The sequence below is a fragment of the Dechloromonas sp. ZS-1 genome (assembly GCF_039649255.1).
In the GTDB taxonomy this organism is placed as follows: Bacteria; Pseudomonadota; Gammaproteobacteria; order Burkholderiales; family Rhodocyclaceae; genus Azonexus.
The window spans coordinates 338,314-448,832 of sequence record NZ_JBDIYD010000001.1 but is presented as its reverse complement, the minus strand read 5'-3'; the positions used below and the strand labels follow the sequence as shown (position 1 = coordinate 448,832).

Here is a 110,519-nt window from a genome sequence, read left to right as displayed (position 1 = left end):
AGATGCCCCTTCCAGCTACGCAAGGTCGCCACAATGCCGATGTAGAAACGGGCCGGATCCAGCCCCAAGGCACGGCGCGCCGCTTCGCGGTCGCCCGGCGCAAAGCGGGCCGGGTCGATCCCGGTTGGCACCGAGGTGATCATCCCGGCAGGGAAGCCATTGGTCTCGATCAACTCACGGCGCAGTGCCTCGCCGGTCGTCGCAATATGCCGACAGCCCTGGGTGTATAGCCAGCGGGTCGATGCATTGTTGGAGACCGGTGCCGAGATGTGCCGCGTCCGTACGACGGCAGGCGCATTGGCCAAGGTCTTGCAGGCCAGCGCTGCCAGCCAGCTGTCGGTGGAACTGTGGGTATTGATCACGTCGACCGGGTTGGCCTTCAGCCAGGAACGCAGGGCCATCGCACCCTTGAGGCGCTTCTTGCCGATTGGCAAGGCCTGGACCGGCACGCCGCGGCGCGGGGCTTCCTCGAAGATGCGCGCCTCCGGAGGACACAGCACCAGTACTTCGTGGCCACGCGCAATCATGCCGCGCGACTCTTCGAGAATCCGGATTTCCTGCCCCCCCCAACCCAGGGAGGCTTCGGTATGGATGATCTTCATGCAGTTTCCGCAAATTGGAGACGGTAAAGCTGGGCATAGGTGCCGTTTTTGGCCAGCAGATCGGCATGGCGTCCGGACTCAACCAGGCGCCCGCCCGCCAGCACGGCAATACAATCGGCCCCTTCAATGGTCGACAGGCGGTGTGCGATGACCAGGGTCGTCCGCCCTTGCATCAGGCGCTCCAGCGCCTCCTGGACCAGACGCTCCGACTCGTTGTCGAGGGCCGAAGTGGCTTCGTCAAGAATCAGGATCGGCGCATTTTTGAGAATGGCACGGGCAATGGCCAGGCGCTGACGTTGGCCACCCGAGAGACGGTTGCCGTTTTCACCGATGACGGTATCGAAACCTTCCGGCAGGGCGCGAATGAATTCGAGCGCATTGGCTGCCTTGGCGGCGGCTTCAATCTCTTCCATGCTGCGTTCACGTGCATCGCCATAGGCGATATTGGCCGCCACCGTGTCATTGAAGAGCAGGACATCCTGGCTGACATAGGCGATATGACTGCGCAGCGAATCCAAGGTCAGATCCTGGAGGTCATGTCCGTCGATCAGGATGCGGCCACCCACCGGGTTATAGAAACGCGGCACCAGTGCCGCCAGGGTCGACTTACCGCCACCGGATTGACCCACCAGCGCAAGCGTCTGCCCCGCCGGCAGGACCAGGTTGAGATCGTCCAGCGCAGCACGCTCAGCCCTCGGGTAACGGAAGGAGACCGACTCAAAACGCAACTCGCCCTGAACATGCGTCAGCGTGGTCTTGCCCGTATCCTGCTCGTCCGGCTCATCCAGCAACTGAAAGACACTTTCGGCAGCAGCCAGCCCGCGCTGCAAGGGGGCATTCACGTCGGCCAGGTGGCGCAAGGGGGAAAGCAGCATGAGCAGTGCCGTGATGAAGGAGACAAAACTGCCCACCGTAGTCTGCCCTTCGCTAGACTGGATCACGGCCACGTACACCACCACCGCCACGGCCACCGATGCCAGCAGATGCACGATCGGGCTGGTCGCCGCTGCAGCAACGGCTTGTCGCATATTTTGCGCGCGGACTTCGTTGTTCGTTTTCAGAAAACGGGCCGTTTCCTGGGCCTCACCACCGAACACCTTGACCACCCGATTGCAATGGGCGGTTTCCTGCAGCACCTGCACCATGTTTGACGTACTGAGCTGCGCATTGCGGCTGGCCACGCGCAGACGACCGGAGAAGGTCCGCATGACCACGGCAATCGCCGGAATCAGCGCAAAACAGATCAGTGTCAGCTTCCAGTTCAGCCAGAGCAACCAAATCAACAGACCAAGTACGGAGAGACCATCCTTGAGCACCGTCACGATCACGCTGGTGGCGGCAGAAGCCACACCATTCACGTCATACGCGATCTTGGTCAACGGAATATTGGAAGAATTGGCCTGAAAGTAACCGATCGGCAGGCGCACCATCTTGGCGTACATTTCCTGGCGAATATCGGTGATCACCCGGTTTGAAACCCAGGAAAAACCGTAGCTCGAAAAGAAATTGAAGATCCCGCGTACAAAAAATACGCCGACGATGCCCAGCGGAATCAGGATCGGATGCTCGAAGCCGCCCTCCGTCTTGAATCCGTTGTCCAGCATCGGCTTCAACAAAGCGGGGAAGAGCGGATCGGTCGCGGCCAGCACCATGGTTGCCAGCAGGGACAAGGTAATGGCAACCCAATACGGGCGGACGTAGCCAAGGAGGCGGGTGTACAACTGACGACTGGAGGCGGTTGTGTTCATGAATCAAACCCGGAGGTAACCGTTCATTATACAACGGTCCTTTCCACCCCTCCGATCAAGCGTCAGAGGCTTCGATAGAGCGCAATCAGGCGCTCCGCCATCTCTGACAGACCAAGGTGCGCCACGGCATTCTGCGCGGCAAGGTGGGCATCAGGGCTTTCCGCCAGCACACACAGCCTCTCCAAAGCGGCCGTCATCGCCTCCGCATCGAGTGGATCGACGACATAGCCGTTCCTACCTTCACTGATCCAGTCCTGAGCACCGCAGCTTGTCGTCGTCAAGGTTGGCAAGCCACAGGCCATGGCTTCCAGCGCAGCATTCGGCCCGGGATCGTACAGGGTGGGCAACACGAAGGCATCTGCCGCCCCATACCAGGGGCGCACATCCTTGAGCGGGCCGGTGAAATGAACCCGCTGCGATATACCGAGGCGCTCGGCCAGCGCCTGCATGGCACGCATCTTCCGATCCTGCCCGACGACGGCCAGATGAAAGGGGGTCGTCGCCCCTGCCATCGCTGCCAGGAGGCGTGGCACGCCCTTGCGCTCGAAACCGCTGCCGACATACAGCAACAGCGGCACATCGGACGGCACGCCCGCAGCCTGTCGCGTCGCATCCCGATGTTGCGCAGCCAGCCCGGGATGAAAATGAGCATGATCCACACCGTTGTAGATCAGAACCAGTTTCCGACGGTCGACGCCGTAAAAACGGTGAATTTCATCGGCCACCATCTGCGAGTTGCAAATGACTGCCCGCAAAGCCGGATGGGCGAACATGCGGGCCTCTGCCGCCAGCACGTAGCGGTGGTAGGCGGACCACTGCTGCCCCAGTCGACCGAGCGGCCCCAGTGTTCTCGCGCGATGGGCAAGCCAGGCAGCATGGACCCCATCACCCGCACGGAAAATCATGCATCCGGGAATGCGCTCGTGCGACTGCGTGATGTCATAGCCCCCCTGTGCCATCAGATCCGCGGCCGCAAGGGCAAAACTTCTGTCCCGGGCAGCACGTCCGCCCAAGAGACGACTGTAAGCCGGATCGCACGCAATCTGGCGGAACCCCTCTGCCGGCGCCCCAGCCCAACTGCGCGTGATCAACGACACTTCAGCGCCTTCGGACGACAACGCCGACAACGCGCGCTCGACAAAACGCTCGGCACCACCATAGGGGTTGTAGCGTTGGCGAACAATCGCAATTTTCATGTCTGCAACACGTCTTGCAAGGCCGCCATGACCTGGGTCACCGGTAGATTTTCAAGGCAGTCGCTGACTTTGCCGCCGCCGCAGCCATCGTTGCCGCAAGGGCGACACAGATGATGCTCACTGGCCACGACCCGCGCTCGTGCCGACCAGGGCCCCCACTGTTTCTCGCCAGAGGGCCCAAACAAGGCAACGACAGGCACCGCCATGGCCGCAGCAATATGCATGGGCGCAGAATCGACACCCACAAACGCTTGCGCCATGCCGGTCAGGGCCGCCAGTTCTTTCAACGAGAGCTGGCCCGCCAGGCTGGGCACCGGTCTGGCCAAGCCCGCTTGAATAGCACCGACCATCGCCAGCTCATCCCGGCTCGGCGCTGCTGTCAGGACCACCTGATGCCCTTGTGCCTGCAACATACTGATCAAGGCTGCCATGCGCTCAGCCGGCCAGCATTTAAAAAACCAACGCGACGCCGGATGTATGTGAATAAAGGGGCCGCTGACCTCGGCATCCGTCAGGCGTTGCCGAACCCTGGCCTCAGCCTCCGCACCGGGGACCAACTGCAGGGCACGATCCGCCAACGCCGGGCGCACGCCAATGCGACGCAGGGCGTCCAGATTCCGTTCCACGGTATGGCGCGGCAAGCCCCCCGACACCTTATACAGATGGCTGAAACTTCGATGCCAGGCCCGACCGGCATCAACACGGGTACACCCGACCGACCAGCGCGGCTTCAGGAGCCGGCACAGCCAAGCCCCCCGCCAGTGTTCAGTCAGGTGGAGCACCAAGTCATAGCGCGCAGCGCGCAAGGTATCCAGCAAAGCCCACTCCTGCTTCAGCTGATGCCCGACACCCTGCTTTTTCCATTTCCGATCAATCACATGCACACGCCGGATCGCCGGGTGCAGGGTCAGCATTTCCGCGGTATCGGCATAAACCAGCGCATCGATCTCGACATGCGGAGCGGCGGCCTTGAGTGCGGAAAAAACGGGGGAGGAAAGCAGTACGTCGCCGTGATGGCGCAGCTTGATGACGAGCACGCGCTGCACTTCTTGGAGCGGCACGGCATCGCGCAGGGGATTGAAATCGTTCATGGCGGCGATTTTATCGCCTTAGGCGCATGCCGTCTTTGCTAGCGCGATGCGTCACGCACCTTGGTCGATTCGGCGATCAGGGCAATACGCACATTCATCACGGCCGCCATCAGCACCTGCCGGGCATCGTCGAGATCGTTGGCATGCTCGATGCGGAACAACTCGCTGCCGCCATCGCCATAGCGCACTGCTGCGATGAAAAGCGGCTTGCTTGCGGGCGGTACGCCCCGCCTTCTGCTCTCTCCTGTCTTTGCCATGGCTCCCCCGTTTATGACTTATGGATATTAGCCAAGGCAAGCCGGATCAGGTCATACCGTTTTCATAATTTAACAAAATGATTTCACCGTATTCAACCGGAAAATCAAGCACATCCCGCAATGGCACCCTCTGGACAATGGCCACGATCTGACGGATCACGCCCGCGTGCGTCACCAAGGCTATGTGAGGATGCCGGAGGCTGGAGAGGCACGCCCGAATCCGTCCGGCCATCTGTTCGGCCGACTCTCCGCCCGGCGGGCAATAGCCCATCAGATCGGCAGCCCAGGCGTCGATCTCCGCGCGAGGAATCTCATCCCAGGCCCGCCCTTCCCAGTCACCGAACGCAATTTCCATCAACCGGGGATCTGTCCGGCACCCCGGGTCCATCGCCCGAGCCAATTTCAAACAACGCTGCAGCGGGCTGCTGATCACGGGCACCCCCACCGGCAACTGAGACCGAAGCGTCGCGGCCAGCGTGGCGGGGTCGTCGATATCGACATCGAGCTGGCCGTAGCACACGCCGGGCGCAATCAGCGGGCGCGGATGCCGGATCAGGTAGAGCATCATGCCGGCCAGCGGGCCAGTACGCCGAGATAGAAGGCCACTTCGGCCACCTGCTGTACCGCCCCCAGGCAGTCCCCGGTATAGCCGCCCAGCCAGCGCTTGAACTTGGCGGCCAGCCACACGGTTGCCAGCAAGGCGCACAGGACACCGGCCACGGCTTGCTGCCAGGGCAACAAGACCAATCCGAGGAGCGCAAAGATCAGGGCAACGCACAACGCCCCTCCGCCCAGACGCGTTGCCAGCGGCTTGGCTTTGGACAGCAGGTCCTCGCGCACGTAGTCCATCCCGGCCAGCAGCAGCGTGGCGCACCCGCGGGAAAAGGCGTGCCCCGCGATCAGCGCCAAGGGCACCACGGCGGGGTCGAGGCTGGCGAGCAGACAAAGCTTGCTGCTCAACACCAGCCACAAGGCGACCACACCGTAACTGCCAACCCGGGAGTCCTTCATGATTTCCAGGATGCGCAGCTTCTCCCAGCCGCCGCCGAGCCCATCGGTCATGTCGGACAGCCCATCCTCATGGAACGCGCCGGTCACGTACAGGCTCGCCGCCATGGCAAGCAGGACGGCCACCACGGGGGGCCAGAGGGCGACGGTCAACGCATACACCAGGGCCGAAATGCCCCCCACCAGCAAACCGACCGCCGGGAAGTAGCGGGCCGAGGCATTCAGCGCCTCAGCCGAATGCCCCACCCAGGCCGGGACCGGGAGGCGCGTGAAAAAACGCACCGCCCCGAAGAAATACGCGAGTTCGTCGCGCATCATGCCTTGTCGGCCACGCCGGCCGATTCGAGGCTGGCCATCTCGTTCAGGAACGCCACCGCCGCCTGTACCAGCGGGTAAGCCAGCGCGGCGCCTGTCCCCTCGCCCAGACGCAGGCCCAGATCGAGCAGCGGCGCGGCGTTCAGGGCCGTGAGTTGCGCAACATGGCCCGGCTCGGCCGAGCGCGTCGAAAACACGGCGTACTCGGTCAGCGCCGGGTAGAGGCGTGCCGCCACCAGCGCGGCCGAACTGACGATGAAACCGTCGATGAGCAGGACCATCTTCGCTTCTGCCGCCGCCAGCATCGCACCGACCATGGCGGCAATCTCGAAGCCCCCGAATTCGGCCAGCGCACGCATCGGCGTCAACGCTTCGCCAGACGCCGCAACGCGCGCCCAAGCCTGGGCCAACAAGGCATGCTTGCGGTTCAGACCGGCATCATCCAGGCCGGTACCACGCCCGATGCAGGCATCGAGGGAAACGCCGGTCAGGGCATGGGTGAGCAGGGAGGCCGCGGCCGTGTTGCCGATGCCCATTTCACCAAAGCCGACCACCGTGCAACCGTCAGCGGCCAGCTGGCGCACGATGCCGGCGCCGTGCTCGATGGCCTGCGCACATTGCTGGGCGGTCATGGCCGGCATTTCGATGTAGTTTGCGGTCCCCGGCGCCACCTTGGCGTGAATCAGGCCGGGGCGGGCGCCGAAATCATGCGCCACACCGGCATCGACCACACTCAGCGCCAGGCCGTTTTGCCGGGTGAACACGTTGATCGCCGCGCCGCCGGCGAGAAAGTTCTCGACCATCTGCCAGGTGACCTCTTGCGGATACGCCGACACACCCGCCTTGGCCGCACCGTGATCGCCGGCAAAAACCAGCAGGTGCGGCTTGGCGAGCACCGGATCGAGACGCTGCTGCATCAGGCCGATGCGGATGGCGAGCGCTTCCAGCTGACCGAGCGCACCGAGCGGCTTGGTCTTGCGGTCGACCTTGTGTTTGAGGGTATTTTCCAGGGCGCGATCCGGCGCCGTGATCGCGAATTTCGGGATAGAGGAATGCATCCGATTCTCCAAAAGCAAAAGGGCCTCGCGGCGACCGCTGTCCAGGCAGGCGCCGCGAAGCCCTGTCCATAGGCTTCTTGCGAAGTATTGGTATGTCCGACAGGTCTTCTGGCTTTCGGATCGTCCGGTCTGCTGCGCCTTCCCGGCAGGTTTGTTTCCCCGCGTAGTGGCATCGTGCAGCGACCGTCCCCGATTACAGCGGCGGGCCCGCCCCGGAATTGCCGCAGGCGGCGCACCGGGTTCCTTGATGTCGAACCCGTCGATTATACCTTGCCGCCGCCGGATCAATTCCCCACAATGCGGCCATGAAGACACTGATTCTGGGCGGTGCCCGCTCCGGCAAGAGCGCACACGCCGAAACCCTGGCCCAAGCGGCAAGCCGCGATGAGCAGCGGCACGTCATCTACATCGCCACGGCCGAGGCCCGCGATGGCGAAATGCAGACGCGCATCGCCCATCACCGCGCCCGCCGCCCGGCCGAATGGGGCTGCGTCGAGGAGCCGATCGAGCTCGCCGCCCGCCTGCGCGAGCTGGCACGCCCGGACACCTGCCTGCTCGTCGACTGCCTGACCCTCTGGCTCTCCAACCTGCTTTTTGCCGGCCAGGCCGGCGCCCAGGCCGATGCGGGGCAGCCCATCGATTGCCCGCTGTTCGAGGGGCAGACCCGCGCCCTGATCGACACCCTGCCGACCCTGCCGGGCCGGGTCATTCTGGTCTCCAACGAAGTCGGCTGGGGCATCGTGCCGATGCACCCGGTTTCCCGCCTGTTTGCCGATGAGCAGGGCCGCCTCAACCAGCGCGTTGCCGCCGTTTGCGATCACGTCGCCCTGGTCGCGGCGGGTTTGCCCCTCACCTTGAAATAGGCCTCTCTCAGACGGTCGACCGTGGCGCATATGGAAAAACTCCTCGACATCCTCGCTTCCGGCATTCACGAGACGAAGAACCAGTTGTTCTACGCTGAAACCGCGATTGCCGCCGCCGAAGCGACCCACCGGATCGATCTGGGGGAAGCACGCTATGCCATCGAACGCGGCGCCCATCGGCTCAACCGCACCCTGGCCGCTTACCGCTTGCTGCGCCATGAACGCCAGCTCGCCCTGATCCCCACGGTGGTCAGCGATCTGTGCGCCGAAATGGCGCTGGAAGCCCGCCTGCATCTGCAGCACCACGGACTCACGCTGCGCCTCGACTGCACCCTCGAGGACGCCTGGCCGATGGACCGCGAATTGGTCGAGGACATGCTCAGCAACGCCCTGCAGAATGCGAGCCGCTTTGCCCGGGCGCAGATTCTGTTGCAAGCCCGCCTCATTGAAGGTGGATTACAGCTGTGCGTGGCCGACGATGGCCCTGGCTTCGCCCATCTCCCCCCCGCCAGCGGCACGGGATTACGCATTGCCCGCCGCCTGGCCGAACTGCACACGCGCGGCCCAGAGCACGGCACGCTCATGCTGAGCAACGGCGGCCCGCTGAACGGCGCCTGCTTCACGCTATGGCTACCGTAAACATCGACTTCTCCCAGCGCCGCTTTCTCGTCATCGACGATCAGCCGATGGCCCGCGAAGCCCTGCGCACCATTGCCCAGACCGTCGGCGCCTTTGCCGTCGAATTCGCCGCAAACTATCAGGACGCGATCTACCGCATCCGCAACAACACGCCGGACATCATCCTCTGCGACTACATTCTGGGCGACGGACGCTCCGGGCAGCAGTTGCTGGAAGAACTGCGCCGCTTCAACCTGCTCAAGGACGAAGCCATCTTCATGATGGTCACCGGCGAGCAGTCCTACGAGCAGGTCGTCTCCGCCGTCGAACTGGTGCCGGACGATTACATCATCAAGCCTTTCTCGCCGGACAAGTTGCTCCTGCGCCTGGCCCGCATCATGGCGAAGAAGGACTTCTTTGCCGATTACTACCGGGAAAAACGCCAGCAGGAATACGCCCGCGCCCTCGCGCTGCTTGCTGCCAAGCGGGACAGCGAGGCCGGTCGCCCCTACCGCTTCGAAATCCTGCGCCAGCAGGCGGAAACCCTGCTCGCCAGCGGCGATGCCGTGGGCGCAGAGGACGCCTATCGCGACATTCTGAACAATTACGAATTCCCGTGGGCCCGCGCCGGCGTGGCCCGCTCGCTACATCAGCAAAGCCGTCACGGTGAAGCGCGCGAGGAGATCGACCGCGTCGTCGCCAGCACCCCGCATTACTTCGATGCGGTGGATCTCAAGGCCAACATCTGCATCGCCCAGGGCGAAACCGAGGAAGCCCAGCGCGTCCTCGACGAGGCTGCCAAAAAGACGCCACGCAATTACCTGCGCAAACGCCTGCTGGCCGAGGCCGCCACCCTGAATGGCGACACCGAGACGGCACGCATTGCGATGGGCGATGTGATTGCCAACGATTCAATGCCCGGCGCCGTGTCTGCCGCCGACAAACTCAGCCATGCCCGCACACATGTGGCGAGTAACGACAAGATTTCCGCCGAGAAAGTACTGGTCGGCATGCGCGAATCCGAAGTTCAGAATCTCACGCTGGACGAACAAGCCAGTTTTGCCGCCCTGCTCGCCATCGCCAGCCCGGAAAAGGGCAAGAGCAAATTTGCCGGCCTGCGCCCCGCCCTCATTTCCGCCGCGCTGGAAACCACCGCCCGCCTCGACATCCTGCGTGCCGCGATGGTCCTCAACGACCGCGAACTGGCCGACCAGCAGGCCGCCCAGACCATGGCCGGACCGGATGCCAAGAAGAGCTTCAACAGCGTGCGCACGCTGTACGCCCTGCATGGGCGCGAAATGGATTTCCGGGAAATCCAGAAACAGGTCGCCCTGCGCCGTATTCACCACGACGAGCCGAACGGCGCCTGAGACTCAGGCCCCGGTGCGGGCCTGCCTGCGCGTCAAACCGGCAGCCAGGGCGCCAGTTTCTGCCAATCGAGCGCCGCCTCGACGGCATCGGCCAGACGATCCAGATCGGCCTCGCGCCGCGCCGCGAAATCCACATCCTCGACCGCTTCGGCACCGGCCCAGTGCAGCAGGGCACTGAGCGCTTCCGGTGTGTCGAATACCCCATGACAATAGGTGCCAAGCACCTGGCCATCATCCGAGATCACCCCATCCGGACGGTCGCCCGCCAGCCAGACGGATGGCTGGGCCAAACCATTGCCCCGCGTCACGCCCAGGTGAATCTCATAGCCGGCCATCGGCGGCGAACCGGGCAGATTCAGGTGACCGCTCACATTGCGCAGCTGCTTTTCGGGCTCCAGCGTCGTCTCGACATCGAGCACGGCCAGACCACGCGTCGAGCCGCCGCCGCCTTCCAGGCCCAGCGGATCGTGAATGGCCTGACCGAGCATCTGATAACCGCCGCAGATGCCGATCACCTTGCCGCCGTAGCGCAGATGGCGGGTGATCGCCTTGTCCCAGCCCTGGGCGCGCAGCCAGTCCAGATCGGCGCGCACGGCCTTGGAACCGGGCAGGACGATGAGATCGGCGGCAGGCGGCGCCTCGCCGGGGCCGATCCAGCGGAAATCGACTTCCGGATGCAGGCGCAGCGGATCGAGATCGTTGTGGTTCGAGGTGCGCGGATAGGCCGGCGCCACGACTTTCAATTTGGCCGCTTTTTTGCCGTCGACCGTCGCCGTCGCAATCGCATCCTCGGCATCGAGCATCAGGCCGTGCAGGTAGGGCAACACCCCGAGCACCGGCTTGCCGGTCCGTGCTTCCAGCCAATCCAGCCCGGATTGCAGGAGGCTGATGTCGCCGCGAAAACGGTTGATGACGAAACCGACCACCCGCGCCTGTTCCGATGCGGACAGGAGATCGAGCGTGCCGACCAGATGGGCGAAGACGCCGCCCCGGTCGATGTCGGCGACGAGAATGACCGGACAATCGACCGCCTCGGCAAACCCCATGTTGGCGATGTCGCGTGCCCGCAGATTGATCTCGGCCGGGGAACCGGCGCCTTCGACGAGCACGCAGTCGTAGGCGCCGGTCAACCGGTCCCAGGAGGCCAAAACGGCCTGCATGGCGCGTGGCTTGTAGTCCTGATAGTCGCGGGCATTGAGGTCGGCCGCCACCTTGCCGTGAATGATCACCTGCGCCTTTTTGTCGGTGGTCGGCTTGAGCAGCACCGGATTGAAATCGGTATGCGGGGCCAGGCCGCAGGCCAGCGCCTGCAAGGCCTGGGCGCGACCGATTTCCCCGCCATCGACGGTGACCGCCGAATTGAGCGCCATGTTCTGCGGCTTGAACGGCGCCACGCGCACGCCCCGACGCTTCAAAACACGGCACATCGCCGCAACCAGCGTGGACTTGCCGGCATCGGAAGTGGTGCCTTGCACCATCAGGGAAGCGCGTTTCATGATTGGCCCGGATGTCAAAAGCCCATAATTATGGCACCATCGCCCCCGCCCGATCTCATTCGGGCAGGTGTCTCCGGGTGCCCGCCCCCAAACGGGGCAGGAGAATCGGGAAGGCGGTGCGATTCCGCCACGTGCCCAACGCTGTGAGGAGGACGTTTGCCGCATCAGGCCACTGGTCAGCGACCGGGAAGGCGCGGCAACGGGCGAATCCGAGTCAGAAGACCGGCCAGGAGACGGATTGACCGGCTTTGTGGACGAAAGCCGCCGCGTTTCCAGAAGGGGAATCCATGGAAAACCCGAATGCGCCCAGCGCGCACGCCTTTACCGATGCCGAACGGGCAGCGGTCTACCACGCCATTTTCAGCCGTCGCGATGTGCGCGCGCAATTTCAGCCCACCGCCGTGCCCGACGAGGTTTTCAGCCGCATTCTGATGGCGGCGCATCACGCGCCCTCGGTCGGCTTCATGCAGCCCTGGAATTTTCTGGTGGTCCGCTCACCGCAGGTGAAGCAACGGGTACATGACGCATTTCGCACGGCCAACGACGAAGCGGCCAGGATGTTCCCGGATGACAAGCGGACACTTTACAGCCAGCTGAAACTGCAAGGCATCCTGGATGCGCCGATCAACCTCTGCATCACCTGCGACCGCACGCGCACCGGCCCCCTCGTCCTGGGGCGCACGCACATGCCGACCATGGACCTGTATTCCAGCGTCTGTGCCGTGCAAAACCTCTGGCTCGCCGCCCGCGCCGAAGGGCTGGGCGTCGGCTGGGTGAGCATCTTCCACGAATCGGCGCTGCAGGCGGCGCTGGGCATCCCCGAGCACATCGTGCCGATCGCCTATCTGTGCATCGGCTATGTCAGCCATTTCAAGGACAAGCCCGAGCTGGAAACCGCCGGCTGGCTGCCCCGCCTGCCGATCACCGATCTCCTCTATTACGACCAGTGGGGCGCCGGCGATGCAGGCCAGGCCGATCCGCTGACCACCCGTCTGGCCGAAATGCAGGCCGGCATTCAGGATCGCGGCGAATTTCCGGCATGACCGACCTGTTGACCGGCGCCTGGGCGCTCCCGCTGGCGGCACTGACCGCCGTGCTCATCGACCGCCTGTTGGGTGAGCCGCAGCGCTGGCATCCGCTGGTCGGCTTTGGCAATCTGGCCGGGGCGCTCGAGCGCCGCCTCAACCAGCGCCGGATCAGCCTGGGCATCCTCGCCTGGAGCCTTGGCGTGCTGCCCTGGGTCGGCGCTGCCTACTGGCTGCATGACACCCTGTCGCCACCCGGACGGCTGCTGCTGGACATCGGCCTGCTTTACTTCGCCCTCGGCGCGCAAAGCCTGGGCGAACATGCCGAGGCCGTCGCCCGCCCCCTGGCCAGCGGCGACCTCGAACAGGCCCGCCAGCGCGTCGGCTGGATGGTCTCGCGCGACACCGCCCAACTCGATGCCTCCGGCGTCGCCAAGGCCGGCATGGAATCGGTGCTGGAAAACGGCAACGATGCCATCTTCGGCACCCTGTTCTGGTTCGCCTTGCTGGGCGGGCCGGGCGCCCTGCTCTTCCGCCTCGCCAACACCCTGGATGCGATGTGGGGCTACCGTACCGAACGCTACAACCTGTTCGGCCGCTTTGCCGCCCGCTTCGACGATCTGCTCAACTGGCTCCCCGCCCGCCTCACGGCCTTGACCTATGCCCTGCTCGGCCAGACCCGCCTCGCCTTGCGCTGCTGGCGCACCCAGGCCGGTGTCTGGGAAAGCCCCAATGCCGGCCCGGTCATGGCGGCCGGCGCGGGCAGCCTGGGCGTGCAACTGGGGGGGGCCGCCATCTATCACGGCCAGGAAGAAATCCGCCCGCCGCTCGGCGCCGGCCCAGCCCCCGTCGCCGGTGACCTGGCCCGTGCCATCCGCCTGATCCGCCACAGCCTCTGGCTCTGGCTCGCCACCTTTGCCCTGATCGCCCTGCTCTCCGAGGTGCTGCATGCTTGAACACGGAGGGCGCCTGCGCGCCGCCGCTGCCCGTTACCACCGTCCGCTGGCCGACTGGATCGACCTGTCGACCGGGATCAATCCGCATGGCTGGCCCGTCCCGCCGCTGCCCCCCGAAGTCTGGCAACGCCTGCCGGAAGACGATGATGGCCTGGAAGCCGCCGCCGCGGCCTATTACGGCAATCCCAACAGTCTGGTCGTGGCCGGCTCGCAGGCCGCCATCCAGTGGCTGCCCGCGCTCCTGCCCCGCGCCGCCGTGGCCTGCATCGCACCGCTCTACGCCGAACACCCGCACGCCTGGCAGCGCGCCGGCCACAAGGTGCGCTTTCTGCAGAATGCCCTCTTGCCGCGCGCCCTCACCGCCGCCACCCCCTATGTGCTGTGCTGCAACCCGAACAATCCCAGCGCCGACCGGCATCCGCAGGCGGTCGTCCTCGATGCCGCCGCACAACTCCACAAGCGGGGCGGCTGGCTGATCGTCGACGAGGCCTTCATCGATGCCACGCCGGAAGACAGCATCACCGCGCTGGCCGGCACCGACGCGGCCCCGAATCTGATCGTGCTGCGTTCGCTCGGCAAATTCTTCGGCCTGGCCGGCCTGCGCGTCGGCTTTTTCTTCGGCCCAGCCGCCCTGCGCGAACGCATGCAGGCGGCGATGGGCCCGTGGACGGTCTCCGGCCCGGCCCGTGCCGCCGCCCGCCTGGCCCTGCTCGACACCGACTGGCAAGCCGCCATGCGCCCGCGCCTGTGTGCTGAAGGCGCCCGACTGCAGACCCTGCTCGCCCCCTTGGGCGAGGTCAAGGCGACGCCCCTGTTTGCCACGCTGACCCTGAACGACCCCGCGGCCTTGCACGAACATCTGGCCCAACACGGCATCCTGACCCGCCGTTTCGACCAATCACCGCTCTTGCGCTTTGGCCTGCCTGCCAACGAAGCCGGCTGGCAACGCCTGACCGAGGCCCTCTCCGCCTGGAGCCCGACATGAAATTGCCCCTGCTGGCGACGTTGACCGTCGCCCTCCTATCCAGTATCTCCGCCCGTGCCGAGGTTGTGATCAAGGACGATACCGGCGCCACCGTGCGCCTCAAGGAACCGGCCCGGCGCATCGTTGCCCTCGCGCCGCACATCGCGGAAAGCCTCTATGCGGCCGGCGGCGGGGAGCGCCTGGTCGGCACCGTCGATTACAGCGACTATCCGCCGGAAGCGAAGAAGGTGCCGCGTGTCGGCGGCTATTCCCGCGTTGATCTGGAGGCCGTCGCCGCGCTCAAGCCCGATCTCGTCCTGGCCTGGCAAAGCGGCAACAACATGCCGCAGATCGAAAAGCTGAAAGCCCTGGGGCTGACGGTCCACGTCTCCCAACCGAACCGCATGGAAGAAGTGGCGAGCCAGCTCGAAAAACTGGGGCAGCTCGCCGGCAGCGAGCGTATCGCCCAGCAGGCCGCCGACACGTTCCGCAAGCGCCTGGAGAGCCTGCGCGCCGCCAACGCCCACAAACCCAAGGTGCGGGTCTTCTACCAGATCTGGAAAACCCCGCTGATGACGGTGGGCGGCCCGCAGATCATCAGCGATGCCATCCGTCTGTGCGGCGGCGACAATGTCTTCGGGCAACTCAAGCAGATGGCGCCGACAGTCAGCGTCGAAGCCGTGCTGGAAACCGATCCGGAAGCCATCATCGCCACCGGCATGGGCGATGCCCGACCGGAATGGCTATCCGACTGGGACAAATGGACGCGCATGACCGCCGTCAAACGGGGCAACCTGTTCCACATCAACCCGGACATCATGCAGCGCCACACGCCACGCATTCTCGATGGCGCCGAGAAACTCTGCGCCCATCTCGATGTCGCACGCAGCCGTCGTCCACAAAAATAAGCCGCCATGTCCCGTCTGCCCCAACGCATCGTCTGCCTGACCACCGAAACCGTCGAAGTCCTCTACGCCCTGGGCGAACAGGACCGCATTGTCGGCATCTCCGGCTATACCGTCCGTCCGCCCGAAGCGCGCAAGGAAAAACCCAAGGTCTTCGCCTTCACGACCGGCGATATCGACAAGATTCTCGCGGTCGAGCCCGATCTGGTCCTCACCTTCTCGGACCTGCAAAGCGAGATTTCGCGCGACCTGATCAAAGCTGGCGTGCCGGTCTACGCACTCAACATGCGCAGCGTCGAGGACATCCTGGCCATGATCGAGACCGTGGGCCGCCTGGTCGGCGCCGAAGCCAAGGCCTGCGCCCTGGTGGCTGAACTGGAAGCACAGATCGAGGCCACCCGCGCCCAGGCCGCTGCCCGCATTGCCCGCACCGGCCGCCGCCCCCGTGTCTATTTCGAGGAATGGGACGAGCCGCTGATTTCCGGCATCCGCTGGGCCTCCGAGCTGATCGAGATTGCCGGCGGCGAAGATGTCTTTGCCGAGCAAGCCCGCTCGCCGCTCGCCAAGGATCGCCGCCCCACCCCGGAAGACGTCATCGCGGCCGCACCGGATGTCATCATCGGCTCGTGGTGCGGCAAGCACTTCCGGCCGGAACGCGTGGCCGCCCGGCCGGGCTGGGAAGGGATCCCGGCGGTCAACAGCGGGCGCATGCACGAAATCAAGTCGGCCGTCATCCTAACCCCCGGGCCGGTGGCGATCAGCGAAGGTCTGCCGAAATTGCTCGAAATTTTTGATTTTTGAAAAAGCCGCCAGGCCGCTCGAGGTCGTACCCTAGTTCTCCCACACAGGAGCGTCTCATGACCCGCACCGGCCTTGCCCTTTTTTCCCTTCCCCTCGCCGCCCTCTGCATCGGCCTGAGCAGCGCCCCGGCCCACGCCGACACGGCGGAGGCCCTGAGCGAACTCGGCAGCATCAATGGCATTGCGCTGGCCTGCCAGCAACCCGCCCTGGCCAGCCGCGCCCGCAACGCCGTACAAACCGGCGTGGCCAAGACCCGCGAGAACGGCGAGCGCTTCGAAGCCGCGACCAACGCCGCCTTCCTGGCCCAAGGTCAGGGCAAGGCCTGCCCGGATGCCGCCACCCTGGCAAAGCGTCTGGAACACGCCGAACACCAACTCGCCCAGCCGTCCCGCTAAGCCGTGTTGCGACACCTGCTCTGCCTCCTGGCCGGTCTCTTCATGGCCGCGCTGGCCCATGCCCAGGCAGAGCACAGTCTCGAATTGCTGCGCGAACAGGGGCGCGATGAGATCATTCCACGCTATCTGCTGCAGGATCCCTACGGTCGACCGGTCAGCAACGAGGATTTTCGCGGGCGTTTCCAGCTCATCGCCTTCGGCTACACCTTCTGCCCCGATGTCTGCCCGACCACCCTGGTCGAAATGGCCAGCCTCCTGAAGTCACTGGGTCCCCGTGCCGGCAAACTGCAGGCCATTTTCATCACGGTCGATCCTGAACGCGATACCGGCAAAGTGCTGAAGACCTATACCGAATTCTTCGACGCACGCATTCTCGGCCTGACCGGGTCGCCCCAACTGATTCGACGCGTCGCGGACAATTTCCGCATCCGCTACGCCCGCGTGGTCAACCCCGGCAACGGTCCCTATGCCGTCGACCACTCCGCCGGGATGACGCTGCTGGGCCCTGACGGGCGCGTGCTGCGCAAATATGCCTTCGGCACACCCACCGACGATATCCTGACAAGCCTGAAGGACCTCCTGCCCGAGCGCTGAAGGCCACCGTCATTCAGTTTGCATCCCCATGATCTGGACGCTATAGTCCGCGGATGTGGGCCGCCCTTCGCCTTTTTTTCCTGCTCGCCCTGTTCGCCTTACCGGCGCGCAGCGAACAGGCATGGCTGCTCCTCAGCGACAACAGCGCGCCCTACGCTGAATTCGAAAGCACCCTGCGCGACACCCTGGCCGACAGCCGCTGGCGCCTGACCGTCAGCCATGTCGCCGGCAGCGCCGATGCCCCGCGTCCACAAGCCGACCTGATCATCGCGGCCGGCGCCCAGGCGCTCCGTACCGTGCTGGCCCAGAACCCCAGCCAGCCCGTTCTGGCCACCTTGCTCCCCCGCCAGTCCTTTGAACGCCTGAGCGCTGAGTTTGCCGGCAAGCTCCCGCGGCGCCTCTCGGCCATCTGGCTCGATCAGCCACTGGTCCGGCAAGCCAGCTTCCTGCGCCATCTGCTCCCGGATCACCGCCGCATCGGCGTCCTGCTCAGTCCCGAGACACGGAACCAGCAAACCGCACTGCAGCGTGCGCTGAGTACGGCCAACCTCAGTCTCGACATTGAAGAAACCGATGGCGAACGCAGTTTGATGCCCGCACTGGGCACACTGCTCCCCAAGGTCCAGGTCCTCCTGGCCCTGCCGGATACGGCCATCTACCGACGCGACAACATCAAACCCATCCTGATGACGACTTACCGTCACCAGCGCCCGCTCGTCGCCTTCTCTGCCGCCTTTGTCAGTGCCGGTGCGCTGGCTGCGCTCTACTCCACACCCGCCCAGATCGCCCGCCAGACTGCGGACATCCTGCAGCAACCGGGCAGCGCACTCCCGCCCCCGGGGTCACCCACACTCTTTTCCATCTCGCTGAACAGCACCGTCGCCCAGTCGCTCGACCTCAAGCTTTCCGATGAGGCCTCCCTCCGGCGCGCCCTGCTCTCCGAACGGGAGCCCAAATGACCCGACTCAATCTGCGCCAGCGACTGTTGTTGCTCTCGCTCCTGCCCAGCGCGCTGATTGCGATCACGCTGGTCTCGTATTTCACCTTCCAGGGCATTCGAACCCTGGAAGGTGAACTGCGCAACAAAGCCTTGTCCTCGGTCCGTTATCTCGCCCAGATCAGCGAGTACGGCATCATCGCCGGGCAAACCGACACCCTTTACAGCCTCGCCCAAGCCATCGTCCAGGAGTCCGGCGTCAAGGCCGCCGTCATCGTCAATCAGAAGGGACGGGTCATTGCCGTCAGCGGTCGTGTCTCGCTGTCCAGCGACACCCTGCGCCAGCCCCTCCAGCACCCCGGGCTGGTCGACGAACGCGAGCACTGGATCGGTTTTGGGGCGCCGGTCTATCGCTCCCTGAACGACACCGATCCCCTGTTCGACGTCGCGCTGAGCGGGGAAACGCGCAACGAGACCATTGGCCAGGTCTTCATCGAACTGGACAAGGAAGAGCTCATCCGCCGTCAGCAGGCGCTGCTGCTGCGTGGTTTGATGATCGTCATCGTCGGCCTCCTGCTCATCGCCGCCATCACGATTGCGCTGGCCGACAATCTGGCCCGCCCCATCCACCGTCTCGTGGCTGCGGTCGACAAGATGGCGCAGAGCGATCTCTCGGCACGCGTGCCTGAAGTATCCCAGGCCGAAATCGGACGATTGGAACAGGGCTTCAACATCATGGCGGCCCACATTGAAGAGGCCCACCTGTCGCTGCAAACCCGGATCGAGGAAGCCACGGCACAACTGGCTTTCCAGGCCCGTCACGATGCCTTGACCGGCCTGCTCAACCGCCGTGAATTCGAGGCTCGTCTGGAACGCTGCCTGGTCAGCGTACAGGCCGGCAGCGACCCGTGCAGCCTGCTCTTCATCGATCTGGATCGTTTCAAGCCGGTAAACGACACCTGCGGCCACCTTGCCGGTGACGAACTCTTGCGTCAGATCGCCCAACTCTTCAATGGCCGGCTGCGCGACGACGACATCCTGGGGCGATTGGGCGGCGACGAATTCGGGGTCATTCTCAGCAACTGCACCGGTATCCGGGCAAGGCAGGTTGCCGATGATCTGTGCGCCCTGGCCGGTGCCTATCGTTTCATCTGGCAGGACAAGGTCTTTTCGATCGGTGCCAGTATCGGCCTGACCACCATCAGCAGCCAGACACGCAAAATTGCCGATCTCCTGGCGGCAGCGGATGCAGCCTGTTACGACGCCAAGGAAATGGGACGCAACCAGGTTTGCGAGCGGGAAGCCTATCAACCGGCAGAGCGTCGCAAGGCAGGCAGTGACTGGACAACGCGCATCAGCCTCGCGCTGGCCGAACAGCGCCTGCAAATCGAAGCGGCGCCGATGCTTGCGCTCAATCCGGAGACCTCGCACCCCGCGCACTGCGTCGAACTCACCGGCCGCCTGCAAGAGCCCGGCCAACCGCCGATTGCCCTGAGCGCGCTGAAAGAAAGTGCCGAACGCGAAGGGCTGTCGCCACGCATCAACCGCTTCCTGCTGGATACCGCCCTGCAGGCCCTGCTGCGCTGCCGCCACGCCGAACGCCCGCTACACTGTCTGGTGCCCGTGTCGGCCAGCCTGCTCAAGGAACCCGACGTGCTCACACAACTGGGCGAATTTTTCCGTGAGCACGACCTGACAGGCGATGGGCTCTGCCTGATGTTCGACGAAGACGTGCTGGTCAACCAGAGTGCCCAGTTTCTCGATTTTGTCAGGCAGTTGCGGACGCTGGGTTGTCACGTTGGCCTGGAAAACTTTGGCGGCAGCCTGGCTTCGATTACCCAACTACGCGCCTTGGCGCCGACCTGGGTCAAGCTCAGTCACAGCCTGACCCGGGACATTAGCACCAACCCGACCTCGACTGCCCTGCTACGGGCCATTCAGGAAATTGCCACCGATCACAAGATTCTGACCATCGCCGCTCAGATCGACGATCGGCAAGCGCTCCCTGAACTCACCATACTGGGCACCCATTACGCAGAAGGCCGCGCCGTCGGGCCGGAAGAACCGTTTGACGCCTGGGTAGAAGGGGTTGTCATGCGCCACGGTGGCGCACAATCGGGCGCTTAAGCGCGGCTGGCCTGGTCCTGCAGCCAGGCCGCCGTGAAGACCGGCGACTGCGCCCCCAGCGTCACGCCCTGCTGTAACGCCAGACGACACAAGGTAAGCCCTGCTGCATCCACCCGCGATACCCCGGCCAGGTCAATTTCGACCACGGCCATGCGCGTCAGGGCATGCATGAAATCGTTATGCAAAGCGGCATTCAAGCCCCCGAGAATGCGCATCACCTTCTGCCCACCGCGGTCATGCACCGTCAGCAGGGAGGCCAGTCCGTTTTCCATCACGGCCAACAAGGTTTCTTCGATCAGGATCTGGCTCAACGGCCCGGCCATGAACCGTGCACCAAAGACATCTCCCAGGCGGCTCACGACCTGAATCGGCAAATCGACTAAGGGGGCACCCGCAACCGAAAATTCACAGCCCAGAATCTGGCCGATCGTCACCGGCTGCGTACAGCGAATCATCAGGCCGGATAAGGAAAGGTTCTCGATATTGGCCTCACCGAACCAGCCCGCCGAACCCAGCATGATCGGGGGCGGGTGGCCAAAGCGGACGCGCTGATGGCGTCGTTGTTCGAGCGTGAATTCAGCCAAGGGAACCTCAAAATGCATGAAAGAAGCGTTCACACGCACCTTATCACAGCCATCCCCATCGTTTGAACCGCCAACCCAGACAAGATTCATTGACTTTAAAGTACCGGCTCGGGTAACGTTCACCACGTCGGCAGGGTGCCGGCGGCGCCGATTTGAACTCAGATTGCGGGCGCCTTAGAAATGCCGCTAAAACGGGAACCGCCCAGTTCGCGTTTCTAGCCAACTGGGTTTTGTTTTTTTGGGACCAGCATGCCAGGACATTCTGTTGGCGCCGTCACCGCACAATGCGCCCATTTCAGCGAACCGCTGCATTTGCGCAGCGGCGGCGTTCTGCCTGCCTACGACCTCGTCTACGAGACCTACGGCACGCTCAACGCTGCGAAATCCAACGCCATCCTCGTTTGTCACGCCCTCTCCGGCCACCACCACGTGGCCGGCCATTACGCCGATGCCCCGAATAACATCGGCTGGTGGGACAACATCGTCGGCCCCGGTCGACCGCTGGATACCGACCGTTTCTTCATCGTCGGCCTGAACAATCTGGGTGGCTGCCACGGCTCGACCGGCCCGTCCTCGGTCAATCCGGCCACCGGCAAACCCTGGGGCGCGGATTTCCCGATGGTCGCCGTCAGCGACTGGGTGGAAGCCCAGGCCCGACTGGCCGATCGTCTCGGCATCGACCAATGGGCCGCCGTGATGGGGGGGAGCCTGGGCGGCATGCAGGCCCTGCGCTGGACGATCAGCCAGCCGCAACGCGTCCGCAACGCGATCATCATCGCCTCTGCTCCCAAGCTGACCGCACAAAACATCGCTTTCAATGATGTCGCCCGCCAGGCCATCCTGACCGACCCGGAATTCCACGGCGGCAATTACTACGAACACGGTGTTCGCCCGGTACGCGGCCTGCGCCTGGCCCGCATGCTGGGCCACATTACCTATCTCTCGGACGACCAGATGGGCGAAAAATTCGGCCGGGAATTACGCAACAGTTCCTTCTCCTTCGACTACGACGTCGAATTCGAGGTCGAATCCTACCTGCGCTATCAGGGTGACAAATTCGCCGGCTATTTCGATGCCAACACCTACCTGTTGATGACCAAGGCACTGGACTACTTTGATCCGGCCCGTCTCGATGGCGGTGACCTGACCAAGGCACTGGGCCGCACCGACCCGAAAACCGGTTTCCTGATCGCTTCCTTCACCACCGACTGGCGTTTTTCACCGGCCCGCTCGAAGGAGATCGTCAGCGCCCTGCTGGCCAACGGCCGCAATGTCTCTTATGCCGAAATCGACCTCAATTTCGGCCACGACTCCTTCCTGATGGAAGATGCCCACTACCACGGCATCGTCGATGCCTACCTGCGGAACATCACGCTATGACGCACACGCTCGGACGCCCGGACTTCGACGTCATCGCCGGCTGGATCGAACCCGGCCATCGCGTACTCGACCTTGGCTGCGGCGATGGCAGCCTGCTCAAGCACCTTCAGGAAACACGCGGCGTACGTGGTGTCGGCGTTGAAATTGAAGATGCGAACATCGTCGCCGCCATCCGCAATGGCGTGAATGTCCTGCAGGGGAATCTGGAAAAAGGGTTGGACGAATTTGCCGATCAGTCCTTCGACCATGTCGTGCTGTCGCGCACCCTGCAAACGGTTCGCCACACCGAAGGCATCCTGCGCGAGATGTTGCGCGTCGGTCGCGAAGCGGTCGTCTCCTTCCCCAACTTCGCCTACTGGAAAAACCTGCGTGCCGTGCTCGACGGGCGCATGCCGGTCTCCGAAGACCTGCCCTACCAGTGGTATGACTCGCCCAATGTGCGTTTCTTCACCATTCTCGATTTCGACGCCCTGTGCACGCAGATGGGCCTGACCATCAAGGAGCGCCGCGTTCTCGACGAGCAGGGTGCGACGGTCAACGCTCAGGATGACAAGGAAATCAACTTCCTCGGCAGCCTCGCCGTCTATCGCCTGACCCAGGCACGCTGATGCCGGCCTGGCTCGCAGCATTGCTCACCCGGAAGATGCTGATCTGCATCTTCACGGGGTTTTCGTCCGGCCTGCCGCTTTATCTGCTGCTCAATCTGCTACCGGCCTGGCTGCGCAGCGAAGGCGTCGATCTGAAGACGATCGGCTTTTTTGCCCTGATCCAGTTTCCCTACACCTGGAAATTCCTCTGGGCCCCCCTGCTCGATCGTTACGCCCTGCCGGGCTGCGGCAGACGGCGCGGCTGGATGCTCCTGACCCAGTTGGGCCTGCTGCTCACCATCGGTCTGCTGGGCGGTCTCGATCCCAAAGCCAATATCTGGCCGATCCTCTGGCTGGCTGCATTGCTTGCCTTTCTCTCCGCCACGCAGGACATCGCGGTCGACGCCTTCCGGCGTGAAATTCTGAAGGACGAGGAACTCGGCCTCGGCAATGCCGTGCATGTGAATGCTTACCGGATCGCCGGCCTGATTCCCGGCTCGCTCTCGCTGATTCTGGCGGATCGTCTGCCTTGGGATCAGGTTTTCTGGATCACCGGTGCCTTCATGATTCCCGGCATGCTGATGGCCTGGCGCGTTCAGGAACCCAGCGTCAAAGGCATGCCGAAAACCCTGCGGCAGGCCGTCACCGAACCCTTTCAGGAGTTCATCGGCCGTCAGGGCTGGCGGGGCGCAACCACGGTCTTGGCCTTCATTTTCCTGTACAAGCTCGGGGACAGCCTGTGCACGGCACTGGCTACCCCGTTCTACCTCGACATGGGGTTCACCAAGACCGATATCGGCCTGATCGCCAAACATGCCGGCCTCTGGCCCGCCGTTGTCGGCGCCCTGCTGGGCGGCTTGTGGATGGTCAAGCTCGGCATTAACCGGGCGCTCTGGCTGTTCGGTGTCGTCCAGCTGGTATCGATTTTTGGTTTTGCCTGGCTGGCGGCGCAGGGTCACTTCGATCTCATCGACACCGCGGCCCGTCTGGCCCTGGCCTTCGTGATCGGGCTGGAAGCGTTGGGGGTCGGACTCGGCACGGCGGCCTTCGTCGCCTTTATCGCCCGCGCCACGCACCCCGCCTACACGGCAACGCAGATGGCCCTATTCACCAGCCTGGCCGCCGTCCCGCGCACCTTCATCAACGCCTCAGCCGGCTGGCTGGTGGAATCGATGGGTTGGCTCAATTTCTTCTGGCTCTGCGCGATACTGGGCATTCCGGGCATGCTCCTGCTGCTCAAGGTTGCACCCTGGCACGCCGACGATACCAAACAATCCTGAGTGCCCGCGCACGCGGGGCCGCACCGGGCTAGTCAGCCCGGCGGTTACGACGGCGATCCAGCCACCAGGCGTACATCGGCAGAATCAGGACCGAGCCCGGCAAGAGCAATGCAATCAGGTAAGGAGATAGATGCGCCATGCGCCGCAGGTGCGCGAGCAGCAGCGCCTTTTCTTCAGGCGTCCACTGTCCGCCGTTGCGTGCCTTCATGAGCAGGGGCAGCATGCCCCGGGTTGAGAGAATCTCGCTCAGGACACGCTGGACTTCACGGCGTTGCGAGGACAGCAGTTGCTGCCACCAAGCCGGCAGGCTCAAACGGTTCGTTTCAGCCACGACGGTCAACCTGATGGAGAGAGTCGATTTTTCAACGACTGCCAGCCACGCCAGACGACAAAAGCGCGGCGGCCCCAGGTCCAGGCACGTTTGGGTTTGAGCACCACCGCCGCTGCGACGGCAGCGCCAATCGCAGCGGGATGGTGCTTCAACCAGTCTACACCACGCAGGGCGGCATCACCGCGCGCCAAGGCCTGTGCAACAGGCTGCGTCTGGGCGGCCAACGTGCGGCGCTGCTGATCGATACGCGCCTTCAGTTCGCCATGGCGACGCGCCAGTTCCAGCGCTCGAGCGTTGTTCATTCGGCCTTCCCGGCCTGACGCCGAAGTTCGGCAATATCCTGCTCCAACTCAGCCAGGCTGGCATGAAAGAGCTTGCTCGGACGACGCGCCTGCGCTTTCAACGAGGCCACCAGCCAAAGGCCACCGCCAATGAAGAGCAGAGAAGCCAGGCCGAATACCAGAACGCGCTGTTCCCAGAAAGCGAGCGCCAGCCAGAAGACGAGCAGGACCACGCCGATCGCCAGCATGAATGCCGCGCCGATCGCTTTCGACCAGAGCGACATCAGACGCAGCTTCTCCTCCTCGATCTCGGTGATCAGGAGCTCCGCCCGCGTCTTGCCGATCGCGACCAGGGTCGCGATCGTCTGCTTCAGGGAAGCGAACAGCCCGCGTGGCGCTGCATCGCTTCCCGGCATGTCTGCCATCGCTTAACGGCGACCGATCAGCACGCCCAGCGCCAGGCCCAGGGCGGCAGCGACACCCACAGCCTTCCACGGCTGCTCGTGCACGAAATCATCGGTGGCACGGGCGGCCGCCTTGGTCTTGTCGAGCAGCGCGGCTTCGGCATCCTGCAGACGCTCCTTGGCATCGCGCAGACGGATGGTAATGCGTTCGCGCAGCTCACCGACCTTGTCACCGGCGGCACCGGCGGTCGCACGCAGGATTTCCTCGGCGTCAGCAACGACCACCTTCAGATCGGAGACCAGTTTTTCCTTGTTGGCGACGGACAGTTGTTCGGACATATTCAACCTCTTCATGAGTGAGTTGTGGACGGTAATGGTGAAAGGGTATCCCGAGGGCGACCCGAAATCAATTCATACGGGATGCACTGCTTAACGGGCGTAGTCGATGATCAGCGGCGCATGGTCGGAAAAACGCGCATCTTTGTAGACCGAAGCGGCCTGGGCCGTCGCGGCGATCCCGGGCGTGGCAATCTGGTAGTCGATGCGCCACCCCACATTCTTGGCCCAGGCCTGCCCCCGGTTGCTCCACCAGGTATAGGCTTCCTCGCCTGCTGTCGGATACAGCGCGCGATAGACATCGACCCAACCCTGCTCGTCAAAGAGGCGCGACAGCCAGGCCCGCTCCTCAGGCAGGAAACCGGAGTTTTTCTGGTTTCCTTTCCAGTTCTTCAGATCGATGTTCTGGTGTGCGATATTCCAGTCGCCGCAGAGCACGATCTCCCTGCCTTCCGCGCGCAAGGCCGCCATGTGCGGCAGGAAGACATCCAGGAAACGGAACTTTGCTTCCTGGCGCTCCGGTGAGGACGATCCGGAGGGCAGATACAAGCTGATCACGGAGAGATCGCCAAAATCTGCCCGGAGATAACGCCCCTCGGCATCAAACTCGCCGCCATCAAAGCCCTCGATGACGCGATCCGGTTCTGCGCGACTCCAGATCCCCACGCCGCTGTAGCCCTTCTTTTCAGCACAGTGGTAGAAGGCATGCATGCCTTCTGGCTTGAGCATGGCCTCGGAAAGGTCAGGCAGTTGCGCCTTCAATTCCTGAAAACACACCACGTCAGCGGACTGTGCAGCCAGCCAGGGGGCCACATTCTTGTTCCATGCGGAACGAATACCATTGAGATTCAGGGAGATGATGCGTAACATTTGAGCCTGTGTGGTCTTTAATCGACCGCGATACTTGGATTGAACATGGATTTTCGTCAGGACTTCATCGAATTTGCCGTCGGCTGCAACGTGCTCCGCTTCGGCGAATTCAAAACCAAGGCAGGCCGCCTGTCGCCCTATTTCTTCAACGCCGGCTTGTTCAACGACGGCAATTCGCTGGGTCGGCTCGCCGAATTCTACGCGAAAGCTGCCCAGACCAGCGGTCTCGGCTTCGACATGCTGTTTGGCCCGGCCTATAAGGGCATTCCGCTGGTGGCAGCCATCTCCATCGCCCTGGCCCGTGACGGCAAGAACTACCCGTTTGCCTTCAACCGCAAGGAAGCAAAAGACCATGGCGAAGGCGGCAATATCGTTGGCGCCCCGCTGACCGGCCGTGTCCTGATTGTCGATGACGTCATCTCGGCCGGTACGTCCGTGCGCGAATCCGTTGAACTGATCCGTGCCGCGGGCGCCACGCCGGCCGGCGTCCTGATTGCCCTCGACCGCCAGGAACGCGGCCAGGGTGAGTTGTCCGCCGTCCAGGAAGTACAGCGCGATTACGGTATTCCGGTCATTGCTGTGGCCGGTCTCAAGGATCTGATGACCTTCCTGGCCAACAACGAGACCCTGGCTGCGCATCGCGACGCCGTCGGTCGTTATCGCGAGCAGTACGGCGTCGATGCCTGATCGCCGGCTTTCCCCCCTCCTGTTGCTGCTGCTTGCACTGGGTGCTCAGGCGGGCGGGGAGTCCTATTGCTGCCAGGAGGCCACGAGTGGCCGGCGCATCTGCGCCGACACGCTGCCCGATGCCTGCCGGGGGCGTGCTTACCGCGTCCTCGACAGCGCCGGCAATGTGGTCAAGGAAGTGGCTGCGCCGCTGACTGCGGAACAGAAGATCGAGCGGGCCCGCGAGGAAACCCTGCAAAAGCAGGCAGACGAGCACAAGCGGGAACAACGTCGCAAGGACCAGGCCCTGCTCGACACCTACGCCACGCTGGCCGACATCGAGCTCTCCCAGAAAAAGGCAGAGGACGACGTCCGTTTTACCTTGCAGGCTGCCCAGTCACGGATTGCAGCTGCCCGCAAACAACAGCAGAAGCTGATGGCCGAAGCCGAGTTCTACAAGAAAAAGACCTTGCCGGCCGACCTCGACAAGGCCTTGCGGGCGGTCAACCACGAGGTGAAGGTCGAAAGCGAACTGATCGACGTCAAGCAACGCGAGCTTGAGCAGATCAAGATCAAGTACGACACCGACCGCAAGCGTTTTCTGGAACTGGTCAGCAACCCGGCCAATCGCCGCTCGCCGAACGGCAACAGCCCACGTTAAAAAGGCGCCCCGCAGGACGCCTTTTTTGTATTAGCCGGCCAGTTTCTGCTTCAGCAGGTCATTGACCTGCTGTGGGTTGGCTTTCCCCTTGGCGGCCTTCATCACCTGACCGACCAGGGCGTTGAACGCCTTTTCCTTGCCGGCCTTGAATTCCGCCACGTTGCCCGGATTGGCGGCAAGCACCTCATCGACCAGTTTTTCGATGGCACCGGTATCGGTGATCTGCTTCAGCCCCTGCTTCTCGATCACTTCATCTGCCGAGGCACCTTCGCCGTTCCACAATGCCTCGAAGACCTTCTTGGCGATGTTGTTCGAGATGGTGTTATCGGCAATCCGCTGGATCAGGCCGCCCAACTGCTGTGCGGAGACCGGCGATTCGGCCAGTTCCTTGCCATCCTTGTTGAGGCGCGCCGCCAGATCGACCATGACCCAGTTGGCGCAAGGCTTGGCGTTGGCCGCGCCGGCCACGGCGACGGTCGACTCGTAAAAATCGGCCATTTCCTGGCTCGCCGTCAGGGTGTTGGCATCGTAGGCGGAGAGGCCCAGATCGCGCATGAAACGTTCGCGCTTCTGGCCCGGCAGTTCCGGCAACTCGCCCTGCACGCGGGCGATCCAGTCGGCGCCGATGACCAGCGGGAGCAGGTCGGGATCCGGGAAGTAGCGGTAATCGTGCGCATCTTCCTTGGTCCGCATGGTGCGCGTCTCGCCGGTGTCCGGATCGAACAGCACGGTGGCCTGCTGGATAGAACGGCCTTCCTCGATTTCGTTGATCTGCCACTGGACTTCGTAGTCGATGGCTTCCTTCAGGAAACGGAAGGAGTTGAGGTTCTTGATCTCGCGGCGGGTACCGAAGGGTGCCCCCGGACGACGCACGGACACGTTGGCGTCGCAACGGAAGGAGCCTTCCTGCATGTTGCCGTCGCAGATGCCGATCCACTGCACGAGGGCGTGCAGGGCCTTGGCGTAGGCCACGGCCTCATCGGAGGAACGCATGTCCGGCTCGGTCACGATCTCGAGCAGCGGCGTGCCGGCACGGTTGAGATCGATCCCGGATTTACCGTGAAAATCTTCGTGCAGGGATTTGCCGGCGTCCTCTTCGAGGTGGGCGCGGGTCAGGTTGATGGTCTTTTCGTAGGCCTTCTCGCCACTCCCGACCTGTACCGTGATCGTGCCGCCCTGCACCACCGGCAGCTCGAACTGGCTGATCTGGTAGCCCTTGGGCAGATCCGGGTAGAAGTAATTCTTGCGCGCGAAGATCGACTTCGGCGCGACATGGGCCCCGATGGCCAGACCGAAGCGGATGGCGCATTCGACGGCCTTCTTGTTGAGCACCGGCAGGACGCCCGGCAAGGCGAGATCCACCGCGCAGGCCTGGGTATTGGCTTCGGCGCCGAAGGCGGTCGAAGCGCCGGAAAAAATCTTGGAAACGGTCGCAAGCTGGGCGTGCGTTTCAATCCCGATGACAACTTCCCATTGACTCATGGTTTCATCCGTTTAATGACAGCGCCCGCTGCGTGCATCGACGACGACGGGCCAAAGATAATCGAAAGCCTGACCATCGCAGGACTTCTGGCAGTTGTTGAAGGCGACCGTCACGGTACTGCCCTGCTCCCACATGCGCACCGTGCAGTCCTTCTCGGTCTTGTGGCGCAACAGGGCCTGCGGCAGCTTCTCGGCCTGATCGAACTGGTTCAGGTTAAAGCGGCAGGTACCGTGCCCCTTCATCGTCACCTGCGCATCGAAGTTCTTGACCACCGCTTCCTTGACCAGCAGATCAAGGCGCGTCTGCGTCCCGATGGCATCACGACTGGAGCACTTGGATTTGACGTTCAGAGGACGTGTCGGCTGCGGCTTCAGATTGCGGCCCGCCAGATATTTGAGGGTCGAGTTTTTAAACTTGGGGGACTCCTCGACGGTCGACGGCGTTTCGGCAGCGATTTCCGGCGCATCCGACGCCGGCTGCGTGTCGACCTGGGCACAGGCGGCCAGGAAAACGACAGGCAGCAGCGTCAGCGCGCGCCGAAACATCAGGCGATCCCTGCCGGCAACTGGCGATGCCAGCCGGTGACTTGCTGGTAGCGGTGCGCCACATTCAGCAGGCGGGCTTCGCCGAAGTAATTGCCGATCAGCTGCAAACCGACCGGCAAGCCGTCGGCAAAACCGCACGGCACCGACATCCCCGGCAAACCGGCCAGGTTGAGGGAAATGGTGTAGATGTCCGACAAGTACATCTGAACCGGATCGGCCGACTTTTCACTGATGCGGAAGGCCGTGGTCGGCGAGGTCGGGCCGAGGATCACGTCGCACTGCTTGAAGGCCTCGACGAAGTCGTTGGCGATCAGGCGGCGGATACGCTGTGCCTGCAGGTAGTAGGCATCGTAATAACCATGCGACAGGACATAGGCGCCGATCAGGATGCGGCGCTTCACTTCCTCGCCGAAGCCCTGGGCACGGGTCTTCATGTACATGTCGTCGAGGTTGCCGTATTCCGGCGCCCGATAGCCGTAACGCACACCGTCGTAGCGCGACAGGTTGGAACTGGCTTCCGCCGGGGCGATCACGTAGTAGGCGGGGATGGCCAGATGCGTGTTGGGCAGGGAAATCTCGACCGTGGTCGCGCCCAGCTTGCGGTATTCGTCGATGGCCGCCTGCACGGCAGCCATCACCTTGGCATCGCAGCCCTCACCGAAGAACTCCTTGGGCAGGCCGATTTTCAGGCCGGCCAGCGGCAGGTCAAGGTCGCGGGCGTAATCTTCGCGCGGACGATCGAGCGAGGTCGAATCACGCTCGTCGAAACCGGCCATTGCATTGAGCAGCAGCGCGCAATCCTCGGCGGAGACACCCATCGGGCCGCCCTGGTCGAGCGACGAGGCATAAGCGATCATGCCGTAGCGCGACACCACACCGTAGGTCGGCTTCAGGCCGGTCAGGTTGCACAGGCCGGCCGGCTGGCGAATCGAGCCGCCGGTATCCGTTCCCGTGGCGATCGGCGCCATGCGCGCAGCGACGGCGGCGGCCGAGCCGCCCGAAGAGCCGCCCGGCACGCGGGAGGTATCCCACGGATTCTTCACCGCACCGAAGTAGGAATTTTCGTTGGACGAACCCATCGCGAATTCATCCATGTTGGTCTTGCCGAGCGAGACCATGCCGGCCTGACGATGCAGCTTGTCGATCACCGTCGCATCGTAGGGCGCAACGAAATCGGCCAGCATCTTGGAGCCACAGGTCGTACGCCAGCCTTCGGCGCAGAAGATGTCCTTCTGAGCAACCGGAATCCCGGTCAGCGGGCCGGCCGTACCGGCTGCCAGACGGGCATCCGCCTCGGCGGCCATGGCCAGGGTCTTCTGACGGTCGACCGTGACAAAAGCATTGATTTCCGGGTTCAGGCGCTCGATGCGATCCAGATACAGGGTAGCCAGTTCGACCGCTGAAATTTCCTTGCTGGCCAGCGACTGACCAAGCTCCTTCAGGCTTTTTTCAATCATTCGATCACCTTCGGAACGAGGAACAGACCGGCTTCGGTTTCCGGTGCAACCGCCTGATAGGCGGCCCGGCGATCGGTCTCGCTGACCGCGTCTTCACGCAGTCGCTGGGAAAGGTCCTGAGCGTGGGCCATCGGCTCGATGCCGGTCGTGTCGACCGCCTGCATCTGCTCGATCAGCTGGAAAATACCGTTCAGGTGGGACTGGGTCGTGCGGGCCTCGGCTTCGCTGACCTCGATGCGCGCAAGATGGGCAATGCGCTGTACCTGTTCTAACGTGAGCGACATGGTCTCTGAAGGCTTTGTAAAGACTTTTATTGCGGTGCACAAAGTCTTAAAATGGAAAGCGTTATAAGGTATCATAAAAGTTTTCCCTACCGCACCCCCAACGCGGAGACACACACTGATGTTCGGCTTCCTCAGCAAATATTTTTCGAACGATCTCGCCATTGACCTTGGTACGGCCAACACGCTGATCTATGCACGCTCCCAGGGCATCGTCCTCGACGAGCCGTCCGTCGTCGCCATTCGCGTCGAAGGCGGCCCCAACGCCAAAAAAACCATTCAGGCCGTCGGTAAGGAAGCCAAGGAGATGCTTGGCAAGGCACCCGGCACGATTACCGTCATCCGCCCGATGAAGGACGGCGTGATCGCCGACTTCACCGTCACCGAGCAGATGCTCAAGCAGTTCATCAAGAAGGTGCATGACTCGAAGCTGTTCAGCCCGAGCCCGCGCATCATCATCTGCGTTCCGTCCGGCTCGACCCAGGTCGAACGCCGCGCCATCCGCGAATCCGCACTCGGTGCCGGCGCCAGCCAGGTGTACCTGATCGAGGAACCGATGGCTGCTGCGATCGGTGCCGGCCTGCCGGTCGCCGAAGCAACCGGCTCCATGGTCGTCGATATCGGCGGCGGCACGACCGAAGTTGGCGTCATCTCGCTCGGCGGCATGGTCTATGCCGGCTCCGTGCGCGTCGGCGGCGACAAGCTGGACGAAGCCATCATCAATTACATCAGCCGCAACTACGGCATGATGATTGGTGAGAACACGGCGGAAAACATCAAGAAGACCATCGGTTCTGCCTTCCCGGGCGCCGAAGTCAAGGAGATGGAAGTTTCCGGCATCAACAAGGCCGAAGGCATCCCGCGCAAGTTCACGATTTCCTCCAACGAAATCCTGGAAGCCCTGACCGATCCGCTGAACCAGATCGTGTCCGCCGTGAAGTCCGCGCTAGAAAAGACCCCGCCGGAACTCGGTGCCGACATCGCCGAAAAGGGCATGGTCCTGACCGGTGGTGGTGCCCTGTTGCGCGACCTCGACCGCCTGCTCATGGAAGAAACCGGCCTGCCGGTGATCGTTGCCGACGAGCCGCTGACCTGCGTGGCCCGTGGCTGCGGCATGGCACTGGACAAGATGGACAAGCTGGGCAGCATTTTCGCCTCGGATTAAGCGTCGACCGCATCGAAACGGAGTTGAGCGATGCCCGGCATCGATCACGCACCCCCACCGTTCTTCAAGCGAGGGCCAGCACCGCTGGCCCTTCTGACTTTCTACATCGCCCTCTCGCTGGCGATTTTTGTCGTCGACCTGCGCTTCCAGAGTCTGGAATTGTTGCGCCAGAGCGTCGCCCTGTTCGTCGATCCGGTACAGCGCATCGCCCAGACACCGGGCAGCCTGGTCGACTACGCGGACCAGTACCTTGAAGGCATGCGCAGCCTCTCCAAGGAGAACGACGAGCTGCGCCATGCCAAGCTGACCACGGCGCCCGATCTGCAGCGCCTGGCCCAGTTGGAAGCCGAGAACGAGCGTCTGCGCAAACTGCTGTCCGTGAAGGAACGCGAAAAGGCCAAAGGCCAGGTTGCCCAGATTCTCTACACGGCCCGCGATCCCTTCTCGCGCAAGGTCATTGTCGACAAGGGACAGCAGGCCAACATCGTTGCCGGCCAGCCGGCCATCGACGAATCGGGCGTGGTCGGCCAGGTGACCCGCGTCTTCCCGTTTTCTTCGGAAATCACGCTGATCACCGACAAGGACCAGGCCGTTCCGGTCCAGATCGTCCGTAACGGTCAACGCTCCGTGGTGTTCGGCCTGGGCAACGGCCAGCTGGAACTGCGCTACATGCCGGCCAACGCCGATGTCGAGGTCGGCGACCTGCTTGTGACCTCCGGGCTGGATGGCGTGTATCTGCCCGGCTTCCCGGTCGCCAAGGTAATCAACATCGAGCGCGACAGCGCCTACTCCTTCGCCCGGATTTTCTGTGCGCCGGTCGCGGGCGTCGAAAACTTCGGCGAGGTCATGGTGCTCGACGCCCGGCCGCCCTTGCCCGAGCGTCCGCCGGAGTCCGGTAGCCGCGGCGGTGCCGACGGCAACCAACGTATCAAGAAAAAACGCGCCGTCAAAGGAAACTGATGCAACCGACTTTTTCCTCTTCGCGCATCCTGCTGCCAGTCCGGCCCTGGTTCATTTTCTTCAGCCTGCTGGCCGCCGCCCTCGTCAATTTCCTGCCGACCTCACATTGGCCCGGCATGCCGGACTGGGTCGCCCTCGTGCTCTGTTTCTGGAGCGTGCGTGAATTCCGCCGCGTCGGCATGGGTTGGGCCTTCATTCTGGGCATCCTGATGGACGTGGCCGATGGCGCGGTACTGGGTCAGCATGGCTTCGCTTATGTGCTGCTTGCCTACGCCTCCACCTCATTGTCCCGGCGGCTGCTCTGGTTCCCGCTGGCACAGCAGGCCTTGCAGGTCCTGCCGCTGCTGCTGGGCACCCAGGTGATTCAGGCCCTGATGCGTATGGCAGTCGGCTCCGATTTCCCGGGCTGGAGTTATTTCATCGGCCCGTTCATCGCCGCCCTGCTCTGGATTCCCGCCACGTTCATTCTGCTCCTGCCGCAGTACCAGCCGGTCGAGCAGGATCCTGACCGACCGATTTAACGCCAGGGCAACGACGTGAGCAGTTTTCACAATCCCGAAGCCGATACCGACCGTTTCCGATTCCGGCTCGGCTTCGCCGCCGTTTTCGTGCTCCTCTGCTTCGCGGTGCTGCTGGGCCGCTTTATCTGGCTGCAGGTCATCCAGCACGATTTTTACCGGACCCGCGCCGAAGACAACCGCATTGCACTGATCCCCATCGTACCGAACCGGGGGGTCATCACGGATCGCAACGGCGTGGTGCTGGCCCGTAACTACTCCGCCTTCACGCTGGAAATCACGCCCTCCCAGGCCGGCAATCTCGATGAGACGATCAGCGCCCTGAGCGAGGTCATCGAAATCCTGCCGAAGGATCGCAAACGCTTCAAGCGCCTGCTCGACGAGGCCAAGAACTTCGAGTCGATTCCGATCCGCACTCGTCTCAGCGATGAGGAAGTCGCCCGCTTTGCCGCCCAGCGCTACCGCTTTCCGGGCGTTGAGGTGAAAGCGCGTCTGTTCCGCCAGTACCCGCTCGGCCACGTGGCCTCCCACGCCATCGGCTATATCGGCCGCATCACGGACCGCGACCTCAAATGGATCGAGGATGCCGAGAAAACTGCCAACTACAAGGGCACCGATCACATTGGCAAAACCGGCCTCGAACAGCATTACGAATTCGAACTCCACGGCATCACCGGCTACGAACAGGTCGAAATCGATGCGGGTGGTCGGGCGCTGCGCAGCCTCAAGCGCATTCCGCCGGTATCCGGCAACAACCTGCAACTGACACTGGATGCCAAACTCCAGGAAATCACCGAAAAGGCCTTTGGCGACCGCAAGGGCGCCCTGGTGGCAATCGAACCGGAAACCGGCGGTATCCTCGCACTGGTGTCCACGCCCACCTACGATCCCAACCTGTTTGTAGACGGCATCACGCCGGACAACTGGAAAGAGCTGAACGAACATCCGGACAAGCCGATGATCAACCGCACGATCAACGGCGCCTATCCGCCCGGCTCCACCTTCAAACCCTTCATGGCCCTCGGCGCACTTGAACTCGGCAAGCGTACGCCCGGCCAGGCCATCGCCGATCCGGGCTACTTCAACTTCGGCAACCATCAGTTCCGCGATGACAAGAAGGGCGGGCATGGCATGGTGGATATGTACAAATCCATCGTCCATTCCTGCGATACCTACTACTACATGCTGGCCAACGACATGGGGATCGACATGATTTCCAAATTCATGGGCAGCATCGGCTTCGGCAGCAAGACCGGCATCGATCTCGGCAAGGATGATTCGGGGGAATCCCGGGGTGTCCTGCCCTCGCCCGAATGGAAGAAGCAGCGTTTCAAGCGGCCTGAACAGCAAAAATGGTATGCCGGCGAAACCATCTCCATCGGGATCGGACAGGGTTACAACGCCTACACCCCGATTCAGCTTGCCTCGGCCACGGCCACGCTGGCCAATAACGGGGTGATGTTCCGCCCGCACCTCGTACGCAATATCGTGGATACCCGCTCGGGTGAAAAACGTCCGGTCGAACCTCAACCGCTGCGCGATCTGGGCTGGAAACAGAAAAATCTCGAGGTCATCCACCGCGCGATGATCGGCGTGAATAAGGAAGGGACGGGCGCCCGCGCCTTTGCCGGCGCCGAGTACACCGTGGGCGGCAAGACCGGGACAGCTCAGGTCTTCTCGCTCAAGGGCAGCCAATACAAGGAATCCGCGATCAAGAAAAACCTGCGCGATCACGCGCTCTATATCGCCTACGCCCCGATGGACAAGCCCAAGATCGCACTGGCCGTGCTGGTGGAAAATGGCGGTTTCGGGGCTCAGTCCGCCGCCCCGATTGCGCGGATGGTGCTCGACTATTACTTGCTCGGCAAATTGCCGAAGGGCGCTGCCAACGAGGATGATGCCGCCGTGGAGGACGACGGAGAATGATCGATTACGTTGCCACCGTTCGCCGTGGCTGGCAAAACGCCATTGCGCACATCGATTTCCCCCTGCTCCTCATCACCCTGGCCATCATGGGCCTGGGCCTGCTCACGGTGAATTCGGCCACCATCGACAGTACCCACCGCATGCTCTCCCAAGCCAGCAATATGGGGGTCGCCCTGCTCATCATGTGGCTTGTTTCCCGCATTCCGCCACAAAAATTGATGAATTTCGCCATCCCGCTGTATGTCTTGGGCCTGGTGCTGCTGGTGGCGGTCTTTCTCTTCGGGGTGAAGGTCAATGGGGCGCGGCGCTGGCTCTCCATCGGCTTCACCCGCATTCAGCCCTCCGAGATCATGAAAATCGCCATGCCGCTGATGCTGGCCTGGTATTTCCAGAAATACGAGGCCACGTTGCGGGCCAAGCATTACGCGATTGCAGCCCTGCTGCTCCTGGTCCCCTTCGGCCTCGTGGCCAAGCAGCCCGACCTGGGCACTGCACTCCTGATCGGCGGTGCCGGTTTCTTCGTGATCTTCTTTGCCGGCCTGCCCTGGAAAGTCATCATCGGGATGATTGCGGCGGGCGTCTCCGCTGCGCCCTTCCTCTGGACCATGCTGCACGATTACCAGAAGAAGCGCATCCTGACCCTGCTCGATCCCACCACCGACCCGCTGGGCTCCGGCTATCACATCATCCAGGCCACCATCGCGATCGGCTCCGGCGGCGCGGTCGGCAAGGGCTATCTCAACGGTACCCAGACCCACCTTGAGTTCATTCCCGAGAAGCACACCGACTTCATCTTCGCCGTGTATTCGGAGGAATGGGGGCTGCTCGGCAACACCCTGCTCGTCGTGCTGTACACGCTGCTCATCGGGCGTGGCCTGATGATCGCCTCCGCCGCCTCGACCCTGTTCTCGCGCCTCTTGGCGGGCGCCATCACGCTCGGCTTCTTCACCTATGCCTTCATCAACATGGGCATGGTGAGCGGCATTCTGCCGGTGGTCGGCGTCCCCCTGCCCTTCATGAGCTACGGCGGTACCGCGCTGGTCACGCTCTTCCTCGGGATTGGCATGCTGATGTCCATCCATACCCATCGGATGCTGGTCAAGAAATGAAATACAGCTTCCTCTCCGGCCTGCTCGCCCTGCTCCTCGCCGCGTGCGGCACGACGCATGAACCGGTCCGGGAAAGCAGCACCCCGACGGTCGACCCCAAAAAAGGGCCCGTTTCCAAAACACCGACCCGCAAGCCGGGCGTCGTGCTCAAGCGGGGCGGGGGCTTTTACAAGGATGATGGCCCGGGTGAGGAGATTCCCGACGGGCTGGACGACGTGCCGGATGCCGAACCGAAATGGGAGCCGCTGCACAAGCCGGCCACCCGGCCCTATGTGGTGCTCGGCAAGGAGTACGTCCCGAACACCAGCCTCAAGCCCTACAAGGCACGCGGCATCGCCAGTTGGTACGGCAAGAAATTCCACGGCCAGAAGACCTCGATCGGCGAACCCTACGACATGTTCGCCATGACGGCCGCCCATCCGACCCTGGCCCTGCCCTCCTACGTCCGTGTCACGCAGGTGCAGTCCGGCAAGTCGGTCATCGTACGCGTCACCGACCGCGGCCCCTTCCATGCCGACCGGGTCATCGACCTGTCCTACACGGCCGCCTACAAGCTCGGGCTGATCGATGGCGGCAGCGGCATGGTCGAAGTCGAAGCGATTCTGCCCGGCGAACCGGCCGGGACCACCTATGCCCAGGTTACCAAGCCGGTCGAACGGGAAAATGGCGTGGCGCTGGCCCAGCGCCTGGCACGCGAAGAAGCCCCGGTGCAAACCCTGTTGTCCGGCTCGACCAGCGAAACCGTGCTGCCCAAAGGCGTCTATCTGCAATTGGGCGCATTCGGCAACGCCGACAATGCGGAAAATCTGCGCAACCACCTGAGCCGCGAACTGGACTGGCTGAGCGAACCCATGCGCATTCAGTCCGCAGGCGGCATCCACCGTCTGCAACTGGGGCCTTACGCCTCCCGCCCGGACGCAGAAAAGATCGCCGACCGGATTCGCAACGCACTCGGCTACAAACCCACTTTCGTCATTCGTTAAGCGCCCTCCCGGCCTTTGACAAGGATCAATGGCCTGTTTGAGGGGCTGGCTATACTCTCCGGCTTGGTTTTTCCGGATGAGCCATCCATGCGAGCCCTCCCCGATCTGATCTGCCCGGCAGGCAGCCTCCCCGCGCTCAAGGCGGCGGTCGACCACGGCGCCGATGCCGTTTATCTCGGTTTCAAGAACGACACCAACGCGCGTAACTTCGCCGGTCTCAATTTCGACGCCAAGGCCATGGCCGAAGGCATTCGCTACGCCCACGGCAAAGGCCGCGAAGTGCTCATCGCCATCAACACCTTTCCGCAGGCCGGACGCGCCGCCGACTGGCAGCGCTCGGTCGACGCCGCCGTCGATCTCGGCGTCGATGCGATCATCCTGGCCGATATCGGCCTGCTCGATTACGCCCGCCAGAAGCATCCGCAGCAACGCCTGCACCTCTCCGTGCAAGGCTCGGCCACCAGCTACGAGGCAATCAACTTCTGCCAGCGCGAATTCGGCATCCGCCGCGCCGTGCTGCCGCGCGTGCTGACCCTGGCGCAGGTCGAGCATGTCATCAAGCACACCAGCGTCGAGATCGAAGTCTTCGGTTTTGGCAGCCTCTGCGTCATGAACGAGGGGCGCTGCTGGCTGTCCTCCTATGCCTGCGGCGAATCGCCGAATACCGTCGGCGCCTGCTCACCGGCCAAGTATGTGAAGTGGGACAAACAGCCCGGCCGCATGGACACCCGCCTGAACGGCATCCTGATCGACCGCTTTGGCGACGATGAACCTGCCGGTTACCCGACCCTGTGCAAGGGGCGCTTCGATGTACAGGGCGAAACCTATTACGCCCTGGAAGAGCCGACCAGCCTGAACGTCCTTGAGCTCCTGCCGAATATCCTCGACATCGGCGTGCGCGCCATCAAGGTCGAAGGCCGCCAGCGCAGCCCCGCCTACGTTGCCCAGGTTACACGTACCCTGCGTGCTGCCCTCGACGCACTCAAGGACGGCAGCGAACGCTTCCACGTCAAACCGGCCTGGCAGGCAGAACTGGCCAAGGTCTCCGAAGGCAGCCAGGCCACCCTTGGCGCCTACAACCGCCCGTGGAGATGAGATGAAACTCGCGCTCGGTCCCCTGCTTTTCTTCTGGCCCAAGGCCGAAGTCCTCGAGTTCTATGCCGAGATGGCACAGAACCCGGCCATCGACCGCATCTACGTCGGCGAAGTGGTCTGCTCCCGCCGCCAGCAACTGCGCGTCGCCGACTGGGTTGGTCTGGCCCGCGACCTCACCGATGCCGGCAAGGAAGTGGTCGTCTCCGCCCAGGCCCTGCTCGAATCGGAAAGTGATCTGAAAGCCCTGCGCCGTCTGATCGACGATGCTGGCTGCCGGCTCGAAGCCAACGACCTGGGTGCGGTCAACCTCGTTCAAGGCCGCGAATTCGTCGCCGGCCCGCACCTCAACATATACAACGAAGCGACGCTGGCCACCTTTGCCCGCTACGGCATGAAGCGTTGGGTACCGCCGCTCGAAGCCACCCGCACCTTGGTTCAGACCCTGCACGCCAGTCGTCCCGCCGGCGTCGAGACCGAAGTCTTTGCCTACGGCAAGCTCCCGCTGGCCTTCTCCGCACGCTGCTTCACGGCCCGTCACTACGAGTTGAACAAGGACGACTGCCAGTTCAAATGCCTCGATCACGCCGAAGGCCTCACGCTGAAGACCCGCGAAGGTCAGGATTTCCTGTGCATCAACGGCATCCAGACCATGTCGGCGCAGCACTACAACCTGCTGCATGAAGTACCCGACCTGCTGGCCATGGGCATCGATGCCCTGCGCCTGAGTCCGCAGCAGCAGCATATGGCCGACATCATCGCCGCCTTCGATGCCGCGCGCCGCGGCGAAGCCGTGGCCGGCGATCCCGCCTGGGCCAGCTGCGGCCACGTTGATGGCTACTGGTTTGGCGATGCCGGCATCCGGCAGCACCACACTGCCGCCTTGAATCAACTGGGAGTCCATGCATGAACGCCTTCACCATCCCGACCTTCCGCCTGCCGGATTTCGTCAGCGCCATTGGGCGCCGTCTGCCGCAATGGCCGCACAGCCTGGTCCTGGTCGGCGGCCTGAATGCCGCCCTGAAGATGAAACTGCTGCCGGCAGATGATCTGCTGGCCCTGGAAGACAAACTCTTCCACGTGCGCGTCCTCGATACCGGTGGTGAAGCCACCTACACCTATCGTGACGGCCTCTTCCGGCCGGTCTTTTCAGCGACGCGCGAAGCGGATCTCTGCTTCACGGCCAATCTCTCGGCCTACCTGCAGTTGCTGACGCGCCAGGAAGACCCGGACACGCTCTTTTTCAAGCGTGAACTGGAAATCACCGGCGATACCGAACTCGGCCTGCTGGTCAAAAATATGCTGGATGCGGTCGACTGGCCCAAACTGCCCAATTTGCCCTTCGCCCGGCATTAAGACGCGCAACGCCGGACAGACAACTCAGTCGCCAATCGAGATCGCCGCAGCCGGCGCTGCGGCCGTTCGCCTGGCGGCCTCGGTACCGGGCACGGCGCACACCACCTCGCCCGTCGCGACCAGGCTGATCACCGTATCCGCCTCTACGGGCGTCGGCAATCCGCTGCCGAGCGGCAAGCCCCCCAGATAGACACACAAGCCGTCCGCCAGGCGGCCATCGCCGCACAACACCTGGCGGGCAAAGGCGGGATAAGTGTGCCCCACCGCACAGAGGACCTCGCCCACGGTTTCGCCGCTGGCCATCACCGCTTCATGGCCCCCGGTACTCGCCTGCAAGGCGGGCGGGATATGGACGGAGACGACCGGATACTCGCTCATCAGCATGATGCACCTCCTTCTGGTGACATGCTGTTTGACCTCACTACCGGCAAAAGTTCACGAAAAAGGGCGACCCGAAGGTCGCCCCTGTCAGTCAGCCTGTTCAGGCTGGTACCGCTCAGGCTGCCTTTTTCTGGGCATCCAGGCGGAACTTGACGTAGCTGCCCGGTGCCGGCTCGAGCGCCTTCAGCTTGCCCTTGGCCGGATCGCGTGCCGGTACCTTGGCCGAACCACCCGGCAGGCTGGTCACCCACTGATGCCAATGCGTCCACCAGGAACCCGGGTTCTGGGTGGCACCGGCCAGGAAGTCATCCGGGCTTTCCGGCAGGTTGCTGTCGGTCGCATCGTTGGTCCAGTAGCCGTACTTGTTGGCGGCCGGCGGATTGACGATGCCGGCGATGTGGCCGGAGCCGCCCAGGACGAACTTGACCGGACCGGACGGCAGACGTGCGCCCATGTAGGTGCTCTTCCACGGGGCGATGTGATCTTCGATCGTGGAGATGAAGTAGCACGGCGTCTTGACCTTGCGGATGTCGATCTTGACCCCGCCCAGCTCCACGCCACCGACGTCCTTGAGCTTGTTCTCGAGGTACATGTTGCGCAGGTAGAAGCTGTGCATGGCCTTCGGCATGCGGGTCGAATCGGAGTTCCAGTAGAGCAGGTCGAACGGGAACGGATCCTTGCCCATCAGGTAGTTGTTCACCACGAAGGACCAGATCAGGTCGTTGGCACGCAGCATGTTGAAGGTGCCGGCCATTTCCGACCCTTCGAGGAAGCCGCGCTTCTCCATCTTCTTCTCGAGGCCCTCGATGGTGCCTTCGTCCAGGAAAACGGACAGTTCGCCCGGATCGGAGAAGTCCAGCATGGTGGTGAAGAAGGTGGCGGAATTGGCACGCTTGTCCTTCTTGGCAGCCATGTAGGCCAGCGTGGACATGGTCAGCGTACCGCCGATGCAGTAAGCCGCCAGATTCACGGAATCCTCGCCGGTCTGCTCGCAGACCTGGGTGATGGCTTCGAGGGTGCCCTTCAGCATGTAGTCCTCAAAGCCGATATCGGCCATGTTTTCGTCCGGATTGATCCAGGAGATGATGAAGGTGGTATGCCCCTGGTCGGTCGCCCACTTGACCATGGAGTTCTTGTCGCGCAGATCGAGGATGTAGTACTTGTTGATCCACGGCGGCACGATCAGGAAGGGCTTCTTGTACTGTTCCGGGGTGGCCGGATCGTACTGGATCAGCTGGAACAGTTCGTTCTGGTACACCACCTTGCCCGGCGTGGTGGCCACGTTCTTGCCCATTTCGAAGGCAGACGTGTCGGTCATGCGGATGCGCAGCTGGCCGTCATCGCTGACATCGTTGAGCAGGTTGTTCAGGCCCTTGATCAGGTTCTGACCGTGGCTCTTCACGGTTTCACGGAAAACTTCCGGGTTGGTCAGCGCGAAGTTGGACGGCGACAGCGCGTCGATGTACTGACGGGTGAAGAAATTGACCTTGTTCTGGGTCGATTCGTCGAGGCCTTCGGTCCCGGCCACGGTGTCATGAATGTGACGGGCGGCGATCAGGTAGGACTGCTTCACGAAGTCGAACAGGAAGTGCTGTTCCCAGTCTTCATCCTTGAAACGCTTGTCGCCCTTCTGCGGCACGGCGACCGGCTGGGCATGCGGCATGCCCATCATCTTCATCATGGAACCCTGCCACAGGGAGAAGTAGTCCCACATCATGTTCATCTGGGTCTGGGCCAGCTTGTACGGATTGGCCATCAGACGCGCCGACAGGTCCATGAAGGCCTTGGCCACGCCCATCTCGTCAGACGGTGCATCCACGCCATCCTTGGCCTTCTTTTCCATGTACTGGGTGATCAGGCGCGAGGCGCGCTGAGCCACTTCAGCATAGGTCTTGGCCATTTCAGCCGGATTCGGCAGGCCGGCGTTTTGTGCTTCATTTTGCTGCGACATACATGAAACTCCCTCTGTCAGTGCGGAACAGCCTCAGGACTGCACCCGCGAATAGCGAATAACACCGCCGGCATCCTCAATCCGAGCCAGCCGGCCAGCTTGCTCAAGGTAGTTCAGATGGGCAATTGCCTCCCCCATCGCGAACATGGTTTGGTGTGTATCCAGCGTCCTGTTGAACAGGACCTCTAATAGTTCTGCGGCGCTCTTTGGCACCTCGTGACAGCTCTCCTCCAAAGCCTGCAATCGCTCTGCGTGATGCGCATGCAAGGCGGCCACGCGAGGTTGAACCCCGGTGAATGGCAAACCGTGCGACGGCAAGACCAATGTTTTTTCCGGAATCCGATCCGACATCTCGGTCAGCGAAGTCAGATACCAGCGCAGGGCATCGGCATCGGGCGTCGCAGCAAATACGCTGATGTTCGTCGAAATTCTCGGTAAAAGCATGTCTCCGGAAATTAACACGTCAAGTTCCGGACAGTAAAGCGCCATATGCTCAGGCGCATGACCATAACCGATGAGAATATCCCAGCGCCGGCCGTCGACCGTCAGGCAGTCACCGGCTTTCAGACGATGGTAGTGCTCCGGCAGGGCTGGCACGGCCTTGCGATAGCCTGACCCGCGCTTCTCGAATTTGGCCAGATGCTCGGCATCCAGGCCATGCTGCCGGAACTGCTCGACCATGAAACGCGCGCCATGCCCACCCACCTCATGCCAGACCGCATGTGCGGTCAGGAACTCGCCGGTGGTCATCCACAGCGCGGCGCCGGTCTCTGCCTGCAGCCAGCTCGCCAGCCCCAGGTGATCGGGATGGAAATGGGTCACGACCAGACGGGTCACCGGGCCGTTCAAGCCCGCCAGAATGGTCTGCCAGGTCGCTTGCACCTCATCGTCGGGGAAGCCGGTATCGACGATCATCCAGCCCTCACCGTCACGCAGCAGCCAGAGATTGATGTGATCCAACTGAAACGGCAGCGGCATGCGCAGCCAGAACACGCCGTCGGCAACCTGCTGGAGAGCACCGGCTGCGGGCGGGTGGGAAAACGGATAATGCAGGGACATGGCTTCAGTTTTTTATGCGGAACGGCAACTTACCATACGCCTGCGGATTGAAAAAAGACTTTCCTTCTGCTTAACTTGGCCGCTCTTCGAGGAGACCACATTGAGCCAGACGGCCAGCACCTTCGCCATTTCCGACCTTGCCCGGGAATTCGGCATCACCCCCCGCACCATCCGCTTCTGGGAAGATCAGGGCATCCTGGCCCCCGAGCGGGAAGGCAACAAGCGCGTGTTCACCCGACGCGACCGGGCCCGCCTGAAGATGGCCCTGCGCGGCAAACGCCTCGGCCTCTCGCTGGCCGAGATCAAGGACCTGATCGGGATGTACAACTCGACCGAGGACGAAACGCCGCAATTGCTCGAATGCCTGCGCATCATGGAAAAGCGCCGTGCCGCGCTGGTCCAGCAACGCGAGGACATCGAGGCGATGCTGGCGGAAATCGGCCAGTTCGAATCCCAGTGTCAGCAGGAATTGGTTCGTCGGCAGGAAGCCTGAGTTTTTTTCTCACCGCGAGTTGACGTTAACGTTAACGTCAATACAATCACCCTACCCCGTCGGATTCATCCGCCCGGCATTCAAAAAAACGAAGGAGACAAACCCATGAACATTCCTAGCCTCGACTTTGGCCTCGGTGAAGACATTGCCGCCCTGCGCGATGCCGTAAAGGCATTCGCCGACGCCGAAATCGCCCCGCGCGCCGCCGAGATCGACCGCGTCAACGAGTTCCCCGCCGACCTCTGGAAGAAGTTCGGCGAGATGGGCCTGCTCGGCATGACGGCGCCGGAAGAATACGGCAGCACCAACATGGGCTACCTGGCCCACATCGTCGCACTGGAAGAAATTTCGCGCGCCTCGGCCTCAGTGGGCCTGTCCTACGGTGCACACTCGAATCTGTGCGTAAACCAGATCCGTCGCAACGGCAATGAAGCTCAGAAGCAGAAGTACCTGCCCAAGCTGATCTCCGGCGAACACGTTGGGGCGCTCGCCATGTCCGAGCCGAACGCCGGCTCCGACGTCGTCTCGATGAAACTCAAGGCCGAGAAGAAGGGCGACCGCTACGTGCTGAACGGCGCCAAGATGTGGATCACCAACGGCGGCGACGCCGACACCCTGGTGGTCTACGCCAAGACCGACATGGAAGCCGGCGCCAAGGGCATGACCGCCTTCATCGTCGAAAAGGGCATGAAGGGCTTTTCCCACGGCACCCACCTCGACAAGCTGGGCATGCGCGGCTCCAACACCTTCCCGCTCTTCTTCGACGACTGCGAAGTGCCGGAAGAAAACGTGCTCGGCGGGGTCGGCAACGGTACCAAGGTGCTGATGTCCGGTCTCGACTACGAACGCGCCGTGCTCTGCGGCGGCCCGCTCGGCATCATGGCGGCCTGTATGGATGTGGTCGTGCCCTACCTGCACGAGCGCAAGCAGTTCGGTCAGCCGATCGGTGACTTCCAGCTGATGCAGGGCAAGGTGGCCGACATGTACTCGACCTGGCAGGCCACCCGCGCCTACGTCTATGCCGTCGGCCGCGCCTGCGACACCGCCGACCATGCCCGCACCCTGCGCAAGGACGCCGCCGGCGCTATCCTTTACTCCGCCGAAAAGGCAACCTGGATGGCCGGCGAGGCGATCCAGACCCTGGGCGGTGTTGGCTATACCAACGAGTACCCGACCGGCCGCCTCTGGCGCGATGCCAAGCTCTACGAAATCGGCGCCGGCACGTCGGAAATTCGCCGCATGCTGATCGGCCGCGAACTCATGGCGGAAACACGTTGAATTCATAATTATCGGGACAGGTAAAATGCGGGGTTCGCCTCAAAAATCGCGAATCCCGCCAACCCGCCATCGCCTACCCGCGATTGCCGTTACCAGGAGCCCAGTCCTATGACCGCCACCATTCGCACCCTGACATCCCAAGACACCGACGCACTGGAAAATGTGCGCCAGTTCTTCCGCAACTATGCGGGCTGGCTCGGCGTTGACCTGTCTTATCAGGGCTTCGATCAGGAAATGGCCTCCCTGCCCGGCGCCTATGCCGCACCGGAAGGCCGCCTGTTCTTCGCCGAAGTGAACGGTCAGCCCGCCGGCTGCGTCGGCGTTCGCCCGCTGCCCGACAGCGACGGCGTCTGCGAAATGAAGCGTCTGTACGTGGAACCGCAGTTCCGCGGTCAATCCGTCGGCCGCGCCCTGGCACTCGCCGCCATCAAGGCCGCCAAGCAGATCGGCTACAAAAAGCTGATGATCGACACCCTGCCCAGCATGCGTATGGCCGTAAAGCTGTATCGCGAACTGGGCTTTACCGAAGCACCCAGCTATTACCAGACCTCGGTCGAAGGGACCATGTTCCTTGCCCTCGACCTCGAAAACTGGTCGGAAGAAGAGGTGCTCAATGAAAACCTCTCCCACCTGTTCGATTTCAACCGCGCCTGGGCGGCACGCATGCAGGATGCCGACCCGGGCTACTTTGACCGGCTGGCCCAATTGCAGGCGCCGGAATTCCTGTGGATCGGCTGTTCCGACTCACGCGTTCCGGCCAACCAGATCGTCGGCCTGCTGCCGGGCGAAGTCTTCGTCCATCGCAACATCGCCAACGTCGTCGTGCATACCGACCTCAACTGCCTGTCGGTGATCCAGTACGCCGTCGACGTGCTCAAGGTCAAACACATCATGGTCGTCGGCCATTACGGCTGCGGCGGCGTACTCGCCGCGCTGAACCGCGCCCGCGTCGGTGTCGTCGATCTCTGGCTGCGCCACGTGCACGACGTCCATAACAAGCACCTGGCGGAGGTCGACCGTCTGGCACCGGAAAAGCGTCACGATCGCCTGTGCGAACTTAATGTGCTCGAGCAGGTGGTCAATGTCTGCCACAACACCGTGGTCCAGGACGCCTGGGCACGTGGCCAGAATCTGACCGTGCATGGCTGGATCTACGGTCTCAAGGATGGCCACATGCACGACCTGGGTATCACCATCGACAACCTCCAGGAACTCCCGGCGCGTTACGACGCTGCCCTGAAGGCCCTGGATGCCTGATTTCCATCCATAACAAACCAAGCAGAAGGAGAAACACAGCATGAATGATCCGATCGTCATCGTATCCGCCGCCCGTACCCCGATGGGTGCCTTCCAGGGCGCCTTCGGCGGCCTGACCGCACCGCAGCTCGGCGCAGCCGCCATCAAGGCCGCCGTCGAGCGCGCCGGCATCGATGCCAACCTGGTGAATGAAGTCCTGATGGGCTGCGTGCTGCCGGCCGGTCTCGGCCAGGCACCGGTACGCCAGGCGGCCCTGCAGGCCGGTCTGCCGCTGTCCGCCGGTTGCGCGATGGTGAGCAAGGTGTGCGGTTCCGGCATGAAGGCGACCATGGTCGGCCACGACGGCATCCTCGCCGGCTCGTCCGACATCACCGTGGTCGGCGGCATGGAATCCATGACCAATGCCCCCTACATGCTGCCGAAGGCGCGTGGCGGCTACCGCCTGGGCCACGGCCAGATGCTCGACCACATGTTCTTCGACGGTCTGGAAGACGCCTACTCCAAGGAAACCCGCGGCCGCCTGATGGGCACCTTTGCCGAAGAGTGCGCCGCTTCCTACAGCTTCACCCGTGAAGATCAGGATGCCTACTCGATCCGCTCGACCACCCGCGCCATCGAGGCCTCCAACAACGGCGCCTTCGACTGGGAAATCGCTCCGGTCACCGTCGCCGGCCGCAAGGGCGACGTCACGGTCAGCAAGGACGAAGGCCCGTTCGCGGTCAATGTAGACAAGATCCCGACCCTGAAGCCGGCTTTCAAGAAGGACGGCACGGTCACCGCCGCCAACTCTTCCTCGATCTCCGACGGCGCTGCCGCGCTGGTCCTGATGCGCGCCTCCAAGGCCGCCGAGCTGGGCCTGCAGCCGATCGCCAAGATCGTCGGCCACACCACCAACGCGCACACCCCCGCCCTGTTCCCGACCGCCCCGGTCGGCGCCATGCAGAAAATGCTGGCCAAGGCCGGGTGGACCGTCGGCGACGTCGATCTGTGGGAAATCAACGAAGCCTTCGCCGTTGTGACCATGGCTGCCATCCATGACCTCAAGCTCGATCCGGCCAAGGTCAACGTGAATGGCGGCGCCTGCGCCCTCGGCCACCCGATCGGTGCGTCCGGCGCCCGTATCCTCGTCACCCTGCTCGGCGCCCTCAAGGCCCGTGGCGGCAAGCGCGGCATCGCCTCGCTGTGCATCGGTGGCGGCGAAGCCACGGCGATGGCCGTCGAGATGCTCTAAGTGCCGCAACAGGCTGTCACCCTGACCTATCTGAAGCTGATCGGTGCCATGTTCATGTGGGGCGGAACCTGGATCGCGGGCCGGATCGTGGCGCAGGAGTTGCCTGCGCCGCTGTCCGCCGCGGCCGTGCGTTTCCTGCTCGCCGGACTGGCGCTGGGCGGCGTCGCCCTGCTCACGGAAGGCCGCCTGCCGCGGCCGACCACGAGCCGGGAATGGGGCTCGGTGACCGGCCTGGCCATGACCGGCATTTTCATCTACGCCCTGTGCTTCTTCTACGGACTGAAGCACATCCCGGCCGGGCGCGGCGCGCTGGTGGTGGCCCTGAACCCCGTGGTGGCCGCCCTGGCCGCCTGGTTTCTCGGCCAGGAACGCATGAACGGCATGAAGTGGGCCGGCATCGGCCTCGCCCTTGCCGGCTGCCTGACCGTGATCGGCAACGGTGATCCGCTCGCCCTGCTGCATGGTGCGGTGGGCATCGGCGAATGGCTGATTGTCGGCTGCGTCCTGTGCTGGACGGTCTATACCTTCATTGGCCGCCATGCCACACGCACCCTGAGCCCGCTCGCTTCAACGCTGTGGGCCAGCCTGATCGGCGCCGGCCTGCTGGGCCTGACCTCGCTCGTGCAGGGCGCGAGTCATCCGGCCGACTGGTCGTCCGCCGTCTGGGCCAGCGTGGTGTTTCTGGCCATTGGCGGTACCGCCCTCGGCTTCACCTGGTTTGCCGATGGCGTCAAGCAACTGGGGGCCGCCAAAGCGTCGGCCTTCGTCAATCTCGTGCCGGTGTTTGCCGTGCTGCAGGCCGTCGTCCTGCTCGGCGAACACCTGGCCGTGCCCGTCCTCGCCGGTGGCCTCCTGGTCATCGTCGGCGTCTGGCTGACTACACATATTTCGGAGAGAACAGCATGATCCTGACCCAAGAACAAGAAATGATCCGTGACTCGATGCGCGCCTTCGCTCAGGAGCGCCTCGCCCCCTTCGCCGCCGAATGGGACAAGCACCACACGTTCCCGGCCGAAGCCCTGAAAGAGCTGGGCGAACTCGGCGCCATGGGCATGGTCGTGCCCGAAGAATGGGATGGTGCCGGCATGGACTACATGTCGCTGGTCCTGACCCTGGAAGAAATCGCGGCCGGTGACGGCGCCACCTCGACCATCGTCTCGGTGCAGAACTCGCTGGCCTGCGGCATCACCATGAAGTACGGTACCGATGCCCAGAAGGAAGAATGGCTGAAGCCGCTCGCCCGTGGCGAAAAGCTCGGCTGCTTCTGCCTGACCGAGCCGCACACTGGCTCCGACGCGGCCTCGATCACCACCCGCGCCGACCGCGACGGCGACCATTTCGTGCTGAACGGCGTCAAGCAGTTCATCACCACCGGCAAGCACGCCCACATGGCCATCGTTTTCGCGGTGACCGACAAGGCCGCCGGCAAGAAGGGCATCTCCTGCTTCCTGATCCCGACCAGCACGCCGGGCTTCATCGTCGGTCGCACCGAGGACAAGATGGGCCAGCACGCCTCCGACACCGTACAGATCATCCTGGAAAACTGCCGCGTCCCGGCTTCCGCCCTGCTCGGCAAGGAAGGCGAAGGCTACAAGATCGCCCTCTCCAACCTCGAAGCCGGCCGCATCGGCATCGCCGCCCAGAGCATCGGCATGGCGCGCGCCGCCTTTGAAGCCGCCATCCGTTACGCCAAGGAACGCGTCACCTTCGGGGTGCCGATCATCGACCACCAGGCGGTCAACTTCAAGCTGGCCGACATGAACACCCTGCTCGACGCCGCCCGCCTGATGGTCTGGCGCGCCGCCGCCCTCAAGGACGCCGGCAAGCCCTGCCTGAAGGAAGCCTCGATGGCCAAGATGTTCGCCTCCGAAGCAGCCGAGAAGATCGCCTCCGACGCCATCCAGATTCACGGTGGCGTGGGCTACACCAGCGACTTCCCGGTCGAGCGCATCTACCGCGACGTGCGCATCTGCCAGATCTACGAAGGCGCCAACGACATCCAGCGTCTGGTGATCGGCCGCTCGATCGCCGCCGAATAAGGCATTCGCCTGCGGTCGACCGGTTCAAACACAAGAAACCGGCGACCGCATCCAACCCCGTGGAGGAGACACCCCATGACTGATACCGGCACCACCCCGCTCGACTTCTATTTCGATTTTTCCAGCCCCTACGGCTACCTGCTGGCAGAAAAACTCGATGCCGTCGCCGCCTGCCATGGCCGTCAGGTCAATTGGCACCCGATCCTACTCGGCGTCATTTTCCAGGCCACCGGCTCCCGCCCGCCGGTCGATGGTGCGAGCGCCAAATCACAGTACGTCTTCAACGACTTCGCCCGTTCCGCCCGCTTCATGGGCGTGCCCTACAACCCGCCTTCCCGTTTCCCGCTGCCGACGCAGAACGCCGCCCGCGCCTATTACTGGCTGCAAGATCAGGATGTGGCACTGGCCAGGCGTTTTGCCCTGGCCGTGTATCGCGCCTTCTTCGTCGAGGACCGCGACATTTCCGCCCCCGAGGTCGTGCTTGAAATTGCCGCTGCTCAAGGCGTCGACCGTCAGGCACTCGAGGCCGCCCTGCAGGACGGCGCCGTCAAGGCCCGCCTCAAGACGGCTTGCGAACAGGCCCTGGCCGCCGGCGTCTTCGGCTCGCCGCATGTGATCGTCGATGGCGAACACTTCTTCGGGGCCGACCGCCTGCCGCAGATTGCGCGCTGGCTGGAAACCGGGGGCTTCTGAGGATTTCCCATGCAGCGCATTTGCGTCTTTTGCGGTTCCAACCCCGGGCGTGACCCGGCCTACCGGGCGGCCGCCGAACAACTCGGCCGTACCCTGGCCGCGCGCGGCATCCGCCTCATCTACGGCGCCGGCAACATCGGCCTCATGGGTGCGGTGGCCGATGCCTGCCTGGCGGCGGGCGGCGAGGTCATCGGCGTCATTCCCGAAGCCCTGATGGGCAAGGAAGTCGAGGGCCGCCACGTGGAGCACCGCACCCTGACGCGCCTCGAAGTGGTTGATTCCATGCACACCCGCAAGGCTCGCATGGCCGAGCTGTCCGACGGCTTCATCGCCTTGCCCGGCGGCTTCGGCACCTTTGAGGAATTCTGCGAAATCCTGACCTGGGGGCAACTCGGTTTCCACGTGAAACCGATGGGCCTGCTCAATGTGCAGGGTTTCTACGACCCACTGCTGGCCATGTTCGACCGCGCGGTCAGCGACGGCTTCCTGCGTCCGCAGAACCGCGCCATGGCATTGGCCAGTACCGACATCGACGACCTGCTGGCCCGCATGGCGGACTACCAGCCGGAACCCGTCAGCAAGTGGCTGAAAGCGGAGACCCAGTTGTAAAGCCGCGTTGTAAGACCACTTTCCCGTTCAGTTTCAGGCAACACGATCAGCAACACATATAAACACCCAAGCAAAAAAAGCGAGGAGACATGACTACCCTGAAATCCCAACTTAACCCGCGCAGCGCCGACTTCCAGGCGAATGCGACGGCGATGGGCGCCCTGGTCGACGACCTGCACGCCAAAGTCGAGAAAATCGCCCTCGGCGGCCCCGAAGCGGCCCGCCAGAAGCACCTGGCCCGCGGCAAGCTGTTGCCGCGCGAGCGCGTCAATGGCCTGCTCGATCCGGGCACGCCTTTCCTCGAAATCGGCCAGTTTGCCGCCTACGGCATGTACGGGGGCGATGTGCCGGCGGCCTCGGTGATCGCCGGCATCGGCCGGGTGCATGGCGTCGAGTGCATGATCGTCGCCAACGATGCGACGGTGAAAGGCGGCACCTACTACCCGCTGACCGTGAAGAAGCACCTGCGCGCCCAGGAAATCGCGCTGGAAAACCGTCTGCCCTGCGTCTATCTGGTCGATTCCGGCGGCGCCTTCCTGCCCATGCAGGATGAGGTTTTCCCGGACAAGGAACATTTCGGACGCATCTTCTTCAATCAGGCCAACCTTTCCGCCAAGGGCATCCCGCAGATCGCCGCCGTGATGGGCTCCTGCACCGCCGGCGGGGCCTACGTGCCGGCCATGTGCGACGAGTCGATCATCGTCAAGAACCAGGGCACCATCTTCCTCGGCGGTCCCCCGCTGGTGAAGGCGGCCACCGGTGAAGTCGTCTCGGCGGAAGACCTGGGCGGTGCCGACGTGCATACGCGCATCTCCGGCGTGGCCGACCATCTGGCCGAAAACGACGCCCATGCGCTGGCCATCGCCCGCCGCATCATCAAGGATCTGAACTGGAAAAAGGCCCCGCCGGTGACGTTGACCGCCCCCGCCGAGCCGCTCTACGCCACCGAAGAACTCTACGGCGTGATCCCGACCGACTCCAAGAAGCCCTTCGACGTGCGCGAGATCATCGCCCGCATCGTCGATGGTTCCGATTTCGACGAATTCAAGGCGCGCTACGGCACCACGCTGGTCTGCGGCTTTGCCCGCATCTGGGGCTATCCGGTCGGCATCGTCGCCAACAACGGCATCCTGTTCTCCGAATCGGCCCAGAAAGGCGCGCACTTCATCGAACTCTGCGCCCAACGCGGCATTCCGCTCGTCTTCCTGCAGAACATCACCGGCTTCATGGTCGGCAAGAAATATGAAAACGGCGGCATCGCCCGTGACGGCGCCAAGATGGTCACCGCCGTCGCCACGGCCAAGGTGCCGAAATTCACCGTCGTCATCGGCGGCTCCTTCGGCGCCGGCAACTACGGCATGTGCGGCCGCGCCTACAGCCCGCGCTTCCTGTGGATGTGGCCGAATTCCCGCATCTCGGTGATGGGCGGCGAACAGGCGGCCGGCGTGCTCGCCACCGTCAAACGCGACGGCCTCGAAGCCGGCGGCAAGACCTGGAGCGCCGAGGAAGAAGAAGCCTTCAAGTCGCCGATCCGCGAGCAGTACGAGACCCAGGGCCATCCCTACTACGCCTCCGCCCGCCTCTGGGACGACGGCATCATCGATCCGGCCGACACCCGCCGCGTGCTCGGCCTGGGCCTCTCCGCCTCGATGAATGCCCCGGCCGAAGAGACCAAGTTCGGCATTTTCCGGATGTAAGGAGCAGCGCATGTTCACCGCCCTTGAAATTGAACTGAACGGCCCGGTGGCCACGGTCTGGATGAACCGTCCGGACCTCCACAACGCCTTCGACGAAACCCTGATCACCGAACTGACCGCCGCCTTCATGGCGCTCGACGACGATGCCGACATCCGTGCCGTCGTGCTTGCCGGGCGCGGCAAGAGCTTTTCCGCCGGTGCCGACCTCAACTGGATGCGCCGCGCCGCCAACAACGGCATCGACGAAAACCTCAACGATGCGCGCGGTCTCGCCAAGATGCTGCGCACCATCGCCGAAATGAAGAAGCCGACCATCGCCCGCGTGCAAGGCGCGGCGCTGGGCGGCGGCATGGGCCTGGCCTCGGCCTGCGACATCGCCGTGGCTTCGACCAAGGCCGTGTTCGCCACCTCCGAGGTCAAGTTCGGCATCATTCCTTCCGCCATTTCCCCCTACGTGCTGCGCGCCATCGGCGCCCGCCAGGCTTACCGCTATTTCCAGACCGCCGAGCGCATCGACGCCGGGCGCGCCCGCGAAATCGGGCTCGTCCATGAAGCCGTCGAACCCGAGGCACTGGATGCCAAGGTCAAGGAGATCGTCGACGCCCTGCTCGTCGGCGGCCCCTGCGCCCAGGCCGCGGCCAAGGACCTGATCCGCGCCGTCAACAACCAGCCGATCAACGACCACGTCGTCGAGGACACCGCGCACCGCATCGCCCACCTGCGCGCCACGCCCGAAGCCCGTGAAGGCATTGCTGCCTTCCTCGACAAACGCCAGCCCAGCTGGATGGGGGAATAAACACATGTTTACCAAGATTCTGATTGCCAATCGCGGAGACCAGCCGCGCAGCGGCGCAGCGACGAAGTCAAACTGCCCGCGTGCGCAGCACGCTCAGGCGATTTCTCCGCGGGAGACCACGTATGTTCACTAAGATCCTGATTGCCAACCGCGGAGAAATCGCCTGCCGCGTCATCAAGACCGCCCGTCGCCTGGGCATCCGCACCGTCGCCGTTTATTCCGAGGCTGACGCCAACGCCCGCCACGTGCGTCTGGCCGACGAAGCCGTACTGCTCGGCCCGGCCGCAGCCCGCGAGTCCTACCTCGTCGCTGACAAGATCATCGAAGCCTGCAAGCGTACCGGCGCTCAGGCCGTGCATCCGGGCTACGGCTTCCTGTCCGAGAACGAAGAGTTTGCCGAGGCGCTCGCTGCCAACGGCATCACCTTCATCGGCCCGCCGGCCTCCGCCATCCGCGCCATGGGCTCGAAGTCCGAAGCCAAGAAGCTGATGGGCGCGGCCAATGTGCCGCTCACCCCGGGCTATCACGGCGACGACCAGACGCCCGCGCTGCTGCATCAAGAAGCCGACCAGATCGGCTATCCGGTCCTGATCAAGGCCGCCGCCGGCGGTGGCGGCAAGGGCATGCGTCTGGTCGAGCAGTCGGCCGATTTCCCCGATGCGCTGGCCTCGTGCAAGCGCGAAGCGATTTCCAGCTTCGGCGACGACCACGTGCTGATTGAAAAGTACATCACCAAGCCGCGCCACATCGAAATCCAGGTCTTTGCCGACACGCTGGGCAACTGCGTCTATCTCTTCGAGCGCGACTGCTCGGTGCAGCGCCGCCATCAGAAGGTGCTGGAAGAAGCGCCGGCCCCGGGCATGACCGAAGAGCGCCGCCGCCAGATGGGCGAGGCCGCCGTCGCCGCGGCCAAGGCCGTCGGCTATGTCGGCGCCGGTACGGTCGAGTTCATCGCCATGCAGGACGGCACCTTCTACTTCATGGAGATGAACACCCGCCTGCAGGTCGAACACCCGGTGACTGAAATGATCACCGGGCAGGACCTCGTCGAATGGCAATTGCGCGTCGCCGCCGGTCAACCGCTGCCACTGGCCCAAAACCAGCTGCAGATCAGCGGGCATGCCCTCGAAGCGCGCATTTACGCCGAAGACGCCAACAAGGGCTTCCTGCCCGCCACCGGCAAGCTGATCCGCCTGGCCCCGCCGGCCGAATCGCTCAACGTACGCGTCGATACCGGCGTCGAGGAAGGCGACGAAATCACGCCCTTCTACGACCCGATGATCGCCAAGCTGATCGTCTGGGACGAGAACCGCGACGGCGCGCTGGCCCGCATGCGCAAGGCGCTGGCCGATTACCAGGTGGCCGGCCTGACCACCAACATCGACTTCCTGTCCCGCCTCGTCGCCTGCCCGGCCTTTGCCGGTGCCGACCTCGATACCGGCCTGATCGAACGCCAGAAGGATGTGCTCTTCCCCGAAATCCAGCCGGTGCCGCGCGATGCCTTGCTCGTCGCCACGGTGGGCGAACTGCTCTGGGAACAGCACGAAGCCAAGGCCGCCGCCAAGCTGAGCGGCGATCCCTGGTCGCCGTGGCATGCCCGTGACGGCTGGCGCATGAACCTCTCGGCCGCCCGCACCATCAGTTTCAAGGATGGCGAGGCGCTGGTCGAAGCGCAGGTCCGTTATCGCCGCGACAGCTGGGAAATCAGTCTCGCCGGACAGTCGACCGTCGCCCGCGGCAAAAAGCTCGATGGCGACCAGTTCGCCGTCGAACTCGACGACCGTCGCCTGATTGCCAGCGTCGTGGCAGTCGACGACAAGCGCAACGTCTTCCTGCAGGGCAGCACCTATACCCTGCTGCGTGACGACCCGCTGCACCGTGTCGATGCCGGCGACAGCCACGGTGGCGGCCTGACCGCGCCGATGCCGGGCAAGGTCGTCGCCCTGCTCGCCCAACCGGGCCAGAAGGTCGACAAGGGCACCCCGCTCCTGATCCTGGAGGCGATGAAGATGGAACACACCATCACCGCCCCCGCAGCAGGCGTGCTCAAGGCGTTCTGCTACGCCACCGGCGAGCAGGTGGCCGACGGCGCGCCGCTCGTGGAGTTCGAACCGGCGGCCTGACACCCTTTCCTGTTTTTCCCGCCCCCGGTGCAGGCCGGGGGCATTTCTCTTGCTGCAACCACACGACCCCGGAAGAGGGTTGGAGGAGACAAACCATGCAAGTACTGCCCAGCTACGTCCACGGGGCGAGCGAACAGCCGCTGATCGGCCAGACCATCGGCGATCATTTTGATGCCCTGTGCGCGCGCTTTGCCGCCCAGGACGCCCTCATCGTCCGCCACCAGCAGGTGCGGATGACCTACGCCCAACTGAAGGAAGCCGTCGATAACCTGGCCTGCGGCCTGCGCCGTCTCGGCCTGAATCCCGGCGACCGGATCGGCATCTGGTCCCAGAACAACCTCGAATGGGTGCTCACCCAGTTCGCCACGGCCAAGGCCGGTCTGGTCCAGGTCAATATCAACCCGGCCTACCGCCGCTCTGAACTCGAATACGCCCTGAACAAGGTCGGCTGCCGCGCCCTGATCCTGGCGCCCAGCTTCAAGAGCAGCGATTACCTGGAGATGGTGCAGGACCTGGTGCCTGAACTGGCCAGCAGCCAGCCCGGCGCACTCAAGAGCGCCCGCCTGCCTGAACTCGAATGGGTGATTCGTCTGGGCGACGCACCGACAGCGGGCATGCTCAATTTCGACGATCTGCGCCGTCCGGCAACGCGCAGCGAATTGAACGACCTGGCCGCCCTCGGCCTGCAACTGCAGTTCGACGATGCGATCAACATCCAGTTCACCTCCGGCACCACCGGCTCGCCCAAAGGGGCGACGCTGACCCATCACAATGTGCTGAACAACGGCTATTTCGTCGGTGAGGCCATGCGCCTGACCGCGGCGGACCGCCTGTGCATTCCGGTGCCTTTCTATCACTGCTTCGGCATGGTGCTCGGCAACCTGGCCGCCGTCACCCACGGCGCGGCGATGGTCATCCCGGCCGAAGGCTTCGATCCGCTCTCGACACTGCAAACCGTGTCCGAGGAACGCTGCACGGCCCTGCACGGCGTGCCGACCATGTTCATCGCCCTGCTCGACCACCCGGATTTCAAGAGCTTCGACCTCTCCTCGCTGCGCACCGGCATCATGGCCGGCAGCCCGTGCCCGATTGAAGTCATGAAGCGGGTGATCAGCGACATGAACATGGGCGAAGTGACCATCGCCTACGGCATGACGGAAACCTCGCCGGTCTCCTTCCAGAGTTCGACGCAGGATCCGGTCGAACGCCGGGTGTCGACCGTCGGGCGCATTCAGCCGCACATCGAGGTGAAGATCGTCGATACCGACGGCCGCATCGTGCCGCGCGGCCAGCCGGGCGAGCTGCTTACCCGCGGCTATTCGGTGATGCTCGGCTACTGGGGCGACGACGCAAAAACCGCCGAAGCCATCGACCGGAACGGCTGGATGCACACCGGCGACCTCGCCGTGATCGACGACGAAGGCTATTGCAACATCGTCGGCCGCCTGAAGGACATGGTGATCCGCGGCGGGGAAAACATCTACCCGCGCGAGATCGAGGAATTCCTCTACCGCCATCCGAAAATCCAGGATGTGCAGGTGGTCGGCATTCCCGACAGCAAATACGGCGAAGAACTTTGCGCCTGGATCATCCTGAAACCGGGCCAAAGCGCCACGGAACAGGAGATCCGCGACTTCTGCCAGGGCCAGATCGCGCATTACAAAGTGCCGCGCTACCTGCGTTTCGTCGATAATTTCCCGATGACCATCACCGGCAAGATCCAGAAATTCATGATCCGCCAAGTGATGAAGGATGAACTCAAGCTTCAGGAAGAGGCCCACGCATGACCTATCCCGCCCGCGTCAAGATTGTCGAAGTCGGCCCCCGCGACGGCCTGCAGAATGAAAAGGAAGTCGTTCCGACCGAGACCAAGGTCGAACTGATCAACCGCCTGGCCGAGGCCGGCCTGTCGATGATCGAGGCGACCTCTTTCGTATCGCCCAAATGGGTCCCGCAGATGGGCGACAACAGCGCCGTGATGGGCGCCATCCGGCGTCGCCCCGGCGTCACCTACAGCGTGCTCACGCCCAACCTGCAGGGCTTCGATGGCGCCGTGCAGGCGCAGGCCGACGAGGTGGCGATTTTCGGTGCCGCCTCGGAAGCCTTTTCGCAGAAGAACATCAACTGCTCGATCGCGGAGAGCCTGAAGCGCTTCGAGCCCGTGGTGTCCGCTGCCTCGGCCCTGGAGATTCCGGTACGCGGCTATGTCTCCTGCGTCGTTGGCTGTCCCTATGCGGGGACGGTCGACCCGCAAAAAACGGCCGAAATCGCCAAGATTTTGTTCGACATGGGCTGTTATGAAGTCTCGCTCGGCGACACCATCGGCGTCGGCAATCCGGACTCGATCCGCCGCATGATCGAGGCCTGTGCCCGCGTCGTGCCGATCGAGAAGCTGGCCGGCCACTACCACGACACCTACGGCATGGCGATTGCCAACGTGCATGCCTCGCTCGAGATGGGCATGGCCACCTTCGATGCCTCGATCGCCGGGCTGGGCGGTTGTCCGTACGCCAAGGGCGCCTCCGGCAACGTGGCGACGGAAGATGTGGTCTATCTGCTGCACGGTCTGGGCATTGAAACCGGCATCGATCTGGCTAAACTGGCGGCTGTCGGCGACTGGATCTCCAGCACGATCAACCGCCCCAACGGCGCCAAGGCCGGCCGGGCACTCTGTCTGAACGCGGCCTGACCTCCGGGTGGCCGCCCATCCCTGAGGCGTCCACCCCGTGAGCCTGTTTTCCGCCCTGGCCAACCTGATCAAACCGGCACCGCCCCCCGACCCCGAGGTGGCGGCAGCCCTCGATCGGGTCATCGGCATGGTCGACCCGCTGGTGCGCGCCGCACCGCAGCTGGAAAAACACCTGCTCGGCGCCGTCGAACACGCCCTCGCTTATTGCGCCGGGCTGGTCGATGCCTTGCCCGGCCCGGTCGACATCAACCGCCAGGCCTTCGCCCAGGACCCGCTCGTACATGCGCTTTTTGCCACGGCCGAAGACATCGACGGCATGCTCGGCCACAGCACGGCGATCCGCGACTACCTGGCGCGTCCCGAATGCTGGGACAGCGATCATTTCTGCGCCATGCTGGCAGCCCGCCGCCATCAGAAGCGGCAGTTCGGCATGGCGCGGCATGGCGACTTCATCCAGGCCGATGTGCCGCAGGAAATTCTCTATTTTTCCAACCAGACCCTGGTGGAACCCTGCTGCGATGTCGACCGGACCCGCACGCGGCTACGCGCCCGCGCCCTGGAAAGCCTGCTGCGCACCTTCAATACCCACGTCGAGGCCCTGCGACTGGAGCGCGACGCCGTCCGCGCCGATCTGAAAGCCGAGTATGCGTGGCAGCAGGGCAGCCCGCACGGAACCGAGGCACAACAGGCACTGCACAGCCGGCATCTGGTGGAACTGGACAGCAAGTTGCGCGCCCTGGGCGATGCCATGCTGCCGGAACATCTGGCCGAAGCGCTGGCCGATTTTCTCCACCACCCGGAATGCGCCCTGCAGCTGCGTGCGGTGCATATGCGGATCGACCGGCTGGGCGTTGTCCTGCCCGACGATGAGGTGGATCTTTCCGCACAAATTCTCGACTTTCCGGAACTCTCCAGCCGCGATCGGCGTCTGCATATGGCCACCCTGGTCCGGGTTGCCCGCTGCGATGCCCTGGCTGCGGTCGACCGGGTCAAATCCCAACAAAACCGAACCATTCTCATCTGATGATCGCCTCACCCTGCATCAACGTCTGCAAAATGGACGCAGCCCGTACCTACTGCACCGGCTGCTACCGCACCCTGGACGAAATCACCGCCTGGTCGCGTAGCGACGATGCCACACGCCAACGTATCCTGGCCGCTGTCGCCGAGCGCCGCGCCCACCTCAAAGCCGCGCCGGAGGCCGCATGAGCGACGACACCGAAGACCTCTATCCCTGCGTCGGCGTCTGCATATCGGACCCGGACACCGGTGTCTGCATGGGCTGCGGCCGCCCGCCGCTGGGCAGCCCGGATGTCGCCATCGAAGTCGTGCCGGTTTCCCCTCAGCCAGCCAACCGCACGCCGGGCAACGATCCCGAATGACCCCGCGCCTGCCGGACACGCTGCTCGTCCTCGAACGGGGCTGGCTCTCCGCCAACAGCGTGCTCGGCTTTGCCGGGGATGCGACCACCGTGATCGACAGCGGCTATGTGACGCATGCCGCCCAGACGGTCGACCTGATCACCCACGCACTGGCGGGCCGCCGCCTCGAACGCCTGATCAACACCCACTCGCACTCCGACCATATTGGCGGCAATGCCGCGCTGCAAGACCGCTTCGGCTGCCGGATCACGGTCCCGGCCGGGCTCGACGCGACGATTGCCGAATGGGACGAAGCCGCGCTCCTGCTCTCTCCCCTCGGCCAGCAAGGCGCCCGTTTCCAGCATGACGATCTGATCGCGGCCGGCGACGAATTCAGCATGGGCGAGTTAACCTGGCAGGCCATTGCGGTGCCCGGCCACGACATGGATGCCCTCGCCTATTACAACCCGGAACGGCGCATCCTGATTTCCGGCGATGCGCTCTGGGAAAACGGCTTTGGCGTCATTTTTCCCGAACTGCTGGGCAGTGCAGACGGCCTGCAACACACGCAGGCCACCTTGGACAAACTGGGCCGCCTGCCCATCGACCTCGTCATTCCCGGCCACGGCGCCCCCTTTGCCGAGGTCGACCGCGCCTTGAACAAGGCCTACCAGCGCCTGACGCAGTTTCAGGCCAGCGTGGACAGCCTGGCCTGGCACGCCATCAAGGTCCTCGTCGCCTTTGCCCTGCTCGAACGCCAGCGCATCGCCGAGGCGGATTTTCCGGCCTTCGTGCTGGGCCTGCCCTTTGCCGTCGATGTGAATGCACGCTACCTCGGTTTGGCCGAGGATGCGCTGGTCAGCAAGCTGGTCGATGCACTCGCCAAAAGCGGTCTCCTGCGGCGCGATGGCAACGATTTCGTGACAGCCTGAATGGTCTGTCCGGTGTAGCAACCCCATGCTACCCGCACCGGCCATGCCCCCCGCACAATCAGCGCTCCCACACCCAACGGAGACATGCTCATGGCTGCCAAGAAAATCCTGCTCATTACCGGCGACTTCACCGAAGACTACGAAACCATGGTGCCCTTTCAGGCACTGATCATGGTCGGGCATACGGTCCACGCCGTGTGTCCCGGCAAAACCGCCGGCCAGGCCGTCAAAACGGCGGTGCATGACTTTGAAGGCGATCAGACCTACACGGAGAAGCCGGGACACCTGTTCACACTCAATGCCAGCTTCGCCGACATTCAGCTTGCGGACTACGACGCCCTGGTCATTCCCGGCGGGCGCGCCCCCGAATATCTGCGCCTCAATCCGGCCGTGCTCGACGCCGTGCGCCACTTTGCCGATGCCGGCAAGCCGATCGCCGCGATTTGCCATGGAGCGCAATTGCTGACTGCGGCCGGCGTGCTGGCAGGCAAACGCTGCAGCGCCTATCCTGCCTGCGCGCCGGAAGTCCGCGCTGCCGGCGGCGACTATGTTGAAATTGCGGTGGATCAGGCGCTGGTCGATGGCAATCTGGTCACCGCCCCGGCCTGGCCCGCGCATCCCGATTGGCTGGCAAAATTCCTGATGTTGCTCGGTAGCCGCATCGAAGCCTGATTCTGAACGCGAGGTGTCCCATGTGTGAGATTTACGTCAAAGCCGACCCCATGCTCTATGAGTCGCGTTCGCGGGCGCTGCGCATCCACGGCTGCGTGACGCGCATCCGGCTGGAAAATCACTTCTGGGACATCCTCGCCGAAATCGCGGCGAGCGATGGCTACACCACCAACCAATTGATCGCCAAGCTCTACGACGAGCTCTTGGAATACCGCGGAGAAATCGACAATTTCACGTCCTTTCTCCGCGTTTCCTGTCTGCGCTACCTTGCCTTGCGCAAGGGCGCCACCGACAAACCCACGCTGGCGGTGCTCAACCGGCCCGCCGCCTGAGCCGCTCCGACGGTCGACTCAAGCCTTGGGCAAAAAACGCCGGACGAGGTGCACCCAATAGCTGACGCCCAGGGTGAGCAGTTCGTCGTTGAAGTCGTAATGCGGATTGTGCAGCGTGCAGCCGCCCGTTCCCGGTCCGTTGCCCAGCCAGACATAGCAGCCCGGCTTTTCGCGCAGCATGTAGGCAAAATCCTCCGCCCCCATGGACGGCAGGATGTCAGTCAGCACATGCTCACCGCCAAAGACCTCTGCGGCCACGCGCTGACAGAAATGCGCCTCGTTGGTGCTGTTGACCGTCGCCGGATAGCGGTGGTCGAAATGCACGTTGATCTGCGCCCCGTTGGCCGCCGCAATGCCGCTGCACAGGCGCTCGATGGAGCGCTCGACCGTCTCCTGCACCTCCGGCTTGAAGCTGCGGATGGTGCCGCGCAGGACGACTTCTTCCGGAATCACGTTCCAGGCTTCGCCGGCGTGGAACTGAGTCACGCTGACCACGGCCGACTCGCACGGGTGCAGGTTGCGCGAGACCACGGTCTGCAAGGCCTGCACCAGTTGCGCGCCGGTGACGATGGCATCGACGCCCTGATGCGGCATGGCGGCATGACAACCATGACCGCGCACGGTGATTTCAAAGCCGCAGGTGCCGGCCATGACCGGCCCCGGCATGACCATCATCTGGCCGACCGGAATGCCCGGCCAGTTGTGCAGGCCGAATACCGCCTCGACCGGGAAACGCTCGAAGAGCCCATCCTCGATCATGACCGCCGCGCCGCCCTCGGCTTCTTCAGCCGGCTGGAAGATGAAGACGGCAATGCCGTCGAAATCCGGCTGCCCGGCCAGGTAACGTGCGGCGCCGAGCAGCATGGCGGTGTGCCCGTCGTGGCCGCAGGCGTGCATTTTTCCCTGATAGCGGGAGTGATGCGGGAATTCGTTCATTTCGCAGAGCGGCAAGGCATCCATGTCGGCACGCAGGCCGATCATGCGGCCGGAGGTCCCGGCGCGCAGGACACCGACGACGCCGGTCTTGGCGATGCCGCGATGGACTTCGAGACCGTAGCGGGTCAGCTCTGCCGCCACCAGGTCCGCAGTCCGGTTCTCGTCGAAGGCCAGTTCAGGGTGCGCGTGAATGTCGCGCCGCTGGGCGGTCAACTCCGCCAGAAAAGGCAATTCGAGCAGGGGAACGGTGGGGGGCATGGTGATCTCCTTGGTTATCCCTATTATGCCGTGGGTTGATCCATGGCGAGCCCTTCATTATCCTCCAAGTCATGGATCTCATTCTCATCAGCGGCCAGTCCGGCTCGGGCAAGTCGGTTGCCCTGAATCTCCTCGAAGACGCCGGCTATTACTGCGTCGACAACCTCCCCGTCGTGATGCTCACGGTGCTCGTCCGCATGCTGCGCGACGAAGGCATCCGCAAGATCGCGGTCGGCGTCGATGCGCGCTCCGGCGACGGCATTGCCCTCCTCCCGGAAAAGCTGCACTCGCTCGCGGCCGACGGCATCCGCCACAAGTTTCTCTTCCTGCACGCGAGTGACGAGATCCTGCTCACGCGCTATTCCGAATCGCGCCGCCGCCATCCGCTCGCCACCGACGATCAGACCCTGGAAGAAGCGATCCGGGCCGAGCGCCTGATGCTGGAGCCGATTGCCGGCCTCGGCCATCGCATCGATACCACCGGTCTCAAGGCCAACGCCCTGCGCGAATGGGTACGCCAGTTCATGCAGGCCGATCCGGCCAAGGGCCTGACCCTGATGTTCGAATCCTTCGGTTTCAAGCACGGCCTGCCGCTCGATGCCGACCTCGTGTTCGACGTGCGCTGCCTGCCCAATCCGCATTACGACCCGGCCCTGCGCCCGCTCACCGGGCGTGACCAGCCGGTGATCGACTTCCTCGAAGGGGAAGAAGCCTTCCGGCGCATGCGGGAAGACATCCGCCGCTTTGTCGCCGACTGGCTACCGAGCTATGTGCAGGACAACCGCAATTACCTGACGGTCGCCATCGGCTGCACCGGCGGCCAGCACCGCTCGGTCTGCATGGCGGAATGGCTGGGCCGCGAGTTTGCCCACGCGGCACGCGTCCTGGTTCGCCACCGGACGCTGGCCGGACAGTGAAGGACACGCTCGCGCTGCTGCGCCCGGGCGACTGGCTGATCCTGCTCGGCGGGCTGATTGGCGTGGCGCTGAGCTTCCCGGCCTTCTGGCAAGGCGGGCTCGCCGACCGCGCCATCATCCGCCAGGACGGCCAGATTTTTGCCGAGAGCGACTTGCGCCAGCGCCGTCAGTTCGAGGTCCCCGGCCCACTGGGCACCACCCGCATCGCCATCGAACCGGGCCGCGCCCGCATCGTCAGCGACCCCAGCCCGCGCCAGTATTGCGTGCGTCAGGGCTGGCTCATGCGCCCGGGCGAAATCGCCATCTGCGCCCCCAATCGCGTCAGCCTGCAGATCACCGGCCGGACCAAGGTCTATGACTCGATCAGCTATTGAACTGCCGGTCACCGATGACGACCACCGCATCGCCTGGCTGACCACCGCCGCCGTCGGCCTCTCGCTGGTCGATGCCGCCATCCCTTCACCGCTGCCCGGCATCAAGCCCGGCCTGGCCAATATCGTCACCCTCGTCGTTCTGCACCGCTATGGCTGGGGTACGGCGGTCTGGGTCACCTTGTTGCGCGTGCTCGCCGGCAGCCTGCTGCTCGGTTATTTTCTCGCCCCGGGCTTTTTCCTCTCCCTCACTGGCAGCCTGTGCAGCCTGCTCGTGCTCGGGCTGGCCAGCCGCCTGCCGGGACGCGCCTTCGGGCCGGTCAGCCATTCCGTGCTGGCCGCTGCGGCCCACATCGGCGGGCAATTGCTGCTCGCCCGGTTGTGGCTGATTCCGCACGATGGCGTTTTTCTGCTCCTGCCCCTGTTTGGCCTCGCGGCGCTGGTCTTCGGTACGGTCAACGGCCTGATTGCGGCTAAACTTCTCCGCGATACGCCTGTCCACTCCGCACCATGAGCCAAACCATCTGCCTTGCCCTCACCGGCGCCTCCGGCCTGCCTTACGGCCTGCGCCTCCTGGAATGCCTGCTGGAAGCCGGCTGCCGCGTGCAACTGCTCTACTCGCAAGCCGCCCAGGTGGTGGCCCGACAGGAACTGAATTTCGAGCTGCCCTCACGCCCGAGCGAGGCCCACACCGCCCTGCTCGCCCGCTTTCCGACGGTCGACGGGGAAAAACTCTCGGTTTACGGCCGGGAAGAATGGTTTGCGCCGGTGGCCTCCGGCTCCAACCCGCCCGATGCGATGGTGGTCTGCCCCTGTTCCATGGGGACCCTGGCCTCGATCGCACAGGGTCTCTCGGACAACCTGATCGAGCGCGCCGCTGATGTCGTGCTCAAGGAAGGGCGCAAACTGGTGCTGGTTCCACGTGAAACGCCGTTCTCGGCCATTCATCTGGAAAACATGCTGCGCCTGACCCGGGCCGGCGCCGTCATCCTGCCGCCCAGCCCCGGCTTCTACCACCACCCGCAAAGCGTGCAGGACATCGTGGACTTTGTCGTCGCCCGCATCCTCGACCAGCTGCGCGTACCGCACACGCTGATGCAACGCTGGGGCGACGACCACTGAGCCGCTCTCAGAACTTCTCCGAACGCAGCACCGAGACCTCACTCAGGTAGCAGACCATCGCATAGCTGGCAAAGTAGGTGGCCTGCAGATGCAGGGCAATCGCATCGGCCACCACGGCATCGCAGAGGATGTCGATACGCACATTGCCGCTCATCGGCCAATGGCCGTCGCGCTCCCCATGCTGGCCCCAGCCGCGCGCTTCACTCGCGGTGTAGCCATGCGCGCCCAGGCGCTTCGCATCCACCACCACACGCGCCTCGATCGAGGCCTCGCAGACCACGGTCAGCAGGGTACGACGGGTGTAACTCGCACTCATCAGATCACTCCTTCAAGCTGGCTGGCCAGCCAATAATAGGTGGGGATCCCGATCACCAGGTTGAACGGGAAGGTGATGCCCAGCGCGGCGCCGATGGACAGCGCCGGATTGGCCTCCGGCACTGCAATCCGCATTGCGGCGGGCGCAGCGATGTAGGAAGCACTCGCATACAGCGTCGCCAGCAAGGCCGTCCCGCCGACCGAGAGCCCGAGCAGGCTGCCCGTCAGCGCGCCAAGCACGCCGGCGAACACCGGCATGGCGATGGCAAACCCGAGCAGGAAGGCCCCGGCCCGCTTCAGATCACCGATCCGGCTTGCCGCCACCAAGCCCATCTCCAGCAGAAAGATGGCGAGCAAGCCCTTGAACAGATCGAAAAACACCTTATCCAGCGGCTTCAGCCCCTCCGCCCCCGCCATCCAGCCGATCAGCAAACCGCCGACCAGCAGCACGATGCTCTTGCCGGCAAAGACCTCATGCAGCACCTTGCCCATGTTCGAATTGCCCTGGCCACACTTGGCCAGCCACACCCCGATCATCAAGGCCGGGAACTCGAGCAGGACGAGGAAGACCACCATATAGCCCTCGTAAGCCTGGCCCAGATTGCTCAGGTAGGCCGCGCCCACCGCGAAAGTCACCACACTGACCGAACCGTAATGCGCCGCCACCGAGGCCGCATCGGCCCGCGACAGCTTGCCCAGCCGCTGCAGGAGCGGGAAGGCGATGAGCGGCAGGCAGGCACCGATGCCGACCACCACCAGCGCCGGCACGATCAGGTCGCCCAACGACTGGCGCGCCAGTTCGACGCCGCCTTTCAGGCCGATGGCGAGCAGCAGGAAGATGCTCAGGGACTCATACAGCACCGCCGGAATCTTCAGGTCCGACCGGGCCAGCCCGGCCAGCAGACCGAGCAGGAAGAAGAGGATGACAGGTTCAAAAGGCATGGCACGCACCAGGCAAAGTTCAATGGGGCGCACTATTCCATCCGGAAACCATTAAATCCAATTAAAGATTTTCGTGAAAATCATATATAAATACTTATATGCCACGCCGACATCTCACCTTCCGCCAGCTCGAAACCTTTGCCACGGTGGCCCGTCTGGGCAATTTCACCCGTGCTGCCGAGGCCCTGCATCTGACCCAGCCCGCCGTCTCCATCCAGATCCGCCAGATTGCCGAGGTGGTCGGCCTGCCGCTCTTCGAGCAGGTCGGACGCGAAATCCGGCTCACCGCCGCCGGCCAGGAACTGCTGCAAACGGCGCGCGAACTGGACGACAGCTGGAACCGCTTCGAGTCGGCGGTCGACGCCCTGAAAGGGCTGAAAAAAGGTCGCCTGCGCGTGGCCCTGGTGACCACCGCCAAATACTTCCTGCCGCGCATGCTCGGCGCCTTCTGCCGGCGCTACCCGGACATCGAGATCGAGCTCGAAGTTGCCAACCGCGCCCGCATCGTCGAACGCCTGCGCGCCAACGAGGACGACCTCTACATCATGTCCTTCCCGCCGGAAGAACTCGACGTCGTCGCCACGCCCTTCCTCGACAACCCGCTGGTCGTGGTCGCACCGGCCGACTACCCGCTGCCCGACGGGCCGCTCGATCTCGCCGATCTGGCCCCTCACCCCTTCCTGATGCGCGAAACCGGTTCCGGCACGCGCAAGGCCATCGACCGCCATCTCGCCAAGAGTGGGCATTCACTCAACATCAAACTCGCCCTGGGCAGCAACGAAGCCATCCGTGACCTCGTCGCCACCGGCATGGGCCTCGCCATCCTCTCCCGCCACGTCCTTGGCGAGCATCCCGAACAAGACGGCCTGCGCATCCTCGACGTACGCGGCTTTCCCCTCCAGCAACCCTGGTCCGTCGTCCACCTGCGCCAGAAAATCCTCCCCCTCCCCGCCCGGGCCTTCATGGATGAACTAAAAGCCGCCGTCGGGAAAAACGGCCGTTTCTGACGGTCGACCGTCGAATAGAAACAAAAAAGCCAACCGGGAAGGGTTGGCTTTTTGGCTGGCGGATCAACGATCTGCCTGAATTCGATGTGGAGCGGGCGATGGGAATCGAACCCACGGCTCTAGCTTGGGAAGCTAGGGTATTACCATTATACGACGCCCGCTCGGGCGGAGAGACGGCATTCTATGCTGTCTCGGCGCTGCTTTCAACCGATCATTCGTCGGCCAGGCTGCGGTAGCGGCCGGCGTGGAAGAGCAGCGGTGCGAGGTCCTGGCGTTCGCCGAAGCGTTCGACGCGGCCAATGAAGATGGTGTGGTCGCCCGCCACATAGGTGGTGTCGTTGGCGACTTCGAAGGTGGCGCAGGAGCCCGGGAAGACCGGGGCACCGCCGAGGCCCGCGTGCCAGTCCTGACCGGCAAAGCGGTCGCCCGGCCAGGTCGCGAAGTGGTTGGACAGGGCCTGTTGCTCGGCGGAGAGGATGCAGATCGCGTGGTGGCTGGCCTGCTTGAAAGCGGCCAGGTTGTGCGAGTTGTTGTCCAGGCACCAGAGCACGAGCGCGGGGTCGAGCGACACGGCGGAGAAGGAATTGATGGTCAGGCCGACCGCTTGGCCGTCCGCGTCGATGGCCGTGACGATGGCAACGCCGGTGGCAAAGCGGCCAAGGGCATTACGCAGGGCGCGGGTATCGTGGACTTGGGTCATCGGTGGGTTTGATCCGGATCAAAGGGCGCTATTATCCGCAGTCCCGCCCCCTGCGTCGAGGCAGTTTTGAGTCTTTCGCATCCCTTTACCGCCCGGCTGATTGCCTGGCAGCAGCAAGCCGGTCGTCATGACCTGCCCTGGCAGAACACCCGCGATCCTTACCGGATCTGGCTTTCCGAGATCATGCTGCAGCAAACGCAGGTGATCACCGTGATTCCCTATTACCAGCGTTTTCTGGCGCGCTTTCCCGATGTGCTGAGTCTGGCTGCGGCCAGTATCGACGAGGTGATTCCGTACTGGGCCGGGCTGGGCTATTACGCCCGGGCACGCAATCTGCACCGTTGCGCGCAGGTGATCGCGACGGTCCACGGCGGACATTTCCCGAAAACCGCGCTGGAACTGGCGGAATTGCCGGGTATTGGCCGGTCGACCGCCGCCGCCGTGGCGGCCTTCGCCTTTGGCGCGCAGAGCGCGATCCTCGACGGTAACGTCAAACGCGTGCTCTGCCGGCAGTTCGGCATCGAAGGTTTTCCGGGCGCCAAGGCGGTTGAAACCGGGCTGTGGCAACTGGCCGAGCGCCTGTTGCCGGAGCACGGGATTGAAATTTACACGCAGGGCCTGATGGATCTGGGCGCGACCGTGTGTACGCGCAATCGGCCGAAATGCGGGGACTGCCCCGTGGCCGAGCACTGCGTTGCGCGTCTGAGCGAGCGCCAGGCGGTTTTGCCGGAAGCCCGGCCACGCGCGGCCATCCCAGAACGCAGCACGGCCTACGTGATGTTGATTGCCGGAAATCAGGTGCTGCTCGAGCGTCGACCGTCGGAAGGCTTGTGGGGCGGGCTGCTGAGCCTGCCGGAGGGGGGGATTGATGACTGGCTGGGGCAACTGGGCAGCACGCTGCGCACGGAACGTCCTTTGCCACCTTTGCGCCATACCTTCACGCATTTCCGTCTGACCTTGCAGACGGTGATCGGCGAAATCACGCCCCCAAAGAAGCCGCTGCCCGCCGGGCTGACCTGGGTGGATCTCGATGCCGCGCCGGAGGCCGGCGTGCCGACCCCCATCCGCACACTGCTCAAACAGGCTGCCAGCGGACGGCGCTAAGGCCCCAGCGCTCGAAGGTTTCGGCCCGGACAATCTGACCGTAGTGATTGCCCACTTTGCGGGAAAGATCGACCACCTGAGGCGTTACATACTGACTGCGCCCGGCGTGGTAGATCACCCGCACGATCGGGCTGAGCAGATGTTCGTGGTTGATTTCATCGACCACGGCAAGATGCCCGCTTTCCAGCAGGACCAGGGTGCCCACCGGATAAACCCCGACGGTTTTGACAAAGGAGGCAACCAGCATGGGGTCGAAGTCGCTGCCGCCCTGGGCATAGAGCTGGCGCAGAGCCAGTGCCGGCGAGAGCGCGGGCCGGTAAGGCCGGTCCGAGGTCATCGCGTCGTAGGTATCGACAATCGCCGCCATGCGACCGCCCAAGGTGATTTCATCCCCGGCCATGCGGTAGGGGTAGCCCAGGCCGTTGTAGCGCTCGTGATGTTCCAGCACCACGGAGACCGCCGCATCGGGCAGGCGGGACGTGGCTTCGAGGACGGCCAGCCCCTCTTCGACATGCGACTGGACGACGGAAAACTCCTGCAGCGAGAGGGCACCGGGCTTGTCGACCAGCTTGGCATCCAGCGCCGCATGGCCGATGTCCTTGACCATGGTGCCGAGAGCCAGTTTTTCGATCTCGGGCTCCGGCAGGCCCTGCTGATGCCCGAGCGCGATGATCAATGCGGCGGTGGCCACGGCATGCTCGTTGGCATAGCTGTCCATCTGCTTTAGGCGCGCAAGCGGCACCAGGGCGTCCGGATTGCGCTGCACGGAGGACATCATGCGCTGCACCAGCGGTTCGAGCAGGGCGGCATCGACCTCCCCCCCGGCCTGGGCGCAATACATCATGTCGGTCACGACGATGGTCGCATCGGAGAGCAGACGGGCCGCCCGCCGGCGCTCCTCGCCGACCGTCACCTTGGGGCCGATGGCGCGGAAATGATCGGCCAGCGAACGGACCGGCGACGGTGCCCGCGGCGGCATGGGCGGGTGCAGCAGGCGGGGGGACGGGATGTCGTCGCCCTTTTCGATATCAATCGATATCTCTTGGATGCCTTCGCGCCGCAGGGTATCCACATGCGCCGCATCACGCACCATGAAACGCCGCCGCCAGATATTGTGATCCAGCCAGCGCCGGTGCAGATCCACGACATACATGCCGGGCTGCAACTGATCGATGGTGATTTTGCGAATGCTGGACACGCGCTTACTTTCCGGCGTTCTCGGCGGCCTTCTGGCGGGCTTCCGCCTGGCGTGCCGCATGTGCGGCCTGCTTCTCGCGGATCTTCGCGTCCTGCTCGGCGCGGCGGCGCGCCCCTTCTTCGGCCTTACGGGCTTTGTCTTCGGCTTGGGCGGCCCGGTCTGCATCCTGACGCGCCTGATCCGCAGCACGTTCGGCGGCACGGGTTTCCCGCTCTGCCGCCTGAATCGGCGCTTCGCGTTCCGCCTGGCGCTCGCCGGCTTCGCGCTGCTCCTTCTTGACCTGCAGTTCGATGGCCTTGCCTTCGGATTCCAGGCGCTTGCCTTCGCGGTTTTCGCTCACGTGACGCTTGCGCGCCTCGTCCCGGCAGCGATTGACCAGAATCTTGCTGTAGCAGGCCTTGTCTTCCTCGGCATAGAGGCGGTCAGCGGCATCGCGCCGGGCCTTGCCTTCGGTTTGCAGGGCCGCCGCCCGCTCAAGACGGGTCTCCCAGCTGTCGCGCTGGACATCGGCGCCCTCAGCCGCAGAAAGCGTGCTGCCGGCGAGGGTCAGGAGGGCAGCCAGGGCTGCGGATCGATATTCCATTTTTCAAAGCTTTCGTAACTGGCGATGCGATCCTGGACCTTGGACAGATCGACCAATTCCGGAGGCGTGTAATGCTGTTTGCCTGCATGGTAGAAGACACGCACCACCGGCTCAAGCAGATTCCCCTCGTTCTGCTCCATGACCACGCCCATGCGGTTGCTTTCCAGGCGGACCAGGGAGCCCGTGGGATAGATGCCGAGCGTACGCACAAAGGCCTGGACCAACTTGGGGTCGAAGTGGTGCTTGCTCCATTCGAGCAGTTTCTTCAGGGCCAGGGTCGGGGTCATGGCGCGGTGATAGACGCGCTCGGATGAAATGGCGTCATACACATCGACAATCGCCGCCATCTGGCCATGCAGGGAAACGCCCTCTCCCTGCTTGCGCTGCGGATAACCGGTCCCGTCGATGCGCTCGTGGTGCTCGGCGACGACGCGCCGGGCAATCTCGCTGACGCCCTGCATCTGATCAAGCTGCGCCAGGCCGAGGGCCACATGGTCCTGCATGCGCAGGAATTCGTCCTGATCGAGCTTGGCCGGTTTGTTGAGGATGGATTCCGGTACCTGAGCCTTGCCGATGTCGTGCAGGAGCCCCCCGAGTGCCAGCTCGCGCACATCGTCCTTGGGCAGCTTCATCGTCCGGCCAAAGGCGGCAAGCAAGGCGGACACGCCCACCGAGTGCTCGAACAGGTAGTCATCGACACTTTTCAGGCGGACCAGCGGCAGCAACGCATCCTGATTGCGGAAAACCGACTCGACCACGCCGTCGACCACCGGATGCACGCGTTCGATCTGGATCGGCAAACCCAGACGCAAATCTTCCAGCACCAGATTGGCCACCTTGTAAGCCTCGGCCTGCAGGCGGCGGGCTCGGGCTGCCTCTTCCTTGAGTTCGACGACGACCGGGCGCTCGGCCTTCTTGCGCGCGATTTCTTCCAGACGCGCCTGCAACTCGGCATTTACATCGACCTGGGGCCGGGCTTCGCGGACATCCGCGCCCTTCACCGTGTCGATATAGACTTCCTTGATGCCGAGCGAAATGATCTTTGCCACGGTCGCCGTATCGCGCACGTGGAAGGCATTGGTCAGGAAGGGGTGATCGAGCCAGCCGCAATTGAGGTCCTGGATAAACATCCCGGGCTGGAGCTGGTCGGTCCGAATCAACTTGATCATGCGCGGGATTTTAGCAGCCCCCCGCTATAATTCGCGGCCCGAGGAAGCCTGAACATGATCGCTCTACGCCAAGTTACTTTTGCCCGCGCCGGCCGCCCGCTGGTCGTCGACGCCTCATTGCAGCTGCATGCCGGATGGAAAGTCGGCGTTGTCGGGGCCAACGGCTGCGGCAAATCCAGCCTGTTTGCCCTGCTTGGCGGCGATCTGCATGCCGAATCCGGCGATGTCGAACTGCCGGCCAGCTGGCACATTGCCCGGGTGGCCCAGGAAACCCCGGCCCTGCCGGATGCCGCCATCGAGTTCGTGCTGGATGGCGATACCGAGCTGCGCCGCGTCGAACGTGATCTGGCGGATGCCGAGGCCCGCGGCGACGGGGTGGCGATTGGCGCCCTGCATGCCCGTTACGGTGAAATCGATGGCTACGCCGCCAAGGCCCGCGTCGCCGAGGTGCTGCACGGCCTCGGCTTTAGCGATGCCGACTTCAACCGGCCGGTCGCGGACTTTTCCGGCGGCTGGCGCGTCCGCCTCAATCTGGCCCGCGCCCTCTCCTGTCGCGCCGATCTCCTGCTGCTCGACGAGCCGACCAACCACCTCGACCTCGATGCCGTGCTCTGGCTGGAACAATGGCTCAAAGCCACCCCGGCCACGCTGCTCCTGATTTCGCACGACCGGGATTTTCTCGATGCCGTGGTCGGGCAGATCATCGCCATCGATCAGCAACGGCTTTCGCTGACCACCGGCGGCTATTCCGATTACGAACGCGCCAAGGCCGCCCGCCTGGCTGCCCAGCAATCGGCTTTCGAAGCCCAGCAACGGGAAATCGCCCGCCTGTCGCGCTTCGTCGAGCGCTTCAAGGCCAAGGCCACCAAGGCCCGCCAGGCACAAAGCCGGGTCAAGATGCTGGAGCGCATGGAGATCGTGGCGGCGGCACATGTCGATTCGCCCTTCCATTTCAGCTTCCGCGATCCGGAAAGCCTGCCCGACCCGCTGCTGGTCATTGAAAATGCCGGTGCGGGGTATGTTGACCGTCGGATCATCGACAACGTCACCCTGACCCTGCGCCCGGGCGCCCGTATCGGCCTTCTGGGCCGCAACGGGGCCGGCAAGTCGACCCTGATCAAGCTGCTGGCGGCCAGCGTGCCGCAGTTAGGCGGCGAACGGAAGGAAGCCAAGGCGCTGAAGATCGGCTACTTTGCCCAGCATCAGCTGGAGCAACTGCGCGAAGACGAATCGCCGCTGCAGCATGTGCAGCGCCTGGAGCCGCTGACGCCGGAACAAGAGCTGCGCGACTATCTCGGCGGCTTCGACTTCCGGGGTGAAATGGCCACGCGGCCGGTCGGCCCCTTCTCCGGCGGGGAAAAATCCCGTCTGGCCCTGGCCCTGCTCATCCGCACCCGACCCAACCTGCTGCTGCTCGACGAACCGACCAACCACCTCGACCTCGAAATGCGCGAAGCCCTGACCTTTGCCATGCAGGAGTTCGAAGGCGGCGTCGTCTTTGTCTCTCACGACCGCCATCTGCTGCGGACCTGTGCCGATGAGTTGCTGCTCGTCGCCGATGGCAAAGTCAGGCCCTTCGACGGCGACCTGGACGACTACGCCGCCTGGATGGCAGCTCAGCGTGCAGCGGAGAAAGAAAGCGCCAGCACACCCGATGCGGCTGCCGAGAAGAGTGAGCGCTTGCAACAGCGGGCAGAGGCCAAGGCCAACCGCCAGGCGCTGATCGCCGAACGCCGCAAGATCAGCAAGGAAATCGAAAAACTCGACAAGCAGCTCGCCAAGCTGCATTCAGAAAAGGGCGAACTCGACGCCCGGTTTGCCGATCCGGACTTCTACACGACGGTCGACCGCGCAGAGAGTGAAGCCTTGCACAAACGGGCGGCTGAACTCGGCGATCAGATCGACACGCTCGAACTCCAGTGGCTGGAATGGCAGGAGGCGCTCGACGCCCTCCCGCAGCCTGACTGAGCAGCAGACAGGCCAGGCGGTTCGGCCTCAGGCGGCGGCCAGTTGCCCCCAACCGGTACGGCCGCGTCCGAAGGAACGGCCACCGCGATTGACGCAATGACCGGCGCCGGAATTCAGAAAGCGGCGCAACTGCCCGACATTCGGGATATGGACATGGCGGCGATCCACCTCGATCAGGCCCTGATCAGACAACTGACGGAGCAGCCGCGAAAAATGCTCCTGCGTCAGGCTCAGGCGCGAGGCGATCACCGACTTGGGCAAGGCCAGATCCACCGTCACCGCCCCCGCAGCATCCCGATCAAGCTGACGCACCAGGAAATCCGCCACGCGCTCGGCGCCGGACATCAACGAGGCGGATTCCATCTCCTGCAGCAGGTAATGCAGGTTTTCTGCAATCCGGCGTGTCACCAGCGCGGCAAAGGCGGCATTGTCCGCCATCAGCTGATGAAACAAGGGGGCAGGGATGACCAGCAGGGTGGCCGCTTCCAGCATTTCTGCGCGGAAGGGGTAGTCACGCCCCAGCGTCACACATGCCTCGCCAAAACTCTCGCCCGGACCGCTCACGCTCACCACCTTTTCCGCTCCCTGCTGGGACGAAAAGCCGAGCTTCACATGGCCGCAAATCACGACATAAACATGGCTTGCCCGCTCACCGTGTTCGAACAGCACCTGTCCCTTGTCTTCTTCAAGAAAGCGAGCCCCCTCGATCAACTGCTGTCGCTGATCTGGCGTCAGGGCAGAGTAAGGGCCAATACGTTGAAGGTATTCGTTCAGGTTGATCCGGCTGGTCATGGTGCTCATCGTGCAATTCCTCCTGCGGTCGACGCCGCGTGAGGTCGCATTTCGTCACAGCCAGCCTATGCAATCTTGATCTTGATCAAAACAGGCCGAATGACGGGGCATCGCTAATCCGGAATGGATAGGGCAGACTAGTACCAATGAACTAGAAACGACGGGGTCGGGACGTTTCACGTGAAACAGAAGCACCGCGCCGGCACGCCTGTTCCCCAAGTAGCTTGTCTATATAATTCGTCATACAAAAACAATAAAACCAATCCGGATAACGGGAGGAAATCCACATGCGTCTACTGGGACGACTACTGCTTTGCTGCGCCTGCGCGCTTTGCATCGTGTTTCCTTCCGTCGCACAGGACAAAGCGGAAGCCCGAACGCTCGTGATCGGACTGATGCCTTATCTGAGCACGCGCACCCTGATGGCCAATTACCAGCCCGTGGCCGACGCCCTGCAACAATCGCTCAAACAACCGGTCACGCTGCTCACCGCGCCGAATTTCGATGTCTTTGTCGAACGCGTCCTCAACGGCGATTACGATGTCGCGCTGTTGGCCCCCCACTACGCCCGACTGGCCATCAAGGATTATGGCTACGCCCCCTTGCTGCTTCACAAGGCGCCGATCCGTGGCATTTTGGTCACGGGCAAGGATGCCCCGCTCAAGAGTTTTGACGAATTGCGCGGGCACAACATTGCCATCGTCGACCGCAGCGCCCTGATCGTCATTGCCGGTGCGCTGACCCTGGCAGAAAACGGCCTCAAGGAAAATCAGGACTACCGCTTTATCGAAACCGTGACCCACTCCAGTGCCCTGCACAATGCCATCACCGGCAAGGCCCGCGCCGCGCTGGTCTCGCATTCCACACTGGTGCTGGCGTCGACGGAATTGCAGCAAAACGCCCAGGTATGGCGGGATATCGCCACGATTCCGGGGCAGTTCTACATTGCCCACAACCGTCTCCCGCCGGCCCGACAGAGCGCGATCAAGGCCGCACTCCTCGCCTTCGAGAAAACCCCGGAAGGCCAGCAGTTCTTCGAGAAGACCAAACACGCCGGTTTCCGCGAACCCACAGCCGAGGATTTCGCCCTGCTTGACCGCACGCTGCCGGAAACCCGCAAACTGCTCGGCAAAGCGGTCCACTGATGGGATTGCGCATGCTCTCCTCCCTGCGCACCCAACTGATCGCGCTCACCATCGTCATCCAGATCATCACGGTGGCGGCGCTGGTCTGGAACAGCATGCGCCTGACCGAAACGCACCTCGCACGGCTGCTCGAACAACGCCGCGCCGAGACCAGCCTGCTGCTGGAAGCCGCTGTTGCACCGGCCATGGTGCAACGCGACTACGCCGCAGCCAGCGAAACCCTGATCAGCGCCCAGCAACTGCAAGGTCTGGCGTATCTGGCAGTCTTCGACGAGAACGAGCAACTGATCGCCACCGCAGGTTCCGTGACCCACCCAAGCGAAGTCATGGCCCTGCGTGTGCCGATCCGCATGGAGGGACGTGTCTATGGCACCTTGCTGGTCAATATCGACCTCGCTTTCATGCAGGCAGCCCGCCGGGAAATCCTGCTGCAAAACCTGGCGCTCGCTTTGAGCGGCCTGTTGCTCTCCTCGCTCGCGCTGGGCGCCGTGGCCCTCTGGCTGACGCGCCGCCTGGGCATGCTGAGCCAGGCCAGTCACGACCTCGCCGCCGGATTGCCTTTCCGCCCCCTGCCGGAGCAAGGACGTGACGACATCGCCCGCGTCATCCAGGCCTTCAATGGCATGGCCCAGACCCTGGAACGGCGCGTCAGCGACCTCAGTGATGCCGAATCCCGGCAGCGGGCGCTGCTATCTGCCGTGGATGCGGAACGTTCCCGTCTGGATGCATTGCTCTCGGCCATGCGCCTGGGCCTCGTTTTTGCGGACGAAAATGCGCAAATCTGTTACCTGAACCCGGCCTTCGCTGCCGTCTGGGGCATCAATCTGGATGGCCACATCGCCACCCTGCCCCTGCACGATCTGCGCAACTGGCTGAGCCCACAAATCGCTGGGCCGGCGCAGACCATGCTGTTTGCCGAGGAAGGCGCGCTCAGCGAATTGCCCTTGCGGGATGGGCGCATCATCACCCAGCATGCCGTTCCCGTTGCCGGCATGGGTGAAGAGCAACTGGGTCATCTCTGGATTTTCGAAGACATCACGCATGAACGGCAGGTGGCGGAGCGGCTGGTCTTCATGGCCGAGCGCGACGCCCTGACCGGCCTCTTCAACCGCACCCGCTTCCAGGAAGAACTGGAGCGTCTGGTGAGCAGCATGGTGCGCCATCCGGATCACCAGGGCGCCATCCTGTACTTCGACCTCGACGAGTTCAAGACGATCAATGACACCTTCGGCCATCGGGCCGGGGACAATGTGCTGGTGAGCGCCGCCAACGCCATCTCGCAAATGATCCGCAATGACGAGGTGTTCGCCCGCCTGGGCGGCGATGAATTCGCCATCATCGTCCCCAATACGCATGCAAGTGGCGCGGAAATCATGGCGGATCGGGTCATTCAGGGCCTGCGCGCGCTCAGTTTCGAATTTGACGGCGAGCGCTTCGGCCTCACCTGCAGCGTCGGCATCGCACTCCTGCCGGAACACGGGCAATCCGTCGAAGAGCTGGTCGCCCGCGCCGATGCCGCGATGTACCAGGCCAAACGCGCGGGCAAAAATTGCTGGCGTGTCTATCGTCCGGAGCTGAACGAGTCTGCACACATGCTCACGCAGCTCGGCTGGAACGAGAAAATCCAGGCCGCGCTCGATGAGGATCGCCTGGTGCTGCATTTCCAGGGCATTCATGCGGTCGACACCCGCAGCATCTGCCATTACGAAGCCCTGGTCCGCATGGTTGATCCGGAAGGCAATCTGCTGCTGCCGGGAAATTTCATTCCCGCCGCAGAACGCACCGGACGTATCGTCGATATTGACCGTTGGGTGATCCGGGCGGCCATCCGCAAGCTGGCCGAGCAGCCCGCGCTCCCGCCCATCGCCATCAACGTCTCGGCACGCTCCTTCGACGATCCGGACCTCAGCCGGACGATCCGCAGCACACTGGAAGAATTCGCCGTCACGCCGGCCCGCCTGATGATCGAACTGACCGAAACCGCTGCGCTGGCCAATATCCGCGATTCGGAATCCTTCATCCGCGACCTGCGCCAGCTGGGCTGCACGGTCTGCCTGGATGACTTCGGCGTCGGCTTCTCCTCCTTTGCTTACCTGAAGCACCTGTCGGCCAACGTGCTCAAGATCGATGGCATGTTCGTGCGCAACCTGGCCAACAGCCACGAGGATCAGGTGTTTGTCCGGGCAATCGTCGAAGTGGCGCGCGGCCTGGGCAAAAAGACGGTTGCCGAATTCGTCGGGGACGCCGCCACACTCGCCCTGGTCGCCGAGCTGGGCGTGGATTACGCACAAGGCTACTTCCTTTCCTTCCCGATCGCCGAGATAAGCTAAGCCTGTTCGGGTAAAATGGTCTTTTTTGCCGTTGCCCGGAGCCTATTGTGAAAATCGTCTGTCTGGACCTCGAAGGGGTCCTCGTCCCCGAAATCTGGATCGAATTCTCCAAGCGCACGGGCATTCCCGAGCTGATGCGCACGACGCGCGAAGAGCCGGACTACGACAAGCTGATGACCTATCGCCTGAACATCCTGCGCGAGCACAAGCTCGGCCTGCCGGATATCCAGAAGGTGATCGCCGAAATGGGCCCGATGGACGGCGCCCGCGCCTTCCTCGACCAGCTGCGCGAGGACTATCAGGTCATCATCCTGTCCGACACTTTCTACGAATTCGCCCATCCGCTGATGCGCCAGCTCGGCTGGCCGACGCTGTTCTGCCACTCGCTGGAAGCCGACGCCAGCGGCATGCTGGTCGCCTACCACCTGCGCATGCCGAACCAGAAGCAGGAAGCCGTGAAGCGTTTCAAGGAACTGAACTTCACCATCGTCGCGGCCGGCGATTCGTATAACGACACCGCCATGCTCGGCGAAGCCCACGGCGGCATCCTCTTCCACCCGCCGGAAAACGTCGTGCGCGAATTCCCGCAATTCCCGGTCGTGCGCGACTACGACGCCCTGCGTGCCGAGATCGACAAGGCTTTTGCCAAGGCCGCTGCCTGATCTTTCGCGCCCGTTCTCCCCGCCGCCGGTCGACCTGTTCCCGGCGGCGTTTTTACTGAGCTGTTCCCATGCATCGCGACCGTTTCTACACCCTGAGCGCTTCCTGTCCTGACCAGGTCGGCATCATCTCCCGCGTTTCCGGCTTCATCGCCCAGCACGGCGGCTGGATTCTCGAATCGAGCTTCCATGCCGACGATCTGACCGGGCGCTACTTCATGCGCATCGAAATCAAGGCCGACTCGCTGCCGGTCCTGCTCGCCGAATTCCGCGAGCGCTTCAAGCAGGAGGTAGCCGAGCCGCTGCAGATGGACTGGCGCATCACCGACAGCGCGGTGAAAAAACGCGTCGTGGTCATGGTCTCCAAGCAGGAACACTGCCTCTACGACCTGCTCGCCCGCTGGCAGTCCAAGGAGCTCGACATCGAGATTCCGTGCGTCATCTCCAACCACGACACCTTCAAGGGCTTCGTCGAGTGGCATGGCATCCCGTTCATCCACGTCCCGGTGACCAAGGACAACAAGGCGGGCGCCTACGCTGAAATCCAGCGCATTTTCGAGGATGTGCGCGGCGACACCATGGTCCTGGCCCGCTACATGCAGATTCTCTCGCCCGAGCTGTGCGATGCCCTCTCCGGCAAGATCATCAACATCCACCACAGCTTCCTGCCCAGCTTCGTCGGTGCCAAGCCGTATCACCAGGCCTACGAACGGGGCGTCAAGCTAATCGGCGCCACCTGCCACTACGTGACCAGCGAACTCGACGCCGGCCCGATCATCGAACAGGACGTGATCCGTATCGACCACTCCGATTCGCCGGAAGACATGGTGCGTTACGGCAAGGACATCGAGAAGACCGTACTGGCCCGCGGTTTGCGCTACCACCTGGAAGACCGCGTGCTGGTGCACGGCAACAAGACGGTGGTTTTCCGGTGAGCCTGATCCGGCGCGATCACAGCCTCTTGCTGGTCGTCGACCTGCAGGAGAAGCTCGCACCGGCCATTCATGAAGCCGATGCGGTGGTCGCCAACAGCGTCCGCCTGCTCGAAGGGGCGCGCCTGCTTGAAGTCCCCGCCTTTGTCTCGGAGCAATACGTCCGCGGCCTGGGGCCCAGCCTGCCGGCGATCCGAACGGCGGCGGTCAACGCCCGTTTTTTCGAGAAAACGCATTTTTCCTGCGCTGCAGAGCCCGGTGTCCTGCCGCTGCTGCAGGCGGCCGCTCGCCCGCAGGTCATCCTGACCGGCACCGAAGCCCATGTCTGCGTCTTGCAGACGGCACTGGGTCTGCATGCGGCGGAGTTCGAGGTCTTCCTCGTGGCCGATGCCGCATCCTCACGCACGCCGGAGAACCGGCATGCCGCCATCGAGCGCCTGCGTGCAGCCGGCGTCCGCATCGTCACGACCGAGATGGTGCTCTTCGAGTGGCTGCACGAGGCCGCCACCGACACCTTCCGCACCCTGCTCCCGCTGATCAAATAAACGGCTTGGCCGACGGTCAACCCGCCCTGTCGCTCGAAAACGCACGCGCTCGCGCATTGCACTGACGGACCCGCTTGGTCTTACCCCAAAAAAACGGGCACCCGAAGGTGCCCGAAGGGAGAGAGACAGGATTCCTGCTCGGGGGAAATGCTTAGTGGTGGTAGGCGCTTTCGCCGTGCGAGGTCAGGTCCAGACCCTCGCGTTCTTCTTCTTCCGGCACACGCAGACCGATCACGATATCGACCAGCTTGTAGGCCACGAAGGAAACCACACCCGACCAGACGATGCAGGTGCCGACGCCCCACAGCTGGCTGATCACCTGAGCGGTCATGTCGTAGGCACCGACAGCATTCGCCACGTAGTCATACACGCCCGTACCGCCCAGCGCCGGGTCAGCGAAGACACCGGTCAGGATGGCACCCAGGATGCCGCCCACGCCATGCACGCCGAAGACGTCCAGGGAGTCATCGATGCCCAGCGCGCGCTTCAGGCCATTCACACCCCACAGGCAGACCACACCGGCCAAGAGGCCCATGATGATGGCACCCATGACACCGACAAAGCCAGCTGCCGGGGTGATCGCTACCAGACCGGCAACCGCACCGGAAGCCGCACCCAGCATGGAGGGCTTACCCTTCAGGATCCATTCGGCGAACATCCAGGACAGCGCAGCAGCAGCGGTGGCAACCCAGGTATTGACCATGGCCAGGGCAGCACCACCGGAGGCTTCGAGCGCGGAACCGGCGTTGAAACCGAACCAGCCGAACCACAGCAGGGAAGCACCGATCATCGTGAAGGTCAGGGAGTGCGGGGCCATGGCAACATTGCCTAGGCCAGTACGCTTACCCACCATGACAGCACCAATCAGGCCGGCCACAGCAGCGTTGATATGCACGACCGTACCGCCGGCAAAGTCGAGCGCACCCTTCTGGAACAGGAAGCCTGCGGTCTTGCCTGCGGCTTCAGCAGCAGCGGCATCGATGTAGGCATCCGGACCCGCCCAGTACCAGACCATGTGGGCCATCGGGATGTAGGACAGCGTGAACCAGATCACCATGAAGACCAGGATCGCGGAGAACTTGGCGCGCTCGGCGAAAGCACCGACGATCAGGCCGCAGGTGATGGCGGCAAAGGCGCCCTGGAAGATCACGAAAGCCAGTTCGGAGATCACAACCCCCTTCGAGAAGGTGGCACCGACCGATTCCGGCGTAATGCCCTTCAGGAACAGCTTGTCGAGCGTTCCGAAGAATTCACTCCCCTCCGTGAAGGCAGCCGAGTAACCGTAGATCACCCAGAGCAGGGAAATCAGCGAAAACACGGTGAACACCTGCATGAGCACGGAAAGCATGTTCTTCGAGCGAACCAGGCCGCCGTAGAACAGGGCCAGACCCGGGATGGACATCAGGATGACCAGCGCGGCGCTGATCATGACCCAGGCGTTGTCACCCTTGTTCGGCACGAGCACCGGGGCAGCCTCTGTCGCAGCCGGGGCTGCGGCCGCCGCCGGGGCAGCTTCGGCTGCAGCGGCAGCCGGGGCGGCCGTCGCCGCTGCAACCACCGGCTCGGCCGGCTTTTCTTCTGCCCAGGCCGGTGCGCCGAAAGCAACGGCACCGACCAAGGCCAGCAATGCAAAGATGCGCTTCATGATGGGCTCCTCAGAGGGCGTCGGTGCCGGTTTCACCGGTCCGGATGCGAATGACTTGTTCGACGTCGAAGACAAAGATCTTGCCGTCACCGATCTTGCCGGTGCTGGCCGATTTTTCGATCGCCTCGACCACCTGATCCAGTTGCTCGGCGCGGACAGCCGCTTCGATCTTCACTTTCGGCAGGAAATCGACGACGTATTCGGCACCGCGATACAGCTCGGTGTGCCCCTTTTGCCGGCCGAAACCCTTCACTTCGGTCACGGTGATGCCCTGCACGCCGATGGCAGAGAGCGCCTCGCGAACTTCGTCAAGCTTGAACGGCTTGATGATGGCAGTTACGAATTTCATGGTTGTTCCCCAATGGATTGAATCTGTCGCTTTCCCCGCTGGCGCCGGCCGGTGCACCGGCGGGGAAGGTCAAACTAAATGATTAGAAGCTCTTCGAAACGGAGATGACGGCGATACCGCGACCAGCATCCTTCAACTTGTTGGTGTTGGTACCCAACGTGCCACCGTTGTCGGTGTTCATGCTGCTGAAACAGTAGAACTGATAGTTATCAGCCGGGGACGGGCACTTACCAGCAGCGTTGGTGTCCACATACGAAGCACCGATGACCCAGCCGTTAATGTCTTTGGTCACGCCGACCTTCCAGTCGGTGTAGCTACCCTTGTAGCCGTTCTTCAGATTCAGATGACCGACGTGTGCATTCACGCCCCAGCCATTACCGAGATCGTAGTTGGCCGAGAGATCCAGATAAGACGTGCCCTTGGTCGACTTGCCGGTGGAGTTACCATTGTTGTCCCAGCCACGCAGCGAGAAGTAATCGTCAAAGGCGTAGGAGTACTTCAGGCTCAGGAACTGCCAGGAAGCGCCGACATAGAGTTCCTTGTTGTTCACTGCACCACTCTGGGCACCGGTACCGAGGACCTTGCCTTCGGAACCCGGGTAATAGTAGAGGATGGCGCCGACATCGAGGCCGACATCACCGACGGTCGTCTTGTAACCACCGTAGAAGTCCATTTCCAGGTTGCCGTCCGGGAAACCCGCGCCCGACGACACGTTGGAGTTCCAGTTACCGACGTACAGGCCGCTGGAGTGAGCGTAATCGATACCGCCCTGCAGGGCCGGCTTGCCGAAGGTCTGGTCGATGCCGCGGAAACGGTAGCTGGAGAACAGCCCCAGGTTACCGGTCACGGAATGCTCGGGGGTTGCAGCCGCTTCCTCGGCAAAAACCGGGGCGATGGCGAGGCCGGACAGGGCCAGTGCAATCAGGGACTTCTTCATGGTGTCTCTCCTATTCGTGCAATCAATAAGTAAAAAACGTACGGAAGGCATATAGCGAAAGGCGTGCCAGGTCATTTTTTTGATGAAAATCAAACACTTTTCCTGAATACATCACCTTCCACCTCGGAAAACGCACCAGTGCGGTGCGCGCTTTTTCGGTCACGCACCACATCCGAGCAGGCCGGAAACCGAATATGACAAATCACTATGTTAGACTTGCGGCTCTCTGGAGGACATCATGATCGACCCTAAAATCCTGGAAGACTTCGGCGCCAAGATGAGCGCCCTGCTCGCCAATTCCCCGGCCCGCGATATCGAGAAGAACAGCAAGGCGCTCCTCAGCGGCCTGCTTGCCAAACTGGATGTCGTCACGCGCGAGGAATTCGATGTGCAGGCCAGCGTCCTGGCCCGTACCCGCGAAAAGCTGAAGGATCTCGAAGCCCGCGTCGAGGCACTGGAAAAAGCCCGTCAGGGCTGACCCATGGGGCTGGCCATCACCCACAGTCGGGGGCTCGATGGCCTGCATGCCCCGCCGGTCAGTGTCGAAGTACACCTGGCCAATGGGTTGCCTGCGTTTACCCTGGTCGGTCTGCCGGACACCGAAGTCCGTGAAGCACGCGACCGCGTCCGTGCCGCCATCCTGAATTCCGGCTTCGAATTCCCGGCGCGCCGTATTACGGTCAACCTTGCCCCGGCCGACCTGCCCAAGGAGTCAGGCCGCTTCGACCTGCCCATTGCCTTGGGTATCCTTGCCGCGAGCAAACAGATTCCGGCCAATGCCCTCGCGGGCTATGAATTTGCCGGCGAACTCTCGCTCACCGGCGCCCTGCGTCCGATTCGCGGCGCGCTGGCCATGGCGCTGCAAACCGCCGACAGCCCGGTCTGCTTTGTCCTGCCCGGTGCCAGTGCGGCCGAAGCCGCCCTGGCGGAACATCCGCATCTGCTGGCTGCCGACAGCCTGCTCGCCGTCTGCGCCCATCTGTGCGGCGAAACCCCGCTAGCGGGCCCGCCGACGGTCAACCGCATTCAGCCCGCGATTTTGCCAGACCTGATCGACGTTCGCGGGCAGACCCAGGCCAAGCGCGCCCTGGAAATTGCGGCGGCAGGCCAGCATTCTCTATTGATGAGCGGCCCGCCCGGCAGCGGCAAATCCATGCTGGCCCATCGCCTGCCCGGCCTGATGCCGGCCATGACGGCCGAGGCCGCCCGCGCCTCGGCTGCCGTACGCTCCCTGCGCGGCCAGTTCGACCCCGGGCAATATGGCGAACGGCCTTTCCGCCAGCCCCATCACTCCGCCTCGGCCGTTGCCCTGGTCGGCGGCGGTAACCCGCCTCAGCCGGGCGAAATCAGCCTGGCCCACGAAGGCATCCTGTTTCTCGACGAACTGCCGGAATTCGACCGCAAGGTCCTGGAAACCCTGCGCGAGCCGCTGGAGTCGGGCATCGTCCATATCGCCCGGGCCGCCCGACACGCCACCTTCCCTGCCCGGTTCCAGCTGATTGCCGCGATGAATCCCTGCCCCTGCGGCTTTCGCGGCGATCCGCATGGCCGTTGCCGCTGTACGCCGGATCAGGTGGCGCGTTACCGGGGCAAGCTCTCCGGCCCTTTTCTGGATCGCATCGATCTCTTCATCGAGGTGCCGGCCCTGTCGCCTGAACAGTTGAGCCGTGCGGCCGATGGGGAAACCTCGGCCCAGGTGCGCCAGCGCGTTGCCGCTGCCTGGGAACGCCAGTTGGCCCGCCAGGGTGAAGCCAATGCCTGCCTGAACGGCCAGGCCCTCGACCGGCATTGCCCGATGACACCGGCAGCGCGCCAACTGCTCGAAAAGGCCGGGCAGCAGCTCCATCTCTCGGCCCGCGCCTGGCACCGCATCCTGCGCCTGGCACGCACCATTGCCGACCTCGCCGGGATCGACCTTCTGGACACGCCGCAGGTGGCCGAAGCCATTCAATATCGACGCCTCGCCCATGCCTGACGCATCCCGCCCCCCACGTCGCCTTGCCCTGATGCTGGCCGCCTTGTCTGCACTCGGTCCGTTCTCGATCGATACCTACCTGCCCGCCTTTCATGCGATCGAGCACAGCCTGCAGGCCAGCCCGCTCGCCGTCCAGCAGACCCTCTCCGCTTACCTGCTCGCCTTTGCCCTGATGACCTTGTGGCACGGCGCACTGGCCGACCGTTTCGGGCGGCGCCGGATCATTCTCGGCGCACTCGCCCTGTTTGCCCTGGCCTCGGCTGGCTGCGCCCTGGCCGGCAGTATCGAAGCCCTGTGGTGCTGGCGGGCGCTGCAGGGGGTCACGGCCGGCGCCGGCATTGTGGTCAGTCGCGCCATTGTGCGCGACCTTTACGATGGCGCCGCCGCCCAGCGGTTGATGTCGCAGATCACCATGATGTTCGCCCTGGCCCCGGCCATTGCCCCGGTCATCGGCGGGCTGCTGCAGGCCGCTTTTGGCTGGCGTTCGATTTTCGTCTTTTTAACCCTGTCGACCGTCGGACTGGGTCTGACGGCATGGCGCGCCCTGCCGGAGACGCTCCCACCGGAAAAACGCCGCCACTTGCATCCGGCCTATCTGCTGCAGGCCTACCGCGACGTGCTGAGTTCGCCGCGCTTTCTCACCGCCTGCGCCGCACTCGCACTCAACTTCCTCGGCTTCTTCGTCTATGTCCTGGCCGCACCCGCCTTTCTGATGCGCCATCTGGGCGTCGGTGAAACCGATTTTTTCTGGCTCTTCGGTCCGGCCATGAGCGGCATGATCCTCGGCGCCTGGCTCTCGGGGCGGCTGGCCGGACGACGCTCGCTGCCATTTTGTATCGGGCTGGGATTCGCCCTGATGGGCACGGCCGCCACCCTCAACCTGGGCCTGAACCTGCTCGGTGCGGTCAGCCTGCCGTGGGCGGTGGCACCGCTCCTGATCTACACCTTGGGCATGTCGATCGCGATGCCCTGCCTGAGCATCCTGGCGCTCGACCCATTCCCGGAAAAACGGGGTCTGGCCGCGTCCTGCCAGACCTTCCTGCAATCATCGGCAAACAGTGTGGGGGCCGGCCTGGTGGTGCCGCTAATCTGGGACAGCGCCCGCCACCTTGCCATGGGCATGGCCGTCCTGCTCAGCCTCGGCGTGCTGGCTTATCTGAGCCACCGTCGATGCAGGCACGGTCAGGACTGATACCAGGGCAAACCATGCCAGCGCCAACCGCCCTGCGTCCCCCGGTGATAATCGTCATCGAGCGGCCCCTCAAAGCCCTCCAGCACATTGATCACCTGCTCGAAGCCTGCCGCTTCCAAGGCTAAGCCGGCATCGTAGGAACGGTTACCGCTGCGGCAGATGAGCACGACGGGCCGATTCAAATCCTGCCCGACCAGGCGCTTCACCTTGTCGGCAAAGGCGGGATCGACCTCCCAGTCCGGCCCCTCCTGCCAGGCCACATGCTCCGCCCCGGCGGGATGACCAACATAGAAATGCTCGATTTCCGTGCGGCAATCGACCAACACCGCAGCGGGATGCGCTTGCAGGAAACGGTAAGCGGCCGGCGGATCAAGTTCAAGCATGGGACGGTTCCATCAATCAGAAGCAGCGAATATTAGCAACCCATCGTCAGATCGGCATAAACTCTGCGCACCTATCCCCGGAGCCAACATGAAACTGCCTGCCTGGATCACCACCGCCACCGCTGCGCTCAGCGCCGCACTCCTGCCGGCCTGTGACTACGTGAACATGAAGGAGATCAAGGTGGGGCTCACCACCCAGGCAGAAATCCGCGCCCGCATGGGTGAGCCCGGCTTCGTGCATTGGAACGACGACGGCACGGCCACCTGGGAATATGCCCGCCAGCCCAATGGCAGCCATTGCTACATGATCACCTTCGGCCAGGACCAGATCGTCAGCAAGCTCGAACAGGCGCTCAACGAACAGAACTATGCCCGTATCCGCGACGGCCTCTCCAAGGACGACGTGCGGCGCATCCTCGGTGCGCCGGGCAGCAAGGTTGTCTTCGACAATCTGCGCGAGGAAATCTGGGAATGGCGTATCGAGGGCAGCAATCCGCTCGATGAAACCTACTTCATGGTGCATTTCGACACCGGCCATGGCGCGGTCAAGAAAACATCCCGTCGGGTTGCGACGAAAGGCTAATTAAATCAAGGGTCTTGGCAGTCTTGCCGCCCCCCTGTAAACTAGCGGCCTCTGCCGAGGAGCGCTGCGACCCAATTCCGGGGCCAGGCTCGGCAACGATCAACGGCGCTCGCAAACCCTGATACCCCTGCCGGTTTGCGACGCCGTTTTTGTTTGCGGCGTCTCCGGCACTTTGCCCAGCCGAGGTTTTCGCCATGCAACCTGATCGCCGAATGTCCGACAAGACCGCCGAACTTCAATCCCTGCTTGCCCAGCGCCTGCTCGTTCTCGACGGCGCCATGGGGACGATGATCCAGCGTCATGGCTTGCAGGAAGCCGACTACCGCGGCACGCGCTTCGCCGATCATCCGCATGATCTGAAGGGCAACAACGACCTGCTGGTCCTGACCCGCCCCGACGTGATTGGCGGGATTCACCACGAGTACCTCGAAGCCGGTGCCGACATTCTCGAAACCTGCACCTTCAACTCGACCGCCGTCTCCCAGGCCGACTACAAGCTTGAAGCCATCGTCTACGAGCTGAACAAGGAAGGCGCCGCCCTCGCCCGCGCCCTGTGCGACGAATTCACTGCCGCCAACCCGGCCAAGCCGCGCTTCGTTGCCGGCGTCCTCGGCCCGACCAGCCGCACCGCCTCGATCTCGCCGGATGTGAATGACCCCGGCTACCGCAACGTCACCTTCGACGCGCTGGTCACCGACTATCTCGAAGCCATCCGCGGTCTCGTCGATGGCGGCGCCGACATCCTGCTCGTCGAAACCGTCTTCGACACGCTGAACGCCAAGGCGGCCCTCTTCGCCATCGAGCAGTTTTTCGATCAGGCCGGCCGCCGCTGGCCGGTCATGATCTCCGGCACCATCACCGATGCGTCCGGCCGCACGCTCTCCGGCCAGACCGCCGAAGCCTTCTGGAACTCGCTGCGCCACGTGCAGCCGCTCTCCTTCGGCCTCAACTGCGCGCTCGGCGCACAGGAACTGCGCCAGTACGTCGAGGAACTCTCCCGCGTCTGCGACTGCTTCGTTTCGGCCCATCCGAACGCCGGTCTGCCGAACGCCTTTGGCGGCTATGACGAAACCCCGGCCATGCTGGCCGACGAAATCGAAAGCTGGGCCAAGGCCGGCATCGTCAATATCGTCGGCGGCTGCTGCGGTACTTCGCCTGACCACATCCGCGCCATCGCCGAACGCGTGGCGACGGTCAACCCGCGCCGGGTGCCCGAAATCACCCCGGCCCTGCGCCTCTCCGGCCTGGAGCCGTTCAATGTCACGCCGGGCTCGCTGTACGTGAACGTTGGCGAGCGCACCAACGTCACCGGCTCGCGCGCCTTTGCCCGCATGATCCTCGAAGGCCGCTTCGACGACGCGCTGGCCGTTGCCCGCCAGCAGGTGGAAAACGGCGCCCAGGTGATCGACATCAACATGGACGAGGCGATGCTCGACTCGATCGCCGCCATGGACAAGTTCCTGAAGCTGATCGCCTCCGAGCCGGATATTTCCCGCGTGCCGATCATGATCGACTCCTCCAAGTGGGAAGTCATCGAAGCCGGCTTGAAGTGCATCCAGGGCAAGGGCATCGTCAATTCCATCTCGATGAAGGAAGGCGAAGCCAAGTTCCTCGAACAGGCCAAACTCGCCCGCCGTTACGGCGCCGCCGTGATCGTCATGGCCTTTGACGAAAAAGGCCAGGCCGACACCTACGCACGCAAGATCGAAATCTGCGGCCGCGCTTACGAACTGCTGACCGGCATGGGCTTCCCGGCCGAAGACATCATCTTCGACCCGAACATCTTCGCCATCGCCACCGGCATTCCCGAGCACGACAACTACGCGGTCGATTTCATCCAGTCGGTCCGCTGGATCAAGGACAACCTGCCGCACGCGCACATTTCCGGCGGCGTTTCCAACGTCTCCTTCAGCTTCCGCGGCAACGACCCGGTGCGCGAGGCGATCCACACCGTCTTCCTCTACCACGCCATCCAGAACGGCATGACCATGGGCATCGTCAATGCCGGCATGCTCGGCGTGTACGACGATCTCGAACCGGCCCTGCGCGAGAAGGTCGAGGATGTGGTCCTCAACAAGCACGCCGGTGCCGGCGATGCGCTGGTCGAATTTGCCCAGACCGTGAAGGAAGGCAAGGCCAAGGACAGCGGCCCCGACCTGTCCTGGCGCGAACAGCCCGTCGAGAAGCGTCTTGAATACGCGCTGATCAAGGGCATCACCGATTTCGTCGTGGCCGATACCGAAGAAGTCCGCGCCCAGCTCGAAGCCGAAGGCAAGCCGCCGCTCGCCGTCATCGAAGGCCCGCTGATGAACGGCATGAACCATGTTGGCGACCTCTTTGGCGCCGGCAAGATGTTCCTGCCCCAGGTCGTCAAATCGGCCCGCGTCATGAAGCAGGCCGTGGCCCATCTGGTGCCCTACATCGAGGCCGAAAAGGCCCGTTCCGGCATCGGCTCCAAGGGCAAGATCCTGATGGCCACCGTCAAGGGCGATGTGCACGACATCGGCAAGAACATCGTCGGCGTCGTGCTCGGCTGTAACGGCTACGACGTGATCGACCTCGGCGTGATGGTCCCCTGCGACAACATTCTCAAGGCCGCTCAGGAGCATCAGGTCGACATCATCGGTCTGTCCGGCCTGATCACCCCGTCGCTCGAGGAAATGGCCCACGTCGCCAGCGAAATGCAGCGCCTCGGCCTGCAGCAGCCGCTGCTGATCGGCGGCGCAACGACCAGCCGCGCCCACACCGCGATCAAGATCGCCACCAATACGGAAAGCCCGGTGGTTTACGTGCCGGATGCCTCGCGCGCCGTCGGTGTCGCCACCAAGCTGCTCTCCGCCGAACAAAAAGCCGGCTACGTCGCCGACATTGCCAGCGAATACGAAGCCGTGCGCGTCGAGCACGCCGGTCGCAAGGGGCCGACGATGGTCTCCCTGGCGGAAGCCCGCGCCAATCGTTTCACGTGGAACGAGGCCTACGCGCCGGTCAAACCCGCCCAGCTCGGCCGCCAAACACTGGACATCCCGCTCGCCGATCTCGTCCCCTTCATCGACTGGTCGCCCTTCTTCCAGACCTGGGATCTGGCCGGCCGCTATCCGGCCATCCTGAACAACGACGTGGTGGGCGAAACCGCGCGTCAGCTCTTTGCCGACGCGCAAGCCATGCTCGGCAAAATCGTGGCTGAAAACTGGTTGACCGCCCGCGCCGTGTTCGGCCTCTACGCCGCCCGCGGCGAACACGAAGACATCGTGTTCTACACCGACGACAGCCGCCAGACCGAAGCCTCCCGCTGGGTCGGCCTGCGCCAGCAGCACAAGCAGCCGCAAGGCCGCTTCAACATGGCACTGGCTGATTACGTGGGCGAACAGGATTACGCCGGCGCCTTCGCCGTCACCGCCGGCCTGGGCATCGAGGCCAAGCTGGCCGAGTTCGAAGCCGCCCACGACGACTACGCCGGCATCATGCTCAAGGCCCTGGCCGACCGCCTGGCCGAAGCCGCGGCCGAATGGTTGCACATGAAGGTGCGTACCGAGCTCTGGGGCTATGCCGCCAGCGAAGCGCTGGACAACGAGGCCTTGATCGCCGAGCAATACACCGGCATCCGCCCGGCGCCCGGCTATGCGGCCTGCCCGGATCACACCGCCAAGCGCGAACTGTTTGCCCTGCTCGACGCCCCGGCCATCGGCATGGGCCTGACCGAGTCCTGCGCCATGACGCCGGCGGCCGCCGTTTCCGGCTTCTACATCGGTCACCCGGGTGCCAAGTACTTCGCCATCCCGAAGATCGATCGCGATCAGCTGGACAACTGGGCCGCCCGTAAAGGCATGAGCGCCCAGGAGGCTGGCCGCTGGCTGGCCCCCCTGCTGTAAGCGGCACGCCGGGGAGGATGACGACCTCCCCGGTGCTTCGCTAAGATGTGCGCTCCCGCATCCGGATTTCGGTTGTCATGCTGCCGCGCCCCAAGCACACGCCCCGCACCCATCTCAAACACCCTTCGAGCAACAGCCGGCAGGGGGCCAGCGAGCGCGTCTGGCTCAAGCGCTTCTGGCTGGTGTTTGGCCTGCTTGGCCTGACCGCGATCGCGCTGCTGGGCTACCAGTATTACGCCAGCCAGCCCGAGGTCACCGAGGTCTATCTGCCGGTCACCACGCGCACCACGGCAGGCAGTCACCGGATGATCACCAGCCGGCTCAGTCTGGTCATCGATCCGGCCCAGGAGAAAGCGTTGCGGCAACGCCAGCCGGAACTCGAGCATGTCGTGAATGCGACCTTTGCCGAGCTTTACCAGAATGACCAGCGGCCGCCGCTCGGCAGCGTGCGCGACCGCCTGCTTGAAGCCCTGAACACACGCCTGCCCGAACGTCTGCAGGTCCAGGATGTCCTGATCCAGGATCTCCTGGTCGGCACCGATTACTGACACCATGCCTTCACCCACTGCCCTGCTCACCTGCAACACCCTCGCTCTGCCCGCCATGGCAGAGCGCTATCTGAAAATCACCGCCCCCGAGCAACTGGCAGACCCCGGCTTGCGCGACACCGCGCGATTCGTTCTGGGCGGCGGCAGCAATGTCGTGCTCTCGCCCGAGATTGACCGTCTGGTCCTGCACATGGCGATTCCCGGCCGCGCCCTGATCGGCGAGGACGAAGCGGCCTGGTATGTCGCCGCCGGGGCCGGCGAAAACTGGCACGACTTCGTGCAATGGACGCTGGCCCAAGGCTGGCCGGGCCTGGAAAACCTCTCCCTGATTCCCGGCACGGTCGGCGCCGCCCCGGTCCAGAACATTGGTGCCTACGGGCTGGAAGTGGGGGATTGCCTGCACGACGTCACGGCCTGGGATTTTGAAAAACAGGCTTTTTTCACCGTCGACCGTCAGGCCGCCCGCTTCGCCTACCGCGACAGCCTCTTCAAGCAGTCAGGCTGGCATCTCGATGGCCGTGTTGCCATCACCCGTGTTGTCTTTCGCCTGCCCAAGGCGTGGCAGGCCAATCTCCGCTACGCCGATGTGGCGCAGGAACTGGCCCAGCGCGAGATCACGGTGCCCAGCGCGCAGGATGTGGCCCAGGCCGTCATCGCCATCCGCCAGCGCAAGTTGCCGGATCCGGCGCAGGTACCGAACGCCGGGAGTTTTTTCCACAACCCCATCGTGCCGCCCGAGCAGGCCGCCCGCCTGAAGGCCGATCACCCCACCCTGCCCTGCTATCCGCAACCGGATGGACGGGTCAAGCTCGCCGCCGGCTGGCTAATCGAGCAGGCCGGCTGGAAAGGGCGCGATCTAGGGCCGGTCGGTATGTATGAAAAGCAGGCGTTGGTGCTCGTCAATCGGGGCGGCGCCACCGCTGCCGACGTCCGGCGCACGATGGCTGCCGTGCAGGCCGATGTCCGTGCCCGCTTTGCGGTCGACCTGACCCCGGAACCGATTTTTATCTGAGCGGCGACTTGATCGACAGACAGGCCGCCAGGCCGCTGGCGATCCGGTCGGCCATCTGTGCCTGATAGGCCGGATCGGCCAGCGCCAGTTCTTCTTCCCGATGCTTGATCACCCCGGCCTCGAACAGGAAAGCCGGCAAGGTCGTCCGGCGCAACACCACGAGGTTGTCGTAATACCAGACGCCGTTCTCGGCATCGACCGGCACGTGTTTGCGCGCGTGCCAGCCGCTCGCCTCGAAGCCGGCCCGCCGCAGCAAGGCGCCGACACTGCGCGCGCAGCGCACGCTGGTTTCCAGGTCCGGATTGTCCGCCGAGACGAAAATCCCAAAACCCCGCTTCACATCGGTGTAGGTCTGTTCGGCCCCATCCCAATCCCAGGATTTGAGCCAGGCTTCACTGATCGAATCGTGATGTACGGAGACGAAGAAGTCCGCCCCCTTCGCGGCCAGCGGACGCGCCACCAGGCTGCCGATCTGGCCGTCGAAATTCACCTCACGCACCGCCAGCGCTTTTTCACGCAGGGTGTGGGCCAGCACGCCGGCAAACTCAAGGTTGAAACTGTATTCACTCCGGCCGCGGGCACTGGTCGCGCCGCTGTCCTTCACGCCATGGCCGACATCCACCGCGACGATGGGCGCGGCATGGGCGGCGGTCAACAGACAAAAACAGGTCAAAAATCGCAGGAAAGCCATGCGCGGATTATCCGGGGAAATTAAGATACGCGCCTCACTGTTCCCGATTTCCCTGCGCCATGCCCCGCCTGACCGTCTTTGCCCAGCAATCGCCTTCTCCGGTCTTTGACCGCCCGCGCCCGGATCGTCTGGTCGAGGGCAACCCGCAACGAACGACGTTCGAGCATTTCCTGAGCAGCCGGGGCGATCTCTCGGCCGGAATCTGGTGCTGCGAACCGGGCGCCTGGCAGATCGCCTTTGCCGACGGCAAGGACGAATTCTTCTCCGTCATCGAAGGGCGCATCCGGATCACGAGCAGCAGCGGTGAAGCCCATGAATTCGGCCCGGGCGAAGCCTGCATCATTCCGGCCGGCTTTACCGGCACCTTTGCCGTGCTCGAAGCCGTGCGCAAGTATTACGTCGTGCTGGAACGCGGCGCCTGAGTTGCGCTATATTCGGGCGACCAACGGGGAGCACTAAAACCATGACCGAAAATGCACCGCGCGGCACCTCCGCACACATGCCTGACCTGAACTGGAGCCAGGTTCGCGAAACCGTCCTCATGCTCGAACTGGCCGCTGTCCAGATCGAAGCCGCCATGAAGGACTCCAATGCCTCGGTCGATGTCCTGACCAACTCTTTCACGAGCATGGCCGACCACATGCAGCGCATCTCCGGCATTGTCGATGCCCTGCCGCAGGATGGCGTCGTGGGCGCAGCCCGCCAGGAGCTCGGCGGCATTTCCTCGCAAGTCTCCGGCATGATGCATCAGGCCATCATCGCCTTTCAGTTCTACGACAAGCTGGTGCAGCGCCTGGCCCACGTCGGCATCAGCCTGGGCGATCTGAGCGAGCTGGTTTCCGACGGTCGACGCCTGTTCAACCCGGGCGAATGGGTCGGGCTGCAGGACCGCATTCGCGCCAAGTACACCACGCGCGAAGAAATCGCCATGTTCGAGGCGGTGATGAACGGCATGCCGGTGCAGGAAGCCGTCGATCACTTCATGGCGGAAATGAAGGACAAGAGCGACGACATCGAGCTCTTCTGAGCGAGACAGCCCGTCGCTTGGCCGAGGCCGTCAGAAATCGGCCTTGGCTTCCCACATCACATAGGCATCCGGGCCGCTTTTGGCCGTACGCTCCAGCATGTCGATCAGCGGCCAGGCCCGCTGATGCAAGCCGACCGGTAGCGGCTTCTTCCGGTTTTTCTCTTCCTCTTCTTCGTCTTCCACCGGCGCATTGGCCAAGGCTTCGCGCACGGCCTCACGCAGTTTGCCAGCCGCCGGCAGCATTTCGGCCGGGGTAAAGGTCCCGCGCCGGGTGGTCTCCTTGCCGATCAGATCGAGCAAGGTCTTCGCCGTTTCGGCAAACATCAAAACTTCTCCGGTCTCGCTCGAGACGAAGGTGACCAGCATGAGGCAGTCCTCCAGGGGGCAGGTTGTCAGGCACTCCCCCCTTCGGGCAGAATGGACCGAAAAGGGAGATGAGATGGAGACAAATATTAACGCCAATCCCTGGAACACCGCTGCGTCGGACGATATCGAGCGTTTTGCCTTCGAGGAGTGCATCAAGCGGCAACGCATCGACCATCGGGTTGCTGCCATGGTGTATCCAGCCGGACACCTCGCCATGTGCGGGCGCTTTGCCACGCTCGGCGCTCAGGTCACGGCGCTGGATCTGCCCGCCAAAAAAGCAGACGTGCAAGGACGTATCCTGGCCAGCGGGCTGGGTGACCAGATCAGCTTCGCCACGGGTTCGCTGCAGGATTTGCCGGAGCAACTCCCCGGCCAACCCTTCGATATCATCGTGGTACGCCGGGGTATCAGTAACATGGGCTATGGCGACGCCAAGCAGGTGATCCGCGAATTGCTCAGCCGGCTGCGCATTGGCGGCAAGCTGTATCTCTCCCTGCTCGGCATCTATTCTGAATTTGCCGAAGGCTATGCCGACATTGACCAGCCGCTGGACCAGCGCCTGTGCCCGGTCTCGCCGGCGCTGGTCAAAAAGTACAACATCCACGATGAAGTCTGCCTCTACTCGGAGCGCGACCTTTTCATGCTCCTGCTGCAATCCGGCGCCAGCGTCCTGCGCACCATGACGACGACCTACGGCAACGTGAAGGGCATCGCCGTCCGCGTCTGATGCGCATCGGGATCGACCTCGGCGGCACCAAGATCGAACTGCTCGCCCTCGACGCGGCGGGCGTCCCCTGTTTTCGCCAGCGCATTGCCACACCGCAGGGCGACTACATGGGGACGGTGATGGCCATCGCCGGGCTGGTCGAAGCCGCCGAAAACGCGCTGGGCCAGCGCGGCAGTGTCGGCATCGGCATTCCCGGTGCCGAATCCCCGGCCAGCGGCCTGATCAAGAATGCCAATTCAACCTGCCTGATCGGCAAACCCCTGCGCCGCGATCTGCAAGCCCTGCTCCAGCGCCCCGTACGTCTGGCCAATGACGCCAACTGTTTCGCGCTCTCCGAGGCTGTCGATGGCGCCGGCAAGGACGCGCATGTCGTGTTCGGCGTCATCCTCGGAACCGGCGTCGGCGGCGGCATTGTCATCGGCGGTCAGGTCTTGACCGGGGCCAGCGCCATTGCCGGTGAATGGGGCCACAATCCCCTGCCCGCGCCCACTGCCGACGATCTGCCCTTGCCGCCCTGTTACTGTGGCCGTCAGGGCTGCATCGAAACCTATCTCAGCGGTCCGGCCCTGAGCCGCGACTACACGCATGCGAGCGGCCAGACGCTGGCCCCGACCGAGATCGCCCAGGCGGCCGATGCGGGCGATCCGCTGGCCGCAGCGGTGTTCCAGACTTACGAAGCCCGCCTGGGGCACGCGCTGGCCAGCGTGATCAACCTCCTCGACCCGGATGTCATCGTGCTCGGCGGCGGGCTCTCGCGCATCGAACGCCTCTACCGCACTCTGCCGGCGGCCTGCGGTCCACATGTGTTTACCGACCAATTTCAAACCCGCATCCTGCCGCCCGTGCATGGCGACGCCTCCGGCGTTCGCGGTGCAGCCTGGCTCTGGGATTAAAACGCACCGGTTTAGTGCGACAATCCTGTGCCATGACACAGATCAAGCTCTTTCTGGGTGGTATCCGCCCGCTCCCCGAGTCCGGGCGCCCCACCGGCATGTACAAGCAGCCGGTCGATGGCCGCATCGAGATCGGTCCTGAAGGTATCGTCGGCGATCATCAAGCCGACCGCCGCGTGCATGGCGGCCCGGACAAGGCGCTCCATCTTTATCCGGCGGCACATTACGCCCGCCTGGCCGAGCGTTTTCCTGAGGCGGCGTCACAACTTGTCCCCGGCAGCCTGGGGGAAAACATCTCGACTGCCGAATTGGACGAGCACGCAGTCCGCATCGGCGATATCTGGCGCCTCGGCACGGCCCGCCTGCAGGTTTGCCAGCCGCGCAGTCCGTGCTGGAAGATCGACGAGCGCATGGCTGCCGACGGCATGGCCGAATTCATCGCCCATGAACGCCTGACCGGCTGGTACTGGCGTGTCCTGACGCCGGGAACCGCATGTGCCGGGGACGGTCTGAGCCTCGACACCCCGGGGACGATCAATCTTGGCGAAGCACAGTTCCTCTGTCAGATGCACCGGCCGCCGGTCGCCGATCTGCAGGCCCTGGCGGAGACGCCGGGCATTGCCGAGAACTGGCGTGGCAAGCTGCTGCAGCGCCTGAGCTGGCTACGCCAGCACCCGAGCGAGACCCCGCCCCAGCAACCGGGGTTTCACGTGAAACCGGAGAACGCATGACCCAATTCGACGAACGCCGTCTGTGGATACGGCTTTTCCTGCCCTTTGCCGCCGGCTATTTCCTCTCTTACCTCTACCGGACGGTCAATGCCGTCCTCGGGCCCGTCATCGGGCGTGAGCTCGGATTGGCCGACACCGCGCTGGGCCTCCTGACCAGCACCTACTTCCTCGCTTTCGGGGCTGCGCAGCTGCCGCTCGGCATGTTGCTCGACCGCTTTGGCCCGCGCCGGGTCGAAGCCGGTCTGCTTGCCATTGCCGCCGCCGGGGCTGCCGTCTTTGCCATGGCGGACGGCCTGGGTGGCCTGGCCACCGGGCGCGCCCTCATCGGGCTTGGCGTCTCGGCTTGTCTGATGGCCTCCTTCAAGGCCTTTTCGCAATGGTTCCCGCCGGAACGCCAGGCCTCCCTCACCGGCTGGGTCATGGCCTCGGGTGGCCTCGGCGCACTGGCCGCCTCGAAGCCGCTGGAACTGGCGCTGGGCTTCGCCGGCTGGCGCGAGATCGTGCTCGCCCTGGCGCTACTCACCCTGATCGTCGCCGCCATCCTCTGGCGTTCGGTCCCGGACAAACCAGGTGCCACCGTGGCCGGCGGCTTCAGCGAACAACTCGCCGGGGTGCGCAGCATTTTCGCCAGCCGCCACTTCTGGCGCTACGGCCCGATGGGCTTCTGGTTCACCGGCGGCTTCATGGCCGTGCAGGGTCTCTGGGCCTCGCGCTGGATGATCGAGCTGGAAGCCATGAGCCGCGCCGATATCGCCATCCGCCTCACGTGGATCAGCGGCGCCATGCTCGCCGGCTTCCTGTTCATGGGCTTCTTCGCCACCGCCCTTGTCCGGCGCGGGATTCAGCTCAGCCAGGTGTATTTCGGCGCGATGGTCCTTGCCTTGGCCGTGTTCGTCATCATCACGCTCGAACCGAGCTGGCAGGGCAGCCTGCTCTGGCCGGTGCTGGGGGCCTGCTTCTCACTCTCCAACATTTCCTACTCGCTGGTGGCGCAAGCCTTCCCCGCGCAGCTCTCGGGGCGTGCCAACACCGCCTACAACCTTTTGGTGTTTGCCGGTGCATTCGGCCTGCAGTGGGGCTTCGGCATCCTGGTCGATGCCCTGCAGGCCGGCGGGCAATCAGCCGGTGGGGCCTACCGCATCGCCTTTGCCAGCCTCGCCGTGGGTCAGGCCCTGTCGCTGGTCTGGCTCCTGTTCAGCCGGCGCGACTGAGGCCGGCTGCGTGGCCAGGTCGACCTGATGCAGGCGACCGACCTGGCCACTTTCCATCAAATACACCCCGGCTGCGCGGATCTGCCCCAGCAAGGCCGGCGTGGCATCCCGGGTTTTGAGCGTAAACGGGGCGTCGACCGCCGCCGTGTAGAGCGCGCCCACGCCGCGCTGGGCCAGCGTCTGAAAACCGGCCTCGCCCCACACGCCGAGCTTGGCGAAGTCGGCATCACCGGCATCGACCCAGCCATTGCCATCGCCGTCGAGCGCCGCCAGATCAGCAAAGCCGTTACCGCTCTGGGTCCCGAACAACTCCGCGCCATCATCGGCCCGCCCGTTGCCGTTACGGTCGAAGACCAGGAAACCGCAGCCCTCGCCTGCGGTCGGAATGCTTTCCACCTGCCCGTCGGCATCCAGATCGAAATCGATGCGGCGCCCGCTCAATTCAACCGCCTTGCCGTCAAAACCGAGCATCAGCGGATCTTTCAGCACGATGCTGCCACTTTCGAGCAGGCTGCTGACACGCACCTCTTCGCGTGAAAAGGCGGTCGAGAACGAAAAATCCAGACAACGACCGTCCGTGGTCGTCACCTGCCCCCGCCCCTGCACACAGGTCTGCTCGCTTTCCTGCCAGCGCTCGGTGACCCGGCAGGACCAGTCGAACTGCCCCCCGCCCGCCTCCGTGGCTCCCGCTGATTCATTTTTGCCGCCTGCCGACGGTCGACCGTCGGCAAGGGCGCAGGCCTGTTCTCCCGATGCCGGCCGGCAAGTCTTGCCTTCAATGGCGGCGAGGATGGCGCTGACCAACTGCCCCAACAAACGCCCCACACGCTCCCGCTCCTCGGCCACCCGCACCGCCTTATCTCGCGCCTCCACCCCCGCCGAAACCGCCCGAAAGCCGCCCTGGGTCTCGATTTCCAGCGAATAACTGGTCTCCTGCACCCGGCTGGCGCTCAAGTGCACGGTCGATGTCTGGATCTGCATGTCTGCCTCCTTTAAGGGATTGGGCAGAGATCACTGCAAGGGACGTGCCGGGATTGGGTTGCGCTTGGGGCGTTTTCCGGCCCGTGCCGCTTAAAACTCCAGCGGATCCACTTCCAGATGCCACCTCAAACGTGACGACGTCTTGATGCCTTCCAGCGCCTCGCGCCACGCGGGCAGGAAGGCTTGCAGGGCCGGGCGGGCGGCGGATTCGGCGAGGAGTTGGCCGCGTTCCAGGTTGGCCAGGCGGGCCATGCGCATGGGGACCGGGTCGTAGATCAGCACATCCGGATGTTCGCCGATCACCGGCAAGGCCGCGGCGGTTTTGAGGAATTCGATGGCTTCGGCCATTTCGGGCGCTTCAGCGCGCAGCATGGCCTGGAAAGCGTAAGGCGGGAAGCCGGCAGATTCGCGTTCGGCGAGCTGGCCCTGGGCAAAGCCCGGATAGTCGTGCTGAACCAGGGCGCTGAACAAGGGGTGATCCGGATACTGCGTCTGGATGATCACCTCGCCCTTCAATTCGGCGCGCCCGGCCCGGCCCGCTACCTGCATGAGCTGGGCAAACAGGCGCTCCGGGGCCCGCCAGTCGGCGGCAAACAGCGCAGAATCCGCCCCCAGCACGCCGACCAGGGTGAGTTTCGGGAAATCATGGCCTTTGGCGAGCATCTGGGTGCCGACCAGGATATCGGCCTCGCCGCCGTGGATGCGTTCGAGCACGGCTTCCCATTGCTTGCGGCTCTTTACGGCATCGCGGTCCACGCGCAGGACGCGGGCCTCGGGGAATTGCTGCTGAACCCAGGCCTCCAGGCGCTGTGTGCCGCGTCCGTAGGGGTGAATGTCCTGATTGCCGCAGGTCGGACAGGCGTGCGGTACGCGGTGTTCGAAGCCGCAGTGGTGGCAGCGCAGGCGGCGGTCGGCGAGGTGCAGCACCATGTTGGCTGCGCAGCGCTTGCAGCGGGAAATCCAGCCGCAGGCAGCGCAGGCCAGCACGGGCGCGTAGCCGCGACGGTTCAGGAAAACGAGGCTCTGCTCGCCGCGCTCAAGGCGCGCCTGAATGGCGGCCACCAGATGACTGCTCACCCCTTCCTGCAAGGGCAGCTTGCGCGTGTCGAGCAGGCGGACAGTGGGCAGCGTGGCCGCCGGATTGGCGCGCTGGTACAGGGTTTGCAGCCGATAGCGCCCGCTCTGCGCGTTGGCCCAGCTTTCCAGCGAGGGCGTGGCCGAGCCGAGCAGCACCGGCACCGCGGCCTGATGAGCACGCACCACCGCCACATCACGGGCCGAATAACGCATGCCGTCCTGCTGCTTGAAAGACGGGTCGTGCTCCTCATCGAGGATGATCAGGCCGAGGTCGGGCATGGGCGAGAACACGGCCAGGCGCGTGCCGAGCACGATGCGTGCGGCCCCTTCGAAGGCAGCGCGCCAATGGCGCTCGCGCGCCGCTTCGGCGAGCTCGCTGTGCAGCGACACCACCTCGGTTTCGGGAAAGCGGGCCCGCACACGCGCTTCGAGTTGCGGCGTCAGGTTGATTTCCGGCACCAGCAGCAAGGTCTGCCGGCCGGCGGCCAACTGGCGCGCAATCAGATGCAGATAGACCTCGGTCTTGCCGCTGCCGGTCACGCCATGCAGCAAATGCACGGCAAACCCGTTTTCCGGGTGCACCGCTTCAACGGCGGCGTGCTGCTCGGCGGTCAACGCCGGTGGCGGGTGAAATTTGGGCGGCTTGGTCTTGCGTCCGGCGCGGCGCTCCGGTGGCGCAACGCGCTTCAGGCCGCCCGGCAGGGCTTGCAGCAGCACTTCGCCCAAGGGCGCCTGATAGTAGGTGCTGGCAAAGTCACAGAGGCGGAAGAAGGCCGGCGGCAAGGGCGGCAGATCGCGCAGGACGGCGAGGGCCGGCTTCAACTGATCGAGCGGCCAGTCGCTCGTCTCGCCCACTTCAACGATGATGCCGATTCGCTCGCCGCGCCCGAAGGGGACGCGCACGCGATACCCCACATCCGCCGTCGACGCGTCGGCATCGACGTAGTCGAACAGGCGGTGCAAAGGGAGGTCAAGGGCGACGCGCAGGACGGGCATGCTCAGTTGTCCACACGGGCTGTGGATAAAGTTGTGAATCTATGCAGAACACCCGGGGCTCGCCGTGCCTTGCCCATCCGGGCATTGCGCAAGAGACCGGTTGGAAAGCCTTGTCATTCAAGGCCCTGGAAAAAACACACCCGGCCAGTGCGGGAAGCAAGGGCCGGGTGGCGCGGGGCACAAACTGCTGTGCATAAGTCAAGTTTTTACCCCGATTTATGACCTATTACTTACGCAATAGACGGCTGTGCGAATGCACGGCCTCGACCAGCGCCGTCACGCTTTCCGGCGGCGTGAATTGGGAAATCCCGTGGCCGAGGTTGAACACGTGGCCGGTATTGCCGGTGCCAAAACTGTCCAGCACCTTCTTGGCTTCGGCAGCGACGACTTCCGGCGGCGCGAAGAGCACGTTCGGGTCCAGGTTGCCTTGCAGGGCCACCTTGTCGCCGACGCGGCGGCGGGCTTCGCCGATGTCGATGGTCCAGTCCAGACCGACGGCATCGCAGCCAATGGCGGCGATTTTCTCGAGCCAGAGGCCGCCGTTCTTGGTGAACACGATGCTCGGAATGCGCTGACCGTCTTTTTCCTTCTTCAGGCCGGCCACGATGCGCTGCATGTAGGCCAGCGAGAATTCCTGATAGGCCGCGTTCGACAGCGACCCGCCCCAGGTGTCGAAAATCATCACGGCCTGGGCGCCGGAGTCGATCTGGGCGTTCAGGTACTGGATCACCGCTTCGGTGGTCACGGACAGGATCTTGTGCAGCAGATCCGGGCGGCTGTACATCATGCCCTTGATGTGGCGGAAATCGCTGGAGCCCTGGCCTTCGACCATGTAGCAGGCGAGCGTGTACGGGCTGCCGGAGAAGCCGATCAGCGGCACCGAGTTATCCAGCGCGCGACGGATTTCGGCGACGGCATCCATGACGTAGCCGAGATGCTCGTACGGGTCCGGCGCGGTCAGGTTGTTGATCGCCCATTCCTCGCGCAGCGGGCGCTCGAAACGCGGGCCCTCGCCTTCGGCGAAATAGAGGCCGAGGCCCATGGCATCCGGCACCGTCAGGATGTCGGAGAACAGGATGGCGGCGTCCAGATCGTAGCGGGCCAGCGGCTGCAGCGTGACTTCGCAGGCCATGGTCGGCGACTTGCACAGGTTCAGGAAATTGCCGGCGCGTTTGCGGGTCTCGCAGTATTCCGGCAGATAACGGCCAGCCTGGCGCATCAGCCAGAGCGGGGTGTAATCGGTCGGCTCCTTCAGGAGGGCGCGCAGGAAGGTATCGTTCTTGGGTCGGCTCACGGTCAACTCCGCCGGAAATCAGAAAACGACCATTATCCGTCTTTCCTGTCCCGCGGTCACTTGCGCGGGATCAGGAAAACCGCGGATGAGCGGTGATTATTTGCGCCAGAAGGCCGGCGTCAGCACCACGAGCAGCGTGAAAATCTCCAGGCGGCCGAGCAGCATGGCAAAGATGCACACCCAGGTCTGGAAATCCTCCAGCACTTCATAGGTGGTCGAGGGACCCACCACACCGAGGCCGGGGCCGGTGTTATTGATGCTCGCCACGATGGCGGTAAAGGCGGAAACGATGTCCAAGCCTGTAAACGCCAGGACCAGCGTCAGCGACACGATGCTGACCATGTACATGAAACCGAACGCAAGCACGGCGAAGAGGATGGGCTGCTGCGCCACCTGACCGCCCACACGCACGTTATAGACGGCGGCCGGATGCATGGCGCGGAGCAGTTCCCGATAGACCTGCTTGTAGAGCAGCAAGGCCCGGATCATCTTGATGCCGCCGCCGGTCGACCCCGCGCTGGTGGCAAAACTGGACAGGAAGAGCATCCAGAGCGGCGCAAAAATCGGCCAGAGCGCGTAGTCCTGGCTGGCAAAGCCGGTGGTGGTCGCAATCGAAACCAGATTGAAGGCAACGTGGCGCAGCGCCGTTTCCAGCTCGGGATAGACCCCATCCTTCCAGATGTAGATCGCCACCACCAGAATGCTCAGCAGGCAGACACCGATGAACCAGCCTGCCTCCGGATCGCGCAGATAGGGCCGCAGCGAACGACCGCTGACCGCCAGAAACAAGGTGCCAAAATTCATCCCGGCGATGAGCATGAAAACAATGGCGACACCTTCGATGGCCGGTGAATCGAAAAACCCGAAGCTGGCATCGTGCGTCGAAAAGCCGCCCAGACCCATGGTCGAGAAGGTGTGACAGATCGCATCGAACCAGCTCATGCCGGCCAACCGGAAAGAAATGGCACACGCAACCGTCACCCCCAGATAAACCAGCCATAAGCCTTTGGCGGTTTCGGCGATGCGCGGCGTCATCTTGGCGTCCTTCATCGGCCCCGGGGTCTCGGCCTTGAACATCTGGCGGCCCCCGATCCCGAGCAGGGGCAGGATGGCGATGGCGAGCACGATCAAGCCCATACCGCCCACCCAGACCAATTGATGGCGCCACAGATTGATCGACATCGGCAGCTGATCGATGTTGCTCAACACCGTGGAGCCGGTGGTGGTCAGGCCGGAGACGGTTTCGAAGTAGGCATCGGTATGGCTGATGCCCAGTTGCAGCATCAGGGGTACGGCGGCAAAGGCCGGCAGGACGGTCCACACCAGCACGACCATCAAAAATCCGTCGCGGATGGTCAGTTCGCGCTTGCAGCGGCGGAAGCGGTACCAAAGGAAGCCGCCACACAACATCGTCAGTGCAAAGCTTTCGTCGTAGACCGCCTGAGCGCCGTCATCCACGGCATAGGACAGGATGAGCGGGGCGAGCATGGTCAGGCCAAAGAGCATGATGATCATGCCCAAGGCCCGATACACCGGGGCAAATCGGGTCATGGCCGCCTCCTCAGAAGAAATGGAAACCGACCTGGAACAACTGCTCGACCTTCTTGACCAGCTTCTTGCGCGTACAGAAGACGATCACGTGGTCCCCCGCTTCGATCACGGTGTCGTGATGCGTGATGACCACCTCGCCGTGGCGGGTGATCGAGGTCCAGTCATCGGTCTGCCCGACAATGACGGCCTTGTCGAAATTGCGCACGATGGCCGCCACCGTGACACCGTCAGGCCAGGGAATCTCCTCGATGCGCCGCCCCACCACCTTGGAAGTCTTGGCATCACCGTGCGCCACCAGCTCCAGCGCCTCGGCAGCACCGCGACGCAGGGAATGCACCTCGGCCACATCGCCGTGACGGACATGGGCCAGCAGCGTCCCGATCGACACCTGAGCCGGCGAAATCCCGATATCGATCGGCCCGCCTTCGATCATCTCGGCATAGGCCCGGCGATTGACCAGCGCCAGCACCCGCTTGCACCCCAGGCGCTTGGCCAGGCTGCCCGCCATGATGTTGTCTTCGTCGTCATTGGTCAGCGCCAGGAAGAGATCCATCTCGGCGATGTTTTCCTGTTCGAGCAGTTCTTCATCGGTGGCATCGCCGAGCAGAACCAGGCTCTGCTCGACCTCGTTGGCGATGAACTCCGCACGCTCCTTGCGCCCTTCGATGATCTTGATCTCGTAACGGGACTCCAGCGCCTTGGCCAGACGCAGGCCAATATTGCCGCCCCCGGCAATCATGATGCGCTGAACCGGCGTCATCATCCGGCGCAACTGACGTAAAACCGGACGGATGTGCTCGGCCGCTGCAAGCAGGAACACCTCGTCGCCATGCTCGATATGGGTCTCGCCATCGGGAAAGACCGCCTGATTGTGGCGAAAGATCGCGGCAATGCGCGCATCCATTTCAGGCGGCAGCAAATTGGGCATTTCCTTGATCGGCTTGCCGACCAGCAGGCCGCCTTCATAGGCCCTGACTGCGACCAGGCTCACCCGGCCCTTGGCGAAATTGAGCACCTGCAAGGCTTCCGGGAATTCGATCAGGCGCTGGATGTAATCCGTGATGACCTGTTCCGGACACAAGGCAAAATCAACCGCGAAGTTCTCGGGGGCCAGCAGCGTGGCATCCTGCAGAAAATCCTGCCCGCGCAGACGCGCCACGCGCGTCGGGATATTGAAGACACTCTGGGCCAGCTTGCAGGCCACCAGATTGGTCTGGTCGCTCTGGGTCACCGCGATCAGCATGTCGGCATCGGTCGCCCCGGCCTCGCGCAAGACCGAAGGCGTCGCGGCATTGCCGACGACCGCACGGAGGTCCAGTTTGTCCTGCAGCACAGCCAGACGCTGGCCGTCGGTATCGACAATGGTGATGTCGTTCTCTTCAGAGACCAGGCCTTCGGCCACGCTGGCGCCGACCTGTCCGGCGCCCAGGATGATCACCTTCATGTTGCCCCTCCCCTTCGGTGCGCGGCTTAATCGTCGCCGCGTCTGCCGAGTTTGATATCGAGTTGTTTGAGCTTGCGATACAAATGTGTCCGTTCCAGGCCGGAACGCTCGGCCAGACGCGTCATGTTGCCGCCTTCGAGGCGCAGATGATGCTCGAAATAGAGTTTTTCGAATGCATCCCGCGCCTCGCGCAGCGGCTGGTCGAACAAGGGAAGCAAGGAGGCGATTTCGCGCTGCTCCTCGGCCTCCTGCGGCATGACGCGCAGCACATCCTCCGGCGTGATGTCCTCATCCAGCGAGGTCAGCGCCAGATTGCGAACCAGCGCATACAGATCGCTCCAGTTCGCTTCCGGATGGTTTTTCCAGGGCAGGGTGCGCAGCGCATTGAGGGCGCCGGTCGACATCCGGCGGGCCGGCACTTCGCCCCGCTCGACAAAATTGGTCAGCAGCAGGCCGGCAATTTCCGGCAGATCGTCGGCATGCCCGGCGAGCGGCGGCAACGCCAGCCAGACCTCGCCCAGGCGGGCCAGCAGCTTGCTGTCCCAGCCGCTTTCGGCCAGGGCCGACAAGGGGCGGAGGGTGGCAACCACGAGCTGCAAATTGAGCTTGTCCAGACGGTCGACCGCAAAAGCGAGGTTCATTTGCTGCATCTTGCCCAGCGCGCCGAGATCCGGCACGAACAGGATGCCGCCACTGACCTTCTCCAGCATCTCCTGGGTCAGCGCACTGCTCAGCGAGGAGACATCCAGCCAGGGCGCACGCGGCGGTTGCAGGGTGCGGGCGCAGATTTCGGCCATGCCACCGACCGCGCCCTTGAGCAGCAGCAGGGAAGACTTGGCGGCAGCCTGTTCGAGGCGGCGCTTGAATTCCTTGACGAAGACCGAGCGGCCAAAGGCTTCCAGGGTCAGCGGCGGCCGGGCCGGCGGCGTATCGTGCTTGAGGGCTTTCTGGACGGTGCCCAGCAGTTTCTGCAAGGCAATCGGCTTTTCCAGGAAATCGAAGGCGCCAAACCGGGTCGCCTCGACCGCCGTGTCGATGGTGCCGTGGCCCGACATCATGACCACGGGCATGTTCAGGTGGCCGCCGGCATGCCATTCCTTGAGCAGGGAAATCCCGTCCATGTCGGGCATCCAGATATCGAGCAGGACGAGGTCCGGACGCAGTTCGTTGCGCACCGCACGTGCCGCCGCGGCGTTTTCCGCAAGGCGTACGTCGTAGCCCTCGTCGATCAGGATTTCCGAGAGCAATTCGCGAATGCCGACTTCGTCATCAACGACCAGAATGATTGCCATGGTTGGCGTCCTCCTCCTTCACACAGGGCAGGCGGATCTCGATCCGCGCACCGCCCTCCGGTGCATTACTGATTTCGATGCTGCCGCCGTGCTCGTCTACAATTTTCTTGACGATCGGCAGCCCAAGGCCGGTTCCCCGTGCCTTGGTCGTGACATAGGGTTCGAAGATGCGGGGCAGCAGATCGACCGGGAAGCCCGGCCCATTATCGCCGATCAGCAGGCAGGCGGTGCGCCCGCTTGTTTCCGTGCTGAGCCGGATGATCGCGCCGTCGCGGCCTTCCAGGGCATCTTCTGCATTGCGCAGCAGGTTGTGGATGACCTGCCGAAGCTGAGTGGCATCGCCGATGACCGGCGCCATCCCCTCGCCCAGGCGGACCTCGATCTGCGCGCTGGAGCTCTCGTAGAGCCCCAGCACTTCCCCGATCAGACCATTGAGGTCGAGCGGCGCCAGTTCCGGGGCAGGCAGACGGGCATAGTCGCGGAAATCATCGACCATGCGCTTCATGGCCTGCACCTGATTGATGATGGTCTGCGTGCCACGGGCCAGCATGTCGGCATCGCCATTGGCCAGCTTGTCGGCCAGCTTGAACTGCAGGCGCTCCGCCGAGAGCTGGATGGGCGTCAGCGGATTCTTGATCTCATGCGCCAGGCGGCGTGCGACCTCACCCCAGGCGGCACTGCGCTGTGCGGCGATCAGGCGGGTCACATCGTCGAACACGACGACATCGCCACCACCACTCGCTTCGGGCAAACGCGAGCCACGCAGCAGGAGCACCTGCGGCATGCCATTCGTGCGCTCCAGCTCGACCTGGGCCTGCCACTCGATCGCCTCGGTCGCGGCAAAATGCTCGCGGATGAAGCTGCCCATCACTTGCTGGCGCGGCCAGGCATCGACCGTCACGCCGATCAAACCGTCGAAATCATCGTTCAGAATGGTGAGCGCCCCTTCGTTGACCGTGCGCAACACGAAGCGCCGGTCAAAAACGAGGACACCGGCCGAGAGATTGGCGAGAATCGATTCGAGATAGCCGCGCGCCGACTCCAGCTCGGCACGATGCCGCTCGGTTTCCCGGCGGGCATCGTCAAGCTGCCGCGTCATGCGGTTGAACGACTGGGTCAGCACCCCGAGCTCATCACCGCTATACACCGCCTGACGCGGTGAAAAGTCGCCCTGAGCGACGGCCTGCGTTCCCTCGGCCAGAATGAACAGGGGTGCGGCGAGGCGACGGGCCATGAAATAGGCCAGCGCAAAGGCGCCAAACAAGGCAACGAGTACGGTCAACGTCAGGGTCAGGGCATAAATCCGGGTCAGCCCTTCGCGGGCCAGCTGGAGTTCCTGATAGTCCCGATACACCGCCTGCACCGCCTCGGCATCCTGCCCGAGCGCCGGGGGCACCGGGTGGATCAGTTGCAGGATGCGCGGCTCTTCGAACATGTTGCGCGCAGTCACCGGCACGAGCACGCGCAGATACAGACGCCCGCCCTCGCCATCCACCGAGGTGACGACCCGCGTCGAGCGCGCTTGCTTGAGCTGGGTGGGATCGGGCAGGTCAGGCAGCGGCGAGGCGCCCAGTTCGCTGCGGGCACTGGAGAGCAACTGCCCGCCGACCGAGAACAGGGCCGCAGACTGCACGCCTTTTTCTTCGCGCAGGCGCAGCAGCGCGGAACGCCGTGCGCCTTCATTGATGTCGGACAGTTCTACCGCCATCGACTGCGCTTTGTCCGACAGATCGGCCAGCAGGGAGTCGAGGGCGGAACGGCCAAGATGCAAGCCCGACTCCAGCGCTTTTTCGACGCGCACATCGAACCAGCTTTCGATGGACCGGGTGACGAATTGCACGGAAACGCCATACACCAGCGCCCCCGGCAGCACCGCGATGACACCGAACATCAGCATCAGGCGCAGCTTGAGGCGCGCCCCGAAAACCTGTGCCTGATAGTCACGCCAGAGCGTCCGCAACTGCCAGCCAACCAGGCCGACCATGGCCAGCGCCAGGACCACATTGAGCGCGATGAGCAGCGGATAGTTACGCGAAAAAATGACCGTATCGGCCGCCGTCGACATCAGCAGCAGGAACCAGAGGATCCCGCCAATCGCGGCCACGAATGCCCCACCCGCTGCAAACAGACGCTTCATCGGGTCTCCACCGCCGGCGTCGGCGCTGCTGCTGGCGCCGGGAGCGGCGGCAAGGCAGGCAGGGTGGCCGCCCAGATTTTCCAATCCGACGAGAGATTCCAGTCCTTGTTACCGAGTGCGGAAATCTGGAAGGGACGTGGTAGCTGGTTCAAGTCGAGCCGGATGCGCAGCGCAGCCTGCAACGTATCGCCGCTTTTGGGGGCCTTGTCGCCCCGCTCCACCACCAGCCAGTTACGCAGGCGGGAAACGGCACGCAGGGCTTCGGTCAGCGTGCCATAGGACTGGTGCAGGCCGCCTCCGGTGGTGACCCGGTACTGCCGGGTCAATGCGTGATAGGCGAGGCGCACGGTCTGAGTGCGCGTCACGAGTTTGTCGTCGAACCAGTACCAACGCGGACGACCCAACTCAAACTCGGCAACGAAATGCAGGGCCACCCCTTTG

114 protein-coding genes, 1 tRNA gene and 3 riboswitches (2 of these 118 only partly in view) are annotated in these 110,519 nt (G+C 63.7%); of the genes, 70 read left to right on the top strand and 45 right to left on the bottom strand.

Annotation, left to right across the window (positions count from 1 at the left end; translation table 11 throughout):
* The 8 genes from AACO21_RS02230 to cobT form a co-directional block, all read right to left on the bottom strand.
* Nucleotides 1–602: the 5' portion of a glycosyltransferase family 4 protein gene (locus AACO21_RS02230; protein ID WP_346190849.1), read on the bottom strand. The gene continues 493 nt to the left of window position 1, outside the view; the window shows 602 of its 1,095 coding nt (coding positions 1–602); its start codon is at nucleotides 600–602; its stop codon lies off the left edge, out of view.
* Nucleotides 599–2,350, bottom strand: coding sequence for a lipid A export permease/ATP-binding protein MsbA (gene msbA, locus AACO21_RS02225; RefSeq protein ID WP_346190848.1), 1,752 nt, complete (start codon nucleotides 2,348–2,350; stop codon nucleotides 599–601). Before msbA ends, AACO21_RS02230 begins: the two co-directional genes overlap by 4 nt.
* Before the next feature lie 62 nt (nucleotides 2,351–2,412).
* Entirely contained in the window at nucleotides 2,413–3,546 is a 1,134-nt protein-coding gene (locus tag AACO21_RS02220) for a glycosyltransferase family 4 protein (protein WP_346190847.1), read from the bottom strand.
* Entirely contained in the window at nucleotides 3,543–4,637 is a 1,095-nt protein-coding gene (rfaQ, locus tag AACO21_RS02215) for a putative lipopolysaccharide heptosyltransferase III (protein ID WP_346190846.1), read from the bottom strand. Before rfaQ ends, AACO21_RS02220 begins: the two co-directional genes overlap by 4 nt.
* 38 nt (nucleotides 4,638–4,675) lie before the next feature.
* On the bottom strand, nucleotides 4,676–4,894 hold the full coding sequence (locus AACO21_RS02210; protein ID WP_346190845.1) for a hypothetical protein: 219 nt from the start codon (nucleotides 4,892–4,894) through the stop codon (nucleotides 4,676–4,678).
* A 46-nt stretch (nucleotides 4,895–4,940) separates the two neighbouring features.
* On the bottom strand, nucleotides 4,941–5,459 hold the full coding sequence (gene cobC, locus AACO21_RS02205; RefSeq protein WP_346190844.1) for an alpha-ribazole phosphatase family protein: 519 nt from the start codon (nucleotides 5,457–5,459) through the stop codon (nucleotides 4,941–4,943).
* Complete coding sequence (locus AACO21_RS02200; RefSeq protein ID WP_346190843.1) at nucleotides 5,459–6,220, bottom strand: adenosylcobinamide-GDP ribazoletransferase; 762 nt, start codon at nucleotides 6,218–6,220, stop codon at nucleotides 5,459–5,461. Before AACO21_RS02200 ends, cobC begins: the two co-directional genes overlap by 1 nt.
* A complete protein-coding gene (gene cobT / locus AACO21_RS02195) occupies nucleotides 6,217–7,275 on the bottom strand; it encodes a nicotinate-nucleotide--dimethylbenzimidazole phosphoribosyltransferase (protein WP_346190842.1) in 1,059 nt (352 codons plus the stop codon). The genes AACO21_RS02200 and cobT overlap by 4 nt, the downstream gene beginning before the upstream one ends.
* 80 nt (nucleotides 7,276–7,355) lie before the next feature.
* A riboswitch (cobalamin riboswitch) is annotated at nucleotides 7,356–7,574 on the bottom strand.
* 6 nt (nucleotides 7,575–7,580) lie between these two features.
* On the opposite strand from cobT, the gene cobU reads away from it, so the two are divergent.
* The 3 genes from cobU to AACO21_RS02180 are packed head-to-tail and all read left to right on the top strand — an operon-like array spanning nucleotide 7,581 to nucleotide 10,126.
* Complete coding sequence (cobU, locus tag AACO21_RS02190) at nucleotides 7,581–8,138, top strand: bifunctional adenosylcobinamide kinase/adenosylcobinamide-phosphate guanylyltransferase (RefSeq protein ID WP_346190841.1); 558 nt, start codon at nucleotides 7,581–7,583, stop codon at nucleotides 8,136–8,138.
* 30 nt (nucleotides 8,139–8,168) lie between these two features.
* Nucleotides 8,169–8,777: an ATP-binding protein gene (locus AACO21_RS02185; RefSeq protein WP_346190840.1), complete on the top strand. Its 609-nt coding sequence runs from the start codon at nucleotides 8,169–8,171 to the stop codon at nucleotides 8,775–8,777.
* Nucleotides 8,765–10,126 carry a response regulator gene (locus AACO21_RS02180; RefSeq protein WP_346190839.1) on the top strand — a complete coding sequence of 454 codons (1,362 nt, stop codon included), beginning with the start codon at nucleotides 8,765–8,767 and terminating at the stop codon, nucleotides 10,124–10,126. The genes AACO21_RS02185 and AACO21_RS02180 overlap by 13 nt, the downstream gene beginning before the upstream one ends.
* 32 nt (nucleotides 10,127–10,158) lie before the next feature.
* Here the strand turns inward: AACO21_RS02180 and AACO21_RS02175 are convergent, their stop codons facing one another.
* Entirely contained in the window at nucleotides 10,159–11,622 is a 1,464-nt protein-coding gene (locus AACO21_RS02175) for a cobyric acid synthase (protein WP_346190838.1), read from the bottom strand.
* 58 nt (nucleotides 11,623–11,680) lie between these two features.
* Nucleotides 11,681–11,868: riboswitch (cobalamin riboswitch) on the top strand.
* A gap of 41 nt (nucleotides 11,869–11,909) precedes the next feature.
* On the opposite strand from AACO21_RS02175, the gene bluB reads away from it, so the two are divergent.
* From bluB to AACO21_RS02130, 9 genes are read left to right on the top strand one after another with little or no spacing between them, the layout of a single operon-like run.
* The gene (bluB, locus tag AACO21_RS02170) at nucleotides 11,910–12,665 is read left to right on the top strand and encodes a 5,6-dimethylbenzimidazole synthase (protein WP_346190837.1); all 756 of its coding nucleotides are present in this window, start codon (nucleotides 11,910–11,912) and stop codon (nucleotides 12,663–12,665) included.
* Complete coding sequence (gene cbiB, locus AACO21_RS02165; RefSeq protein WP_346190836.1) at nucleotides 12,662–13,603, top strand: adenosylcobinamide-phosphate synthase CbiB; 942 nt, start codon at nucleotides 12,662–12,664, stop codon at nucleotides 13,601–13,603. Before bluB ends, cbiB begins: the two co-directional genes overlap by 4 nt.
* The gene (cobD, locus tag AACO21_RS02160) at nucleotides 13,596–14,588 is read left to right on the top strand and encodes a threonine-phosphate decarboxylase CobD (RefSeq protein ID WP_346190835.1); all 993 of its coding nucleotides are present in this window, start codon (nucleotides 13,596–13,598) and stop codon (nucleotides 14,586–14,588) included. The genes cbiB and cobD overlap by 8 nt, the downstream gene beginning before the upstream one ends.
* Nucleotides 14,585–15,475: a cobalamin-binding protein gene (locus AACO21_RS02155; protein WP_346190834.1), complete on the top strand. Its 891-nt coding sequence runs from the start codon at nucleotides 14,585–14,587 to the stop codon at nucleotides 15,473–15,475. Before cobD ends, AACO21_RS02155 begins: the two co-directional genes overlap by 4 nt.
* 6 nt (nucleotides 15,476–15,481) lie before the next feature.
* Entirely contained in the window at nucleotides 15,482–16,273 is a 792-nt protein-coding gene (locus AACO21_RS02150) for a cobalamin-binding protein (protein WP_346190833.1), read from the top strand.
* 56 nt (nucleotides 16,274–16,329) lie between these two features.
* Nucleotides 16,330–16,668 (top strand): hypothetical protein, encoded by a 339-nt coding sequence (locus tag AACO21_RS02145; RefSeq protein ID WP_346190832.1) that lies wholly within the window; start codon nucleotides 16,330–16,332, stop codon nucleotides 16,666–16,668.
* Nucleotides 16,669–16,671: 3 nt separating this feature from the next.
* On the top strand, nucleotides 16,672–17,262 hold the full coding sequence (locus tag AACO21_RS02140) for an SCO family protein (protein ID WP_346190831.1): 591 nt from the start codon (nucleotides 16,672–16,674) through the stop codon (nucleotides 17,260–17,262).
* 53 nt (nucleotides 17,263–17,315) lie between these two features.
* A complete protein-coding gene (locus tag AACO21_RS02135) occupies nucleotides 17,316–18,221 on the top strand; it encodes an ABC transporter substrate binding protein (protein WP_346190830.1) in 906 nt (301 codons plus the stop codon).
* Nucleotides 18,218–20,326, top strand: coding sequence for a diguanylate cyclase (locus AACO21_RS02130; protein ID WP_346190829.1), 2,109 nt, complete (start codon nucleotides 18,218–18,220; stop codon nucleotides 20,324–20,326). The genes AACO21_RS02135 and AACO21_RS02130 overlap by 4 nt, the downstream gene beginning before the upstream one ends.
* On the opposite strand, the gene AACO21_RS02125 is transcribed toward AACO21_RS02130, so the two are convergent.
* A complete protein-coding gene (locus AACO21_RS02125) occupies nucleotides 20,323–20,928 on the bottom strand; it encodes a PilZ domain-containing protein (protein ID WP_346190828.1) in 606 nt (201 codons plus the stop codon). The genes AACO21_RS02130 and AACO21_RS02125 overlap by 4 nt on opposite strands.
* 231 nt (nucleotides 20,929–21,159) lie before the next feature.
* Between AACO21_RS02125 and AACO21_RS02120 the strand changes: the two genes are divergently transcribed.
* The 3 genes from AACO21_RS02120 to AACO21_RS02110 are packed head-to-tail and all read left to right on the top strand — an operon-like array spanning nucleotide 21,160 to nucleotide 24,157.
* On the top strand, nucleotides 21,160–22,290 hold the full coding sequence (locus tag AACO21_RS02120; protein ID WP_346190827.1) for a homoserine O-acetyltransferase: 1,131 nt from the start codon (nucleotides 21,160–21,162) through the stop codon (nucleotides 22,288–22,290).
* Complete coding sequence (metW, locus tag AACO21_RS02115; RefSeq protein ID WP_346190826.1) at nucleotides 22,287–22,898, top strand: methionine biosynthesis protein MetW; 612 nt, start codon at nucleotides 22,287–22,289, stop codon at nucleotides 22,896–22,898. Before AACO21_RS02120 ends, metW begins: the two co-directional genes overlap by 4 nt.
* Nucleotides 22,898–24,157, top strand: coding sequence for an AmpG family muropeptide MFS transporter (locus AACO21_RS02110; RefSeq protein ID WP_346190825.1), 1,260 nt, complete (start codon nucleotides 22,898–22,900; stop codon nucleotides 24,155–24,157). Before metW ends, AACO21_RS02110 begins: the two co-directional genes overlap by 1 nt.
* Before the next feature lie 28 nt (nucleotides 24,158–24,185).
* Here the strand turns inward: AACO21_RS02110 and AACO21_RS02105 are convergent, their stop codons facing one another.
* The 5 genes from AACO21_RS02105 to AACO21_RS02085 form a co-directional block, all read right to left on the bottom strand.
* Complete coding sequence (locus AACO21_RS02105; protein ID WP_346190824.1) at nucleotides 24,186–24,488, bottom strand: hypothetical protein; 303 nt, start codon at nucleotides 24,486–24,488, stop codon at nucleotides 24,186–24,188.
* Between the two features lie 5 nt (nucleotides 24,489–24,493).
* Nucleotides 24,494–24,790: a YqjK-like family protein gene (locus tag AACO21_RS02100; protein WP_346190823.1), complete on the bottom strand. Its 297-nt coding sequence runs from the start codon at nucleotides 24,788–24,790 to the stop codon at nucleotides 24,494–24,496.
* Complete coding sequence (locus AACO21_RS02095; RefSeq protein ID WP_346190822.1) at nucleotides 24,787–25,185, bottom strand: phage holin family protein; 399 nt, start codon at nucleotides 25,183–25,185, stop codon at nucleotides 24,787–24,789. Before AACO21_RS02095 ends, AACO21_RS02100 begins: the two co-directional genes overlap by 4 nt.
* Nucleotides 25,186–25,197: 12 nt before the next feature.
* The gene (locus tag AACO21_RS02090) at nucleotides 25,198–25,512 is read right to left on the bottom strand and encodes a DUF883 family protein (protein WP_346190821.1); all 315 of its coding nucleotides are present in this window, start codon (nucleotides 25,510–25,512) and stop codon (nucleotides 25,198–25,200) included.
* 90 nt (nucleotides 25,513–25,602) lie between these two features.
* Nucleotides 25,603–26,379, bottom strand: a complete 777-nt coding sequence (locus tag AACO21_RS02085; RefSeq protein ID WP_346190820.1) for an exodeoxyribonuclease III — start codon at nucleotides 26,377–26,379, stop codon at nucleotides 25,603–25,605.
* 45 nt (nucleotides 26,380–26,424) lie between these two features.
* On the opposite strand from AACO21_RS02085, the gene pyrE reads away from it, so the two are divergent.
* The gene (gene pyrE, locus AACO21_RS02080; RefSeq protein ID WP_346190819.1) at nucleotides 26,425–27,066 is read left to right on the top strand and encodes an orotate phosphoribosyltransferase; all 642 of its coding nucleotides are present in this window, start codon (nucleotides 26,425–26,427) and stop codon (nucleotides 27,064–27,066) included.
* Nucleotides 27,059–27,706, top strand: coding sequence for a hypothetical protein (locus AACO21_RS02075; protein ID WP_346190818.1), 648 nt, complete (start codon nucleotides 27,059–27,061; stop codon nucleotides 27,704–27,706). Before pyrE ends, AACO21_RS02075 begins: the two co-directional genes overlap by 8 nt.
* A 30-nt stretch (nucleotides 27,707–27,736) precedes the next feature.
* Here the strand turns inward: AACO21_RS02075 and gatB are convergent, their stop codons facing one another.
* The 4 genes from gatB to gatC are packed head-to-tail and all read right to left on the bottom strand — an operon-like array spanning nucleotide 27,737 to nucleotide 31,475.
* Nucleotides 27,737–29,188, bottom strand: coding sequence for an Asp-tRNA(Asn)/Glu-tRNA(Gln) amidotransferase subunit GatB (gene gatB / locus AACO21_RS02070; protein ID WP_346190817.1), 1,452 nt, complete (start codon nucleotides 29,186–29,188; stop codon nucleotides 27,737–27,739).
* A gap of 12 nt (nucleotides 29,189–29,200) precedes the next feature.
* Nucleotides 29,201–29,734, bottom strand: coding sequence for a hypothetical protein (locus AACO21_RS02065; RefSeq protein ID WP_346190816.1), 534 nt, complete (start codon nucleotides 29,732–29,734; stop codon nucleotides 29,201–29,203).
* On the bottom strand, nucleotides 29,734–31,191 hold the full coding sequence (gene gatA / locus AACO21_RS02060; RefSeq protein WP_346190815.1) for an Asp-tRNA(Asn)/Glu-tRNA(Gln) amidotransferase subunit GatA: 1,458 nt from the start codon (nucleotides 31,189–31,191) through the stop codon (nucleotides 29,734–29,736). Before gatA ends, AACO21_RS02065 begins: the two co-directional genes overlap by 1 nt.
* A complete protein-coding gene (gene gatC, locus AACO21_RS02055; protein WP_346190814.1) occupies nucleotides 31,188–31,475 on the bottom strand; it encodes an Asp-tRNA(Asn)/Glu-tRNA(Gln) amidotransferase subunit GatC in 288 nt (95 codons plus the stop codon). Before gatC ends, gatA begins: the two co-directional genes overlap by 4 nt.
* A gap of 118 nt (nucleotides 31,476–31,593) precedes the next feature.
* On the opposite strand from gatC, the gene AACO21_RS02050 reads away from it, so the two are divergent.
* The 9 genes from AACO21_RS02050 (at nucleotide 31,594) to AACO21_RS02010 (ending at nucleotide 40,581) form a co-directional block, all read left to right on the top strand.
* Nucleotides 31,594–32,637, top strand: a complete 1,044-nt coding sequence (locus tag AACO21_RS02050; protein ID WP_346190813.1) for a rod shape-determining protein — start codon at nucleotides 31,594–31,596, stop codon at nucleotides 32,635–32,637.
* A gap of 30 nt (nucleotides 32,638–32,667) precedes the next feature.
* Nucleotides 32,668–33,597 carry a rod shape-determining protein MreC gene (mreC, locus tag AACO21_RS02045; protein WP_346190812.1) on the top strand — a complete coding sequence of 310 codons (930 nt, stop codon included), beginning with the start codon at nucleotides 32,668–32,670 and terminating at the stop codon, nucleotides 33,595–33,597.
* Nucleotides 33,597–34,118, top strand: coding sequence for a rod shape-determining protein MreD (gene mreD / locus AACO21_RS02040; RefSeq protein WP_346190811.1), 522 nt, complete (start codon nucleotides 33,597–33,599; stop codon nucleotides 34,116–34,118). Before mreC ends, mreD begins: the two co-directional genes overlap by 1 nt.
* Nucleotides 34,119–34,133: 15 nt before the next feature.
* A complete protein-coding gene (gene mrdA, locus AACO21_RS02035; RefSeq protein ID WP_346190810.1) occupies nucleotides 34,134–36,041 on the top strand; it encodes a penicillin-binding protein 2 in 1,908 nt (635 codons plus the stop codon).
* Nucleotides 36,038–37,150 (top strand): rod shape-determining protein RodA, encoded by a 1,113-nt coding sequence (gene rodA, locus AACO21_RS02030; protein ID WP_346190809.1) that lies wholly within the window; start codon nucleotides 36,038–36,040, stop codon nucleotides 37,148–37,150. The genes mrdA and rodA overlap by 4 nt, the downstream gene beginning before the upstream one ends.
* Nucleotides 37,147–38,133, top strand: coding sequence for a septal ring lytic transglycosylase RlpA family protein (locus tag AACO21_RS02025; RefSeq protein ID WP_346190808.1), 987 nt, complete (start codon nucleotides 37,147–37,149; stop codon nucleotides 38,131–38,133). Before rodA ends, AACO21_RS02025 begins: the two co-directional genes overlap by 4 nt.
* A gap of 87 nt (nucleotides 38,134–38,220) precedes the next feature.
* Entirely contained in the window at nucleotides 38,221–39,228 is a 1,008-nt protein-coding gene (locus AACO21_RS02020; protein ID WP_346190807.1) for a peptidase U32 family protein, read from the top strand.
* A gap of 1 nt (nucleotide 39,229) precedes the next feature.
* A complete protein-coding gene (locus AACO21_RS02015) occupies nucleotides 39,230–40,135 on the top strand; it encodes a U32 family peptidase (protein ID WP_346190806.1) in 906 nt (301 codons plus the stop codon).
* Entirely contained in the window at nucleotides 40,132–40,581 is a 450-nt protein-coding gene (locus tag AACO21_RS02010; RefSeq protein ID WP_346190805.1) for an SCP2 sterol-binding domain-containing protein, read from the top strand. The genes AACO21_RS02015 and AACO21_RS02010 overlap by 4 nt, the downstream gene beginning before the upstream one ends.
* A 24-nt stretch (nucleotides 40,582–40,605) precedes the next feature.
* Here AACO21_RS02010 and AACO21_RS02005 read toward each other — a convergent pair whose 3' ends face one another.
* The 3 genes from AACO21_RS02005 to AACO21_RS01995 form a co-directional block, all read right to left on the bottom strand.
* Nucleotides 40,606–40,965: a hypothetical protein gene (locus tag AACO21_RS02005; RefSeq protein ID WP_346190804.1), complete on the bottom strand. Its 360-nt coding sequence runs from the start codon at nucleotides 40,963–40,965 to the stop codon at nucleotides 40,606–40,608.
* Nucleotides 40,966–41,077: 112 nt separating this feature from the next.
* Nucleotides 41,078–42,913 carry a class I poly(R)-hydroxyalkanoic acid synthase gene (phaC, locus tag AACO21_RS02000; protein ID WP_346190803.1) on the bottom strand — a complete coding sequence of 612 codons (1,836 nt, stop codon included), beginning with the start codon at nucleotides 42,911–42,913 and terminating at the stop codon, nucleotides 41,078–41,080.
* A 33-nt stretch (nucleotides 42,914–42,946) separates the two neighbouring features.
* Nucleotides 42,947–43,972 carry an MBL fold metallo-hydrolase gene (locus tag AACO21_RS01995; RefSeq protein ID WP_346190802.1) on the bottom strand — a complete coding sequence of 342 codons (1,026 nt, stop codon included), beginning with the start codon at nucleotides 43,970–43,972 and terminating at the stop codon, nucleotides 42,947–42,949.
* Nucleotides 43,973–44,072: 100 nt separating this feature from the next.
* Here AACO21_RS01995 and AACO21_RS01990 point away from each other — a divergent pair, with 100 nt between their 5' ends.
* From AACO21_RS01990 to AACO21_RS01900, 19 genes are all read left to right on the top strand, one after another.
* Nucleotides 44,073–44,465: a MerR family DNA-binding transcriptional regulator gene (locus AACO21_RS01990; protein WP_346190801.1), complete on the top strand. Its 393-nt coding sequence runs from the start codon at nucleotides 44,073–44,075 to the stop codon at nucleotides 44,463–44,465.
* Nucleotides 44,466–44,570: 105 nt separating this feature from the next.
* A complete protein-coding gene (locus AACO21_RS01985; RefSeq protein ID WP_346190800.1) occupies nucleotides 44,571–45,743 on the top strand; it encodes an isovaleryl-CoA dehydrogenase in 1,173 nt (390 codons plus the stop codon).
* A gap of 108 nt (nucleotides 45,744–45,851) precedes the next feature.
* Nucleotides 45,852–47,000, top strand: coding sequence for a carbonate dehydratase (gene can / locus AACO21_RS01980; RefSeq protein ID WP_346190799.1), 1,149 nt, complete (start codon nucleotides 45,852–45,854; stop codon nucleotides 46,998–47,000).
* A 40-nt stretch (nucleotides 47,001–47,040) separates the two neighbouring features.
* Nucleotides 47,041–48,231 (top strand): acetyl-CoA C-acyltransferase, encoded by a 1,191-nt coding sequence (locus tag AACO21_RS01975; RefSeq protein WP_346190798.1) that lies wholly within the window; start codon nucleotides 47,041–47,043, stop codon nucleotides 48,229–48,231.
* Entirely contained in the window at nucleotides 48,232–49,137 is a 906-nt protein-coding gene (locus AACO21_RS01970; RefSeq protein ID WP_346190797.1) for a DMT family transporter, read from the top strand.
* Complete coding sequence (locus AACO21_RS01965; RefSeq protein WP_346190796.1) at nucleotides 49,134–50,270, top strand: acyl-CoA dehydrogenase; 1,137 nt, start codon at nucleotides 49,134–49,136, stop codon at nucleotides 50,268–50,270. The genes AACO21_RS01970 and AACO21_RS01965 overlap by 4 nt, the downstream gene beginning before the upstream one ends.
* Nucleotides 50,271–50,345: 75 nt before the next feature.
* Entirely contained in the window at nucleotides 50,346–50,963 is a 618-nt protein-coding gene (locus AACO21_RS01960; protein ID WP_346190795.1) for a 2-hydroxychromene-2-carboxylate isomerase, read from the top strand.
* Between the two features lie 9 nt (nucleotides 50,964–50,972).
* The gene (locus tag AACO21_RS01955; protein WP_346190794.1) at nucleotides 50,973–51,572 is read left to right on the top strand and encodes a TIGR00730 family Rossman fold protein; all 600 of its coding nucleotides are present in this window, start codon (nucleotides 50,973–50,975) and stop codon (nucleotides 51,570–51,572) included.
* Between the two features lie 89 nt (nucleotides 51,573–51,661).
* A complete protein-coding gene (locus tag AACO21_RS01950; RefSeq protein WP_346190793.1) occupies nucleotides 51,662–53,269 on the top strand; it encodes a carboxyl transferase domain-containing protein in 1,608 nt (535 codons plus the stop codon).
* A 10-nt stretch (nucleotides 53,270–53,279) separates the two neighbouring features.
* A complete protein-coding gene (locus AACO21_RS01945) occupies nucleotides 53,280–54,065 on the top strand; it encodes an enoyl-CoA hydratase/isomerase family protein (RefSeq protein WP_346190792.1) in 786 nt (261 codons plus the stop codon).
* Nucleotides 54,066–54,187: 122 nt separating this feature from the next.
* Complete coding sequence (locus tag AACO21_RS01940) at nucleotides 54,188–56,188, top strand: acetyl/propionyl/methylcrotonyl-CoA carboxylase subunit alpha (RefSeq protein ID WP_346190791.1); 2,001 nt, start codon at nucleotides 54,188–54,190, stop codon at nucleotides 56,186–56,188.
* 95 nt (nucleotides 56,189–56,283) lie between these two features.
* Nucleotides 56,284–57,975, top strand: coding sequence for an AMP-binding protein (locus AACO21_RS01935; RefSeq protein WP_346190790.1), 1,692 nt, complete (start codon nucleotides 56,284–56,286; stop codon nucleotides 57,973–57,975).
* Nucleotides 57,972–58,877 (top strand): hydroxymethylglutaryl-CoA lyase, encoded by a 906-nt coding sequence (locus AACO21_RS01930; RefSeq protein WP_346190789.1) that lies wholly within the window; start codon nucleotides 57,972–57,974, stop codon nucleotides 58,875–58,877. Before AACO21_RS01935 ends, AACO21_RS01930 begins: the two co-directional genes overlap by 4 nt.
* 37 nt (nucleotides 58,878–58,914) lie before the next feature.
* The gene (locus tag AACO21_RS01925) at nucleotides 58,915–59,901 is read left to right on the top strand and encodes a hypothetical protein (RefSeq protein ID WP_346190788.1); all 987 of its coding nucleotides are present in this window, start codon (nucleotides 58,915–58,917) and stop codon (nucleotides 59,899–59,901) included.
* A complete protein-coding gene (locus AACO21_RS01920; RefSeq protein ID WP_346190787.1) occupies nucleotides 59,901–60,086 on the top strand; it encodes a DUF1289 domain-containing protein in 186 nt (61 codons plus the stop codon). Before AACO21_RS01925 ends, AACO21_RS01920 begins: the two co-directional genes overlap by 1 nt.
* Complete coding sequence (locus AACO21_RS01915; protein ID WP_346190786.1) at nucleotides 60,083–60,259, top strand: DUF1289 domain-containing protein; 177 nt, start codon at nucleotides 60,083–60,085, stop codon at nucleotides 60,257–60,259. The genes AACO21_RS01920 and AACO21_RS01915 overlap by 4 nt, the downstream gene beginning before the upstream one ends.
* Complete coding sequence (locus AACO21_RS01910) at nucleotides 60,256–61,170, top strand: MBL fold metallo-hydrolase (RefSeq protein ID WP_346190785.1); 915 nt, start codon at nucleotides 60,256–60,258, stop codon at nucleotides 61,168–61,170. The genes AACO21_RS01915 and AACO21_RS01910 overlap by 4 nt, the downstream gene beginning before the upstream one ends.
* A gap of 90 nt (nucleotides 61,171–61,260) precedes the next feature.
* The gene (locus AACO21_RS01905) at nucleotides 61,261–61,842 is read left to right on the top strand and encodes a DJ-1/PfpI family protein (RefSeq protein WP_346190784.1); all 582 of its coding nucleotides are present in this window, start codon (nucleotides 61,261–61,263) and stop codon (nucleotides 61,840–61,842) included.
* A 20-nt stretch (nucleotides 61,843–61,862) separates the two neighbouring features.
* Entirely contained in the window at nucleotides 61,863–62,174 is a 312-nt protein-coding gene (locus AACO21_RS01900) for a ribbon-helix-helix domain-containing protein (RefSeq protein WP_346190783.1), read from the top strand.
* 18 nt (nucleotides 62,175–62,192) lie between these two features.
* Here AACO21_RS01900 and AACO21_RS01895 read toward each other — a convergent pair whose 3' ends face one another.
* Nucleotides 62,193–63,368 (bottom strand): M20 aminoacylase family protein, encoded by a 1,176-nt coding sequence (locus AACO21_RS01895; protein ID WP_346190782.1) that lies wholly within the window; start codon nucleotides 63,366–63,368, stop codon nucleotides 62,193–62,195.
* Between the two features lie 71 nt (nucleotides 63,369–63,439).
* Between AACO21_RS01895 and rapZ the strand changes: the two genes are divergently transcribed.
* The 4 genes from rapZ to AACO21_RS01875 are packed head-to-tail and all read left to right on the top strand — an operon-like array spanning nucleotide 63,440 to nucleotide 65,778.
* Nucleotides 63,440–64,285 carry an RNase adapter RapZ gene (gene rapZ, locus AACO21_RS01890; RefSeq protein WP_346190781.1) on the top strand — a complete coding sequence of 282 codons (846 nt, stop codon included), beginning with the start codon at nucleotides 63,440–63,442 and terminating at the stop codon, nucleotides 64,283–64,285.
* Nucleotides 64,282–64,659, top strand: coding sequence for a NusG domain II-containing protein (locus AACO21_RS01885; RefSeq protein WP_346190780.1), 378 nt, complete (start codon nucleotides 64,282–64,284; stop codon nucleotides 64,657–64,659). The genes rapZ and AACO21_RS01885 overlap by 4 nt, the downstream gene beginning before the upstream one ends.
* Entirely contained in the window at nucleotides 64,640–65,170 is a 531-nt protein-coding gene (locus AACO21_RS01880) for a Gx transporter family protein (RefSeq protein WP_346190779.1), read from the top strand. Before AACO21_RS01885 ends, AACO21_RS01880 begins: the two co-directional genes overlap by 20 nt.
* Nucleotides 65,167–65,778, top strand: coding sequence for a flavin prenyltransferase UbiX (locus AACO21_RS01875; RefSeq protein WP_346190778.1), 612 nt, complete (start codon nucleotides 65,167–65,169; stop codon nucleotides 65,776–65,778). Before AACO21_RS01880 ends, AACO21_RS01875 begins: the two co-directional genes overlap by 4 nt.
* Before the next feature lie 7 nt (nucleotides 65,779–65,785).
* Here AACO21_RS01875 and AACO21_RS01870 read toward each other — a convergent pair whose 3' ends face one another.
* Both AACO21_RS01870 and AACO21_RS01865 read right to left on the bottom strand, forming a co-directional pair.
* Nucleotides 65,786–66,094, bottom strand: coding sequence for a transcriptional regulator (locus AACO21_RS01870; RefSeq protein ID WP_346190777.1), 309 nt, complete (start codon nucleotides 66,092–66,094; stop codon nucleotides 65,786–65,788).
* Entirely contained in the window at nucleotides 66,094–67,035 is a 942-nt protein-coding gene (locus AACO21_RS01865; RefSeq protein WP_346190776.1) for a sodium-dependent bicarbonate transport family permease, read from the bottom strand. The genes AACO21_RS01870 and AACO21_RS01865 overlap by 1 nt, the downstream gene beginning before the upstream one ends.
* A gap of 98 nt (nucleotides 67,036–67,133) precedes the next feature.
* On the opposite strand from AACO21_RS01865, the gene AACO21_RS01860 reads away from it, so the two are divergent.
* Nucleotides 67,134–68,042, top strand: coding sequence for a LysR family transcriptional regulator (locus tag AACO21_RS01860; protein ID WP_346190775.1), 909 nt, complete (start codon nucleotides 67,134–67,136; stop codon nucleotides 68,040–68,042).
* Between the two features lie 87 nt (nucleotides 68,043–68,129).
* On the opposite strand, the gene AACO21_RS01855 is transcribed toward AACO21_RS01860, so the two are convergent.
* Together AACO21_RS01855 and AACO21_RS01850 are read right to left on the bottom strand one after the other, a co-directional pair.
* Nucleotides 68,130–68,203: transfer RNA gene (locus AACO21_RS01855), tRNA-Gly, on the bottom strand.
* A 50-nt stretch (nucleotides 68,204–68,253) separates the two neighbouring features.
* Entirely contained in the window at nucleotides 68,254–68,742 is a 489-nt protein-coding gene (locus AACO21_RS01850; RefSeq protein ID WP_346190774.1) for a flavin reductase family protein, read from the bottom strand.
* Nucleotides 68,743–68,808: 66 nt separating this feature from the next.
* On the opposite strand from AACO21_RS01850, the gene mutY reads away from it, so the two are divergent.
* Nucleotides 68,809–69,846, top strand: coding sequence for an A/G-specific adenine glycosylase (mutY, locus tag AACO21_RS01845; protein WP_346190773.1), 1,038 nt, complete (start codon nucleotides 68,809–68,811; stop codon nucleotides 69,844–69,846).
* Here the strand turns inward: mutY and AACO21_RS01840 are convergent.
* From AACO21_RS01840 to AACO21_RS01830, 3 genes are read right to left on the bottom strand one after another with little or no spacing between them, the layout of a single operon-like run.
* Nucleotides 69,818–71,044 (bottom strand): HD-GYP domain-containing protein, encoded by a 1,227-nt coding sequence (locus AACO21_RS01840; protein ID WP_346190772.1) that lies wholly within the window; start codon nucleotides 71,042–71,044, stop codon nucleotides 69,818–69,820. The two genes, mutY and AACO21_RS01840, sit on opposite strands and share 29 nt — an antisense overlap.
* A gap of 4 nt (nucleotides 71,045–71,048) precedes the next feature.
* On the bottom strand, nucleotides 71,049–71,627 hold the full coding sequence (locus AACO21_RS01835; RefSeq protein WP_346190771.1) for a hypothetical protein: 579 nt from the start codon (nucleotides 71,625–71,627) through the stop codon (nucleotides 71,049–71,051).
* Complete coding sequence (locus AACO21_RS01830) at nucleotides 71,591–72,796, bottom strand: HD-GYP domain-containing protein (RefSeq protein WP_346190770.1); 1,206 nt, start codon at nucleotides 72,794–72,796, stop codon at nucleotides 71,591–71,593. Before AACO21_RS01830 ends, AACO21_RS01835 begins: the two co-directional genes overlap by 37 nt.
* A gap of 54 nt (nucleotides 72,797–72,850) precedes the next feature.
* Here AACO21_RS01830 and AACO21_RS01825 point away from each other — a divergent pair, with 54 nt between their 5' ends.
* Nucleotides 72,851–74,764, top strand: a complete 1,914-nt coding sequence (locus AACO21_RS01825; RefSeq protein WP_346190769.1) for an ATP-binding cassette domain-containing protein — start codon at nucleotides 72,851–72,853, stop codon at nucleotides 74,762–74,764.
* A gap of 27 nt (nucleotides 74,765–74,791) precedes the next feature.
* Here the strand turns inward: AACO21_RS01825 and AACO21_RS01820 are convergent, their stop codons facing one another.
* Nucleotides 74,792–75,565, bottom strand: coding sequence for a Crp/Fnr family transcriptional regulator (locus AACO21_RS01820; RefSeq protein WP_346190768.1), 774 nt, complete (start codon nucleotides 75,563–75,565; stop codon nucleotides 74,792–74,794).
* 278 nt (nucleotides 75,566–75,843) lie between these two features.
* Here AACO21_RS01820 and AACO21_RS01815 point away from each other — a divergent pair, with 278 nt between their 5' ends.
* The 5 genes from AACO21_RS01815 (at nucleotide 75,844) to AACO21_RS01795 (ending at nucleotide 81,167) form a co-directional block, all read left to right on the top strand.
* On the top strand, nucleotides 75,844–76,701 hold the full coding sequence (locus AACO21_RS01815) for a phosphate/phosphite/phosphonate ABC transporter substrate-binding protein (RefSeq protein WP_346190767.1): 858 nt from the start codon (nucleotides 75,844–75,846) through the stop codon (nucleotides 76,699–76,701).
* A complete protein-coding gene (locus AACO21_RS01810) occupies nucleotides 76,701–79,031 on the top strand; it encodes an EAL domain-containing protein (RefSeq protein ID WP_346190766.1) in 2,331 nt (776 codons plus the stop codon). Before AACO21_RS01815 ends, AACO21_RS01810 begins: the two co-directional genes overlap by 1 nt.
* Nucleotides 79,032–79,078: 47 nt before the next feature.
* Entirely contained in the window at nucleotides 79,079–79,693 is a 615-nt protein-coding gene (gene thrH / locus AACO21_RS01805; protein ID WP_346190765.1) for a bifunctional phosphoserine phosphatase/homoserine phosphotransferase ThrH, read from the top strand.
* 68 nt (nucleotides 79,694–79,761) lie between these two features.
* Nucleotides 79,762–80,625 carry a formyltetrahydrofolate deformylase gene (gene purU, locus AACO21_RS01800; RefSeq protein WP_346190764.1) on the top strand — a complete coding sequence of 288 codons (864 nt, stop codon included), beginning with the start codon at nucleotides 79,762–79,764 and terminating at the stop codon, nucleotides 80,623–80,625.
* Complete coding sequence (locus AACO21_RS01795; protein WP_346190763.1) at nucleotides 80,622–81,167, top strand: hydrolase; 546 nt, start codon at nucleotides 80,622–80,624, stop codon at nucleotides 81,165–81,167. The genes purU and AACO21_RS01795 overlap by 4 nt, the downstream gene beginning before the upstream one ends.
* Nucleotides 81,168–81,318: 151 nt before the next feature.
* On the opposite strand, the gene amt is transcribed toward AACO21_RS01795, so the two are convergent.
* The 3 genes from amt to AACO21_RS01780 form a co-directional block, all read right to left on the bottom strand.
* Nucleotides 81,319–82,812, bottom strand: a complete 1,494-nt coding sequence (gene amt, locus AACO21_RS01790) for an ammonium transporter (RefSeq protein ID WP_346190762.1) — start codon at nucleotides 82,810–82,812, stop codon at nucleotides 81,319–81,321.
* Nucleotides 82,813–82,822: 10 nt separating this feature from the next.
* Nucleotides 82,823–83,161, bottom strand: a complete 339-nt coding sequence (gene glnK, locus AACO21_RS01785; protein WP_346190761.1) for a P-II family nitrogen regulator — start codon at nucleotides 83,159–83,161, stop codon at nucleotides 82,823–82,825.
* Nucleotides 83,162–83,243: 82 nt separating this feature from the next.
* Complete coding sequence (locus AACO21_RS01780; RefSeq protein ID WP_346190760.1) at nucleotides 83,244–84,098, bottom strand: TorF family putative porin; 855 nt, start codon at nucleotides 84,096–84,098, stop codon at nucleotides 83,244–83,246.
* A gap of 238 nt (nucleotides 84,099–84,336) precedes the next feature.
* On the opposite strand from AACO21_RS01780, the gene AACO21_RS01775 reads away from it, so the two are divergent.
* From AACO21_RS01775 to AACO21_RS01765, 3 genes are read left to right on the top strand one after another with little or no spacing between them, the layout of a single operon-like run.
* A complete protein-coding gene (locus AACO21_RS01775; RefSeq protein WP_346190759.1) occupies nucleotides 84,337–84,576 on the top strand; it encodes an accessory factor UbiK family protein in 240 nt (79 codons plus the stop codon).
* Between the two features lie 3 nt (nucleotides 84,577–84,579).
* Complete coding sequence (locus AACO21_RS01770) at nucleotides 84,580–86,073, top strand: YifB family Mg chelatase-like AAA ATPase (RefSeq protein WP_346190758.1); 1,494 nt, start codon at nucleotides 84,580–84,582, stop codon at nucleotides 86,071–86,073.
* Nucleotides 86,066–87,265: a multidrug effflux MFS transporter gene (locus AACO21_RS01765; protein ID WP_346190757.1), complete on the top strand. Its 1,200-nt coding sequence runs from the start codon at nucleotides 86,066–86,068 to the stop codon at nucleotides 87,263–87,265. Before AACO21_RS01770 ends, AACO21_RS01765 begins: the two co-directional genes overlap by 8 nt.
* On the opposite strand, the gene AACO21_RS01760 is transcribed toward AACO21_RS01765, so the two are convergent.
* The gene (locus tag AACO21_RS01760) at nucleotides 87,256–87,648 is read right to left on the bottom strand and encodes a rhodanese-like domain-containing protein (RefSeq protein ID WP_346190756.1); all 393 of its coding nucleotides are present in this window, start codon (nucleotides 87,646–87,648) and stop codon (nucleotides 87,256–87,258) included. The genes AACO21_RS01765 and AACO21_RS01760 overlap by 10 nt on opposite strands.
* A gap of 88 nt (nucleotides 87,649–87,736) precedes the next feature.
* On the opposite strand from AACO21_RS01760, the gene AACO21_RS01755 reads away from it, so the two are divergent.
* The 4 genes from AACO21_RS01755 to murB all read left to right on the top strand — a co-directional run bounded on the left by AACO21_RS01755 (nucleotide 87,737) and on the right by murB (nucleotide 93,660).
* A complete protein-coding gene (locus tag AACO21_RS01755) occupies nucleotides 87,737–88,231 on the top strand; it encodes a hypothetical protein (RefSeq protein ID WP_346190755.1) in 495 nt (164 codons plus the stop codon).
* A gap of 50 nt (nucleotides 88,232–88,281) precedes the next feature.
* Nucleotides 88,282–88,349, top strand: a riboswitch (S-adenosyl-L-homocysteine riboswitch).
* 94 nt (nucleotides 88,350–88,443) lie between these two features.
* Complete coding sequence (gene metH, locus AACO21_RS01750; protein ID WP_346190754.1) at nucleotides 88,444–92,100, top strand: methionine synthase; 3,657 nt, start codon at nucleotides 88,444–88,446, stop codon at nucleotides 92,098–92,100.
* A gap of 77 nt (nucleotides 92,101–92,177) precedes the next feature.
* Nucleotides 92,178–92,648, top strand: a complete 471-nt coding sequence (locus AACO21_RS01745) for a flagellar basal body-associated FliL family protein (protein ID WP_346190753.1) — start codon at nucleotides 92,178–92,180, stop codon at nucleotides 92,646–92,648.
* 4 nt (nucleotides 92,649–92,652) lie between these two features.
* Nucleotides 92,653–93,660: a UDP-N-acetylmuramate dehydrogenase gene (murB, locus tag AACO21_RS01740; RefSeq protein WP_346190752.1), complete on the top strand. Its 1,008-nt coding sequence runs from the start codon at nucleotides 92,653–92,655 to the stop codon at nucleotides 93,658–93,660.
* On the opposite strand, the gene AACO21_RS01735 is transcribed toward murB, so the two are convergent.
* Nucleotides 93,653–94,351, bottom strand: a complete 699-nt coding sequence (locus AACO21_RS01735; protein WP_346190751.1) for an N-acetylmuramoyl-L-alanine amidase — start codon at nucleotides 94,349–94,351, stop codon at nucleotides 93,653–93,655. The two genes, murB and AACO21_RS01735, sit on opposite strands and share 8 nt — an antisense overlap.
* A gap of 59 nt (nucleotides 94,352–94,410) precedes the next feature.
* Here AACO21_RS01735 and AACO21_RS01730 point away from each other — a divergent pair, with 59 nt between their 5' ends.
* Nucleotides 94,411–94,773, top strand: a complete 363-nt coding sequence (locus AACO21_RS01730) for a cupin domain-containing protein (protein WP_346190750.1) — start codon at nucleotides 94,411–94,413, stop codon at nucleotides 94,771–94,773.
* Nucleotides 94,774–94,814: 41 nt separating this feature from the next.
* Nucleotides 94,815–95,378 carry a hypothetical protein gene (locus tag AACO21_RS01725; protein WP_346190749.1) on the top strand — a complete coding sequence of 188 codons (564 nt, stop codon included), beginning with the start codon at nucleotides 94,815–94,817 and terminating at the stop codon, nucleotides 95,376–95,378.
* 30 nt (nucleotides 95,379–95,408) lie between these two features.
* On the opposite strand, the gene AACO21_RS01720 is transcribed toward AACO21_RS01725, so the two are convergent.
* A complete protein-coding gene (locus AACO21_RS01720; protein ID WP_346190748.1) occupies nucleotides 95,409–95,744 on the bottom strand; it encodes a DUF1840 domain-containing protein in 336 nt (111 codons plus the stop codon).
* 73 nt (nucleotides 95,745–95,817) lie between these two features.
* Here AACO21_RS01720 and AACO21_RS01715 point away from each other — a divergent pair, with 73 nt between their 5' ends.
* Genes AACO21_RS01715 through AACO21_RS01700 form a run of 4 tightly spaced genes read left to right on the top strand, consistent with a single transcriptional unit; the run spans nucleotide 95,818 to nucleotide 99,306 of the window.
* On the top strand, nucleotides 95,818–96,471 hold the full coding sequence (locus AACO21_RS01715; RefSeq protein WP_346190747.1) for a class I SAM-dependent methyltransferase: 654 nt from the start codon (nucleotides 95,818–95,820) through the stop codon (nucleotides 96,469–96,471).
* Nucleotides 96,471–97,364 carry an ROK family protein gene (locus tag AACO21_RS01710; protein ID WP_346190746.1) on the top strand — a complete coding sequence of 298 codons (894 nt, stop codon included), beginning with the start codon at nucleotides 96,471–96,473 and terminating at the stop codon, nucleotides 97,362–97,364. The genes AACO21_RS01715 and AACO21_RS01710 overlap by 1 nt, the downstream gene beginning before the upstream one ends.
* Before the next feature lie 32 nt (nucleotides 97,365–97,396).
* Entirely contained in the window at nucleotides 97,397–98,095 is a 699-nt protein-coding gene (locus tag AACO21_RS01705; RefSeq protein WP_346190745.1) for an MOSC domain-containing protein, read from the top strand.
* A complete protein-coding gene (locus AACO21_RS01700) occupies nucleotides 98,092–99,306 on the top strand; it encodes an MFS transporter (protein ID WP_346190744.1) in 1,215 nt (404 codons plus the stop codon). Before AACO21_RS01705 ends, AACO21_RS01700 begins: the two co-directional genes overlap by 4 nt.
* Here the strand turns inward: AACO21_RS01700 and AACO21_RS01695 are convergent.
* The 8 genes from AACO21_RS01695 to AACO21_RS01660 form a co-directional block, all read right to left on the bottom strand.
* Entirely contained in the window at nucleotides 99,214–100,287 is a 1,074-nt protein-coding gene (locus AACO21_RS01695; RefSeq protein ID WP_346190743.1) for a hypothetical protein, read from the bottom strand. The genes AACO21_RS01700 and AACO21_RS01695 overlap by 93 nt on opposite strands.
* Nucleotides 100,288–100,377: 90 nt before the next feature.
* Complete coding sequence (locus AACO21_RS01690) at nucleotides 100,378–102,360, bottom strand: primosomal protein N' (protein WP_346190742.1); 1,983 nt, start codon at nucleotides 102,358–102,360, stop codon at nucleotides 100,378–100,380.
* 226 nt (nucleotides 102,361–102,586) lie between these two features.
* A complete protein-coding gene (gene hemE, locus AACO21_RS01685) occupies nucleotides 102,587–103,654 on the bottom strand; it encodes a uroporphyrinogen decarboxylase (protein ID WP_346190741.1) in 1,068 nt (355 codons plus the stop codon).
* A gap of 96 nt (nucleotides 103,655–103,750) precedes the next feature.
* A complete protein-coding gene (locus AACO21_RS01680) occupies nucleotides 103,751–105,205 on the bottom strand; it encodes a potassium transporter TrkG (protein ID WP_346190740.1) in 1,455 nt (484 codons plus the stop codon).
* A 10-nt stretch (nucleotides 105,206–105,215) separates the two neighbouring features.
* A complete protein-coding gene (gene trkA, locus AACO21_RS01675; protein ID WP_346190739.1) occupies nucleotides 105,216–106,649 on the bottom strand; it encodes a Trk system potassium transporter TrkA in 1,434 nt (477 codons plus the stop codon).
* A gap of 26 nt (nucleotides 106,650–106,675) precedes the next feature.
* On the bottom strand, nucleotides 106,676–107,941 hold the full coding sequence (locus AACO21_RS01670) for a response regulator (protein WP_346190738.1): 1,266 nt from the start codon (nucleotides 107,939–107,941) through the stop codon (nucleotides 106,676–106,678).
* Nucleotides 107,919–110,078, bottom strand: a complete 2,160-nt coding sequence (locus tag AACO21_RS01665; protein ID WP_346190737.1) for an ATP-binding protein — start codon at nucleotides 110,076–110,078, stop codon at nucleotides 107,919–107,921. The genes AACO21_RS01670 and AACO21_RS01665 overlap by 23 nt, the downstream gene beginning before the upstream one ends.
* On the bottom strand, nucleotides 110,075–110,519 hold the 3' portion of the coding sequence (locus AACO21_RS01660; RefSeq protein ID WP_346190736.1) for a DUF4390 domain-containing protein. The gene runs 200 nt beyond the window's last position; only the last 445 of its 645 coding nucleotides appear in the window; its start codon lies beyond the right edge, outside the window; its stop codon occupies nucleotides 110,075–110,077. The genes AACO21_RS01665 and AACO21_RS01660 overlap by 4 nt, the downstream gene beginning before the upstream one ends.

What these genes read in the sequence shown, in the direction of transcription:
- msbA (WP_346190848.1), bottom strand. Translation starts at nt 2,350, where the DNA reads ATGAACACAACCGCCTCCAGTCGTCAGTTGTACACCCGCCTCCTTGGC.
- AACO21_RS02220 (WP_346190847.1), bottom strand. Translation starts at nt 3,546, where the DNA reads ATGAAAATTGCGATTGTTCGCCAACGCTACAACCCCTATGGTGGTGCC.
- rfaQ (WP_346190846.1), bottom strand. Translation starts at nt 4,637, where the DNA reads ATGAACGATTTCAATCCCCTGCGCGATGCCGTGCCGCTCCAAGAAGTG.
- AACO21_RS02210 (WP_346190845.1), bottom strand. Translation starts at nt 4,894, where the DNA reads ATGGCAAAGACAGGAGAGAGCAGAAGGCGGGGCGTACCGCCCGCAAGC.
- cobC (WP_346190844.1), bottom strand. Translation starts at nt 5,459, where the DNA reads ATGCTCTACCTGATCCGGCATCCGCGCCCGCTGATTGCGCCCGGCGTG.
- AACO21_RS02200 (WP_346190843.1), bottom strand. Translation starts at nt 6,220, where the DNA reads ATGATGCGCGACGAACTCGCGTATTTCTTCGGGGCGGTGCGTTTTTTC.
- cobT (WP_346190842.1), bottom strand. Translation starts at nt 7,275, where the DNA reads ATGCATTCCTCTATCCCGAAATTCGCGATCACGGCGCCGGATCGCGCC.
- cobU (WP_346190841.1), top strand. Translation starts at nt 7,581, where the DNA reads ATGAAGACACTGATTCTGGGCGGTGCCCGCTCCGGCAAGAGCGCACAC.
- AACO21_RS02185 (WP_346190840.1), top strand. Translation starts at nt 8,169, where the DNA reads ATGGAAAAACTCCTCGACATCCTCGCTTCCGGCATTCACGAGACGAAG.
- AACO21_RS02180 (WP_346190839.1), top strand. Translation starts at nt 8,765, where the DNA reads ATGGCTACCGTAAACATCGACTTCTCCCAGCGCCGCTTTCTCGTCATC.
- AACO21_RS02175 (WP_346190838.1), bottom strand. Translation starts at nt 11,622, where the DNA reads ATGAAACGCGCTTCCCTGATGGTGCAAGGCACCACTTCCGATGCCGGC.
- bluB (WP_346190837.1), top strand. Translation starts at nt 11,910, where the DNA reads ATGGAAAACCCGAATGCGCCCAGCGCGCACGCCTTTACCGATGCCGAA.
- cbiB (WP_346190836.1), top strand. Translation starts at nt 12,662, where the DNA reads ATGACCGACCTGTTGACCGGCGCCTGGGCGCTCCCGCTGGCGGCACTG.
- cobD (WP_346190835.1), top strand. Translation starts at nt 13,596, where the DNA reads ATGCTTGAACACGGAGGGCGCCTGCGCGCCGCCGCTGCCCGTTACCAC.
- AACO21_RS02155 (WP_346190834.1), top strand. Translation starts at nt 14,585, where the DNA reads ATGAAATTGCCCCTGCTGGCGACGTTGACCGTCGCCCTCCTATCCAGT.
- AACO21_RS02150 (WP_346190833.1), top strand. Translation starts at nt 15,482, where the DNA reads ATGTCCCGTCTGCCCCAACGCATCGTCTGCCTGACCACCGAAACCGTC.
- AACO21_RS02145 (WP_346190832.1), top strand. Translation starts at nt 16,330, where the DNA reads ATGACCCGCACCGGCCTTGCCCTTTTTTCCCTTCCCCTCGCCGCCCTC.
- AACO21_RS02135 (WP_346190830.1), top strand. Translation starts at nt 17,316, where the DNA reads ATGTGGGCCGCCCTTCGCCTTTTTTTCCTGCTCGCCCTGTTCGCCTTA.
- AACO21_RS02130 (WP_346190829.1), top strand. Translation starts at nt 18,218, where the DNA reads ATGACCCGACTCAATCTGCGCCAGCGACTGTTGTTGCTCTCGCTCCTG.
- AACO21_RS02125 (WP_346190828.1), bottom strand. Translation starts at nt 20,928, where the DNA reads ATGCATTTTGAGGTTCCCTTGGCTGAATTCACGCTCGAACAACGACGC.
- AACO21_RS02120 (WP_346190827.1), top strand. Translation starts at nt 21,160, where the DNA reads ATGCCAGGACATTCTGTTGGCGCCGTCACCGCACAATGCGCCCATTTC.
- metW (WP_346190826.1), top strand. Translation starts at nt 22,287, where the DNA reads ATGACGCACACGCTCGGACGCCCGGACTTCGACGTCATCGCCGGCTGG.
- AACO21_RS02110 (WP_346190825.1), top strand. Translation starts at nt 22,898, where the DNA reads ATGCCGGCCTGGCTCGCAGCATTGCTCACCCGGAAGATGCTGATCTGC.
- AACO21_RS02100 (WP_346190823.1), bottom strand. Translation starts at nt 24,790, where the DNA reads ATGAACAACGCTCGAGCGCTGGAACTGGCGCGTCGCCATGGCGAACTG.
- AACO21_RS02095 (WP_346190822.1), bottom strand. Translation starts at nt 25,185, where the DNA reads ATGCCGGGAAGCGATGCAGCGCCACGCGGGCTGTTCGCTTCCCTGAAG.
- AACO21_RS02090 (WP_346190821.1), bottom strand. Translation starts at nt 25,512, where the DNA reads ATGTCCGAACAACTGTCCGTCGCCAACAAGGAAAAACTGGTCTCCGAT.
- AACO21_RS02085 (WP_346190820.1), bottom strand. Translation starts at nt 26,379, where the DNA reads ATGTTACGCATCATCTCCCTGAATCTCAATGGTATTCGTTCCGCATGG.
- pyrE (WP_346190819.1), top strand. Translation starts at nt 26,425, where the DNA reads ATGGATTTTCGTCAGGACTTCATCGAATTTGCCGTCGGCTGCAACGTG.
- AACO21_RS02075 (WP_346190818.1), top strand. Translation starts at nt 27,059, where the DNA reads ATGCCTGATCGCCGGCTTTCCCCCCTCCTGTTGCTGCTGCTTGCACTG.
- gatB (WP_346190817.1), bottom strand. Translation starts at nt 29,188, where the DNA reads ATGAGTCAATGGGAAGTTGTCATCGGGATTGAAACGCACGCCCAGCTT.
- AACO21_RS02065 (WP_346190816.1), bottom strand. Translation starts at nt 29,734, where the DNA reads ATGTTTCGGCGCGCGCTGACGCTGCTGCCTGTCGTTTTCCTGGCCGCC.
- gatA (WP_346190815.1), bottom strand. Translation starts at nt 31,191, where the DNA reads ATGATTGAAAAAAGCCTGAAGGAGCTTGGTCAGTCGCTGGCCAGCAAG.
- gatC (WP_346190814.1), bottom strand. Translation starts at nt 31,475, where the DNA reads ATGTCGCTCACGTTAGAACAGGTACAGCGCATTGCCCATCTTGCGCGC.
- AACO21_RS02050 (WP_346190813.1), top strand. Translation starts at nt 31,594, where the DNA reads ATGTTCGGCTTCCTCAGCAAATATTTTTCGAACGATCTCGCCATTGAC.
- mreC (WP_346190812.1), top strand. Translation starts at nt 32,668, where the DNA reads ATGCCCGGCATCGATCACGCACCCCCACCGTTCTTCAAGCGAGGGCCA.
- mreD (WP_346190811.1), top strand. Translation starts at nt 33,597, where the DNA reads ATGCAACCGACTTTTTCCTCTTCGCGCATCCTGCTGCCAGTCCGGCCC.
- rodA (WP_346190809.1), top strand. Translation starts at nt 36,038, where the DNA reads ATGATCGATTACGTTGCCACCGTTCGCCGTGGCTGGCAAAACGCCATT.
- AACO21_RS02025 (WP_346190808.1), top strand. Translation starts at nt 37,147, where the DNA reads ATGAAATACAGCTTCCTCTCCGGCCTGCTCGCCCTGCTCCTCGCCGCG.
- AACO21_RS02020 (WP_346190807.1), top strand. Translation starts at nt 38,221, where the DNA reads ATGCGAGCCCTCCCCGATCTGATCTGCCCGGCAGGCAGCCTCCCCGCG.
- AACO21_RS02015 (WP_346190806.1), top strand. Translation starts at nt 39,230, where the DNA reads ATGAAACTCGCGCTCGGTCCCCTGCTTTTCTTCTGGCCCAAGGCCGAA.
- AACO21_RS02010 (WP_346190805.1), top strand. Translation starts at nt 40,132, where the DNA reads ATGAACGCCTTCACCATCCCGACCTTCCGCCTGCCGGATTTCGTCAGC.
- AACO21_RS02005 (WP_346190804.1), bottom strand. Translation starts at nt 40,965, where the DNA reads ATGCTGATGAGCGAGTATCCGGTCGTCTCCGTCCATATCCCGCCCGCC.
- phaC (WP_346190803.1), bottom strand. Translation starts at nt 42,913, where the DNA reads ATGTCGCAGCAAAATGAAGCACAAAACGCCGGCCTGCCGAATCCGGCT.
- AACO21_RS01995 (WP_346190802.1), bottom strand. Translation starts at nt 43,972, where the DNA reads ATGTCCCTGCATTATCCGTTTTCCCACCCGCCCGCAGCCGGTGCTCTC.
- AACO21_RS01985 (WP_346190800.1), top strand. Translation starts at nt 44,571, where the DNA reads ATGAACATTCCTAGCCTCGACTTTGGCCTCGGTGAAGACATTGCCGCC.
- can (WP_346190799.1), top strand. Translation starts at nt 45,852, where the DNA reads ATGACCGCCACCATTCGCACCCTGACATCCCAAGACACCGACGCACTG.
- AACO21_RS01975 (WP_346190798.1), top strand. Translation starts at nt 47,041, where the DNA reads ATGAATGATCCGATCGTCATCGTATCCGCCGCCCGTACCCCGATGGGT.
- AACO21_RS01965 (WP_346190796.1), top strand. Translation starts at nt 49,134, where the DNA reads ATGATCCTGACCCAAGAACAAGAAATGATCCGTGACTCGATGCGCGCC.
- AACO21_RS01960 (WP_346190795.1), top strand. Translation starts at nt 50,346, where the DNA reads ATGACTGATACCGGCACCACCCCGCTCGACTTCTATTTCGATTTTTCC.
- AACO21_RS01955 (WP_346190794.1), top strand. Translation starts at nt 50,973, where the DNA reads ATGCAGCGCATTTGCGTCTTTTGCGGTTCCAACCCCGGGCGTGACCCG.
- AACO21_RS01950 (WP_346190793.1), top strand. Translation starts at nt 51,662, where the DNA reads ATGACTACCCTGAAATCCCAACTTAACCCGCGCAGCGCCGACTTCCAG.
- AACO21_RS01945 (WP_346190792.1), top strand. Translation starts at nt 53,280, where the DNA reads ATGTTCACCGCCCTTGAAATTGAACTGAACGGCCCGGTGGCCACGGTC.
- AACO21_RS01940 (WP_346190791.1), top strand. Translation starts at nt 54,188, where the DNA reads ATGTTCACTAAGATCCTGATTGCCAACCGCGGAGAAATCGCCTGCCGC.
- AACO21_RS01935 (WP_346190790.1), top strand. Translation starts at nt 56,284, where the DNA reads ATGCAAGTACTGCCCAGCTACGTCCACGGGGCGAGCGAACAGCCGCTG.
- AACO21_RS01930 (WP_346190789.1), top strand. Translation starts at nt 57,972, where the DNA reads ATGACCTATCCCGCCCGCGTCAAGATTGTCGAAGTCGGCCCCCGCGAC.
- AACO21_RS01920 (WP_346190787.1), top strand. Translation starts at nt 59,901, where the DNA reads ATGATCGCCTCACCCTGCATCAACGTCTGCAAAATGGACGCAGCCCGT.
- AACO21_RS01915 (WP_346190786.1), top strand. Translation starts at nt 60,083, where the DNA reads ATGAGCGACGACACCGAAGACCTCTATCCCTGCGTCGGCGTCTGCATA.
- AACO21_RS01910 (WP_346190785.1), top strand. Translation starts at nt 60,256, where the DNA reads ATGACCCCGCGCCTGCCGGACACGCTGCTCGTCCTCGAACGGGGCTGG.
- AACO21_RS01905 (WP_346190784.1), top strand. Translation starts at nt 61,261, where the DNA reads ATGGCTGCCAAGAAAATCCTGCTCATTACCGGCGACTTCACCGAAGAC.
- AACO21_RS01900 (WP_346190783.1), top strand. Translation starts at nt 61,863, where the DNA reads ATGTGTGAGATTTACGTCAAAGCCGACCCCATGCTCTATGAGTCGCGT.
- AACO21_RS01895 (WP_346190782.1), bottom strand. Translation starts at nt 63,368, where the DNA reads ATGCCCCCCACCGTTCCCCTGCTCGAATTGCCTTTTCTGGCGGAGTTG.
- rapZ (WP_346190781.1), top strand. Translation starts at nt 63,440, where the DNA reads ATGGATCTCATTCTCATCAGCGGCCAGTCCGGCTCGGGCAAGTCGGTT.
- AACO21_RS01880 (WP_346190779.1), top strand. Translation starts at nt 64,640, where the DNA reads ATGACTCGATCAGCTATTGAACTGCCGGTCACCGATGACGACCACCGC.
- AACO21_RS01875 (WP_346190778.1), top strand. Translation starts at nt 65,167, where the DNA reads ATGAGCCAAACCATCTGCCTTGCCCTCACCGGCGCCTCCGGCCTGCCT.
- AACO21_RS01870 (WP_346190777.1), bottom strand. Translation starts at nt 66,094, where the DNA reads ATGAGTGCGAGTTACACCCGTCGTACCCTGCTGACCGTGGTCTGCGAG.
- AACO21_RS01865 (WP_346190776.1), bottom strand. Translation starts at nt 67,035, where the DNA reads ATGCCTTTTGAACCTGTCATCCTCTTCTTCCTGCTCGGTCTGCTGGCC.
- AACO21_RS01860 (WP_346190775.1), top strand. Translation starts at nt 67,134, where the DNA reads ATGCCACGCCGACATCTCACCTTCCGCCAGCTCGAAACCTTTGCCACG.
- AACO21_RS01850 (WP_346190774.1), bottom strand. Translation starts at nt 68,742, where the DNA reads ATGACCCAAGTCCACGATACCCGCGCCCTGCGTAATGCCCTTGGCCGC.
- AACO21_RS01835 (WP_346190771.1), bottom strand. Translation starts at nt 71,627, where the DNA reads ATGGAATATCGATCCGCAGCCCTGGCTGCCCTCCTGACCCTCGCCGGC.
- AACO21_RS01830 (WP_346190770.1), bottom strand. Translation starts at nt 72,796, where the DNA reads ATGATCAAGTTGATTCGGACCGACCAGCTCCAGCCCGGGATGTTTATC.
- AACO21_RS01825 (WP_346190769.1), top strand. Translation starts at nt 72,851, where the DNA reads ATGATCGCTCTACGCCAAGTTACTTTTGCCCGCGCCGGCCGCCCGCTG.
- AACO21_RS01820 (WP_346190768.1), bottom strand. Translation starts at nt 75,565, where the DNA reads ATGAGCACCATGACCAGCCGGATCAACCTGAACGAATACCTTCAACGT.
- AACO21_RS01815 (WP_346190767.1), top strand. Translation starts at nt 75,844, where the DNA reads ATGCGTCTACTGGGACGACTACTGCTTTGCTGCGCCTGCGCGCTTTGC.
- AACO21_RS01810 (WP_346190766.1), top strand. Translation starts at nt 76,701, where the DNA reads ATGGGATTGCGCATGCTCTCCTCCCTGCGCACCCAACTGATCGCGCTC.
- purU (WP_346190764.1), top strand. Translation starts at nt 79,762, where the DNA reads ATGCATCGCGACCGTTTCTACACCCTGAGCGCTTCCTGTCCTGACCAG.
- amt (WP_346190762.1), bottom strand. Translation starts at nt 82,812, where the DNA reads ATGAAGCGCATCTTTGCATTGCTGGCCTTGGTCGGTGCCGTTGCTTTC.
- glnK (WP_346190761.1), bottom strand. Translation starts at nt 83,161, where the DNA reads ATGAAATTCGTAACTGCCATCATCAAGCCGTTCAAGCTTGACGAAGTT.
- AACO21_RS01780 (WP_346190760.1), bottom strand. Translation starts at nt 84,098, where the DNA reads ATGAAGAAGTCCCTGATTGCACTGGCCCTGTCCGGCCTCGCCATCGCC.
- AACO21_RS01775 (WP_346190759.1), top strand. Translation starts at nt 84,337, where the DNA reads ATGATCGACCCTAAAATCCTGGAAGACTTCGGCGCCAAGATGAGCGCC.
- AACO21_RS01770 (WP_346190758.1), top strand. Translation starts at nt 84,580, where the DNA reads ATGGGGCTGGCCATCACCCACAGTCGGGGGCTCGATGGCCTGCATGCC.
- AACO21_RS01765 (WP_346190757.1), top strand. Translation starts at nt 86,066, where the DNA reads ATGCCTGACGCATCCCGCCCCCCACGTCGCCTTGCCCTGATGCTGGCC.
- AACO21_RS01760 (WP_346190756.1), bottom strand. Translation starts at nt 87,648, where the DNA reads ATGCTTGAACTTGATCCGCCGGCCGCTTACCGTTTCCTGCAAGCGCAT.
- AACO21_RS01755 (WP_346190755.1), top strand. Translation starts at nt 87,737, where the DNA reads ATGAAACTGCCTGCCTGGATCACCACCGCCACCGCTGCGCTCAGCGCC.
- metH (WP_346190754.1), top strand. Translation starts at nt 88,444, where the DNA reads ATGTCCGACAAGACCGCCGAACTTCAATCCCTGCTTGCCCAGCGCCTG.
- AACO21_RS01745 (WP_346190753.1), top strand. Translation starts at nt 92,178, where the DNA reads ATGCTGCCGCGCCCCAAGCACACGCCCCGCACCCATCTCAAACACCCT.
- murB (WP_346190752.1), top strand. Translation starts at nt 92,653, where the DNA reads ATGCCTTCACCCACTGCCCTGCTCACCTGCAACACCCTCGCTCTGCCC.
- AACO21_RS01735 (WP_346190751.1), bottom strand. Translation starts at nt 94,351, where the DNA reads ATGGCTTTCCTGCGATTTTTGACCTGTTTTTGTCTGTTGACCGCCGCC.
- AACO21_RS01730 (WP_346190750.1), top strand. Translation starts at nt 94,411, where the DNA reads ATGCCCCGCCTGACCGTCTTTGCCCAGCAATCGCCTTCTCCGGTCTTT.
- AACO21_RS01725 (WP_346190749.1), top strand. Translation starts at nt 94,815, where the DNA reads ATGACCGAAAATGCACCGCGCGGCACCTCCGCACACATGCCTGACCTG.
- AACO21_RS01720 (WP_346190748.1), bottom strand. Translation starts at nt 95,744, where the DNA reads ATGCTGGTCACCTTCGTCTCGAGCGAGACCGGAGAAGTTTTGATGTTT.
- AACO21_RS01715 (WP_346190747.1), top strand. Translation starts at nt 95,818, where the DNA reads ATGGAGACAAATATTAACGCCAATCCCTGGAACACCGCTGCGTCGGAC.
- AACO21_RS01710 (WP_346190746.1), top strand. Translation starts at nt 96,471, where the DNA reads ATGCGCATCGGGATCGACCTCGGCGGCACCAAGATCGAACTGCTCGCC.
- AACO21_RS01705 (WP_346190745.1), top strand. Translation starts at nt 97,397, where the DNA reads ATGACACAGATCAAGCTCTTTCTGGGTGGTATCCGCCCGCTCCCCGAG.
- AACO21_RS01700 (WP_346190744.1), top strand. Translation starts at nt 98,092, where the DNA reads ATGACCCAATTCGACGAACGCCGTCTGTGGATACGGCTTTTCCTGCCC.
- AACO21_RS01695 (WP_346190743.1), bottom strand. Translation starts at nt 100,287, where the DNA reads ATGCAGATCCAGACATCGACCGTGCACTTGAGCGCCAGCCGGGTGCAG.
- AACO21_RS01690 (WP_346190742.1), bottom strand. Translation starts at nt 102,360, where the DNA reads ATGCCCGTCCTGCGCGTCGCCCTTGACCTCCCTTTGCACCGCCTGTTC.
- AACO21_RS01680 (WP_346190740.1), bottom strand. Translation starts at nt 105,205, where the DNA reads ATGACCCGATTTGCCCCGGTGTATCGGGCCTTGGGCATGATCATCATG.
- trkA (WP_346190739.1), bottom strand. Translation starts at nt 106,649, where the DNA reads ATGAAGGTGATCATCCTGGGCGCCGGACAGGTCGGCGCCAGCGTGGCC.
- AACO21_RS01670 (WP_346190738.1), bottom strand. Translation starts at nt 107,941, where the DNA reads ATGGCAATCATTCTGGTCGTTGATGACGAAGTCGGCATTCGCGAATTG.
- AACO21_RS01665 (WP_346190737.1), bottom strand. Translation starts at nt 110,078, where the DNA reads ATGAAGCGTCTGTTTGCAGCGGGTGGGGCATTCGTGGCCGCGATTGGC.